Annotated in this window: 91 protein-coding genes, 1 tRNA gene, 1 other RNA gene and 1 pseudogene (1 of these 94 running past the window's edge); 41 read left to right on the top strand and 53 right to left on the bottom strand. The window is 68.6% G+C overall.

All coding sequences use genetic code 11. The annotated features are described in order from the left end of the window. Window positions 1-13 precede the first annotated feature (13 nt). Window positions 14-586: a Maf family protein gene (locus CSC71_RS01000; RefSeq protein ID WP_162372472.1), complete on the top strand. Its 573-nt coding sequence runs from the start codon at window positions 14-16 to the stop codon at window positions 584-586. Window positions 587-589: 3 nt separating this feature from the next. On the opposite strand, the gene CSC71_RS00995 is transcribed toward CSC71_RS01000, so the two are convergent. Then, window positions 590-2,434: an ArnT family glycosyltransferase gene (locus tag CSC71_RS00995; protein WP_162372471.1), complete on the bottom strand. Its 1,845-nt coding sequence runs from the start codon at window positions 2,432-2,434 to the stop codon at window positions 590-592. A gap of 46 nt (window positions 2,435-2,480) precedes the next feature. Here CSC71_RS00995 and CSC71_RS00990 point away from each other — a divergent pair, with 46 nt between their 5' ends. Genes CSC71_RS00990 through CSC71_RS00975 form a run of 4 tightly spaced genes read left to right on the top strand, consistent with a single transcriptional unit; the run spans window position 2,481 to window position 6,882 of the window. Then, window positions 2,481-3,425 carry an AAA family ATPase gene (locus tag CSC71_RS00990; RefSeq protein WP_246191903.1) on the top strand — a complete coding sequence of 315 codons (945 nt, stop codon included), beginning with the start codon at window positions 2,481-2,483 and terminating at the stop codon, window positions 3,423-3,425. A gap of 4 nt (window positions 3,426-3,429) precedes the next feature. Beyond that, the gene (locus tag CSC71_RS00985) at window positions 3,430-4,386 is read left to right on the top strand and encodes a DUF58 domain-containing protein (RefSeq protein WP_162372469.1); all 957 of its coding nucleotides are present in this window, start codon (window positions 3,430-3,432) and stop codon (window positions 4,384-4,386) included. Then, window positions 4,379-6,352, top strand: coding sequence for a transglutaminase TgpA family protein (locus CSC71_RS00980; RefSeq protein WP_162372468.1), 1,974 nt, complete (start codon window positions 4,379-4,381; stop codon window positions 6,350-6,352). The genes CSC71_RS00985 and CSC71_RS00980 overlap by 8 nt, the downstream gene beginning before the upstream one ends. An 8-nt stretch (window positions 6,353-6,360) precedes the next feature. Next, complete coding sequence (locus CSC71_RS00975) at window positions 6,361-6,882, top strand: Slp family lipoprotein (protein ID WP_162372483.1); 522 nt, start codon at window positions 6,361-6,363, stop codon at window positions 6,880-6,882. Window positions 6,883-6,985: 103 nt separating this feature from the next. Here CSC71_RS00975 and CSC71_RS00970 read toward each other — a convergent pair whose 3' ends face one another. The 4 genes from CSC71_RS00970 to dnaX form a co-directional block, all read right to left on the bottom strand. Next, the gene (locus CSC71_RS00970; protein ID WP_162372467.1) at window positions 6,986-7,345 is read right to left on the bottom strand and encodes a histidine triad nucleotide-binding protein; all 360 of its coding nucleotides are present in this window, start codon (window positions 7,343-7,345) and stop codon (window positions 6,986-6,988) included. Between the two features lie 61 nt (window positions 7,346-7,406). Further along, window positions 7,407-8,006 (bottom strand): recombination mediator RecR, encoded by a 600-nt coding sequence (recR, locus tag CSC71_RS00965; protein ID WP_162372466.1) that lies wholly within the window; start codon window positions 8,004-8,006, stop codon window positions 7,407-7,409. A 19-nt stretch (window positions 8,007-8,025) separates the two neighbouring features. Beyond that, complete coding sequence (locus tag CSC71_RS00960) at window positions 8,026-8,346, bottom strand: YbaB/EbfC family nucleoid-associated protein (RefSeq protein ID WP_162372465.1); 321 nt, start codon at window positions 8,344-8,346, stop codon at window positions 8,026-8,028. A gap of 13 nt (window positions 8,347-8,359) precedes the next feature. Continuing rightward, window positions 8,360-10,039, bottom strand: a complete 1,680-nt coding sequence (gene dnaX, locus CSC71_RS00955) for a DNA polymerase III subunit gamma/tau (protein ID WP_162372464.1) — start codon at window positions 10,037-10,039, stop codon at window positions 8,360-8,362. A gap of 131 nt (window positions 10,040-10,170) precedes the next feature. Between dnaX and CSC71_RS00950 the strand changes: the two genes are divergently transcribed. Both CSC71_RS00950 and ffs read left to right on the top strand, forming a co-directional pair. Further along, a tRNA-Ser gene (locus tag CSC71_RS00950) sits at window positions 10,171-10,263 on the top strand. Window positions 10,264-10,363: 100 nt separating this feature from the next. Further along, window positions 10,364-10,460, top strand: an RNA gene (gene ffs, locus CSC71_RS00945) — signal recognition particle sRNA small type. Between the two features lie 163 nt (window positions 10,461-10,623). Here the strand turns inward: ffs and CSC71_RS00940 are convergent. The 3 genes from CSC71_RS00940 to CSC71_RS00930 are packed head-to-tail and all read right to left on the bottom strand — an operon-like array spanning window position 10,624 to window position 12,696. Further along, a complete protein-coding gene (locus CSC71_RS00940; protein ID WP_162372463.1) occupies window positions 10,624-11,148 on the bottom strand; it encodes an energy transducer TonB in 525 nt (174 codons plus the stop codon). A gap of 17 nt (window positions 11,149-11,165) precedes the next feature. Then, window positions 11,166-11,933 carry an MBL fold metallo-hydrolase gene (locus CSC71_RS00935; RefSeq protein ID WP_162372462.1) on the bottom strand — a complete coding sequence of 256 codons (768 nt, stop codon included), beginning with the start codon at window positions 11,931-11,933 and terminating at the stop codon, window positions 11,166-11,168. A gap of 13 nt (window positions 11,934-11,946) precedes the next feature. Continuing rightward, a complete protein-coding gene (locus CSC71_RS00930; RefSeq protein ID WP_162372461.1) occupies window positions 11,947-12,696 on the bottom strand; it encodes a 3-deoxy-D-manno-octulosonic acid kinase in 750 nt (249 codons plus the stop codon). 20 nt (window positions 12,697-12,716) lie between these two features. Between CSC71_RS00930 and CSC71_RS00925 the strand changes: the two genes are divergently transcribed. Then, window positions 12,717-13,763: a glycosyltransferase family 9 protein gene (locus CSC71_RS00925; RefSeq protein WP_162372460.1), complete on the top strand. Its 1,047-nt coding sequence runs from the start codon at window positions 12,717-12,719 to the stop codon at window positions 13,761-13,763. 4 nt (window positions 13,764-13,767) lie between these two features. Here the strand turns inward: CSC71_RS00925 and CSC71_RS00920 are convergent, their stop codons facing one another. The 4 genes from CSC71_RS00920 to CSC71_RS00905 form a co-directional block, all read right to left on the bottom strand. Next, the gene (locus tag CSC71_RS00920) at window positions 13,768-14,643 is read right to left on the bottom strand and encodes a GIY-YIG nuclease family protein (RefSeq protein ID WP_162372459.1); all 876 of its coding nucleotides are present in this window, start codon (window positions 14,641-14,643) and stop codon (window positions 13,768-13,770) included. 8 nt (window positions 14,644-14,651) lie between these two features. Continuing rightward, entirely contained in the window at window positions 14,652-15,059 is a 408-nt protein-coding gene (locus CSC71_RS00915) for a DUF6165 family protein (RefSeq protein WP_162372458.1), read from the bottom strand. 224 nt (window positions 15,060-15,283) lie between these two features. Continuing rightward, on the bottom strand, window positions 15,284-16,678 hold the full coding sequence (locus tag CSC71_RS00910) for a replicative DNA helicase (RefSeq protein ID WP_162372457.1): 1,395 nt from the start codon (window positions 16,676-16,678) through the stop codon (window positions 15,284-15,286). Window positions 16,679-16,863: 185 nt separating this feature from the next. Next, window positions 16,864-18,279, bottom strand: coding sequence for a class II fumarate hydratase (locus CSC71_RS00905; RefSeq protein WP_162372456.1), 1,416 nt, complete (start codon window positions 18,277-18,279; stop codon window positions 16,864-16,866). Window positions 18,280-18,434: 155 nt separating this feature from the next. Between CSC71_RS00905 and purB the strand changes: the two genes are divergently transcribed. From purB to CSC71_RS00845, 12 genes are all read left to right on the top strand, one after another. Next, on the top strand, window positions 18,435-19,802 hold the full coding sequence (gene purB / locus CSC71_RS00900; protein WP_162372455.1) for an adenylosuccinate lyase: 1,368 nt from the start codon (window positions 18,435-18,437) through the stop codon (window positions 19,800-19,802). Window positions 19,803-19,813: 11 nt separating this feature from the next. After that, entirely contained in the window at window positions 19,814-20,746 is a 933-nt protein-coding gene (gene bla, locus CSC71_RS00895; protein ID WP_162372454.1) for a subclass B3 metallo-beta-lactamase, read from the top strand. Beyond that, window positions 20,743-21,915, top strand: a complete 1,173-nt coding sequence (locus CSC71_RS00890; protein WP_162372453.1) for a ribosomal protein uL16 3-hydroxylase — start codon at window positions 20,743-20,745, stop codon at window positions 21,913-21,915. The genes bla and CSC71_RS00890 overlap by 4 nt, the downstream gene beginning before the upstream one ends. A 102-nt stretch (window positions 21,916-22,017) precedes the next feature. Further along, entirely contained in the window at window positions 22,018-22,923 is a 906-nt protein-coding gene (locus CSC71_RS00885) for a GNAT family N-acetyltransferase (protein WP_162372452.1), read from the top strand. A 178-nt stretch (window positions 22,924-23,101) separates the two neighbouring features. Continuing rightward, window positions 23,102-25,951, top strand: coding sequence for a 2-oxoglutarate dehydrogenase E1 component (locus CSC71_RS00880; protein WP_162372451.1), 2,850 nt, complete (start codon window positions 23,102-23,104; stop codon window positions 25,949-25,951). A gap of 54 nt (window positions 25,952-26,005) precedes the next feature. Then, entirely contained in the window at window positions 26,006-27,226 is a 1,221-nt protein-coding gene (gene sucB / locus CSC71_RS00875) for a dihydrolipoyllysine-residue succinyltransferase (protein ID WP_162372450.1), read from the top strand. A gap of 91 nt (window positions 27,227-27,317) precedes the next feature. After that, entirely contained in the window at window positions 27,318-28,754 is a 1,437-nt protein-coding gene (gene lpdA, locus CSC71_RS00870; RefSeq protein ID WP_162372449.1) for a dihydrolipoyl dehydrogenase, read from the top strand. Between the two features lie 75 nt (window positions 28,755-28,829). Beyond that, window positions 28,830-29,423, top strand: coding sequence for an LOG family protein (locus CSC71_RS00865; RefSeq protein WP_162372448.1), 594 nt, complete (start codon window positions 28,830-28,832; stop codon window positions 29,421-29,423). 77 nt (window positions 29,424-29,500) lie between these two features. Beyond that, window positions 29,501-30,496 carry a YhdH/YhfP family quinone oxidoreductase gene (locus CSC71_RS00860; RefSeq protein ID WP_162372447.1) on the top strand — a complete coding sequence of 332 codons (996 nt, stop codon included), beginning with the start codon at window positions 29,501-29,503 and terminating at the stop codon, window positions 30,494-30,496. A 98-nt stretch (window positions 30,497-30,594) separates the two neighbouring features. After that, window positions 30,595-30,984 carry a twitching motility response regulator PilH gene (pilH, locus tag CSC71_RS00855; RefSeq protein WP_162372446.1) on the top strand — a complete coding sequence of 130 codons (390 nt, stop codon included), beginning with the start codon at window positions 30,595-30,597 and terminating at the stop codon, window positions 30,982-30,984. Between the two features lie 260 nt (window positions 30,985-31,244). Further along, window positions 31,245-34,403, top strand: coding sequence for a TonB-dependent receptor (locus tag CSC71_RS00850; protein WP_162372445.1), 3,159 nt, complete (start codon window positions 31,245-31,247; stop codon window positions 34,401-34,403). 136 nt (window positions 34,404-34,539) lie between these two features. Then, window positions 34,540-36,261, top strand: coding sequence for a glycoside hydrolase family 9 protein (locus CSC71_RS00845; protein WP_343037669.1), 1,722 nt, complete (start codon window positions 34,540-34,542; stop codon window positions 36,259-36,261). 12 nt (window positions 36,262-36,273) lie between these two features. On the opposite strand, the gene CSC71_RS00840 is transcribed toward CSC71_RS00845, so the two are convergent. Then, a complete protein-coding gene (locus CSC71_RS00840) occupies window positions 36,274-37,155 on the bottom strand; it encodes a DnaJ C-terminal domain-containing protein (protein ID WP_162372443.1) in 882 nt (293 codons plus the stop codon). 110 nt (window positions 37,156-37,265) lie between these two features. Continuing rightward, the gene (locus tag CSC71_RS00835; RefSeq protein ID WP_162372442.1) at window positions 37,266-37,721 is read right to left on the bottom strand and encodes an Hsp20/alpha crystallin family protein; all 456 of its coding nucleotides are present in this window, start codon (window positions 37,719-37,721) and stop codon (window positions 37,266-37,268) included. Between the two features lie 164 nt (window positions 37,722-37,885). On the opposite strand from CSC71_RS00835, the gene CSC71_RS00830 reads away from it, so the two are divergent. Beyond that, window positions 37,886-38,365 carry a peroxiredoxin gene (locus CSC71_RS00830; protein ID WP_162372441.1) on the top strand — a complete coding sequence of 160 codons (480 nt, stop codon included), beginning with the start codon at window positions 37,886-37,888 and terminating at the stop codon, window positions 38,363-38,365. A gap of 97 nt (window positions 38,366-38,462) precedes the next feature. Here CSC71_RS00830 and gyrA read toward each other — a convergent pair whose 3' ends face one another. The 5 genes from gyrA to ligA form a co-directional block, all read right to left on the bottom strand. After that, entirely contained in the window at window positions 38,463-41,072 is a 2,610-nt protein-coding gene (gene gyrA, locus CSC71_RS00825; RefSeq protein ID WP_162372440.1) for a DNA gyrase subunit A, read from the bottom strand. Window positions 41,073-41,340: 268 nt separating this feature from the next. Then, window positions 41,341-42,405: an S-methyl-5-thioribose-1-phosphate isomerase gene (mtnA, locus tag CSC71_RS00820; protein WP_425501900.1), complete on the bottom strand. Its 1,065-nt coding sequence runs from the start codon at window positions 42,403-42,405 to the stop codon at window positions 41,341-41,343. A gap of 44 nt (window positions 42,406-42,449) precedes the next feature. Next, a complete protein-coding gene (locus tag CSC71_RS00815; protein ID WP_162372438.1) occupies window positions 42,450-43,046 on the bottom strand; it encodes a DUF3011 domain-containing protein in 597 nt (198 codons plus the stop codon). A 102-nt stretch (window positions 43,047-43,148) separates the two neighbouring features. Continuing rightward, window positions 43,149-44,117, bottom strand: coding sequence for an EF-P lysine aminoacylase EpmA (gene epmA / locus CSC71_RS00810; RefSeq protein ID WP_162372437.1), 969 nt, complete (start codon window positions 44,115-44,117; stop codon window positions 43,149-43,151). Then, the gene (gene ligA / locus CSC71_RS00805) at window positions 44,114-46,480 is read right to left on the bottom strand and encodes an NAD-dependent DNA ligase LigA (protein ID WP_162372436.1); all 2,367 of its coding nucleotides are present in this window, start codon (window positions 46,478-46,480) and stop codon (window positions 44,114-44,116) included. Before ligA ends, epmA begins: the two co-directional genes overlap by 4 nt. An 83-nt stretch (window positions 46,481-46,563) precedes the next feature. On the opposite strand from ligA, the gene CSC71_RS00800 reads away from it, so the two are divergent. Then, a complete protein-coding gene (locus CSC71_RS00800; RefSeq protein WP_162372435.1) occupies window positions 46,564-47,691 on the top strand; it encodes a pyridoxal phosphate-dependent aminotransferase in 1,128 nt (375 codons plus the stop codon). Between the two features lie 140 nt (window positions 47,692-47,831). Here the strand turns inward: CSC71_RS00800 and CSC71_RS00795 are convergent, their stop codons facing one another. The 3 genes from CSC71_RS00795 to smc all read right to left on the bottom strand — a co-directional run bounded on the left by CSC71_RS00795 (window position 47,832) and on the right by smc (window position 53,015). After that, complete coding sequence (locus CSC71_RS00795; RefSeq protein ID WP_162372434.1) at window positions 47,832-48,356, bottom strand: Pvc16 family protein; 525 nt, start codon at window positions 48,354-48,356, stop codon at window positions 47,832-47,834. Between the two features lie 157 nt (window positions 48,357-48,513). Beyond that, window positions 48,514-49,236 carry a cell division protein ZipA gene (zipA, locus tag CSC71_RS00790; protein ID WP_162372433.1) on the bottom strand — a complete coding sequence of 241 codons (723 nt, stop codon included), beginning with the start codon at window positions 49,234-49,236 and terminating at the stop codon, window positions 48,514-48,516. Between the two features lie 275 nt (window positions 49,237-49,511). Then, window positions 49,512-53,015, bottom strand: coding sequence for a chromosome segregation protein SMC (gene smc, locus CSC71_RS00785; protein WP_162372432.1), 3,504 nt, complete (start codon window positions 53,013-53,015; stop codon window positions 49,512-49,514). Window positions 53,016-53,364: 349 nt separating this feature from the next. Here smc and CSC71_RS00780 point away from each other — a divergent pair, with 349 nt between their 5' ends. Further along, window positions 53,365-54,570 (top strand): amino acid aminotransferase, encoded by a 1,206-nt coding sequence (locus CSC71_RS00780; RefSeq protein ID WP_162372431.1) that lies wholly within the window; start codon window positions 53,365-53,367, stop codon window positions 54,568-54,570. 162 nt (window positions 54,571-54,732) lie between these two features. Here CSC71_RS00780 and CSC71_RS00775 read toward each other — a convergent pair whose 3' ends face one another. Next, window positions 54,733-55,752, bottom strand: a complete 1,020-nt coding sequence (locus tag CSC71_RS00775; protein ID WP_162372430.1) for an ABC transporter ATP-binding protein — start codon at window positions 55,750-55,752, stop codon at window positions 54,733-54,735. 169 nt (window positions 55,753-55,921) lie between these two features. On the opposite strand from CSC71_RS00775, the gene CSC71_RS00770 reads away from it, so the two are divergent. From CSC71_RS00770 to CSC71_RS00750, 5 genes are all read left to right on the top strand, one after another. Next, a complete protein-coding gene (locus CSC71_RS00770; protein WP_162372429.1) occupies window positions 55,922-57,298 on the top strand; it encodes a GH1 family beta-glucosidase in 1,377 nt (458 codons plus the stop codon). A 70-nt stretch (window positions 57,299-57,368) separates the two neighbouring features. After that, window positions 57,369-58,376, top strand: coding sequence for a glucokinase (gene glk / locus CSC71_RS00765; protein WP_246191908.1), 1,008 nt, complete (start codon window positions 57,369-57,371; stop codon window positions 58,374-58,376). 70 nt (window positions 58,377-58,446) lie between these two features. Continuing rightward, window positions 58,447-58,935, top strand: a complete 489-nt coding sequence (locus tag CSC71_RS00760; RefSeq protein ID WP_162372427.1) for a hypothetical protein — start codon at window positions 58,447-58,449, stop codon at window positions 58,933-58,935. A 107-nt stretch (window positions 58,936-59,042) separates the two neighbouring features. After that, complete coding sequence (gene edd, locus CSC71_RS00755; RefSeq protein ID WP_162372426.1) at window positions 59,043-60,968, top strand: phosphogluconate dehydratase; 1,926 nt, start codon at window positions 59,043-59,045, stop codon at window positions 60,966-60,968. A 6-nt stretch (window positions 60,969-60,974) separates the two neighbouring features. Further along, the gene (locus tag CSC71_RS00750; RefSeq protein WP_162372425.1) at window positions 60,975-61,646 is read left to right on the top strand and encodes a bifunctional 4-hydroxy-2-oxoglutarate aldolase/2-dehydro-3-deoxy-phosphogluconate aldolase; all 672 of its coding nucleotides are present in this window, start codon (window positions 60,975-60,977) and stop codon (window positions 61,644-61,646) included. Here the strand turns inward: CSC71_RS00750 and CSC71_RS00745 are convergent. Continuing rightward, window positions 61,643-62,332, bottom strand: a complete 690-nt coding sequence (locus CSC71_RS00745) for a hypothetical protein (RefSeq protein ID WP_162372424.1) — start codon at window positions 62,330-62,332, stop codon at window positions 61,643-61,645. The two genes, CSC71_RS00750 and CSC71_RS00745, sit on opposite strands and share 4 nt — an antisense overlap. An 87-nt stretch (window positions 62,333-62,419) precedes the next feature. Here CSC71_RS00745 and CSC71_RS00740 point away from each other — a divergent pair, with 87 nt between their 5' ends. Then, window positions 62,420-62,812: a GFA family protein gene (locus CSC71_RS00740; RefSeq protein ID WP_162372423.1), complete on the top strand. Its 393-nt coding sequence runs from the start codon at window positions 62,420-62,422 to the stop codon at window positions 62,810-62,812. Between the two features lie 16 nt (window positions 62,813-62,828). On the opposite strand, the gene CSC71_RS00735 is transcribed toward CSC71_RS00740, so the two are convergent. The 10 genes from CSC71_RS00735 to CSC71_RS00690 form a co-directional block, all read right to left on the bottom strand. Continuing rightward, window positions 62,829-63,665 carry a carbohydrate ABC transporter permease gene (locus CSC71_RS00735; RefSeq protein WP_162372422.1) on the bottom strand — a complete coding sequence of 279 codons (837 nt, stop codon included), beginning with the start codon at window positions 63,663-63,665 and terminating at the stop codon, window positions 62,829-62,831. Next, window positions 63,662-64,543, bottom strand: coding sequence for a carbohydrate ABC transporter permease (locus tag CSC71_RS00730; protein WP_162372421.1), 882 nt, complete (start codon window positions 64,541-64,543; stop codon window positions 63,662-63,664). Before CSC71_RS00730 ends, CSC71_RS00735 begins: the two co-directional genes overlap by 4 nt. After that, a complete protein-coding gene (locus CSC71_RS00725; protein WP_162372420.1) occupies window positions 64,540-65,925 on the bottom strand; it encodes a sugar ABC transporter substrate-binding protein in 1,386 nt (461 codons plus the stop codon). The genes CSC71_RS00730 and CSC71_RS00725 overlap by 4 nt, the downstream gene beginning before the upstream one ends. A 9-nt stretch (window positions 65,926-65,934) precedes the next feature. Then, window positions 65,935-67,557, bottom strand: coding sequence for a glucoamylase family protein (locus CSC71_RS00720; RefSeq protein ID WP_162372419.1), 1,623 nt, complete (start codon window positions 67,555-67,557; stop codon window positions 65,935-65,937). A gap of 74 nt (window positions 67,558-67,631) precedes the next feature. After that, window positions 67,632-69,152, bottom strand: a complete 1,521-nt coding sequence (locus tag CSC71_RS00715; RefSeq protein ID WP_162372418.1) for a tryptophan halogenase family protein — start codon at window positions 69,150-69,152, stop codon at window positions 67,632-67,634. 70 nt (window positions 69,153-69,222) lie between these two features. Then, window positions 69,223-72,276, bottom strand: coding sequence for a TonB-dependent receptor (locus CSC71_RS00710; RefSeq protein ID WP_162372417.1), 3,054 nt, complete (start codon window positions 72,274-72,276; stop codon window positions 69,223-69,225). An 89-nt stretch (window positions 72,277-72,365) separates the two neighbouring features. Beyond that, window positions 72,366-73,394: a LacI family DNA-binding transcriptional regulator gene (locus CSC71_RS00705; RefSeq protein WP_162372416.1), complete on the bottom strand. Its 1,029-nt coding sequence runs from the start codon at window positions 73,392-73,394 to the stop codon at window positions 72,366-72,368. 364 nt (window positions 73,395-73,758) lie between these two features. Beyond that, the gene (locus tag CSC71_RS00700) at window positions 73,759-76,026 is read right to left on the bottom strand and encodes a glycoside hydrolase family 3 N-terminal domain-containing protein (protein WP_246191902.1); all 2,268 of its coding nucleotides are present in this window, start codon (window positions 76,024-76,026) and stop codon (window positions 73,759-73,761) included. Window positions 76,027-76,195: 169 nt separating this feature from the next. Then, complete coding sequence (locus CSC71_RS00695; RefSeq protein ID WP_425501902.1) at window positions 76,196-76,474, bottom strand: BolA family protein; 279 nt, start codon at window positions 76,472-76,474, stop codon at window positions 76,196-76,198. Window positions 76,475-76,476: 2 nt separating this feature from the next. Then, window positions 76,477-76,776, bottom strand: a complete 300-nt coding sequence (locus CSC71_RS00690; RefSeq protein ID WP_162372413.1) for a YciI family protein — start codon at window positions 76,774-76,776, stop codon at window positions 76,477-76,479. Between the two features lie 370 nt (window positions 76,777-77,146). On the opposite strand from CSC71_RS00690, the gene CSC71_RS00685 reads away from it, so the two are divergent. The 5 genes and pseudogenes from CSC71_RS00685 (at window position 77,147) to CSC71_RS00665 (ending at window position 81,991) form a co-directional block, all read left to right on the top strand. Beyond that, window positions 77,147-78,070: a segregation and condensation protein A gene (locus tag CSC71_RS00685; RefSeq protein WP_162372412.1), complete on the top strand. Its 924-nt coding sequence runs from the start codon at window positions 77,147-77,149 to the stop codon at window positions 78,068-78,070. 37 nt (window positions 78,071-78,107) lie between these two features. Continuing rightward, window positions 78,108-78,854, top strand: a pseudogene (gene scpB, locus CSC71_RS00680) (SMC-Scp complex subunit ScpB); the annotation flags it as partial. Window positions 78,855-78,883: 29 nt separating this feature from the next. After that, window positions 78,884-80,437, top strand: a complete 1,554-nt coding sequence (gene rluB, locus CSC71_RS00675; RefSeq protein ID WP_162372411.1) for a 23S rRNA pseudouridine(2605) synthase RluB — start codon at window positions 78,884-78,886, stop codon at window positions 80,435-80,437. A gap of 118 nt (window positions 80,438-80,555) precedes the next feature. Beyond that, entirely contained in the window at window positions 80,556-81,350 is a 795-nt protein-coding gene (locus tag CSC71_RS00670; RefSeq protein ID WP_162372410.1) for a ferredoxin--NADP reductase, read from the top strand. 83 nt (window positions 81,351-81,433) lie between these two features. Next, complete coding sequence (locus tag CSC71_RS00665) at window positions 81,434-81,991, top strand: TlpA family protein disulfide reductase (RefSeq protein WP_246191901.1); 558 nt, start codon at window positions 81,434-81,436, stop codon at window positions 81,989-81,991. A gap of 34 nt (window positions 81,992-82,025) precedes the next feature. Here CSC71_RS00665 and CSC71_RS00660 read toward each other — a convergent pair whose 3' ends face one another. Genes CSC71_RS00660 through CSC71_RS00650 form a run of 3 tightly spaced genes read right to left on the bottom strand, consistent with a single transcriptional unit; the run spans window position 82,026 to window position 83,365 of the window. Then, window positions 82,026-82,442, bottom strand: a complete 417-nt coding sequence (locus CSC71_RS00660) for a hypothetical protein (protein ID WP_162372409.1) — start codon at window positions 82,440-82,442, stop codon at window positions 82,026-82,028. Between the two features lie 51 nt (window positions 82,443-82,493). Beyond that, window positions 82,494-82,883: a hypothetical protein gene (locus CSC71_RS00655; protein WP_162372408.1), complete on the bottom strand. Its 390-nt coding sequence runs from the start codon at window positions 82,881-82,883 to the stop codon at window positions 82,494-82,496. Next, window positions 82,883-83,365, bottom strand: coding sequence for a glutathione peroxidase (locus tag CSC71_RS00650; RefSeq protein ID WP_162372407.1), 483 nt, complete (start codon window positions 83,363-83,365; stop codon window positions 82,883-82,885). Before CSC71_RS00650 ends, CSC71_RS00655 begins: the two co-directional genes overlap by 1 nt. Window positions 83,366-83,507: 142 nt before the next feature. Between CSC71_RS00650 and CSC71_RS00645 the strand changes: the two genes are divergently transcribed. Further along, the gene (locus CSC71_RS00645; protein ID WP_162372406.1) at window positions 83,508-85,661 is read left to right on the top strand and encodes a M3 family metallopeptidase; all 2,154 of its coding nucleotides are present in this window, start codon (window positions 83,508-83,510) and stop codon (window positions 85,659-85,661) included. Window positions 85,662-85,745: 84 nt separating this feature from the next. On the opposite strand, the gene CSC71_RS00640 is transcribed toward CSC71_RS00645, so the two are convergent. The 6 genes from CSC71_RS00640 to CSC71_RS00615 all read right to left on the bottom strand — a co-directional run bounded on the left by CSC71_RS00640 (window position 85,746) and on the right by CSC71_RS00615 (window position 90,328). Beyond that, on the bottom strand, window positions 85,746-86,195 hold the full coding sequence (locus tag CSC71_RS00640) for a hypothetical protein (protein WP_162372405.1): 450 nt from the start codon (window positions 86,193-86,195) through the stop codon (window positions 85,746-85,748). Beyond that, window positions 86,189-86,854 carry an RHS repeat-associated core domain-containing protein gene (locus CSC71_RS00635; RefSeq protein ID WP_162372291.1) on the bottom strand — a complete coding sequence of 222 codons (666 nt, stop codon included), beginning with the start codon at window positions 86,852-86,854 and terminating at the stop codon, window positions 86,189-86,191. The genes CSC71_RS00640 and CSC71_RS00635 overlap by 7 nt, the downstream gene beginning before the upstream one ends. After that, window positions 86,854-87,900: a transglutaminase family protein gene (locus tag CSC71_RS00630; RefSeq protein ID WP_162372404.1), complete on the bottom strand. Its 1,047-nt coding sequence runs from the start codon at window positions 87,898-87,900 to the stop codon at window positions 86,854-86,856. Before CSC71_RS00630 ends, CSC71_RS00635 begins: the two co-directional genes overlap by 1 nt. 115 nt (window positions 87,901-88,015) lie before the next feature. Continuing rightward, the gene (gene cfa, locus CSC71_RS00625) at window positions 88,016-89,170 is read right to left on the bottom strand and encodes a cyclopropane fatty acyl phospholipid synthase (protein ID WP_246191900.1); all 1,155 of its coding nucleotides are present in this window, start codon (window positions 89,168-89,170) and stop codon (window positions 88,016-88,018) included. Then, on the bottom strand, window positions 89,163-89,975 hold the full coding sequence (locus tag CSC71_RS00620) for a DUF3298 and DUF4163 domain-containing protein (protein WP_162372402.1): 813 nt from the start codon (window positions 89,973-89,975) through the stop codon (window positions 89,163-89,165). The genes cfa and CSC71_RS00620 overlap by 8 nt, the downstream gene beginning before the upstream one ends. 65 nt (window positions 89,976-90,040) lie before the next feature. Then, complete coding sequence (locus tag CSC71_RS00615) at window positions 90,041-90,328, bottom strand: GNAT family N-acetyltransferase (protein WP_162372401.1); 288 nt, start codon at window positions 90,326-90,328, stop codon at window positions 90,041-90,043. A gap of 202 nt (window positions 90,329-90,530) precedes the next feature. Between CSC71_RS00615 and CSC71_RS00610 the strand changes: the two genes are divergently transcribed. Then, on the top strand, window positions 90,531-90,734 hold the full coding sequence (locus CSC71_RS00610; RefSeq protein ID WP_162372481.1) for a hypothetical protein: 204 nt from the start codon (window positions 90,531-90,533) through the stop codon (window positions 90,732-90,734). Between the two features lie 81 nt (window positions 90,735-90,815). On the opposite strand, the gene CSC71_RS00605 is transcribed toward CSC71_RS00610, so the two are convergent. Both CSC71_RS00605 and CSC71_RS00600 read right to left on the bottom strand, forming a co-directional pair. Next, window positions 90,816-91,436, bottom strand: coding sequence for a rhomboid family intramembrane serine protease (locus CSC71_RS00605; protein ID WP_162372400.1), 621 nt, complete (start codon window positions 91,434-91,436; stop codon window positions 90,816-90,818). Between the two features lie 8 nt (window positions 91,437-91,444). Then, a complete protein-coding gene (locus tag CSC71_RS00600; RefSeq protein WP_162372399.1) occupies window positions 91,445-93,055 on the bottom strand; it encodes a POT-type proton-dependent oligopeptide transporter in 1,611 nt (536 codons plus the stop codon). Window positions 93,056-93,182: 127 nt separating this feature from the next. Between CSC71_RS00600 and CSC71_RS00595 the strand changes: the two genes are divergently transcribed. Next, window positions 93,183-94,952, top strand: a complete 1,770-nt coding sequence (locus CSC71_RS00595; protein ID WP_162372398.1) for a M14 family metallopeptidase — start codon at window positions 93,183-93,185, stop codon at window positions 94,950-94,952. A 104-nt stretch (window positions 94,953-95,056) separates the two neighbouring features. On the opposite strand, the gene CSC71_RS00590 is transcribed toward CSC71_RS00595, so the two are convergent. Next, window positions 95,057-95,674 carry a YdeI/OmpD-associated family protein gene (locus CSC71_RS00590; protein ID WP_162372397.1) on the bottom strand — a complete coding sequence of 206 codons (618 nt, stop codon included), beginning with the start codon at window positions 95,672-95,674 and terminating at the stop codon, window positions 95,057-95,059. Window positions 95,675-95,740: 66 nt separating this feature from the next. Between CSC71_RS00590 and CSC71_RS00585 the strand changes: the two genes are divergently transcribed. Beyond that, a complete protein-coding gene (locus CSC71_RS00585) occupies window positions 95,741-96,223 on the top strand; it encodes a guanyl-specific ribonuclease (protein WP_162372396.1) in 483 nt (160 codons plus the stop codon). Then, window positions 96,220-96,663 carry a barstar family protein gene (locus tag CSC71_RS00580; protein WP_162372395.1) on the top strand — a complete coding sequence of 148 codons (444 nt, stop codon included), beginning with the start codon at window positions 96,220-96,222 and terminating at the stop codon, window positions 96,661-96,663. Before CSC71_RS00585 ends, CSC71_RS00580 begins: the two co-directional genes overlap by 4 nt. A gap of 5 nt (window positions 96,664-96,668) precedes the next feature. Here CSC71_RS00580 and CSC71_RS00575 read toward each other — a convergent pair whose 3' ends face one another. From CSC71_RS00575 to CSC71_RS00560, 4 genes are all read right to left on the bottom strand, one after another. Further along, on the bottom strand, window positions 96,669-97,199 hold the full coding sequence (locus CSC71_RS00575) for an adenine phosphoribosyltransferase (protein ID WP_162372394.1): 531 nt from the start codon (window positions 97,197-97,199) through the stop codon (window positions 96,669-96,671). Window positions 97,200-97,304: 105 nt separating this feature from the next. Then, complete coding sequence (locus tag CSC71_RS00570; RefSeq protein ID WP_162372393.1) at window positions 97,305-97,514, bottom strand: cold-shock protein; 210 nt, start codon at window positions 97,512-97,514, stop codon at window positions 97,305-97,307. A 269-nt stretch (window positions 97,515-97,783) separates the two neighbouring features. Continuing rightward, window positions 97,784-98,770: an LLM class flavin-dependent oxidoreductase gene (locus tag CSC71_RS00565; protein ID WP_162372392.1), complete on the bottom strand. Its 987-nt coding sequence runs from the start codon at window positions 98,768-98,770 to the stop codon at window positions 97,784-97,786. Between the two features lie 75 nt (window positions 98,771-98,845). Then, complete coding sequence (locus CSC71_RS00560) at window positions 98,846-99,583, bottom strand: sulfurtransferase (RefSeq protein ID WP_162372391.1); 738 nt, start codon at window positions 99,581-99,583, stop codon at window positions 98,846-98,848. An 87-nt stretch (window positions 99,584-99,670) separates the two neighbouring features. On the opposite strand from CSC71_RS00560, the gene CSC71_RS00555 reads away from it, so the two are divergent. Then, on the top strand, window positions 99,671-100,102 hold the full coding sequence (locus CSC71_RS00555; RefSeq protein WP_162372390.1) for an FKBP-type peptidyl-prolyl cis-trans isomerase: 432 nt from the start codon (window positions 99,671-99,673) through the stop codon (window positions 100,100-100,102). Window positions 100,103-100,130: 28 nt separating this feature from the next. Here the strand turns inward: CSC71_RS00555 and CSC71_RS00550 are convergent, their stop codons facing one another. Together CSC71_RS00550 and CSC71_RS00545 are read right to left on the bottom strand one after the other, a co-directional pair. Beyond that, window positions 100,131-100,427, bottom strand: coding sequence for a hypothetical protein (locus CSC71_RS00550; protein ID WP_162372389.1), 297 nt, complete (start codon window positions 100,425-100,427; stop codon window positions 100,131-100,133). 12 nt (window positions 100,428-100,439) lie between these two features. Further along, window positions 100,440-102,041 (bottom strand): serine hydrolase, encoded by a 1,602-nt coding sequence (locus CSC71_RS00545; protein WP_162372388.1) that lies wholly within the window; start codon window positions 102,039-102,041, stop codon window positions 100,440-100,442. Window positions 102,042-102,147: 106 nt separating this feature from the next. Between CSC71_RS00545 and CSC71_RS00540 the strand changes: the two genes are divergently transcribed. Then, entirely contained in the window at window positions 102,148-103,392 is a 1,245-nt protein-coding gene (locus CSC71_RS00540; protein ID WP_162372387.1) for a TIGR03862 family flavoprotein, read from the top strand. A gap of 6 nt (window positions 103,393-103,398) precedes the next feature. On the opposite strand, the gene CSC71_RS00535 is transcribed toward CSC71_RS00540, so the two are convergent. Then, a protein-coding gene (locus CSC71_RS00535) for a M1 family metallopeptidase (protein ID WP_162372386.1) crosses the window boundary here: on the bottom strand, window positions 103,399-103,744 show its 3' end. It continues 1,361 nt past the right edge of the window; only the last 346 of its 1,707 coding nucleotides appear in the window; the start codon falls outside the window, past its right edge; it ends in the stop codon at window positions 103,399-103,401.

Here is a 103,744-nt window from a genome sequence, read left to right as displayed (position 1 = left end):
CCACCCACGCACCATGCCATTGATCCTCGCCTCGACCTCGCGTTACCGCCGCGAATTGCTGGAACGGCTGCGCCTGCCCTTCCACGTGGCCCGGCCCGAAACCGACGAAACCGCGCTGCCCGGCGAAGCCGCGGCGGCGCTGGCGCAGCGGCTGGCCCGGGCCAAGGCCGCCGCGGTGGCCGTGCGGCAACCGGAGAGCTGGGTGATCGGTTCCGACCAGGCCGCCGAGCTGGAAGACGGCCGCATCCTCGGCAAGCCCGGCACCCGCGACGCCGCCATCGCCCAGTTGCGCGGAATGTCCGGCCGCGCGGTGCACTTCCGCACCGCGGTCTGCCTGCTGCGCGGCGACCGGCGGCTGGAAGCGCTGGACACCACCACCGTGCGCTTCCGCGCGTTGTCCGGCGAGGAAATCGAACGCTACGTCGACGCCGAGCAACCGCTGGACTGCGCCGGCAGCTTCAAGAGCGAGGGCTTGGGCATCGCCCTGTTCGACGCCATCGAACCCCGCGACCCGACCGCGCTGGTCGGCCTGCCGCTGATCGCACTGGCCGGCATGCTGCGGCAGGCGGGCTTCGCCCTGCCCTGACCATCAGTCGCCGATCGCGATCGGCTGCTCGGGCCAGTCTTCGACGCTGCCGTCGCTGCCGTGCAGGCGCAGTCCCAGCCAGTGCCGGCCCGGGGCGAACGCGGATGCATCGATGCCGGCGGAAAAACCGACGTCGGGGTGGTTCGGGTCGACCGAGATGCGCCAGTAGGCCGCCACGCCCGGATCCGGTTCGCCATAATGCGCCGCGCCGACCGGTTTGCCGTCCAGCAGCACGTCGACCCGGTCCAGGCCGACACCGTCCTTGAACGCCCAGCCACGGAGGTCGAAGCGGTGGCCGACGCGGGCGTGCGCGGCCGGCTGGTCGATCCAGGCGAATGCCGGCAGCGTGCAGGTGCCACCGGCTTTCTGCGCGGGCAACCGGAACAGCAGGAAGCGCTGCGCGCCGTGGTCGACGTTGACCACGCGCGGCCGCGGCAGCGGACCCAGCTTCGCACACAGGCCGTGGTAGTGCGCAAGCAGCGACTTGTACTGCACCTCGTTGGCGCCGACCACCAGCAACGTCGGCGCGTCGCGGCTGCCGTCGCTTTCAAGCCGCCACAACCGCAACTGCGGTGCGCGACCGTGCTTGTGGTTCAACGGATGGTCGAGCACCGGGATACCGGGATCGTCGAGGGCGAAGCCGAGTTCGGCGCCGGCCTTGAAATTGTCCACGAGCAACCGCGTCCCAGGCGGCATCCCCGCCAGCTCCTCGCGCACCGCGGCCGCCAGCCGGTCCCAGCCGGCGAAGTTGTACGGGTAGTACTTGCTGCCGGCCTGTTGCGCGCGCCACGCCGGCACCGACACCACCAGGTAGTAGCCGAGCATCGCGACCAGGCCCAGCCCCGCCAGCGTCCACGTGGCGGTGCGCCAGCCGCGCGGCCAGCCCGCCAGCAACGCGGGCACCGCGACCAGCAACGCGAGGTAGCCGGGCAACGGCCAGTGGAAGCTGACCCTGTCGACGTCGGCGAAGAAGCCCAACGCGAAGAACCCGAGCGTCGACACGCCGCCGAGCAGGCCGAACCAGCGCTGCTGCACCGGCGCGTCCTTGCGCTTGCCGCGGAACGAACCGACGAACACCCACGCCAGCGCGACGAACAGCAACGGCGTGACCAGCAGGGTCTGGACGCCGAGGAACGACAGGCCGGACCACTGGAACGACCATGGATGGCGGTCGACCAGCTGGAAGCGCAGGCCGGCGTCGGCGTTCTCCAGGTTCCACGAAAGCAGCGGCGCCCATGCGGCCACGCCGAGCGCCAATGCGACCCACACGCGCGGATCGCGCAGCACGCGCCGGCCTTCCGGCAACCACAGCAGGGCGACGAAGCCGATGCCGATCACGCCGGCGAACCGGTAGTGGCTGAGCGCGCCGATCGCCAGGCCCAGCGCGAGTTCGGCGGCGGAGCCGGCATCGATCTCGCGCAGCAGGCGCGCGCCGGCGTCCAGGCACAGCACGGTCGCGAACGCCATCGGCACGTCGGGCAAGGCAAGGATGCCCAGCGTGCCCGCCAGCGGCATCAACAGCGCCAGCATGCCCGCGCGCCAACCCTGCGTTTCGCCGTACCAGCGCCCGGCGATGTGCGCGACCAGCCACGGCAACAGCGCCGCCAGCAACAGGAACGGCGCGCGCAACGCCAGCACGTGCTGGCCGCCGAGTCCGGTGCCCAGCCGCGCCAGCCACGCGGTCAGCCCGGGCAGGTCGGAATAGGCCGCCGCGAGGTGCCGGCCTTCCTGCCAGTAGAACGCCTCGTCGACGAACAGCGGCAGGCGCGCGGCGACCGCGACCTTGAGCAGGGTCGCAACCAGCCACAGCGTCACGAATTGGCGATAGGCGCGTCGTTCTTCCTGCATGTGCCGCTAGACTGTCGGAAACGAAGGGTCTGGATTGGATAACGCGATGTCGGCCGTCCGCGAAATGCTAACCGATGGCCTGCGCAATGCCCTGAAGGCCGCGCAGGACCAGGTCAACGCGCTGGTGCTGGGCAAGCCGTTCGAAGTGCGCCTGGCCTTCGTCGCGCTGCTGTCGGACGGGCACCTGCTGATCGAGGACCTGCCCGGCCTGGGCAAGACCACGCTGGCGCACGCGTTGGCCGCGACCCTGGGCCTGGGCTTCCAGCGCGTGCAGTTCACCTCCGACCTGTTGCCGGCCGACGTCCTCGGCGTGTCCGTCTACGACGCGGCGTCGCGCCAGTTCCAGTTCCACCCCGGCCCGGTGTTCACCCACGTGCTGCTGGCCGACGAGATCAACCGCGCGCCGCCGCGCACGCAGAGCGCGCTGCTCGAGGCGATGGCCGAACACCAGGTCACGCTGGACGGCACGACGCGCGCGCTGCCGGCGCCGTTCTTCGTCATCGCCACGCAGAACCCGGTCGACCTGTCCGGCACCTACCCGCTGCCGGATTCGCAACTCGACCGCTTCCTGCTGCGCATGGCGCTGGGTTACCCGAACGCCGAATCCGAACTCGCCCTGCTCGCCGGCGCCGACCGGCGCACGCTGATTTCGCGGGTCGAGCCGCTGCTGTCGGTGGAAGACGTGCTGGCACTGCGCCGCGCGGCCGCCGAAGTGCACGCCAGCGAGGCGCTGGTCGGCTACGTGCAGGCCCTGCTCGCGCGCAGCCGCGCGCACCCCGGCGTGCGCGTGGGCCTGTCGCCGCGCGCGGGCATCGCCCTGCTGCGCGCCGCGCGCGCCTACGCGCTGCTGCTCGGCCGCGGCCACGTGCTGCCCGAGGACGTGCAGGCGCTGTTCGCCGCGGTCGCCGCGCACCGCCTGGTCGCGGAAGCGGAATCCGTCCCGGCGGCGGCGCTGGCCAAGGCGATCCTGCACGCCGTGCCCGTGGACTGAACCGATGCCCGTGTCGCTGCGCAAGCGCACCGACGCGCTGGTCGCGAAATTCGCGCGGCCGCGCGGACCGGAAACATTGCCGGTCGCGCTCGACCGCCACCGCGTCTACGTGCTGCCGACGCGCTTCGGCCTGTTCTTCGCCGCGCTGCTGTTGGGCATGCTGCTGGGCGCGCTGAACTACAACAACAACCCGGCGCTGCTGCTGGCCCTGCTGCTCGGCGCCGCCGGCATGGCCAGCCTGATCTTCGCCCACCTGCAGTTGTCCGGATTGCGCGTCGAGGCGGCATCCGCCGAACCGGTCGCCGCCGGCCAGGCGCTGCAATTGCACCTGGCCTTCGCCGCGCGCGACCGGCGCTGGCGGCGCGGCCTGCAACTGCATGGCGGGGAACGCGGCGCGCCCGTTCCGGTCTTCAGTGACAAGGCGGTCGTCGTCCTCGAGCTGCCGACCGAACGTCGCGGCTGGCTGCCGCCGCAACGCATCAAGATCGCGACCACGCAACCCCTGGGGCTGGCCGAGGCCTGGTCGTGGATCTGGCCCGACGCGCCGCTGCTGGTGTATCCGGCGCCGGAGGCATCGCCGCCGCCGCTACCGGGCGGCGAAGGCGGCAGCGCCCGCGCGCGGCTGCAGCCGACCGGCGACGAGGTGCACCACCTGCGCCCCTACCGCGCCGGCGATGCGCGCCGCGCCATCGCGTGGAAGCCGTCGGCCCGGCGCGACGCGCTGCTGGTGCGCGAATACGAGCAGCAGGCCGGCGTGGAAACCGTGCTCGACTGGACCACGTTGTCGGCACTGCCGTGGGAACAGCGCATCCGCCGCCTCGCCGCATGGATCGACCTGGCCGAACGCGAAGGCCGGCGCTACCGGCTGAAGCTGCCCGGCCAGCCGCCGCTCGGTCCCGCGCAGGGACCCGCGCATCGCCACCTCTGCCTGCGCGCACTGGCGCTGTTGCCCGATGGCTGAGAACAGATCCCCCGCTCCGCTCGACGCCGGCAGCCGCGCATGGACCCTGCTTGCCGCCGCGCTGGCGTTATTGCCGCTGCTGCTGCAACTGGTGCCTTCCCTCGCCTTCGGCATCGGCGCCACCGCGCTGGCCATCGCCGCGCTGTCGTGGCGCAGGCCGATGCCGGCATTGCTGCGCCTGGCGCTGGCGCTGGCGATGCTCGCGGCCGTGTTGTGGGTGATGGGCCCGCGCTTCGGCCGCGACACCGGCTGCGCGCTGCTCGCGGCGATGCTGGCGATCAAGCCGGCGGAAACGCACACGCTGCGCGATGCGCGCAGCCTCGCCGGCTTCGCCCTGTTCGCGCCGTTCGCCGCGTTCCTGCTCGACCAGGGGCCGCTGACGATGACGCTGGGCCTGCTCGCCGCACTGGCCGCGCTGCTCGCGCTGCAGCGATTGGCCGATGCCGAAACCCCGATCGCGACCGGGGCCGTTCCGTTGCGCCGGCGACTGATCGCCACCGGCAAGCTGGTCGCGGTCGGCCTGCCGCTGGCGCTGGCCGCGTTCTGGCTGGTCCCGCGCCTGGCCACGCCGCTGTGGGGCGTGCCCGAGCGCGCGCTGGCGCGGCCCGGGCTGTCCGACCACATGACGCCCGGCGAATGGGTCGACCTGATGGCCGACGACACCCCGGCGCTGCGCGCGCAGTTCTTCGGCCCCGTGCCGCGACCGCAACAGATGTACTGGCGCGGCCCGGTGCTGTGGGATTTCGACGGCCGCGACTGGACCCGGCCGCGCTGGCTGCGCGACCTGCCGACGGCACCGGCCGCGGCGCAATCGCTGCGCTGGGATTACCAGATCGAATTCGAACCCACCGACCGCCGCCAGCTGGTCGCACTGGACCTGCCCACGGCCGCACCGGCCGGCGCGCGGCTGTCGTTCGATTACGGCCTGTATGCCGCGCAGCCGTTGAGCGCGCTGACCCGCTGGCGCCTGCAATCGTCGCCGCCACGGCAGTTCGAGCCGGAGCTGAGGCCGATGTTGCGCCAGCAGGCGCTGCGCCTGCCGCCCGACCGCAACCCGCGCACGCTGGCGCTGGCGCGACAATGGCGGCGCGAAGCCGGCGCCGACGATGCCGCGATCGTCGCGCGCGCGTTGCAATGGATCCGCACCGAGTTCGGTTACACGCTCGACACGCCATTGCCCGGCCGCGACGGCGTCGACGAATTCCTGTTCGGCTGGAAGCGCGGCTTCTGCGAGCACTTCAGTTCGGCCTTCGTGGTGCTGATGCGCGGCGCCGGCATCCCGGCGCGGGTGGTCACCGGCTACGTCGGCGGCTACCGCAACCCGTTCGGCGGCTACTGGGTGGTGCGGCGCATGGACGCGCACGCCTGGGCCGAGGTCTGGCTGCCGCAGCGCGGCTGGGTACGCGTGGACCCGACCGCAGCGGTGGCGCCGGAACGCATCTACGACACGCTGGAAGACCGCCTCGGCGCGGCCAGTGGCGGCGGCTTCGGCCGGGAATTGGTCCGCATCGGCGACTTCGGCGACTGGCTGCGGCGCGGCTGGAACGACCTGGTGCTGGGCTTCGACGCCGGCCGCCAGCGGGCGCTGCTGCGGCCATTGGGCATCGAGCGCCTCGGCGAGCGCGGGCTGGCCACGCTGTTCGCCCTGTTCGCCGCGCTGGCCCTGGCCGGCATGGCCTGGCTGCTGGCGCGCGGCGAGCGCGAGCGCGACCCGTTGCTGCGCGCCTGGCACCGGCTGGGCCGGCGCTACGCGAAACTCGGCCTGCAGCGCGCGCCGCACGAGCCGGCGCTGGACTGGGCGCGGCGCGTCGCGGCGCAGCATCCGCCCAGCGGACCGACCCTGATTCCACTCAGCCGGCGTTTCGCCGACGCACGCCACGCTGCCACCAATGGGGAACGGGAGGCGCTGCTGCGCGACCTGCGCCGCCACCGCCCCTTGAAGCATCCACCGGAGAGCACACCATGAGAATCCGCATCCCCAGCCGCCTGCTCGTCCCACTGGCCGCGTGCACCGTGCTCGCCGCCTGCGCCACCGCGCCGAAGCCGTTGCAGGGCACCTATACCCCGGTCACGCCGCGGGACGCGGTGGCCGGCACCCAGGCCGGCGCCAACGTGCGCTGGGGCGGCAGCATCGTCGAGACCAAGCCCGGGCCCGACAGCACCTGCTTCCAGATGATCGCGCGGCCGCTGTCCGCGACCGGACGCCCGTCCGACAGCTCGCCCGACGCCACCGACGGGCGCTTCATCGCCTGCCGCGCCGGCTTCTACGACCCGGCGGTGTTCGCCCCCGGCCGCGAGGTGACCTTCATCGGCCGCGTCGACGGCGTCGAAACCGCCAAGATCGGCGAATACGACTACAAGCTGCCCAAGGTCACCGCCGACGTGGTCTACCTGTGGCCGGAGAAGCACGAAGTCCAGGTACGCCCCTATCCCTTCCACGACCCGTTCTGGGGCCCTTACTGGGGGCCGCGCTGGGGTTACTGGGGTTGGTGGTAAGGCGCGACTTCCACCGCCACGCGGAAAACGCCGCCCGATGGGCGGCGTTTTCGCTTCGGGATCCGGGCTGGCGTAACGTCGCCGGCCCGATCGGGGCGACTGCTCAGGCCGGCGTGCCGAACCGGCCCAGCTGCGCGCCGGCCAGCAGGTGCAGGTGGATGTGGAACACGGTCTGCCCGGCGTCGCCGCGACAATTCATCACCACGCGGTAGCCGTCCTGCTCGAAGCCCTCGCGGCGCGCGTATTCGGCCGCGGCCAGCGCCAGCTTGCCGACCAGCGCGGCGTGCTCGGGCCGGGCGTCGTCCAGCGTCGGGATGTGCACGTTCTTCGGCACGAACAGCACGTGCACCGGCGCCTGCGGGGCGATGTCCCTGAAACCGAGGACCTCGTCGTCCTCGTAGACGATCGTCGCGGGGATTTCGCGGCGGATGATCTTGCCGAACAGGGTGTCGTTGTCTGTCATCGTGGTTTCCTCAACGTTATTCGTCGTTCCCGCCCAGCAGCGTTCGCGGCTCGTGCCGCTCCTACAACGGCATCTCGCTGCGCGTGCCGAAGGCGTGCGACAGCGTGCCGCGGTCGACGTACTCGAGTTCGCCGCCCAGCGGCACGCCGTGCGCCAGCCGGCTCGGCTTGACTCCGTGCTGGCGCGCCAGTTGCGCCAGGTAATGGGCGGTGGCCTCGCCCTCGACGGTGGGGTTGGTGGCGATGATCATCTCGACCACCTCGCCGGCGGCAAGCCGCTCGGCAAGCTTGTCGAGGCCCAGCTCGCGCGGGCCGACGCCGTCCAGCGGCGACAGCCGCCCCTGCAGGATGAAATACACGCCGCGATAGCCGGTGGCCTGCTCGATGGCGAGGCGGTCGGCCGGCGATTCGACCACGCACAGCAGCTGGCGGTCGCGGCTGGCGCTGGCGCAGATCGCGCAGACCTCACCTTCGGTGAAGTCGCGGCACTGCGCGCAGTGGCCGATGCGGTCGAGCGCCTCGGCGAGCACGCCGGCCAGTTGCAGGCCGCGCTCGCGTTCGCGCTCCAGCAGGTGGTAGGCCATGCGCTGCGCGCTCTTCGGGCCGACGCCGGGCAACACCTTCAGCGCTTCGATCAATTGCTCGAGAAGTGATGCGCTCACGGAACCATGACGACCGACATCAGAACGGCAGCTTCATTCCCGGCGGCAACGGCATGCCGGCGGTGGCCGCGCCCATCTTCGTCTTCGATTCGGCGTCCACCTTGGCCGAGGCGTCGTTGAAGGCGGCGGCGACCAGGTCCTCCAGCATCTCCGCGTCGGCCAGCAGCGACGGATCGATGCGCACCTTCAGGCACTCCTTCGCGCCGGTCAGGGTCACGCTGACCAGGTTGCCACCGGCGTTGCCGACGACTTCCAGCTTGGCCAGTTCTTCCTGCGCGCGCTTCAGGTTGTCCTGCATCCGCTGCGCCTGCTGCATCAGTTGGGCGATGTTTCCACGCATGTTCCGTCTAACCTCAATCTTCGAATGGGCGTATCGAGTCCGGCACGACCTTGGCGCCGTGCTTCTGGATCAGCAACTGCACGTCCGGACTGTTCATGAAACTTTCCTCGGCCGCGCTCTGGCGTTCGTCGCGCTGGCGGTCGGTGCGCGCCTTCAGCGTCTCCGCGCCGGCGTCGCCGGCCTCGAACGCGATCTTCGGCACGCCACCCAGCACCGGCGCCAGCGCCGCGGCAAGATCGCCGACCGAGCGTTCCGAGCGCAGGTACTCGAAACCGGCCGGCAGCGACAACTTCAGCACGGAATCCCCGTAGCCGACGAAGGCCGTGTTGGCGGCCAGTTCCTTGCTCGGCCCGCGCAGGTTGCACGAAGCGACCAGCGCCAGCCATTCCTCGGCGTCGGCGATGCCTCGGGGAATGGATGCGGGCGCCGCTTCGACGGGTTTCGGGCTTTCCACCGGCTTCGGCACGGTGGCGACCGGCGGCTCGGCGCGCGCCTGCGGTTGCGGCGAAGCGACTGCGCGCGCCGGCCCGGCGGCAACCGGCGCCGCGGGCGGCGCAACTGGCGCCGAGGCATTGCCACTCGCCTGCACGGAGCCTGGGGCGGCATCGCCAGGCGACGCCGGCCGGAACGCGAGCATCCGCAGCACGCTCATCTCGAAGCCGGCGCGCGCGCTCGGCGCCAGCGGCAGGTCGCGGCGGCCGTTCAGCGCCATCTGGTACCACAGCTGCACCACTTCCGGGCGCAGCCGCGCGGCGTAGGCGGCGGCGTCGATGCCGTCGGCCTCGACCGCCACGTCCGGCACCAGTTGCTTCACCTGGATCCGGTGCAGCGCCTCGGCCAGCGCTTCCAGCACCGCGCCCCAGTCGGGGGAGAAATCGGCCAGCTTCGCCACGGTACCGAGCAATGCCGCGCCGTCGCCGTCGGCCAGCGCATCGAGCATCGCGCCGACCTGGGTGCGGTCGACGGTGCCGAGCATCGTCGCCACGGTGGCGTCGTCGAGCTTGCCGCCCGAGTAGGCGATGGCCTGGTCCAGCAGCGACAGGCCGTCGCGCAGCGAGCCGTCCGCGGCCCTGGCGATCTGCCTGACCGCGCCCTCTTCGGCATCGATGCCCTCGGCCTTCAGGATCTTCGCGATCTGCCCGGAAATCTGCCCCTCGTCCAGCCGCTTCAGGTTGAACTGCAGGCAGCGCGACAGCACGGTCGGCAGCAGCTTCTCGGGGTCGGTGGTGGCGAGCAGGAACTTGACGTGTTCCGGCGGCTCTTCCAGGGTCTTCAGCAGCGCGTTGAACGCCGCCTTCGACAGCATGTGCACTTCGTCGACCAGGTAGACCTTGTACTTGCCGCGGCTGGGCATGTACTGGGCGTTCTCGATCACCTCGCGCACGTCGTCGACGCCGGTGTTCGACGCGGCGTCGATCTCCAGCAGGTCGATGTAGCGGCCGGCGTCGATCGCCAGGCAGGTCTCGCATTCGCCGCAGGGATCGGCGCTGGTGCCGCGCTCGCAGTTCAGCGACTTGGCGAAGATGCGGGCGATGGTGGTCTTGCCGACGCCGCGGGTACCGGTGAACAGGAAGGCGTGGTGGACGCGGCCCGAATCCAGCGCGTTGGTCAGGGCACGCACCACGTGCTCCTGCCCGACCAGTTCGGCGAAACGCTTGGGACGCCACTTGCGGGCGAGGACGAGATACGACATGCCGCCATTGTGCCACGCCCGGTCGCATGAACTGGGGCCGGCGCCCGGACGCGGACGGGACTCGCAATAAACCCGCGACGCGGCTAGAATTCGCGGCTCCGTGGCCGACCGCAAGGTCGTCCGCGGGTCCCGGAGTGGTGTCCGAGTGGTTGAAGGAGCACGCCTGGAAAGTGTGTAAGCGGCTAAACCCCGCTTCGGGGGTTCGAATCCCCCCCACTCCGCCAGTTTCACAATTGCGATTCCCTCGCAAAAGCCCGCGCATCCATTGGTGCGGGCATCCAAAGCAAGCATGCGTCGCGGACGCATCTCGTCTCTATGGTGACCCCGTCGGTCCCTCGCGACGCTAGATCGAAAACCCCGCCAGGGCCGGAAGGCAGCAACGGTATCGGTCGATGCGGGCGCCGAGGCCAGCCGGCGGGGTCATCGCCATTTCCAATGCGCATCGCGCATTGGAACCCCCAAAATCCGCTGCGCGAATTTCGGGCCCCGGGCGCGTGCTGCCTATCCCCGCGCCTTCGGCGCGCGCCCTTGGCAAAGGGGGCTCTTCTACCTAGGCCGAGAGGCAAACCGGCAGGGTCGTCGTCTTATCCACCGTCCGACAGCCGCTCGACGCTCGGCTTGCCGTCGCGCTGGCTGAAGCGGAACGCGTACGACAGCCGGATCTTCGTCGGCGTTTCGACGGCGCCTTCGACCGCGCAGGCATCCTCGGCCGGCTTGCCGTCGGGCGTCGAACAAACCAGCGCAGGGTCGTAGACCCATCGCAGGACGGCGTCGTTCGCGGCCGCGGCGAATTCGCCGCCCGGCTCGCCCGATGCCGCGGGGCAGGCTCCGTCGACCCGCGGGCGCGCGGCGAATACCTTGCCGGTTTCGTCGATATCGATTTCGACGCAAACCACGACCGGTTCCAGCCGCAGCTTCAGCAGGTCGGGCGGGTATTCCGGCATCGCCGCCGGCTCGACCAGGTTCGGAAACACGAAGGCCTGGTCGGATCGCAGCGGCATCGCCGCCGCGCCGGCCGGCGGCGGCACGATCGACACGCCCACGTCGCCGCTGCGCGCGGCCTCCTCGACGACCGGCGGCGACCGGCAGGCGGCCAGGGCCAGCAGCATGCACGCCGCGACCCGCCTCACAGCTCGACCTGCCCCATCCGCAGCGCGGTCGGCTCGGCGAGCGCGACGAGCTCGCCCGGCTGCGCGACGCGGTAGCCGCGCGCGGCCAGCGCCTCGCCGTCGGCCGCGCCGGCGTAGTGGTACAGCACGCAGCGCCGCAGCAGTTCCGGCGGATATTCGCGTTCCAGGTCGTCGATGCCGCTGTGCGACGGATTGCCGCGCAGCGCGCAATCGTGCGCGATCAGTTCGTTGTCGTCGGCGACCTTCGCCAGCACCTCGGGGATCGGCCGGGTGTCGCCGCTCCACACCACGCTGCCCTTCAGGCGCAGGCCGAACGCGCTTTGCGGCCAGTGGTGGCGCACCGGGAACACTTCCAGGCGCACGCCGTCGTGCCAGAAGTGGTCGCCGACCGGGATCAGCTGGAACGCGTCCCACAGGTTGGTTCCGCCCTCGGCCAGCACGTTCGGATATTCGCCGACGCGCTGGTGCAGCAGCGGCACCAGCGGCGCCGGCACGTACAACCGCACCTTGCCGCGCCGCGCCTCGAAGAAGTACGCACTGACGAACAGGCGCTCGAAGCCCGAGACGTGGTCGAGGTGCGCGTGGGTGATGAACAGCGCGTCCGGATAGGCGCCGCCGTACTGCGCCAGGTAGTTGGTCAGCCCTTCGCCGCCGCAATCGATGGACAGCCACGGCGCGCCGTCGCGCTCGATCGTGGCCATCGCCGAACCCAGCTCCGGGGCGAAGGCGTTGCCGACGCCGTCGAATCGCAGCGACCAGGTCATGTCGAAGCCTCCATCAGATGTCGCGCTCCCAGGCATGGTCGTAGGCGCCGCGCAGGCGGGCGAAGTCGCTGCGCACCTCGCCCGGGCTGCGCCTACCGCGTAACTTCAGCAGCGAACGCAGCAACCGCGACAGGTTGCGTTCCCGCCATTGCGTGGCGGGGATGCGCAGCTGGCCGCGGTCGAAGTCGATCAGCCAGCCCTTGCCGGACGCATCGAACAGGATGTTGTGCGCGTTGAGGTCGGCATGGTCCAGCCCGGCGCGGTGGAAGCGCGCGACCAGGCGCCCGGTTTCCTCCCACGGCGCGTCGCCGCCGGCCACCTGCACGCGGTCGGCCAGCGAGCGCACGTCGGGCAGGCGCTCCAGCAGGATCGCGGCGCGGTAGCGGAAGCCTTCGCGCACGTAGCTGGCGGCGATCGGCCGCGGCACCGGCAAGTCCTTTTCCAGCAGGGCACGGGTCAGGCGGAATTCGGCGAAGCTGCGGGTATGCGCGGCATCGCGCCACAGGTAGCGGTCGCGGCTGAAATGGGCGGCGAAGCCGCCGCGCCGGTACTGCCGCAGCAGAGCCTGGCCGAACGGCGCATCGATGAACCAGGCGCCGCCGCGCCCGCCGCTGCTGACCGGGCGGGCGCGCTCGCCCCACGCCGCGGGCGCCATCCACGCCGGATCGGCTTGCCGGAAGCGCTTGCGGTCGAACAGAATCGCGCCGAAGCCGCGCGCTTCGCGGAATGGCACCAGCCCTTCTGTCGCGTCGAATCCCGTCATTGCCGCGAGTCTAACAACTCTTGTCCGCGATTCCCCCATCGATCTGCTTGCTGCGCCTGTCCGCACTGGGCGACGTGACCCACGTGTTGCCGCTGGTGCGCACGCTGCGCGCGGCATGGCCCGACGTCCGCCTGCACTGGATCATCGACAAGGCCGGGCACCGCCTGCTCGAGGGCCTGCCGGGCGTGGTCTTCCACGTCTACGACAAGCGATCCGGCCTGGCCGGCATGCGCGCGCTGCGCCGCGAACTGCCTGCGGAGGGCTTCGACGCGCTGCTGCAGATGCAGGTGGCCCTGCGCGCCAACCTGTTGTCGGCGTTCGTGCCGGCGCGGCGGCGCATCGGCTACGACCGCTCGCGCTCGAAGGACCTGCACGGGCTGTTCGTCAACGAACGCATCGCCGACCGCCCCGGCATCCACGTGCTCGACGCGATCGGCAGCTTCTGCGAGCCGCTGGGGCTCAGGCAGACCGAGGTGGCGTGGGAGATGCCGGTGCCGGACGACGCCTACGAATGGGCCGACCGGCAGTGGCCGGACGACGGCACGCCGGTGCTGATGATCTCGCCGTGCTCCAGCCATGCGCGGCGGAACTGGTACGCCGAACGCTATGCGGCGCTGGCCGACCACGCGGCGGCGAAGGACTGGCGGGTAGTGTTGTGCGGCGGGCGCAGCGAACTGGAGCGCAAGACGGCCGACGCGATCCTCGCGGCGATGAAACGCCCCGCCCTCGACCTGGTCGGCAAGGACACGCTGAAGCAGCTACCGGCGCTGTTGAAGCGCGCCAGCCTGCTGGTGACGCCGGATTCGGGACCGATGCACATCGCCAACGCGATGGGTACGAAGGTGCTGGGCCTGCACGCGGCCAGCAACCCGCGCCGCAGCGGGCCGTATTCGGACCTGCACTATTGCGTGGACAAGTACGACGTGGCGGCGCGCAAGTACCTCGGCAAGCCGGCCGAGGCGCTCAAGTGGGGCGCGAAGATCGAGTTCGACGGGGTGATGGAGTTGATCGAGACAGCGGACGCCATCGCGGCGTTCGAGCGGTACGTGCACGATCACACGATGTGACCGATCAATTCCGGTTGAGGCCGTCCGGCTCCAGCGTATGCAACCGCAGTTTCCATGAGCGCTCCAACGCGATCACGTCGTCCATCGGCATGTCCGGTGCGACCAGCTGCAGGATGCTGAACTCGAACCCGGCCGGATCAATGCCGCGCAACAGCTTGTTGCCGCCGTGCCCGCTGGAGGCATAGTTCAGCCAGCGCCCAAGCAGGTTGTCCAACCCGTACGCAGAGCCGACATAGCCCTTGCCGCTGGCCCTGTCGCGGATGTAGTAAACACCGCGCCATTGCCGCAGCGCGGCTTTCCAGCTTGCCGGCATGACCTGCAATTGCCTCCAGTCCAACAGGAGGTTTTGCCATGCAGGCATCGACGCGACCAGCAGGCTTTCCTCGGCAATCGCATGCACCGGAAACACGTTCTTTCCAGCCCAGCGCCGCCATGCCCGTTCCAGACCAGGCCACCTGCAAACCAGACGGCCCGACCATTCGGCCATCGCCACCAATGGCTTCAGGTCGAACAACAGGCATCCTTCGCGCTTGGTCAGGCCAATCATGCCGAAATCAGCCAGCGTCTGATGCTCAGGCATTCCCCAATAGTCGTCGCGACTGATGCGGGTCGAACCAGCGACCCGGTACAGGCCGACGAACAACGCCCTGCCCGCCTCATGGCCGAAGAACGACGCGACATGTGTCGCCCGTGCCACCGAAGACTCCACGGGCTTGCCGTGCGTGCGCTGGTAGGCATCGAACAATTCCCGCCTTTCTGCAATCAGCCACGGAAACACTTTGCGCAGTTCCGGCTCGTACGGCCGGTGGCGCAGGACGACGACGCCCCGCGGATCGACCCCCTCGGCCTGCAACAATGCGTTGAAATCGAGGCCGGGCATCGGTGCGCTTACGGCGCGCTGCCGGCCTTGTAATCCTGGTACGACTTTTCCTCGACGTAACTCGAGCCCAGCGCCAGGTTGATCTCCTTCTTGATCCGCGCGCGCTCGTCGTTCTCGAAATAGACGCTGCGGGCCAAGCGGATGAACTCCGCGTCGAACTCCTGCGCCTTCTCCTTCAGGCGGATGTCGTCCTCAATCACCCACAGCCGCTCGTTGACCGCCTTCAGGTCGGCGCGCAGCTTGGCGATGTCGTGGCCCGCGGCCGGGTGCGCCATCCAGGTCTTCTCCAGCGCCGCCAGCTCGTTGCGCACGTTCACCAGCTTGGCCGGGTCGGTCATGCGCTCGGACTTGATCTGCAGGATCGCGATCTTGTCGAGCAGTTCGCCGAAGGAAACGGGGGTGAAAATTTCGGACATGGGGAAAAATTCCGCTGGGATTGCCGGATTGTAAACCCGATCCTGCGGCAGGATGGACTCCCTCTCCCCTCATGGGAGAGGGAAACGCGCGTAGCGCGAGGGAGAGGGGTCGGCTTTTGATTTCCTGAAAGCAGGAACAGAAGCAAGGGCACGCTCGCTACGCTCGCGCCCCCTCTCCCGCCCTCCGGGCACCCTCTCCCACGAAGGGGAGAGGGAGAAAAGCGTTACTCGAAACTGCCGACCGCGTCGTGCGCCAGGTTGTCGAAGCGGGTGTATTCGCCGAAGAACTTCAGCTTGATCGAACCGGTCGGGCCGTTACGCTGCTTGCCGATGATGACCTCGGCCAGGCCCTTGTCCGCCGATTCCTTGTTGTAATACTCGTCGCGGTAGATGAAGACGATCACGTCGGCGTCCTGCTCGATCGCGCCCGATTCGCGCAGGTCGGCCATCACCGGGCGCTTGTCGGTGCGCGTTTCCAGCGAGCGGTTCAACTGCGACAGGGCGATCACCGGCACGTTCAGTTCCTTCGCCAGCGCCTTCAGCGAGCGCGAGATCTCGGAAATTTCGGTCGCGCGGTTCTCGCTGTTGCCCGGCACCGCCATCAGCTGCAGGTAGTCGATCACGATCAGGCCCAGGTCGTGCTCGCGCTTCAGGCGGCGCGCCTTCGAGCGCAGCACGTCCGGCGACAGCGCCGGGGTGTCGTCGATGAAGATCTTGGTTTCCTTGAGCAGGCGGATCGCGCTGGTCACGCGGCTCCAGTCCTCGTCCTCCAGCTGGCCGGTGCGCAACCGCGTGGCGTTGACCCGGCCCACCGACGACATCAGGCGCATCGCCAGCTGGCTGGCCGACATTTCCATCGAGAACACCGCCACCGCCTTCTTCGACTTGAACGCGGCGTACTCGGCCATGTTCAGCGCCAGCGTGGTCTTGCCCATCGACGGGCGCGCGGCGAGGATCAGCAGGTCGGTCGGCTGCAGGCCCGCGGTCATCTCGTCGAACTCGTGGTAACCGGTCGGCAGGCCGGTGATGCTGCCGCCGTTGTTGAACCGGTCCTGCAGCACGTCGAAGGCTTCCTTCAACGCGGTGTTGACCGGGGTGAAGTCGGTGCGACCGCGCGCGCCGGCCTCGGCGATGGCGAACACCTTCTGCTCGGCGTTGGCCAGCAGTTCCGCGCTCTCGCGTCCGTCGGGCTGGAAACCGTCGTTGACGATCTCGGTGCCGACTTCGATCAGCTGGCGCATCACCGCCTTGTCGCGGACGATCTCGGCGTAGGCGACGATGTTCGCCGCCGACGGCGTGTTCGCGGCCAGTTCGACCAGGTAGGCGCCGCCGGCGACCTGCTCGGACAGGCCCTGCGAATCGAACCATTCGCCGAGGGTGACCGCGTCGCAGGGGCGGTTCTTCTCGGCCAGTTCGGCGATGGCGCGGTAGATCTGCTGGTGGTCGCGGCGGTAGAAGTCGCCCGCGCCCAGCTTGTCGCCGACGCGATCGAAGGCTTCCGGCGCCAGCATCAGTCCGCCCAGCACCGCCTGCTCGGCCTCGATGGAATGCGGCGGCACGCGCAGGTGTTCGATGCGGCTGTCGCTGGGGTCGTTGCGGAAACCGGGGCGGGCGGACATGAGGGGAACGGTTTCCTGCAGGCGGAAGGGAAGCGGGTCGGCCATGGTAGTCGCTCGGTCGCAGGGGCGTTGCAGATAACCCTGTGCATAACCGGTGGGAATCTCATCGGCTGCGACGCGTCAGCCTTCTCCCTCCCGACCCGCGGGCATCCCCTCCCACGAAGGGAAGAGGAGAGATCGGAACCTCAACCCCCTCCCCCGCCCGGCTTGCCGTGAATCCCGCCTTTCGCCAGTTCGCGGGGATCGAGTAGCGGCTTCAGCACTTTCTCGGAAAGTCCGGTGACCTCCTTGGCCACGTCCAGCACCGGCCGCCCCTCCCTGTAGGCCTGCTTGGCGATCGCCGCGCCCTTCTCGTAGCCGATCACCGGGTTCAGCGCGGTGACCAGGATCGGGTTGCGGTCCAGCGCCTCCTTCACCCGCTCCTGCCGCACCTTCAGCCCGGCGATGGCGTTGTCGGCCAGCAGCCGCGACACGTTCGACAGCAACCGGATCGAGTCGAGCAGATTGGCCGCGATCAGCGGCAACGCCACGTTCAACTGGAAGTTGCCGGTCTGCCCGGCCACGGTGATCGCCGCGTGGTGGCCGATGACCTGCGCGGCGACCATCACCGCGGCCTCGGGGATCACCGGGTTGACCTTGCCCGGCATGATCGACGAACCCGGCTGCAGCGCCGGCAGTTCGATCTCGCCCAGGCCGGCCAGCGGTCCGGAATTCATCCAGCGCAGGTCGTTGGCGATCTTGATCAGCGCCACCGCCAGCGCGTTGAGCTGGCCGGACAGTTCGACCGCATCGTCCTGCGCGGCCAGCCCTTCGAACTTGTTGTCGGCGCTCTCGAACTTCGTGCCGGTCAGCCGCGAGAGCTCGATGGCGACCTTCCTGCCGAAGCGCGGGTCGGCATTGATGCCGGTCCCGATCGCGGTGCCGCCCAGCGGCAGCCGGCGCAGGCGCTTGAGGCTGTCGGCGATGCGCGCCTCGCTCGACGCGAGTTGCGCCGACCAGGCGGAGAATTCCTGCCTGAAGGTCAGCGGCATCGCGTCCATCAGGTGGGTGCGGCCGGTCTTGACCACGCGGCCGAGCGAGGCGCCGCGGCGATCGATGGTCCGGCGCAGGTGCTTCAGCGCCGGCAACAGGTCTTCGACCGCGGCCAGTTGCGCCGATACGCGGATCGCGGTCGGGATCACGTCGTTGGAACTCTGGCCCAGGTTGACGTGGTCGTTGGGGTGCACGGCGGTCTTGCCGGCCTTGCCGCTTCGGTTGGCGAGCGCGGCGACGCCCTCGTTGGCGTTCATGTTCGACGAGGTGCCCGAGCCGGTCTGGTAGATGTCGATGGGGAAATGCGCGTCGTGCCGGCCCGCGGCCACTTCCAGCGCCGCCTCGCGCACCGCGCGCGACAGGTTCTTCGGCAACAGGCCGAGCCCGGCGTTGACACCGGCGGCGGCGGCCTTGATCAGGCCGAGGGCGCGGATGAAGCCGCGCGGCATCGGCTGGCCGGAAATCGGGAAATTCTGCACCGCGCGCTGGGTCTGCGCGCCCCACAGCGCGTCGGCGGGCACCTGCAGCTGGCCCATGCTGTCGTGCTCGATGCGGAAGGACTTGCTCATGTCCGTCTCCTGTGCGCTTCCCGGGCCCAGAGGATACGCCGCGGGCCGGCCGCCGACCGCAGGCGTTAAACTACGCACCGTTCCAGATCACCACCCGCCAAGCCGGCCCGCGCGACGCTCCCGGGCCGCTTTCTTCTCCGCCCAGACCGATCCCCATGTCCGAATCGACCCTCCTCGCCCTGTCCCCGCTCGACGGCCGCTACGCCGCCAAGACCGACGCGCTGCGCCCGATCTTTTCCGAATACGGCCTGATCAAGGCCCGGGTGAAGGTCGAGATCGAATGGCTGCTGGCGCTGGCCGCCGAACCGGGCATCGTCGAACTCAAGGACTTCTCCGCCGCCGGCAAGGCCAGGCTGCGCGCGCTGGCCGACGGCTTCTCGGTGGACAATGCCGCGCGGGTCAAGGAAATCGAACGCACCACCAACCACGACGTCAAGGCGGTCGAATACTTCATCAAGGAACAGCTGAAGCACGACCACGAGCTCGGCCCCGCGCTCGAATTCGTCCACTTCGCCTGCACCAGCGAGGACATCAACAACCTGTCCTACGGCCTGATGCTCGACGCCGCGCGCCGCGACGTGCTGCTGCCGGCCTACGAGGGCATCGCCGCCACGCTGCGCAAGCTGGCCCACGCCCAGGCCGCGCAGCCGATGCTGTCGCGCACCCATGGCCAGACCGCGTCGCCGACCACGCTGGGCAAGGAAATCGCCAATGTCGCCGCCCGCCTGGAACGCCAGCGCAAGCAGATCGCCGCGGTCGAGCTGACCGGCAAGATCAACGGCGCGGTCGGCAACTACAACGCGCATGTGGTCAGCTATCCGGACGTGGACTGGCCGGCGTTCGCGCAGAAGTTCGTCGAATCGCTGGGCCTGGTCTTCAACCCCTACACCACTCAGATCGAGCCGCACGACAACGTGGCCGAAATCGGCGACGCAACGCGCCGCGCCAACACCATCCTGATCGACCTGGCCCGCGACATCTGGGGCTACATCTCGCTGGGTTACTTCAAGCAGCGCCTGAAGGAAGGCGAAGTCGGCAGCTCGACCATGCCGCACAAGGTCAACCCGATCGACTTCGAGAACGCCGAGGGCAACTTCGGCCTGGCCAACGCGCTGTTCGAGCATTTCAGCGCCAAGCTGCCGATCAGCCGCTGGCAGCGCGACCTGACCGACTCGACCGTGCTGCGCGCGCTCGGCACCGCCTTCGGCCATTCGCTGATCGCGCTCGACTCGCTGGCGAAGGGCCTGGGCAAGCTCGAGGTCAACCCGCAGCGCCTCGACGCCGACCTCGACGCGGCGTGGGAAGTGCTGGCCGAAGCGGTGCAGACGGTGATGCGCCGCCACGGCCTGCCGAACCCGTACGAACAGCTGAAGGCCCTGACCCGCGGCCAGGGCATCACCGCCGAATCGATGCGCAACTTCATCGAATCGCTGGAACTGCCGGTGGAGGCGAAGCAGAGGTTGCGCGAACTGACGCCGGGTTCCTACATCGGCTTGGCGGACAGGCTGGCCAAGGGCGTCTGAAACCCATGCGCATGCCCCTGGCCATCGCCGTCTTGCTGGCCACCGCGGCCTGTCGACCGGCTGCCTCCCCCGGATCCGTGGCCGAAGCGGCAGCGCCTGCAAGCGACGACGCGTCCGCGGTCCTCGCCTGCCCCGCCGACGCCACCGTCATGGACGGATGGAACGACCGCGCGCCTCCGCGCAAGATCTTCGGAAGCACGTGGTATGTCGGCACCTGTGGCATCACCTCGCTGCTGGTGACCTCGCCGCAGGGGCATGTCCTGCTCGACGGCGCCACCGAACCGGCCGGCCCGCTGATCGAGGCCAACGTACGCGCGCTGGGTTTCGAACCCTCGGACATCAAGTACATCGTCAATTCGCACGAACACTTCGATCACGCGGCTGGCATCGCCTACCTGCAGCGCGCCACCGGCGCCACCGTGCGGGTGCGCGAACCGGCCGTATCCACGCTGCACAACGGCAGGAGCGACCGCGACGACCCGCAATTCCTCGAGGAAGGGCAGGCGTTCCCGCCGGTAACCGGCGTCCAGCCCATCGCAGACGGCGAAACGCTGCGGATCGGCACGCTGGAGATCACCGCGCACGCCACGCCCGGCCACGCACCGGGCGGCACCAGTTGGACCTGGCGCGCCTGCGAGGGCGAACGCTGCCTGGACATGGCCTACGCCGACAGCCTGAGCTCGATTTCGGACGACGAATACCGCTATTCCGACGACGCAGCCCATCCCGGCTACCTGGCGGCCTTCCGCAAGGGCATCGACACGATCGCCGCCCTGCCCTGCGACGTACTGTTGACCCCCCATCCACTGGCCAGCAATTTGTTCGCGCGCATCGACGGCCGGGAGCCCCTGCAAGATGCCGGCGCCTGCAGGCGTTACGCCGAATCCGGCCGCGCCAATCTGGAAAGCCGGCTGGCCAGAGAGCGGACCGGAACCACCCCATGATCGAAATCGACGCCCGCGACCACCTCCCGCTCGGCATGCCGGCGGCGAAGTTCCTGCGCGAGTACTGGCAGAAGAAGCCGCTGCTGGTCCGCAACGCCTTCCCCGGCTTCGAGACGCCGGTGCAGCCGGAAGACCTGGCCGGGCTGGCCTGCGAGGACGGCGTGCTGGCGCGGATCATCGGCCACGATCCGGCGACGGACCAATGGACGCTGCGCACCGGGCCGTTCCGGGAAGAGGACTTCCCCGGCATGCCCGACCACGACTGGACCCTGCTGGTGCAGGACGTCGACAAGTGGGACGCCGACGTCGCCGCGCTGCTGGAACACTTCCGTTTCCTGCCGCGCTGGCGCATCGACGACATCATGATCTCCTTCGCCGCGACCAATGGCTCGGTCGGCGCGCACGTCGACCAGTACGACGTGTTCCTGCTGCAGGCGCAGGGCCAGCGCCGCTGGCTGATCGACGCCGGGAAGGACCCGCCGCTGGCCTTCCGCGACGACGCCGAGATCAAGCTGCTGCGCGAATTCCACCCGACCCACGACTGGGTGCTGGACCCCGGCGACATGCTGTACCTGCCGCCGAACGTGCCGCACCACGGCGTCGCGGTGAATCCGTGCCTGACCTTCTCGGTCGGCATGCGCGCGCCGTCCTCGGCGGAACTGATCGGCGACTGGCTCGACACCCTGATCGCCGACGCCGACGAACGCATCCGCTACCACGACGAGGACCTCGTCGCGCCGAAGGACCCGTACGAGATCGACGCCGAGGCGATGCGCCGCGTGGTCGAGGCGCTGAACGCGCTGCGGATGAACGATCCGGACAAATTGGGCGACTGGTTCGGCCGCTTCATCACCACCTACCGCGCCGCCGGCGACATCGTGCCGGGCGGCGAGCCACGTTCGCGGATCGAGGTCGAATGGGACCTCGAGCAGGGCGCCGCGCTGCAGCGGCACCCGTTCGCGCGCCCGGCGTGGCGCAAGGCAGGGCGCGGCGCGACGCTGTTCTGCAGCGGCCTCGACTTCGCCCTCCCCGTCCGGGATGCCAGCCGGCTGGCGGCGGCCGCGACGATCGACCGCACGCTGTACAACGCGCTGTCGCAGGCCGGCCGCGACGCGGTTTTCCAGTTGTTCGAACTCGGCCACTACCAGTTGCTGTCCGAGGACGACTGATTCCCGGTGCGGGAACGCCACGAGTCGCGAAGCGGATCGACCGGCGATCCGGACGAAAGGCGTCGCGACCCACGCCGCTGTTGCAGATCGAGAAGGGAGAGCATGTCCGATTTCACCATCCAGCCCATCGACTACGCCACCGGCATCGACGAGCTGCGCGCGGTGCGCGAGGCGGTGTTCGTGCGCGAGCAGAACGTGCCGCTGGAGCTGGAATGGGATGCGCTGGACCCGCTTTGCCGGCACGTGATCGCCCGCGACGCGCAGGGCCGGCCGATCGGCACCGGCCGGCTGACCCCGGAACACAGGCTCGGGCGCATGGCGGTGCTGCCGGAATGGCGCGGCCGCGGCGTCGGCGACGCGCTGCTGCAGGCGTTGCTGGCGGAGGCGCACAAGCTGGGCTGGCCGGCCGTGACCCTGCACGCGCAGGTTTCGGCCGAAGGCTTCTACGCCCGCCACGGCTTCGTGGCCGAGGGCGGGCGCTTCGAGGAAGCGGGCATCGCGCACCAGACCATGCGCCTGGTCCTGCACGGCACCCGTCCGGTCGCCGACCGCGCCGCCGCGGTGGCGACGACCAGCGCGATCGCGCTGCAGGCGCGGCGTTCGCTGGCGATCTACAGCCGCGACCTCGATCCCGGCCTGTTCGACGCCCCCGCCGTGCTCGGCGCGCTGCGGCGGCTGGCGACCCGCCGCCCCGGCGGCGCCGAGGTCCGCATCCTCCTGCACGATCCGGCCACCCCGCAGCACGCGCTGGCGCCGCTGCTGCCGCTGGCGCAGCGCCTGCCCAGCAGCTTCGCCTTCCGCCAGGTCCGCGAGCCGACCGACCTGTCCTACCCTTCGGCCTACGTCGCCAACGACGCCGGCGGCTGGTATTTCCGCCCGCTCGGCCATCGCTTCGACGGCGAGGCCGCGCTCGACGACCCCGGCCGCGCACGCCAGCTGCGCGAATCCTTCGCCCAAGTCTGGGAACGCTCCCGCCCCTGCACCGAACTGCGCGCGCTCGGAATCTGACCGGTTTCGCCTTTAGTCCAACAAGACCACGCTGGGACCGGTTCATGGGCGTATAATTTTCAGGCTAAGCCCAGGCCCGGCGGAAACAGAAGAAAATCCCGTCCGGACAAGCCCTTAGGGCAAGCCTTTCCTAGGATCGGGCCCCTTGGCCACCCCCACCGCAGCCAAAACCGCCATCGTGGACAATCTACTGAAGCAGTTCGCGCAATCCTCGCAGCTCAATGGGGGCAGCGCCTCCTACGTCGAAGACCTGTACGAGCAGTACCTCGTCTCTCCCGACAGCATCGATCCGAAATGGAAGGCCTACTTCGACGGCTTCAAGGGCCGCGAGGCCGGCGACGTGCCGCATTCGGCGGTCATCGCGCAGATCGCCGAAGCCGCGAAGCACGCCGCCAACAACGGCTACGCCAGCGCACCGGCCAGCGCCGGCGACGAGAAGGGCCGCAACGTCGGCCGCCTGATCACCGCCTACCGCTCGCGCGGCCACCTCGGCGCCAAGCTCGACCCGCTGAGCCTGGCCCCGCCGGTCAACCCGCCCGACCTGGGGCTTGATTTCCACAACCTGACCCAGGCCGACCTCGACCGCGAGTTCAGCACCGGCGGCGTCGCCGGCAAGCCGACGATGAAGCTGCGCGAACTGCTGGCGCGGCTGCAGGCCACCTATACCGGCCCGATCGGCGCCGAGTTCATGCATATCCCCGAGGCCGGGCAGCGCCAGTGGCTGTACCAGCGCCTGGAGGCCGCCGGCGGCGACTACGGCCTGGACGCGGCCGCGCGCAAGCGCACCCTGGAGCGGATCACCGCCGCCGAGGGCCTGGAGCGCTACCTGCACACCAAGTACGTCGGCCAGAAGCGCTTCTCGCTGGAAGGCGGCGACTCGCTGATCCCGCTGCTCGACGTGGTCGTTCGCCGCGCCGGCACCGACAAGGTCAAGGACATCGTGGTCGGCATGGCCCACCGCGGCCGCCTCAACGTGCTGGTCAACATCCTCGGCAAGAACCCGCGCAAGCTGTTCGACGAGTTCGAGGGCAAGTTCGAGCACATCCAGGGCAACCGCGCCCACACCGGCGACGTGAAGTACCACATGGGCTTCTCCGCCGACATCGCCACGCCCGGCGCGCCGGTGCACCTGGCGCTGGCGTTCAACCCGTCGCACCTCGAGATCGTCAACCCGGTGGTCGCCGGCAGCGTGCGCTCGCGCCAGGAACGCCGCGGCGACGCCGAGCACGCGCAGGTGCTGCCGGTGCTGATCCATGGCGACGCCGCCTTCGCCGGCCAGGGCGTCAACATGGAACTGCTGCAGATGTCGCAGGCGCGCGGCTTCGCCGTCGGCGGTACCGTGCACATCGTGGTCAACAACCAGATCGGCTTCACCACCAGCGCGCGCGACGACGCGCGTTCCACGCTGTATTGCACCGACGTGGCCAAGATGGTCGGCGCGCCGATCCTGCACGTGAACGGCGACGATCCGGAGGCGGTGGTGTTCTGCGCCAACCTGGCCTACGAATTCCGCCAGGCGTTCAAGAAGGACGTGGTCATCGACCTGGTCTGCTACCGCCGCCACGGCCACAACGAGGCCGACGAGCCGGCCGCGACCCAGCCGCTGATGTACCAGGTGATCCGCAAGCACAAGACCACGCGCGAACTGTACGCGACGCGACTGGAAGCGGACGGTACGCTGCAGGCCGGCGAAGGCCAGGCCCTGGTCGACGGCTACCGCAACAAGCTCGATTCGGGCGAGGTCACCACCGAGCTGGCCACCTCCAAGCCCGAAGACTACGAGCTGAACATCGACTGGTCGAAGTACCTGTCGGGCAAGCTCAGCGACAAGGTCGACACGACGTTCAAGAAGGCCAAGCTGCAGCAGCTGGCCAAGATCATCAACACGATCCCCGCCGGCGTCACCCTGCACCCGCGCGTGGCCAAGATCTACGAAGACCGGCTGAAGATGACCGCCGGCGATCTGGCCGGCGACTGGGGCTTCGCCGAGAACCTGGCCTACGCGACGCTGCTGTCGGAAGGCAACCGCCTGCGCCTGGTCGGCCAGGACGCCGGCCGCGGCACCTTCTTCCACCGCCACGCGATCCTGCACGACCAGAAGACCGACAGCTACTACCTGCCGCTGCGCCAGCTGGTCGACACCCCGAACGACGCCACCGTGATCGACTCGCTGCTCAGCGAGGAGGCGGTGATGGGCTTCGAGTACGGCTACTCCACCGCCGACCCGAACACGCTGTGCATCTGGGAAGCGCAGTTCGGCGACTTCGCCAACGGCGCGCAGGTCGTCATCGACCAGTTCATCGCCGCCGGCGAGGCCAAGTGGGACCGCATCAGCGGCCTCGCCCTGTTCCTGCCGCACGGCTACGAGGGCCAGGGCCCCGAGCACAGCTCGGCGCGCCTAGAGCGCTTCCTGCAGCTGTGCGCGCTGGAGAACATGCTGGTATGCGTGCCGACCACGCCGGCGCAGGCCTTCCACATGATCCGCCGGCAGATGCGCATGACCACGCGCAAGCCGCTGGTGGTGATGACGCCGAAGTCGCTGCTGCGCCACAAGCTGGCGGTGTCGACGCTGGACGAACTGGCCAGCGGCGAGTTCCAGCCGCTGATCCCCGATGCCTCCGCCGACCCGAAGAAGGTCAAGCGCGTGGTCGCGTGCTCGGGCAAGGTCTACTACGACCTGCTCGAAGACCAGCAGAAGCGCGGCCAGGACGACGTGGCGATCATCCGCGTCGAGCAGCTGTATCCGTTCCCGCGCGAGGCGCTGACCGCCGAACTCAAGCGCTACGCCAAGGCGACCGACCTGGTCTGGTGCCAGGAAGAGCCGCAGAACCAGGGTGCGTGGTACCAGATCAAGCACCACCTGCAGGCCTGCCTGGCCGACAACAAGGGCCAGACCCTGCATTACGCCGGGCGCGCGCGCTCGCCGTCGCCGGCCGCCGGCCACTTCAACGAGCACGTCGAGGAGCAGCTGCAGCTGGTCGCCGACGCGCTGGTGAACCCGCTCGGCAACCAGATCGTCGCCGAATAAACCTATCCTTCCCCCTCACGCAGTCATCCCGTCAAGAGCAACCAGGACGCCCGCATGGCCACCGAAGTCAAAGTTCCCGTACTGCCCGAATCCGTTTCCGACGCCACCATCGCCAGCTGGCACAAGAAGGTCGGCGACGCGGTCAAGCGCGACGAGAACCTGCTGGACCTGGAAACCGACAAGGTCGTGCTGGAAGTCCCGGCCCCGGTCGACGGCGTGCTGAAGGAGATCAAGTTCAAGGAAGGCGACACCGTGACCAGCCAGCAGCTGCTGGCGATCATCGAGGAAGGCGCCGTGACCGCCGCGCCGCCCGCCAAGGAAGCCCCGGCCGCCGGCGCCCAGCAAGTGCAGCCGAAGGCCGAAGCGGCCAAGGCCGCCTCGGCGGCGCCCGCCTCGACCACGCCGGCACCGGTCGCCTCCGGCACCGACGCCCTGCCGCCGGGCGCGCGCTTCACCGCCGTCACCCAGGGCATCGACCCGGCACAGGTCGAGGGCACCGGCCGCCGCGGCGCGGTGACCAAGGAAGACCTGGTCAACTACGCCAAGTCCGGCGGCGCCGGCAAGGCCGCCGGCGCGCGCCCGGAAGAACGCGTGCCGATGACCCGCATCCGCAAGCGCATCGCCGAGCGCCTGATGCAGTCGAAGGAGTCGATCGCGATGCTGACCTCGTTCAACGAGGTCAACCTGTCCAAGGTCGCCGCCGCGCGCAAGGAGATCGGCGAGGAATTCCAGAAGACCCACGGCGTCAAGCTCGGCTTCATGAGCTTCTTCGCCAAGGCCGTGGCCAATGCGCTGAAGAAGTACCCGATCATCAACGCCTCGGTCGACGGCGACGACATCATCTACCACGGCTACGCCGACATCAGCATCGCGGTCTCGACCGACAAGGGCCTGGTCACGCCGGTGCTGCGCAACGTCGAGCGCATGTCCTTCGCCGACATCGAGAAGGCGATCGGCGACTACGCGGTCAAGGCGCGCGAAGGCAAGCTGACCCTCGAGGACCTGCAGGGCGGCACCTTCACCATCACCAACGGCGGCACCTTCGGCTCGCTGATGTCCACGCCGATCGTCAACCCGCCGCAGAGCGCGATCCTCGGCATGCACGCGATCAAGGAGCGCCCGATCGCCGAGAACGGCCAGGTCGTGGTCGCGCCGATGATGTACATCGCGATCAGCTACGACCACCGCATCATCGACGGCAAGGACGCGGTGCTGTTCCTGGTCGACATCAAGAACCAGCTCGAGAACCCGAGCCGGATCCTGTTCGACCTGTAAGGCCGGGAGACGGGAGGCGAGAGACGGGAGGCGAAAAGCCCCCGCTCGTACGCCTCCCTCTTCCCTTCTACCGTCTCCAAGGAAAAAAGAAATGGCAGAACAATTCGACGTCGTCGTCATCGGTGCCGGCCCGGCCGGCTATCACGCCGCGATCCGCGCCGCGCAACTGGGCATGAAGACCGCGTGCATCGACGCGGCGCTGGGCAAGGACGGCAAGCCGGCCCTCGGCGGCACCTGCCTGCGCGTCGGCTGCATCCCGTCGAAGGCGCTGCTGGATTCCTCGCACCAGTACCACAACCTGACGCACTCGTTCGACCAGCACGGCATCAGCTTCAAGGACGCGAAGATCGACGTCGCCAAGATGGTCGGCCGCAAGGACGCCATCGTGAAGCAGTTCACCGGCGGCATCGCCCAGCTGTTCAAGGCCAACAAGATCGCGCCGTACTACGGCTTCGGCCAGCTGCAGCCCGGCAACATCGTCAAGGTCAGGCAGCACGACGGCAGCGAAGTCGAGCTGAAGGGCACCAACGTGATCATCGCCGCCGGCTCCGACTCGATCGAATTGCCGTTCGCCAAATTCGACAACGAGTACATCGTCGACAACGTCGGCGCGCTGGACTTCACCGAAGTGCCGAACCGCCTCGCGGTGATCGGCGCCGGCGTGATCGGCCTGGAGCTGGGCAGCGTCTGGAAGCGCCTCGGCGCCGAAGTGACCATCCTTGAGGCCCTGCCCGACTTCCTGCCCGCCGCCGACGCCGAAGTCGCCAAGCTGGCCGCGCGCGAATTCAAGAAGCAGGGCCTGGACATCCGCCTGGGCGCCAAGGTCTCCAGGACCGAACTCGCCGGCAAGGGCAAGAAGAAGGAAGTGGTCATCACCTACACCGACGCTTCCGGCGAGCAGACGCTGACCGTCGACAGGCTGCTGGTGGCCGTGGGCCGCCGCGCCGCGACCAAGGGCCTGCTGGCCGATGGCACCGGCGTGCAGGTCAACGAACGCGGCCAGGTCGTGGTCGACGAGCACTGCCACACCGGCGTCGACGGGGTCTGGGCGATCGGCGACTGCGTGCGCGGCCCGATGCTGGCACACAAGGGCTTCGAGGAAGGCATCGCGGTCGCCGAGCTGATCGCCGGCCTGCCCGGCCACGTCAACCTCGACACCATTCCGTACGTGATCTACACCGCCCCGGAAATCGCCTGGGTCGGCAAGACCGAGCAGCAGCTCAAGGCCGAGGGCGTGCCGTACAAGACCGGCAGCTTCCCGTTCGCGGCGGTCGGCCGCGCGGTGGCGATGGCCGAGCCGGTCGGCTTCGCCAAGGTGATCGCGCACGCCGAGACCGACCGCGTGCTGGGCCTGCACCTGGTTGGCCCGAATGTGTCCGAGCTGGTCCACGAAGGCGTGCTGACCATGGAGTTCAACGGCTCGGCCGACGACCTGGCGCGCATCTGCCACGCCCACCCGTCGCTGTCCGAGGCGATCCACGACGCGGCGATGGCGGTGGACAAGCGGGCGATCCACAAGGCGAACTGAAGCAACGCATCCGCCACGAAAGGCTCCGCAAGCGCGGAGCCTTTCGCGTTTCAGGAACACGATACGGAGTCATCGATGAAAAGCATCTGCGTCTACTGCGGTTCCAACGCCGGCTCCAGGCCGGCCTATGCCGAGCGCGCGGAGGCGCTGGGCGAGCGCATCGCGAAGGAGGGCCTGACCCTGGTCTACGGCGGCGGCAACGTCGGCCTGATGGGCACCGTCGCCGACGCGGCGCTGGCGGCCGGCGGCGAAGTGATCGGGGTGATTCCCGAGCAACTGGTCAACTGGGAAGTCGCGCACAAGGGCGTGACCCGCCTGGAAGTGGTCGCCAACATGCACGAGCGCAAGAAGCGCATGTTCGACATCAGCGACGCCTTCGTCGCCCTGCCCGGCGGCTTCGGCACGCTGGACGAGATGTTCGAGATGCTGACCTGGCGCCAGCTCGGCATCGGCAACAAGCCCTGCGCCTTCCTCGACGTCGACGACTTCTACGATCCGCTGCTGGCGATGATCGACCGCATGGTCGGAGAACGCTTCCTGCACCCGGACCAGCGCCACGACCTGTGGCACGGCGACGACATCGACGCGATGCTGGCATGGATGCGCGACTACCGCCCGGCGCAGGCCGACAAGTGGATGGACGAGAAGCGGCGCAAGTCGCTGCGCTGACGGACCCGACCAAAGTCGGTCCCCCTGCCCTCGCCCGCGTGCCAAAATCGCGGCAGCGCATTCCACGGACGACGACGATGGGCATCCCGGAAAAATTCACCGCCTTCCGCATCCACAACGACGACGCCGGTTACCGCAGCGGGCTCGAACGGGTCTCGCTGGGCGACCTCAATCCCGGCGAAGTGACGATCAAGGCCGCCTATTCGTCGGTCAACTTCAAGGACGCGCTGGCCGGCACCGGCAAGGGCAAGATCCTGCGCCGGTTCCCGCTGGTCGGCGGCATCGACGTGGCCGGGCACGTGGTCGAATCGCGCGACCCGAAATTCCGCGAAGGCGACCCGGTCCTCGTCACCGGCAGCGGCCTGGGCGAAACCCGCGACGGCGGCTACGCCGAATACGCACGGCTGGAATCGCAGTGGGTCATTCCCCTGCCGGAAGGCCTGAGCCTGCGCGAAAGCATGATCCTCGGCACCGCCGGCTTCACCGCCGCACTGGCGCTGTATCGCATGCGCGAGAACCGGCAGGCGCCGGCGCTCGGCCCGCTGGCCGTGACCGGCGCGACCGGCGGCGTCGGCTCGCTGGCCGTCGACATCTTCAGCAAGGCCGGCTTCGAGGTGCACGCGATCAGCGGCAAGCCGGAGCAGGCGGATTACCTGAAATCGATCGGCGCGACGCAGGTGCTCGGCCGCGACGCGCTGGCGACGACCCGGCCGATGGAATCGGCGCGCTTCGGCGGCGGCCTCGACAACGTCGGCGGACCGATGCTGGCCAGCCTGCTGGCACAGACCGCGCCCTACGGCAGCGTCGCTTCGGCCGGCCTGGCCGCGACCCCGGAACTGCCGATGACCGTGATGCCCTTCATCATCCGCGGCGTCTCGTTGCTGGGCGTGGCCTCGGCAGGGACCGCCCGCGACATCCGCGACGACATCTGGCGGCGGCTGGCCGGGGAATGGAAGCCGGCCCGCCTCGACGCGATCTGCACCCGGGAAACCACGCTGGACGGACTGTCCGGGACCTTCGGGAACATGCTGGCGGGCGGCTCGCTGGGCCGCACCCTGGTCAAAATCGGATAAACGCGCAGCCGGTCACGCCAGCCGGCCGTTTCCCCACTAGCCAAGCCACAAAGTCACACTACAATCGTGGCCGGGGTTCCATCCAAGGGGGTAAATACATGGCTCGCATCCTGATCGTCGACGACTCGCCGTCGCAACTGCTCGGCATCCAGCGCATCGTCGAGAAGCTGGGGCATCAGTCGATCACCGCCGAAGACGGCGCGGCCGGCGTGGAAGTGGCCAAGCGCGAGCTGCCGGACATGGTGCTGATGGACGTGGTCATGCCCAACCTGAACGGGTTCCAGGCCACCCGCAGCCTGAGCCGCGAGGAAACCACCAAGCACATCCCGGTCATCCTGGTGACCACCAAGGACCAGGACCCCGACCGCATGTGGGGCATGCGCCAGGGCGCGCGCGCCTACCTGACCAAGCCGTTCTCCGAGGACGAACTGGCCGAAGTCATCGACCGCGTGTTCAAGAGCCTCGACACGCCGCCGGGCGCGGCCTGAGCCACAATCCGCCGCATCCATGACCAGCGCACCGGTTCCCCGGCGCGCTTTTTTTGTGTTTCCCGTGCATGGCATGCCCGTGGGCATCGCACGGCCGGCGCGATCGGCCGCAAGAGCGTGAGTTCCCACGCCCGGGTTCAGCTGCGGTGCAGCATGTCCACCTCGAATGTTAGCGCTATCATCGACCGCGACCGCCACGCCGGCGGCACGCCAACCCGGATTTCTTCCGCGTTTTCAGTCTCTTGGAGGGGAACTGCAACATGCAGAAACAAGCGATCCGCGCCAACGGGCGCGTCGTAGGGGCACGCCTGTGCCGGCACATCCACCGCTCCGCCCTGGCGACGGGCGTCGTCCTGGCCCTGTCCGCAGGCGCGCTGCATGCGCAGGACGCACCGCCGCCGCCGGCGGATGGAAACAAGCAGCCGGAAGCCACGGCACTCGATGCCGTCGTGGTCACCGGCGTGCGCGGCAGCATCATCCGCGCCCAGGACATCAAGCAGGACGCCGAACAGATCGTCGACTCGATCACCGCCGAGGACATCGGCGCCCTGCCCGACCGCAGCGTCACCGAAACCATCAAGCGCATCAGCGGCGTGACCGTCACCGGCTTCGCCTCGCGCGACGATACCGACCACTTCTCCGCCGAAGGCAGCGGGGTGATGATCCGCGGCCTGACCTTCGTTCGCGGCGAACTGAACGGGCGCGACGTGTTCAGCGCCAGCGGCGGCCGCGGCATCAACTTCGAGGAAGTGCCGGCCGAGCTGATGGCCGGCGTGGACGTGTACAAGAACCCCTCGGCCGAGATCATCGAAGGCGGCCTGGGCGGCACGGTCAACCTGCGCACGCGCAAGCCCTTCGACGAGGCCGGCCGCAAGATCGCCGGCAGCATCGACTACAACTACGGCGACAAGGCGAAGGACGCCAAGCCCTCGGCCTCGTTCCTGTTCAGCGACCGCTGGGAGACCGGCGCCGGCGAAATGGGCTTCCTGGCCAATCTGTCCTACTCGGAAATGTCCACGCGTTCGGACGGCATCCAGCTGATGCCCTTCGACCGTCGCGGCCGCAAGCCGGCCGAGCAGACGGAAGGTTCGGAAACCGACTGGGTCTACGACTGGGACGCGGGATCGTGGCAGTCGGCGGAATCGCAGCGCGACGCGCTGCTGGCAGGCTCCGGCCTCGACCAGGTGTTCGTGCCCGGCGGCGTCAACTGGCGGCGCACCGATTTCGAGCGCAAGCGCCAGGGCGGCGCGCTCGCCTTCCAGTGGCGGCCCAGCGAGGACACCGAACTCTACGCCCAGTTCATCACCTCGCAGTACGACATGACCTGGAACGAGCACTTCATGGAGTTCGCCGGGGCCTCGCAGAAGAACCAGCCCAACTGGAACGGCGTCGCCGACCACTACAACCCGATCTATCAGGATGGCTTGGCCGACATGTCCAACAACCTGATCCCGGCGCTCGGCACCCGGTTCGAGTACGACGAGAACGGCCGTTTCATCCGCGGCACCGTGCGCCAGGGCGGCTGGACGGGCCAGCCCAGCGACCTCGACAACGGGAATCCCGGCGTATACCAGGGCAACACCGGCATCCAGTTCGTCAGCGGCAACCGCATCAATGCGCAGGAATCGAAGACCACCGACTGGGCGGCCGGATTCCAGCACTACATCACCGACCGCCTGACCGCCCGCGGCGACTTCCAGTACGTGAAGTCGGAAAGCAGCAACGTCGATTTCTCGCTGCACGCCTCGACCCTGCTGCAGGGCATGACCATCGACCTGGGCGGCAAGTACCCGTCGGTGACGGTCGCCGACCCGTCCACCGTCACCGACCAGAGCAACTACTTCTGGCGTTCGGCCATGGACCACCTCGGCGACAGCGAGGGCGTCGAGCGCGCCGGCCGGGTCGATCTGGAATACACCTTCCAGGACGGCGACTGGCTGCGCTTCTTCCGCTGGGGCGCGCGCGTGGCCGACCGCAGCTACCGCAACCTGTTCACGACCTGGAACTGGGGCGTCATCAGCGACGACTGGAACAAGCTGACCGGCGCCAACGCCGACCCGACCCGCGCCAACGTGGCCTGGCTGGACCTGTACCAGACCGGCGACTCCGAGCTGTATTCGATGGACGACTTCTTCGGCGGCGGAGCCAACATGCCGACGCAGTTCTGGTCGCCGAAGAACAGCATGGTCGACATCGGCGCCGTTGCCTCGACCCTCGCCCTGCTTCCCAATGCGAAGTGGCGGCCCATCGCCTACGGGCCGGACAGCACCAATACCCAGGACGAACGCACCCAGGCCGGATATGGCGTGCTGTACTTCGGCGGCGACAAGGTGGACGGCAATGTCGGCGTGCGCGTGGTCAAGACCAGTGTCGATACCATCGGCGGCGGGACGATGCCCAACATGGAAAGCTGGGCGGAGGTGGTGACCCCGGAAGTGCTGGCGAAGTTCGCCGGCCAGTCCTTCAGCACCGAGACCAAGAGCTCGTACACCGACGTGCTGCCCAGCCTGAACCTGCGCGTGCGCTTCGGCGAAGGCTGGCAGTGGCGCTTCGCCGCGTCCAAGGCCATCGCCCGGCCGGAGTTCCGCCTGATGCAGGCGTGGTTGCCGCTGCAGGCCAGCGCCGCGGCGTGCGAGGACGCGATCAGCGACGGCCTGCGCGAACCGGGCAGCTGCGGCGAAGCCGACATGTCCTTCACCGGCAACGGCGGCAACCCCGAGCTCAAGCCGATGCGCGCCACTCAGTTCGACACCTCTCTGGAATGGTATTTCGGCCCCGGCAACAGCCTGTACGCCACCCTGTTCTACAAGAACGTGGAAGGCTATTTCGCTTCCATGGCCACCACCGAGACCCTGTTCGGCAACGACTACCTGATCACCCGCACCCACAACCTGGACGAGGGCAAGATCCGCGGCTTCGAAGTCGGCTACTCGCAGTTCTTCGACTTCCTGCCCGGGTTCGGCGTGCAGGCCAACTACACCTTCGTGGACAGCAGCGGCGGCACCAACGCCGTGGTCAGCCCGTACGCCTCCGCCGCCCGCGCCGGCGCCGTCGACCTGCCGCTGGAAGGCCTGTCCAAGCGATCGTACAACGCCATCGCCATCTACGAGAAAGGCAAGATTTCCATGCGCCTTGCCTACAACTGGCGTTCGCGCTACCTGTTGACCTCCAGCGACGCGATCACCTTCCTGCCCACCTGGAACGACGACTACGGCCAGGTGGATGGCTCGTTCTTCTACAACATCGGCAAGGGCATGCAGCTCGGCGTGCAGGTCAACAACCTGACCAACAGCGTGACCAAGCTGCTGGTGGGGCCACGCAAGTATCTGCGCGACGGCTACGTGGACGACACGATGTACACCCGCGCCTGGTTCGAGAACGACCGCCGCTACTCGCTGGTGTTGCGCGGCAGTTGGTAAGCGCAGGCTCCGGGCACGACAGGACCCGCGCGGGCAGCCGCGCGGGTCTTTCTCCACCGACCGAATCGCGGAGGGCCGCCCCATGAAGTTCCGGCCGCATGTTGGAAACGCGCGAAGGCATTCGTGCGCGGCGATCGTGATCGCCGTCCAGCTGTCGTTGCCGTTCCCCCACGCATTCGCCCGGGACCCCGCCATCGGCATCAACCAGGTCGGCTACCTGCCCGCCTCGCAAAAGCTGGCGACGGTGCCGGCCACGGCGCAAAACGACTTCATCGTCGAACACGTCGCCAGCGGCAAAGCCGCCTACACCGGCAAGCTCGGCGCCGCGGCCGAATGGAAGCCGGCCGATCGCCGCGTGCGCATCGCCGACTTCTCCGCATTGGCCCAACCCGGACGTTATCGCCTGCGCATCGACGGCCTGCCGCCATCGGACGAATTCGTCGTCGCCGGCGACGCCTATGCCCCGCTCGCCGCCGCCGCGGTGAAGGCCTTCTACTTCAACCGCGCCGGCACCGCGCTGGATGCCGCCCACGCCGGCCGTTTCGCGCGCGCCGCCGGGCATCCGGACGACGCCGTGCTGGTGCATGCCTCGGCGGCCTCGCCCGCGCGGCCGGCGGGCACGAAGATTTCCTCGCCCAAAGGCTGGTACGACGCCGGCGACTACAACAAATACATCGTCAACTCCGCGATCACCACCTGGACCCTGCTGGCCGCATGGCAGGATTTCCCGCAAGCGTTCGCTGCGCAGGACCTGGACATCCCCGAGAGCGGTAGCGATGCGCCCGACCTGCTGCACGAGGCGTGGTGGAACCTGGAATGGATGCTGTCCATGCAGGACCCTGCCGACGGCGGCGTCTACCACAAGCTGACCACGTTGAAATTCGCAGGCTTCGTCATGCCTGCGGATGCGCACGCGCAGCGCTACGTAGTGCAGAAGAGCACGGCCGCCGCGCTCGGCTTCGCCGCATCGATGGCGCAGGCCAGCCGGGTCTATGCGCGCTACGAAGCGCAGTTCCCCGGCGTTGCCGCGCGGATGTTGGCCGCCGCAAAGGCCGCATGGGCATGGGCGCAACGGCACCCGCAGGACATCTACCGGCAGCCGGCCGATGTGTCCACCGGCGAATACGGCGACAGGAAGCTCGACGACGAGTTCGCCTGGGCTGCCGCCGAACTGTACCTCGCGACCGGCGACGATGCGTTCTACGACGAGTTCATCGCGCGCGGCGTGGCGCCACGCGTGCCCTCGTGGAACGAGGTCGGCGGCCTGGCGTGGATGGCGCTGGCCGCGCATCGCGATCGACTGACCCCGCACGCGGACGGGGCACTGATCGAAGAACGCGTTTCCGGAATGGCCGATGCGCTGGTGCGGCAATGGAAGCGCTCCGCCTATCGCGTCGCCATGCAGCCCGCGGATTTCGTCTGGGGCAGCAACGCCGTCGCGATGAACCAGGCGATGGTGCTGATGCAGGCCTACCGATTGCGCGGCCGGCGCGATTACCTGGACGCGGCGCAGTCGCAGCTGGATTACGTGCTGGGGCGCAATCCGCTGGCGCGATCCTTCGTCACCGGCTTCGGCACGCGGCCGCCGCTGCATGTCCATCACCGCGTTTCCGAAGCCGACGGCATTGCCGAACCCGTTCCCGGCTGGCTGGCCGGCGGGCCGAATCCGGGCCGGCAGGACGCGAGGGACTGCGCGGCATCGCCGTATCCGTCCGCGCTGCCCGCGCTGGCCTACATCGACCGTGTCTGCAGCTACGCCAGCAACGAAGTGGCGATCAACTGGAACGCGCCGCTGGTGTACGTGGCCGCGGCGCTGCAGGCGACGCAGGGCGGCGAAAACCCGCCTGCGCGCAACTGACCGGCGCGGCCCTCAGCCACCGCCGAAGGCGTCGCGCAGGGCGGCATAAGCCTGCCGCTGCGCGGCGTTCTCCGCGCGCGGCGCGGTGACTTCCAGCTCGACGATCTGGTCGCCGGCCGGCGTCGAGCCGCTGCCGGGCAGGCCGCGACCGCGCAGGCGCAGCTTGCGCCCGGCCTCCGAATCCGGCGGCACCTTGACCTCGACCGCGCCGCCCAGCGTCGGCACGCTCAGCGTGGCGCCCAACGCCGCCTGCCACGGCGCCACCGGCAGCGTGTACAGGATGTTGCGGCCGTCGACCTCGAACTGCGGATGCGCCGCGTACTCGATTTCCAGCAGCAGGTTGCCGCCGCCGTTGCCCTGCCCGGCCAGGCGGATCACCTGGCCCGGCCGCACCCCTTTCGGCACGCGCACGTCCAGTTGCCTGCCGTTGAGGGTGATGCGCACGCTGCCGCCGTCGTATACCGCCTGCAGGGGCACCGCGAACTTGGCCCGCGAGTCGCCGCGCGGCGCGGCGCGGGCATTGCCGGCGCGGCGGCCGAACAGGCCCTCGAAGAAGTCGCTGAAGCCACCGCCCGTGCCACCGGCGCTGCCGAAGATTTCCTCGAAATCGAAACCGCCCGGGCCGCCGAAGCCGCCGCCGAAATTCGGGGGGGGCTGGAATTCCTCGCCCGGCCGGTAACCCTGCGCGCGCAGCTGGTCGTAGGCGGCGCGCTTCTGCGGATCGCGCAGCGCCTCGTAGGCCTCGTTGACCGCCTTGAACTTCTCCTCGGCCCCGGCTTCCTTGCTCACGTCCGGGTGGTACTTGCGCGCCAGCCGGCGGTAGGCCGTCTTGATCTCGGCTTCGCCGGCGCTGGGCTCTACCCCCAGGATGGCGTAGTAATCCTTGAATTCCATCGACTGCCCCTTGGTTCAACGCAAACGGCCCGCGGTCTTGCAGCCGCGGGCCGATTCTAAGACATGGACCACGCGCCGGACCCGCCGCATCCGCGCGGGCCCCGGCGCCGTTATTGCACCGACTGCGGCGCCTCGTCCGCGCCGTCCAGCGGGTTCACGCCCACGCGGATCTTGCGCGGTTGCGACTGCGGCTTCTTCGGGATGCTGATCTCCAGCACGCCGTTGCGGCCGGTCGCGGTGATCGCATCGGCATCGGCGGTCTCGGGCAGCGAGAAGCGGCGTTCGAAGGCGCCATGGACGCGCTCGATGCGGCTGAAGTTCTCGCCTTCGGCGGCGGCTTCGCGCTTGCGCTCGCCCTTGACGACGAGCTGGTTGCGCTCGGCCTGGATCTCGATGTCCTGCGGGTCGATGCCGGGCACGTCGAAATAAACGACGTAACGCGCGGCTTCCTCCTTCACGTCGACGCGCGGCGTCCATGCGGGAACGGTGTTCTGGAGGCCGGCGACGCGCAGGTCGTCGAACAGTCGCCGGTACAGGCGATCGGGGATGTTGGGATACAGGTACATGTGGAGGCTCCGGTGTCTGGAAGCGGCATGCCGCCGCGTTGAAGGCAAAATGGCCCCCGGCGCGGCGTTTTCAAGCGCCTTGAAAACGTCGGTTTTGCCGCCAGCTACGACCGATTCATCTAGAATCGGATCCACCTCCCCCGGCCCGCGAACGGAGCACGTGCATGAGCATCCAGATCGGCGAACGCATTCCCGAAGTGACCGTCAAGCTGATCCGCAACGGCGTGGAAACGCTGGACACGGGCGCCCTGTTCGAAGGCAAGAAGGTGGTGCTGTTCGCGGTGCCCGGCGCGTTCACGCCGACCTGCTCGGAATGCCACCTGCCCGGCTTCGTCGAGCATTACGACGACTTCCTGCGCCGCGGCATCCAGGTCTATTGCACCTCGGTCAACGATCCGTTCGTGATGCAGGCCTGGGGCAAGTCGCAGGGCGTGCCCGACGGCTTGCCGATGCTGGCCGACGGCAACGCCGAGCTGGCGCGCGCGCTGGGGCTGGAGATGGACGCGAGCGGCTACGGCATGGGCCTGCGCTCGAAGCGCTATGCGCTGTACGCCGAGGACGGCGTGGTGAAGGGGCTGTGGGTCGAGGCGCCGGGCGAGTACAAGGTGTCGTCGGCGGAATACGTGCTGGAGCATTTGCCCTGAGGCCCCGCTCCCGATCTTCGCGGGAGCGGCTCCCGCGGGAAGCCCGGACCCGCTCGACGAAAAAAGCCCCGGCTTCCACCGGGGCTTCTTGCTTCCGTCAGGCCTGCGGTTGCTCGGCCGGAGGGCCGGGCGGCATCGGGTTGTCGCCCTCGCCCTCGCCTTCACCTTCGTCGTCGTCCAGCGACGCATCGAGACGCTCCACCGCCTGCAGCACTTCGCCTTCCGACAGGCGCATCAGGGTGACGCCCTGGGTGTTGCGGCCGACCTGCGAGATTTCCGCCGCGCGCGTGCGCACCAGCGTGCCGCCGTCGGAGATCAGCAGGACCTCGTGCTGCTCGGTCAGCTGGATCGCGCCGACCAGCTTGCCGTTGCGCTCGGTGGTCTGGATCGCGATCACGCCCTGCGTGCCGCGGCCCTTGCGCGGGTACTCGTCGACCGGCGTGCGCTTGCCGTAGCCGTTCTCGCTGGCGGTGAGGATGTCGCCGTCGCCTTCGACCACGACCAGGCTGCGCACTTCCTCGCCCGGCGCCAGCCTGATGCCGCGCACGCCGGTGGCGGTGCGGCCCATCGCGCGCACTTCGTTCTCGGCGAAGCGCACCGCCTTGCCGTTGCTGGCGAACAGCATGATGTCGCGCTCGCCGTCGGTCAGCGCCACGCCGACCAGCGCATCGCCTTCGTCCAGGTTGATCGCGATCTTGCCGCGCGCCAGGCGGAAGGCGAATTCGGTCAGCGGGGTCTTCTTGACCGTGCCGCCCCTGGTCGCGAAGAACACGTAGCGGCCTTCGTTGTATTCGCGCACCGGCAGCACCGCCTGCACCTTTTCGTCCGGTTCCAGCGGGATCCAGTTGACGATCGGGCGACCGCGCGCGTTCGAGCCGGCTTCCGGCAACAGGTGCACCGGCAGCCAGAACACCTTGCCGTTGCTGGTGAAGGTCAGCAGCGTGTCGTGGGTATTGACCAGCCACAACTGGTCGATGAAATCCTCTTCCTTGGTCGCCGCCGCGCTGCGGCCGCGGCCGCCGCGACGCTGCGCGCGGTACGCGCTGGCCGGCTGGCGCTTGGCGTAACCGGCGTGCGACAGGGTCACGACCACGTCTTCCGGCGCGATCAGGTCGAGGATGTCGAGGTCTTCCTCGCTCTGGCGGATCTCGCTGCGCCGCGCGTCGCCGAACTCTTCCTTCAGGTTCAGCAGTTCGTCGCGGATGACCTGCTTCAGCACGTCCGGGTTTTCGAGGATGCGGATCAGGCCGGCGATGGTATCCAGCAGCTCCCTGTATTCCTCGGTCAGCTTTTCCTGCTCCAGCCCGGTCAGGCGGTGCAGGCGCATCTCGAGGATCTGCGTGGCCTGCACGTCGGTCAACTGGTATTCGCCGTCGAGGAAGCCGACGCCCTGCGGCAGGTCTTCCGGACGCGAGGCCCCGGCGCCGGCCGCGGCCAGCAGCGAACCGACCAGGCCCGGCGCCCAGCGCTTGGCCAGCATGCGTTCCTTGGCTTCCTGCGGGTTCGCCGAGGTCTTGATCAGCTCGATCATCTCGTCGATATTGGCCAGCGCGACGGTCAGGCCTTCGAGGATGTGCGCGCGGTTGCGCGCCTTGCGCAGTTCGAAGATGGTGCGGCGGGTGACCACCTCGCGGCGGTGGCGGATGAACGCCTCCAGCATCTGCTTCAGGTTCAGCAGCTGCGGGCGGCCGTCGACCAGCGCGACCATGTTGATGCCGAACACCGATTCCATCGGCGTCTGCGAATACAGGTTGTTGAGCACGACCTCGGCCGATTCGCCGCGCTTGACCTCGATGTAGATGCGCATGCCGTCCTTGTCGGACTCGTCGCGCAGTTCGCTGATGCCTTCGAGCTTCTTCTCCTTGACCAGCTCGGCGATCTTCTCGATCAGCCGCGCCTTGTTCACCTGGTACGGGATCTCGGTGACGATGATCGCCTCGCGGCCGGTGCGGTCGTCGACCTCGACCTCGGCCTTGGCGCGCATGCGCACGCGGCCGCGGCCGGTGCGGTAGCCGTTGATGATGCCGGCGGTGCCGTTGATGATGCCGGCAGTGGGGAAATCCGGGCCCGGGATGTACTGCATCAGGCCGTCGACGTCGATCGACGGGTCGTCGATCAGCGCGATCAGGCCATCGGTGACTTCGGACAGGTTGTGCGGCGGGATGTTCGTCGCCATGCCGACCGCGATGCCGGCCGAGCCGTTGATCAGCAGGTTCGGGAACCGGGTCGGCATGACCGTCGGCTCCAGTTCCTTTTCGTCGTAGTTGGGCTGGAAGTCGACGGTTTCCTTGTCGATGTCCGCCATCAGCTCGTGGGTCAGGCGCGACATGCGCGCTTCGGTGTAACGCATCGCCGCGGCGTTGTCGCCGTCGATCGAGCCGAAGTTGCCCTGCCCGTCGACCAGCAGGTAGCGCAGCGAGAACGGCTGCGCCATGCGCACCAGCGTGTCGTAGACGGACTGGTCGCCGTGCGGGTGGTACTTACCGATGACGTCGCCGACGATGCGGGCGGACTTGTAGTACGGCTTGTTGCTGTGCGCGCCGAGCTCGTTCATCGCGAAGAGGACGCGGCGGTGGACGGGCTTGAGGCCGTCGCGGACGTCCGGGAGGGCGCGGCCCACGATCACGCTCATCGCGTAATCGAGGTAGCTCTTGCGCATCTCGTCTTCGAGGTTGACGGGGATGATTTCCTTGGCGGGATCGGCCATTCGAATTCCGTGCTGGTGCAGTTGGGATGCGGCGTTTCACGGCCAGAAACCGGGCTGCCCGAGCGAGTCCGGCGGGCGGTTTTCGGGTGTGATTCGCGGCACGGAAATTGTACCACAGAAGGGGCTGCGGCCGGCCGGTTTTTGGCCGGAAAAATCAGTCACTTAGGCGAAATTTTCGCCACCCGGGACGCATGGCGCGCGGGTGGCCCGCGAAGCGGTCTTCCGGGGCAGGTTCCACGCGCGATGAAGGCTGCCCGGACCAGTCCGGTCAGGCCGGGAAAGCCGCCCGCATCTTCGCCGTATCCGGCTTCTCGATCACGCCCTTCTCGGTGACGATGGCGTCGATCAGATCGCCCGGCGTGACGTCGAACACCGGGTTCCAGGCCTTGATCCCCTCGGCCACGGTGCGCACGCCGCCGACGCCGAGCAACTCGGCCGGGTCGCGTTCCTCGATCTCGATCAGGTCGCCCGAGGCCGTGGCCATGTCGACCGTCGAAGACGGCGCCACGACCATGAACTTCACCCCATGGTGGCGCGCGGCGAGGGCCAGCTGGTAGGTGCCGATCTTGTTGGCGGTATCGCCGTTGGCGCAGATGCGGTCGGCGCCGACCACGACCCACTGCACCGCCCCGGTCTTCATCAGGTGCGAAGCCGCCGCGTCGGCGATCAGGGTCGCGTCGATGCCGTCCTGCTGCAGCTCCCACACGGTCAGCCGCGCGCCCTGCAGCCACGGCCGGGTTTCGTCGGCGAACACGCGGGCGATGCGGCCCTGCGCCACGCCGGCGCGGATCACGCCCAGCGCGGTGCCGAAGCCGGCGGTGGCCAGGGAGCCGGTGTTGCAGTGGGTCAGCACGCCGCTGCCCGGCCCGATCAGCGCCGCGCCCAGCGCGCCCATGCGCCGGTTCGCGGCCAGGTCCTCTTCGGCGATGGCCAGCGCTTCCAGTTCCACCGCTTCGCGCCAGGTCGCGCCGGCGTTGGCCAGCGTGTCGCGCATCCGCGCCAGCGCCCAGCCCAGGTTGACCGCGGTCGGGCGCGCGGCGTTGAGCCGCTGCAGCGCCGGCTCCAGCTTCTGCGTCGCCTCCCTGCCGTTCTCGGCGATGACCGTGCGCGCCGCCAGCACCACGCCCCAGCCGGCGGCGATGCCGATGGCCGGCGCACCGCGCACGATCAGGGCATGGATGGCGTCGGCGACTTCGTCGCTGCTGCGGCAGGCCACCCACTCCTGCGCGAACGGCAGCTTGCGCTGGTCGAGCAGTTCCAACGCCTCGCCGGTCCAGCGGATCGGGCGGATGCGGTCGTAACGCTCGTAGTCGATATCGTCCATGCCCGCCATTTTAGGGCATGGACGGCGACGGCACGGCAACGACGGCAATCGATTCAGTAGACGCGGAACTCGGCGCGGCAGCCGTAATTCACCCAGATCCCGCGGCGGTCCCAGCCCCAGTTCCGGCCTTCCACGCAGCGCGCCTTCGACAGCTGCCGGGTCAGTTCCACGCCGCGCCGCACCGGGACGTTGCAGTGGCGGTAACGCGCGTCGACGGATTCGCAGCGGACCACCTGGCCGCCGTAGCCGGGATCCTGGCCGCCGTAGCCGCCGCCACCGCTGCGAAACTCGGCGCGGCAGCCGTTCGAAACCCAGACGCCGTTGCGGTCGTAGCCCCAGGTCCGGCCCCGCACGCACGGACTCTTCGACAATTGCCGCACCAGTTGCACGCCGCCGCGCGTATCCGCGCTGCAGTAGCGCTGGCGATTGTCGATGGACTCGCAACGGAATTGCCGGTCGTACGAATGACCGGGCGAAGGGTAATTCTGGCCGGGTGGGTGGTAGCCGCCCTGTGCAGGCGGATAGTCCGGATACGTCGGATGGCCGCCCGGACGACCGCCGCCGTACACCGGATCGAGCACGCAGCCGGACAGCGCCGCGACGGCGCCCGCCAGCCCGGTTGCGAAGACCGCCTTGATCATGCCGCGCATCGCCGTTCTCCCTGCTGTTGCGGAATGCCGGCACGTTCGCACCGGCTCGATGAACCCGGATTCAAGAAACCGTTTACGCGGCCGGCGTTCGTTCGCGACCGTTCAGGCGCGGGTGAAGTCGAACGCCAGCACGTCGGCGATGCGTTGCGTGTCGAGCAGGGCCATCAGCAGGCGGTCGACGCCGAGCGCGACGCCGGCGCAGTCCGGCAGGGCCGGCAGGGCTTCGAGCAGGCGCTCGTCGAGCGGCGGAACCACCGCGCCGCGTTCATGGCGCACGGACTGGTCGCGTTCGAAGCGCCGGCGCTGTTCCGTCGCGTCGTTGAGCTCGTGGTAGCCGTTGGCCAACTCCAATGGGCCGAGGTACAGCTCGAAGCGCTCGGCGACGGGAGGATCGCCTTCGCGGACGCGGGCGAGGGCCGACTGCGACGCGGGATAGTCGTGGACCGCGAGCAGCTGGTCCCGCGGGAAGGACGGCTGCAGCTTGTGCGTCATCAGCAGGTCCAGCCAGTCGTCGCGGTTCAGGCCTTCGCCGTCGATGGCGATGCCGGCGCCGGCATCGCGCAGTTCGTCGAGGGTCGCGAGCAGCGGGTCGATGCCGAGCCGGTCGCAGTACAGGTCGCGGAAGCTGGTCTTCGACACGTCGGCGTCGCGCCCGACGAGCGCCAGCGCCGCCCGCACCAGTTCGACGGTTTCGTCGATCAGCCGCTGGTGGTCCCAGCCGACTCGGTACCACTCCAGCATCGTGAACTCGGGGTTGTGGCGGCCGCCGGCCTCGCCATCGCGGAACACCCGGCCGAGTTCGTAGCAATCGCCGACGCCGGCGGCGAGCAGCCGCTTCAGCGGGAATTCCGGCGACGTGCGCAGCCAGCGCGTGCGCGGCGCGCCGTCGGTGCGGCCGCCGAATTCGAGCGAGAACGAGGCGATGTTCGGATCGGTATTGCCGGCGACCGACAGCACCGGGGTCTCGACTTCGAGCACGTTGCGCTGGTGGAAGAACTCGCGGATCAGCCGGTTGAGCCAGGCGCGCAGGCGCAGGGCATCGAAGCGACCGCTGAACCGGAACCGGCTCACGCCTCCTGCTCCTGCAGGAACGCCAGCAATTTTTCCTCGTCCCAGATTTCGATGCCCAACTCCTGCGCCTTGGCCAGCTTGGAGCCCGCGGTCTCGCCGGCGACGACGAAGTTGGTCTTCTTCGACACGCTGCCGGTGACCTTGGCACCGAGCGCTTCGAGCTTCGCGCCTGCCTCGTCGCGGCTCATCGACGCCAGGCCACCGGTCAGCACCACGGTCTTGCCGTCGAGCGGCCCTGCCTTGCCCGCCTGCGTCTTCGGCACGACCTCGAGCAGGTGCGCAAGCATCGCGCCGCTGGCGTGCAGCAGCCTGGCGTTACCCGCCTCCTCCAGCCAGGCCGCCAGCGAATTCGCCGCCTCCGCCGGCAGGCCCGCGGCGACGAATTGCTGCGCCTCCGCGTCGACGATCGCCTCGGCCGACGGGAACGCGGCGGCGAGCTGCTTCGCGCGGACCTCGGTGAGCCTGGGGATTTCGAGGTCGGCCAGCAAGGTCGCCAGGTCGAGTCCGCCGCGCAGTTTCGCGCTGGGCGCGTGCGTGTCGGAGAACTTCACGCCGCGCTCGAGCAGCGCATCGATCACCTGCTGGTTGCCCTTCTGGTCGAAGAAATGCCCGAGCGCGCGCGCCACCTCGCCGCCGATGTCGGGCACGTGCTTGAACAGCGGCCACGGCAGCCTGCGGATCAGCGCCAGGTCGCCGAACCATTGCGACAGCGCCTTGGCCGTGCTCTCGCCGACGTGCTCGATGCCCAGCGCAAACAGGAAGCGCTCCAGCGTGGTGTCGCGGCTGCGGTCGATGGCCTCGACCAGGTTCTCGGCCCACTTGGTCGCGATCTTGCCGGCCTTCACCGTTTCCGGCGTGGTGCCGTCGCGCTCGTCGGCCCGGCGCTTCATTTCCAGCAGGTCGTCGAGGGTCAGCTTGTACAGGTCGGCGACCGATTCGACGTAGCCGAGGTCGCTCAACTCCTCGACGAAGCGGTCGCCGAGGCCCTCGATGTCCATCGCCCGGCGCGAGGCGAAGTGGCGGATCGTCTCCTTGCGCTGCGCCGGGCAGCTCAGCTCGCCGCTGCAGCGCCATACCGCCTGCCCTTCCTCGCGCACGATCTCGGAGCCGCAGACCGGGCAATGCGCCGGCATCTTCCACGGCTGCGTTTGCGCCGGGCGGTGTTCCAGCACCACGCTGACGACTTCGGGAATCACGTCGCCGGCGCGGCGCACGATCACCGTATCGCCGACGCGCACGTCGAGCCGCGCGATCTGGTCGGCGTTGTGCAGCGTGGCGTTGGTGACGACGACGCCGGCGACCTGCACCGGCGCCAGCCGCGCGACCGGCGTCGCCGCGCCGGTGCGGCCGATCTGGATTTCGATGCCCTCGACCGTGGTCGTCTGCTCCTGCGCCGGGAACTTGTGCGCGATCGCCCAGCGCGGCGCGCGCGAGACGAAGCCCATCTCGCGCTGGCCGGCGTAGTCGTCCAGCTTGTAGACCACGCCGTCGATGTCGAACGGCAGGCCGTCGCGTTCCTGGCCGATGCGCCGGTAGTAGCCCAGCAGGCCGTCGGCGCCCTTCACCACGTCGTTGAGCGGGCTGACCGGGAAACCCCATTCGCGCAGCTTCTTCAGCGTCGCCGAATGCGTGGCCGGCAACTCGCCGCCATCGACCGCGCCCAGCGCATAGGCGTAGAACGACAGCGGCCGTTTCGCGGTGATGCGCGGATCGAGCTGGCGCAGCGATCCGGCGGCGCCGTTGCGCGGATTGGCCAGCACCTTGCCGCCGTGCAGGCGCGCCTGCTCGTTGTATTTCTCGAAGTCGGCGCGCGGCATGTACACCTCGCCGCGCACTTCCAGCAGGTCCGGCCAGCCGCCGCCGCGCAAGCGCAGCGGGATCGCCTTGACCGTCCTCAGGTTCGCGGTCACGTCCTCGCCGCTGGCGCCGTCGCCGCGGGTCGCGCCCTGCACGAACACGCCGTGCTCGTAGCGCAGGCTGATCGCCAGGCCGTCGAGCTTGGGTTCGGCGGAGAACACCAGTTCCCCGCGCTCGAGCTTCTCGTCGATGCGGCGGACGAAGTCGCGCACTTCCTCGTCGCTGAAGGCATTGCCCAGCGACAGCATCGGGATCGCGTGGCGCACTTCGGCGAACTTCGCCGATGGCGCGTTGCCGACGCGCCGGGTCGGCGAATCCGCGGTCGCCAGCTCCGGGTGCGCCTGCTCCAGCTCGTCGAGTTCGCGCAGCATCCGGTCGTACTCGGCGTCCGGTATGTTCGGCTCGTCGAGCACGTGGTAGCGGTAGTTGGCGTCCTCGAGGCGCCTGCGCAGTTCGGCGGCGCGGGCAGCGGGATCGGCGGCCTTTGCGTGGGGTTTCGAAGTCATGCCGCGATTCTACCCACGCCGCCCTTGCCGACGCATGCGCGTCCGCGCTAGCTTCGCGGCAACCCACGCGCGAGGAAACCCGCATGCACCCGACCCTGTCCCGACGCGGCTTCCTTGGACTTTCCGCCTGCAGCCTGGCCACCGCGGGGCTCGCCCCGCTGCTCGGCGCCAGCGGCGACGCGCACACGCAATTGCCGCCGACGTCGCCGGGCATGGACGATCCCGACGCGGTGCTGCTGAACTTCAACGAGAATCCGCTCGGCCCGTTCCCGGAAGCGCTGCAGGCCGCCGCCACCTCATTGCCGCGCGCCAACCGCTACCTGTTCGGCCTGCAGCGCGAGCTGACCGGCCTGTTCGCCGAACTCAACGGCCTGCGCGAGGACAGCGTCGCCGGCTATTGCGGCTCCGGCGTGGCGCTGGATTCGGCGGCGCTGGCCTTCACCTCGCCGCAGGCGGCGCTGGTCGTGGCCGACCCGACCTTCGAGTCGGTGGCGCAGATGGCCGACGCGCACGGCGCGAAGGCCGTGCGCGTGCCGCTGCGCGCCGACGCCGCGCACGACGTCAGGGCGATGGTCGCGGCGGCGGCCGAAGCGAAGGCCGGGCTGGTCTACCTCTGCAACCCGAACAACCCGACCGGCTCGATCACCCCGCGCGCGGACATCGACTGGCTGCTGCGGAACAAGCCGGCCGGCAGCGTGCTGCTGATCGACGAGGCCTACATCCACTACAGCGACGAGCCGGACACGCTGGACCTGGTGAAGGCCGGCGCCGACGTGGTCGTGCTGCGCACGTTCTCGAAGATCTACGGCATGGCCGGCATGCGCCTGGGCATCGCCGCGGCGCGGCCGGACCTGCTGCAGAAGCTGGTGCTGTTCGGCATGAACAGCCTGCCGGTGCCGGCGGTGGCGGCGGGCATCGCCAGCCTGCAGAACCCGCAGCGGCTGGCCGAACGCAAGCAGGAAAACGCCACGGTTCGCGCCGAGACCATCGCCTGGCTGGCGTCGCGCGGCTACCGCTGCCTGCCGACCCAGGCCAACTGCTTCATGGTCGACGTGAAGGGCGAAGGCCGCGCCTTCGCCCGGCGTATGGCGGAACGCAAGGTCTTCGTCGGGCGCAGCTGGCAGTCGATGCCGAACCACGTGCGCATCACCGTGGGCACGGCGGAGGAGATGGCGAAGTTCCGCGAGGCGTTCGCAAAAGCGATGGATTGAGCCCTTCCCCCCGGCGGGAGAAGGCGTGCCGAAGGCGCAGGCCGGGGTTCGCGCCGACAATCATCCAGGCGATACCGCCACGGGGAGCTTTCCGACGACCCCGTTCGCCGACCTCTGCTCCCTTTCGGGGGAAGGAGACCTCAGGTCTCCGCCTTCCCCTGCCACGACACGTCGGCGCGCCAGAACATGCCGTTGCCCATCCTGTCGCCGACCGCCGCCCATACCGCGGCCTGTTCCTGCAGCGGCAACTCCAGCGCCTTCCAGTGCACCGACAGCGACGCCGGCAGCAGCGAATCGAGCAGATCCGGGCGCGACAGCAGCGGGCGGACCGATTCCTCCTGCAGCATCGGCGCCTGCAGCAGCGCGCGCATCGCCGCTCCCAGGCTCGCCTGCGCGCGCAGGGCGTCGTCCGCATGGCCGACCAGCAGGTAATCCAGTTGCAGGTTCATTTCCGGGCGCAGCCGGCGGCCGTCGCCCGACAGCAGCGGCACCGAGCGCGCCACGATCGGCAATGCCACCCGGAACAGGTGCACCGACACGCCGGCCGCCCCCTCCCCGGCGGACGCCGTCGCTGCGAGCGAAACCCGCAGTTCCGCCGGCAGTTCGGCCTGCACTTGTCCGCGCAGGGCATCGGTGACAACCGCGATCAGGTTTTCCTGGGACATGGCAGTCGCTCCGTGACGATCATTCGATGCATGACGACATACCGGAATTGCGCGTGGCAGGCAACCGGTCCGGGCCGCGGATACCGGCTACCCGGGTCGGCAAGGTGCGGATTCCCCGCGGCGCGCCATCCCCGTGGCTGCGCGCACGGCACGGCGCTCACCAGCGCGGCGTCTTGGTCAGCGGCGGCGCCTCGTGCTGGCGGTCGTAGGCCCGCAGCTCCTCGCGGATGTGCATGATGCGCTGGCGGCCGAGCGCGTTGCGGCTGTCGTCCAGCACCACGCCCTCGAGCAACTCGGCCATGCGCTGCACGTTCGGCAGCATCATGTCCCATGCTTCCAGCGCCGGCATCGGCGCAGGCAGCGTGAGGAAATACGCGATGGCCGGCGTCTCCAGTTCGCGGATCGTGGTCATGTCGAAGCTGCCCGGCTGCATGATGTTGGCCATGCTGAACACCGGTCCGCGTTCCGGATGGTGCTCGACCAGCCGGTGGAACACGTTCATGTGCCCGAACACCAGCCCGGTCTTCTCCGCGGCGACCACGATGTCCTCGCCGCGCAGGGTATGGCCGGCGCGCGCCGCCACGTACAGCGAAACGATCTTGTCGAAGTCCTGGCTGGGCCGCTTGCCGAGGTCGTTCTCCGGCAGCGCCACGCCGCCCGGCAATCCCAGCTCGGGTTGGCTGACCGCGTCGGAACTGTAGTCCGGCGCATCGTCGCCCAGGCCCGGCTCCACCCGTTCGGCATTCTGCGAACCCGGCTCGGCGCGTTCCACCCGCCTGCCCTGGCTGGGTTTCTTCGGCCTGCCGAAGAAGACGATCGCGCCGATCAGGATCAGTCCGGCGATCAGGATGCCGATTCTGAGCAGGGTCATTTCGGACATGTGCCGGGGGTCTCTGTTTCCGAATTCGCGACAGGGTAGCAAAACCGGCGGCAACCGGTTGTCGGCCCGGGACGGTCATGCGATGACGCATCTCCTCCCCGGAACCGTCATTGCCGCGGAAGCGGCAATCCAGTGTCCCCGCGCTTCGGCGCGCGCATGGCCGGATGAGCGAAAGCCGCCGGGTCCCTGCGCGGGAATGACGAGCGAAAGCCGGCTCGCTGCGCTCGCGCGCCTTATCCCCCTTCGGCACCCTCCCCCGCGGGCGGGGGATGGGTTCAGGCCGCGCCGGCCAGGCGCGCGGCTTCGGCCAGGTCGACCGACACCAGGCGGCTGACGCCCGGTTCGCGCATGGTCACGCCGCTGAGCTGGTGCGCGGCTTCCATCGTCGCCTTGTTGTGGGTGACGAACAGGAACTGCACCTTCTCGCTCATCTCCTTCACCATCGCGGTGAAGCGGCCCACGTTGGCCTCGTCGAGCGGCGCATCGACCTCGTCCAGCAGGCAGAACGGCGCCGGGTTGAGGCGGAAGATCGCGAACACCAGCGCCACCGCGGTCATCGCCTTCTCGCCGCCGGACAGCAGCGAGATGTTCGACACGCGCTTGCCCGGCGGGCGCGCCATGATGGTCACGCCGGTGTCGAGCAGGTCCTCGCCGGTCAGTTCCAGGTAGGCGTGGCCGCCGCCGAACAGGCGCGGATACAGTTCCTGCACGCTGGCGTTGACGCGGTCGAAGGTGTCCTTGAAGCGGCCGCGGGTCTCGCGGTCGATCTTGCGGATCGCGTCCTCCAGCGTCTCCAGCGCGCTGGTCAGGTCGGCGTTCTGCGCATCGAGGTACTGGCTGCGCTGCTCGGCCTCGCCGTATTCGTGGATCGCGGCCAGATTGACCGGCTCCAGGCGGCGCATCTTCGCGTCGATGGCGTTGACCGTCTGCTCCCAGTCGGCCAGCGACGCGACTTCCGGCAGCGCGGCGATGACCGCATCGAGTTCGAAGCCGGCCTTCACCACCGCTTCGGTCAGCGCCTCGGCCTTCATCGCCAGCGCCTGCTGGTCGAGCTTGCGCTGCGAGATGCGCTCGCGCTGCTGCAGCGACTGCTCCTCGCGCTGGTGGCGGGTCTGTTCGTGCTGGCGCAGTTCGTTGTCGAGGCCGTCGAGCGCGGCGCGCGCCTCGCCGAGCTTGCGGTCGGCCAGCACGCGCTGCTCCAGCGCGGTCTGGCGCTCGGCTTCCAGCGACTGCACCGGCGAATCGCCTTCGGCCAGTTGCGAAGCGAGTTCGCCCAGGCGCGAGTCCAGTTGCCCGCGCTGGCTGCCCATGCGCTGCAGCGCCTGTTCCAGCGCGACGATCTGCGCGCGCTGCGACTCGACGGTCAGCGCCAGCGCGTGCGCGGCGTCGCGCGAGGCGCGGGCGGCGTCGCGCAGCTGGTCGCGGGCGTCGGCGAGCTCGCGGCGTTCGGTTTCCAGCTGCTGGCGCGCGGTTTCCAGTTCGGCCATGCGCGCGACGGCCTCCTCGAGGCGGCCACGCGCCTCGCTGGCCTGCTCGCGGCTGGTGTCGAGGGTTTCGGCCAGTTGCGCCAGCTCGCCGTCGATGCGGTCGATGCGGTTGCGCGCGGCGTCGACGCGGCCCTGCTGGCTCTGCAGCTGGCCGGCGAGTTCGGAAACGCTGCGGTGCGCCATGTACAACGCGCGCTGCGCGTCCTCGCGCTGCTGCTCGGCGGCGAGCAGGCGGTCGCGCCAGGCGACGATGCCGCGCTCCAGTTCGTGTTCGCGGTGCTGCAGTTGCTCGATCTCGGCACGCAGCGCCTGGATCTCGCGCTCGCGCAACAGCGCGCCCTGCTTGGCCGCGCCGGAACGCAGCACGCGCACCCAACCGGCACCGAAGCGCTCGCCATTGCGGGTGATGATGGAATCGCCGTCGCCCAGCTGCGGCAGCAGGCGGCGCGCTTCGGCCAGGTCCCCGGCTACGTGCAGGCGCGCGAGCAGGCGACGGATCGCCGCCGGGCCCTGCACCTTCGCGGCAAGCGAGGTCGGGGCGAAGGAAACGGCTTCCGCGTCGGAAGCCACCAGCGCGATGCGGCCTTCGCCGAGTTCGCCCAACGCGTCGACCAGGGTTTCCGGCGATTCGACCAGCACGCCTTCGATCAGCTGGCCCAGCGCGCTTTCGACCGCGTTCTCCCAGCCCGGTTCGACCACCAGCTTCTCGCCGACGCGCGCGGCATCGTCCAGCCCGCGCGCCTTCAGCCATGCGACGGCGGCGCCCTGCTCCTGGCCCAGCGCGGCCTGCTGCAGGGCTTCCAGCGACGACAGCCGGCCACGCGCGGCCTGCGCCTGCTTGCGCACTTCGGCCAGTTCGGCCTGCGCGCTGCGCTGCTGGTCCTGCAACTCGGTGACGGTGTGCTTGCGGGCTTCGAGGTCGGCGGTCAGGCCTTCCAGCGAAGCCTTCTGGGTTTCGTGCTGCTCGAAGGCCTCGGCGAAGCTGGCGGCCAGCGCGTCGAGGTCCAGGCCCAGGCGCTCGCCCGACAACGCTTCGCGGCGGCGGTCGGCTTCGAAGGCCTGCTTGTCGAGGTAGTCGACGCGGGTGCGCTCGACTTCGGCCGCACGGGCCGCTTCGGCGGCTTCGCGGGCATGCGCGTCGGCGCGCTGCTGCCAGTCGGCGAGCTTCGCCTCGGCCTCGCGCAGCGCATCCTGGCGGGCGCCATCGTCGGCCTGCAGTTGCTCCAGCTTGGGCATGGCCTCGTCGATCGAGGCGCGCAGCACCGTCAGCTTGGTCTCGTCGTCGCTGATGTGCTGGCCCAGTTCGGCCAGCGCGCTCTGCGCCTCGTCGCGCGCCTTCTGCAGGCGCTGCGCCAGTTCGCGCTGGTGCTGGATCTGCTGCTCGATGCGCGCCAGCGTGCTGCCGACCTGGTAGACCTCGGCCTGCGCCTTGTTCAGTTCCTCGCTGGCGGTCTCGCGGCTGGCGCGGCCGGTTTCGATCTTCGCCTCGGCCTCGCGCTGCTCGGCGATCAGCTGCTGCAGCCTGGTCTCTTCCTGCGCGAGCGCCTCGCGCAGCTTCTGCAACTCGCCGTCGAGGCCGCGGTATTCCAGCGCCTTCCACTCGGCGTCCTTGATCCGGCGCTCTTCCTGCAGCGCCTGGTACTGCTCGGCCTGGCGGGCCTGGCGCTTGAGGTGCTCGAGCTGCTTGGCGATTTCCTCGCGCAGGTCGTTGAGGCGGTCGAGGTTCTCGCGGGTGTGGCGGATGCGGGTCTCGGTTTCCTTGCGGCGCTCCTTGTACTTGGAGATGCCGGCGGCTTCCTCCAGGTAGATGCGCAGTTCCTCGGGCTTGGCCTCGATGATCTGGCTGATCATGCCCTGCTCGATGATCGAGTAGCTGCGCGGGCCCAGGCCGGTGCCGAGGAACAGGTCGGTGATGTCGCGGCGGCGGCACTTGGTGCCGTTGAGGTAGTAGTTGCTCTGCGCGTCGCGGCCGACGGTGCGCTTGACCGAGATCTCGTTGAACGCAGCGAACTCGCCGGTGATGGTGTGGTCGCTGTTGTCGAAGATCAGCTCGACCGTGGCCATCGACACCGGCTTGCGCGCCGAGCTGCCGGAGAAGATCACGTCGGTCAGGTTGTCGCCGCGCAGGCGGCTGGCCGAGCTTTCGCCCATGACCCAGCGCACCGCATCGATGACGTTGGACTTGCCGCAGCCGTTGGGACCGACCACGCCGGTCATGTTGGTCGGCAAGTGCAGGGTGGTCGGATCGACGAAGGATTTGAAACCGGACAGCTTGATCGTGGTGAGGCGCATGCGGCGTTTGGCTTCCAGGCACCGCGCCCGGCAAGGTGCCGGCGCGTTGCCGCAGGTGTCGATTTGGGTGAAGTTCCATCTCCAGGGCCTTGATTTCCAAAGCCCCGGCCAGGCACGCGGCGCGCGCCAATGGGTGAGTATAACGGGCCGGCGCGGGTCGATGCTCCGGCCTTCGACGCCGGCCCCGGCCCGTCTGCCCGGGATCGCCCCGCCCGCTCCGGAACGACGGTTGCGGCGCGAACGGAATCAAAGGTTTGCGTTGGGCGGACCGGGTGCGCCTGTTAACATCGCATGGTTTGCCGCGCGCAGACGCCCCTCTTCTCCCACCTCCTTCCGAGCGACCTTCACCGTGTCCGTATTCGCAAACGTCGAACTGGTTCCAGGCGATCCGATCCTGGGCATCACCGATGCCTTCAATGCCGACCCCCGCGCCATCAAGGCCAACCTCGGCGTGGGCATCTATTGCGACGACGAGGGCCGCATCCCGGTGCTCAAATCGGTCATCGCGGTCGAACAGGCGCTGCTGAAGGAAATCCGCCCGCGCGGGTACATCGCGATCGACGGCCTGGCCGGCTACAACGCGGCCACGCAGAAGCTGGTGTTCGGCGCGGATTCGGAACTGCTGGCCGCCGGCCGCGTGACCACCGCGCAGACCCTCGGCGGCAGCGGCGCGCTGCGCGTCGGCGCGGAGTTCCTGAAGAAGTTCCTGCCGGCCGGCAGCAAGGTCGCGATCAGCACGCCGAGCTGGGAAAACCACCGCGCGCTGTTCGGCGCGGTCGAATTCGAGATCGTCGATTACCGCTACTACGACGCGGCGACCCACGGCCTCGACTTCGCCGGCATGCTCGAGGACCTGGGCAGGCTGGAGCCGAACACCGTGGTCCTGCTGCACGCCTGCTGCCACAACCCGACCGGCGTCGACCTGGACCAGGCGCAGTGGAAGCAGGTCGTCGAACTGGTGAAGGAACGCAGGCTGGTTCCGTTCATCGACATGGCCTACCAGGGCTTCGACAAGGACGCCGACACCGACGCCCACGCGATCCGCCTGTTCGGCGCGTCGGGCATTCCGGCCTACGTGGTGGCCAGCTCGTATTCGAAGTCGTTCTCGCTGTACGGCGAGCGCGTCGGCGCGCTGAGCGTCGTCTGCGGCGACCGGGACGAGGCCGCGCGGGTGAAGTCGCAGGTGCGCCGCCTCATCCGCGCCAACTATTCCAACCCGCCGACCCACGGCGCGACGCTGGTCTCCGGCGTGCTGAACAGCGACGAGCTGCGCACGCAATGGCTGGCCGAACTGGGCGAGATGCGCGACCGCATCCACGCGATGCGCGCCGGCTTCGTGCAGAAGCTGGCCGCGCTGGGCGCGCCGGAATTCGGCTTCGTGCAGAAGCAGGCCGGCATGTTCTCGTATTCGGGCCTGAGCGCGGCGCAGGTGAAGCGGCTGGCCGAGGAATACGCGGTCTACGCGGTCGGCACCGGCCGCATCTGCGTGGCCGCGCTGCGCACCAGCAACCTGGACCACGTGGCCAAGGCGGTCTACGAGGTCAGCCGCGGCTGATTCGCTTCGACGATCCGGGATGCGAGGAGGGAGGCTTCGGCCTCCCTCGTTGTTTCCACCGGGGACCGATTCCTGTAGGAGCGGCGTCAGCCGCGACCGGAGGTTCGGCTGACGGACATATTGGTCGATGTGGGAAAGGCGCGGTCGCGGCTTGCGCCGCTCCTACATGAGCCGCAGGCCGGATTCCGCATCGAAAAAATGCAGGCGGTCGATGGCGAGGTCGAAGCCAGCCGTGTCGCCGACCGCAGGCGCGCGATCCGGTTCGACCCGCGCCACCAGCGCGTGATCGCCGGAACGCAGGTGCACGAAACTCTCGCTGCCGACCGGCTCGACCAGCTCGACCTGCGCGCGCAACGCGCCCTCGCCCGCCGACAGCCGCAGGTGCTCCGGACGGATGCCGAGCACCACGTCGCGCCCGCCATGCGGCGAAAACCGCTTCGCCGCGTCGCCGCGCAGGAAATTCATCGCCGGGCTGCCGAGGAACCCCGCGACGAACAGGTTGGCCGGGCGCTCGTACAGCGCCATCGGCGTGTCGATCTGCTGGACCACGCCCTCGTTCAACACCACGATGCGCTGGCCCAGGGTCATCGCCTCGACCTGATCGTGGGTCACGTAGACCATCGTCGCGCCGAGTCGCCTGTGCAATCGCGCGATCTCGCTGCGCACGTTGTTGCGCAGCTTGGCGTCGAGGTTCGACAGCGGCTCGTCGAGCAGGAACACCTTCGGTTCGCGCACCAGCGCGCGGCCCAGCGCCACGCGCTGGCGCTGGCCGCCGGAAAGCTCCTTCGGCAGCTTGCCGAGCAAGCCGGCGAGCCCCAGCGTTTCCGCCGCCGCATCGATGCGCTGCTTCGCCTCGGCCTTGCCGATGCCGCGCAGCTTCAGCCCGAAGGCCAGGTTCTCCGCGACCGTCATTTGCGGATACAGCGCGTAGTTCTGGAACACCATCGCGATGTCGCGGTCCTTCGGCGCGACGTCGTTGACCACGCGCCCGCCGATGCTCAGCGTGCCGCCGCTGATTTCCTCCAGCCCGGCGATCATCCGCAGCAACGTCGACTTGCCGCAGCCCGACGGGCCGACCAGCACCATCAGTTCGCCGTCGGCGACCTCGAACGTGGCCCCGTGCACGGCGACGTGGCCGTCCGGATAGACCTTGCGTACCTGTTCCAGCCGCACATCCGCCATACCCGCTCCCGAGGGGACGCGACGCCCGCGGGCCCCTCCCGCGACGCTCGCCTTTGTGCCCGGCATCGATGACACCGTGGCACATTCGGGCTATTCTGCCATGTAACCGTTTTCAACTACCAAGCCCCCAGCGGGCACCGAAGAAAACCGACGACACGCCGGAGGGGCCATGTCGAAGCCGTACACCTTTCCCCCGGGCTTCATCTGGGGTAGCGCTACCGCGGCCTACCAGATCGAAGGCTCGCCGCTGGCCGACGGCGCCGGACCGAGCATCTGGCAACGCTTCGCCCACACCCCGGGACGCATGCTCAACGGCGACACCGGCGACGTGGCCTGCGACCACTACAACCGCTGGCGCGAGGACGTCGCGCTGATGAAGCAGCTGGGCCTGCAGGCCTACCGCTTCAGCATCTCGTGGAGCCGCGTGCTGCCCGAGGGCCGCGGCCGCATCAACCACAAGGGCCTCGATTTCTACGAGCGCCTGGTCGACGGCCTGCTCGAGAACGGCATCCAGCCGGTCGCCACCCTGTTCCACTGGGACCTGCCGGCGGCGCTGGACGACCGCGGCGGCTGGCTGAACCCCGACATCGCCGACTGGTTCGCCGAATACGCGGCGCTGATGTACCAGCGCCTCGACGGCCGCGTGCGCCGCTGGGCCACGCTCAACGAACCGTGGGTGGTCACCGACGGCGGCTACCTGCACGGCGCGCTGGCGCCGGGCCACCGCAACCGCTTCGAGGCGCCGATCGCCTCGCACCACCTGCTGCGCTCGCACGGCAAGGCGGTGCAGGCGTACCGCGCCAACGGCAAGCACGAGATCGGCATCGTGGTGAACATCGAGCCGAAGTACCCGGCCAGCGATTCGCCGGAAGACCTGGCCGCGACCAAGCGCGCCGATGCCTACATGAACCGGCAGTACCTCGACCCGGTGTTCCTCGGCAGCTACCCCGATGAACTGCGCGAGGTCTTCGGCGAGGCCTGGCCGGACTGGCCGCCGGCCGACATGGACCTGATCCGGCAGCCGATCGATTTCGTCGGCATCAACTACTACACCCGCAACGTCACCCGCCACGACGCATCCAACTGGCCGCTGCGGGCCGCGCCGGTGAAGCAGCCGATGCATACGTATACGGAAACCGGCTGGGAGGTTTTCCCGCAGGGCCTGACCGATACCCTGCTGTGGGTGAAGCAACGCTACGGCAACCCGAGGATGTTCATCACGGAGAACGGCGCGGCCTTCTTCGATCCGCCCAAGGCGGAGACGGATCCGTCGGGAGCGCGGCGCGTGCGCGACCCGTTGCGCGCCAGCTACCTGCGCGGGCACCTGCGTGCGGTGCACGCCGCGATGGGGGCGGGCTGCGACATCGGCGGCTACTTCGTCTGGTCGCTGCTGGACAACCTGGAATGGTCGCTGGGCTACTCGAAGCGCTTCGGCGTGATCCACGTCGACTTCGAGACCCAGGTGCGCACGCCCAAGGACAGTGCACGTTATTACGCAAAGATCGTCGCCAGCCATGGCGCGGCGCTCGAAGGCGGGTACGATTAGCGGTATTGCACCGAAGGGACGGGGAAATGACCAATTGCGTACCGCTGCGCACGATGGCGAGGGTGTGCGCGTGAGCGGCCAGCACAACGCCCTGCTCGCCGACATCGGCGGCACCAACGCGCGCTTCGCGCTGGCCGACTGCAACGCCGCTTCGCCGCTGCTCGAAGACAGCGTGCACGAGTTCAAGGTCGCCGACTTCCCGTCGCTGGCCGACGCGGCCAGGCACTACCTCGAGCAGACCGGCGCGCAGGCGAAATACGGCGCCATCTCCAAAGGGGTTTTTGCCGTGGCCGGGCGCATCGATGGCGACGAGGCGCGCATCACCAACCATCCGTGGGTGATCTCGCTGTCGCGCACGCGCGACGCGTTGGGCTTCGACGGGCTGCGGCTGGTCAACGACTTCGCCGCGCAGGCGATGGCGGTGTCGTTGCTGACCCCGGCCGACGTGGTGTCGGTGGGCGGCGTGCGCTGGACGCCGGCGCCGCTGTCGGAGCCGCGCACCTATGCGGTGATCGGCCCCGGGACCGGCCTCGGCGTCGGCGGGCTGCTGGTGCGCGACGGCCGCCGCTATCCGCTGGAAACCGAAGGCGGCCACGTCAGCTTCCCGCCGGGCACGCCGGAGGAACTGAAGATCCTCGACCGGTTGTCGAGGCAGTTCGGCCGCGTTTCCAACGAACGCCTGATCTGCGGCCCCGGCCTGGTCAACATCCACCGCGCGCTGAGCGAAATCGCCGGCGTCGATCCCGGCCTGCTGGAACCGCCCGACGTCACCGCGCGCGCGGCCGCCGGCGATGCGCTGGCGACGCGCGCGCTGGACGTGTTCTGCGCGGTGTTCGGCGCGATCAGCGGCGACCTGGTGCTGACCCTGGGCGCATGGGATGGCGTGTTCCTGACCGGCGGGCTGGTGCCGCGCGTGCTGGACAGCCTGCAGCATTCCGGCTTCCGCCAGCGTTTCGAGCACAAGGGCCGTTTCTCGCCGGCGATGGCGAAGATCCCGACCCTGGCGATCATGCACCCGCGCCCCGGCCTGCTCGGCGCGGCGGCATTCGCGGTCGAGGCGTTCGGCGAGAAGGCGTGACCGCGACGGCGGGCTTCGCCGCCCGCGGCCGCATCGCATCCCGCCGCCGGCGATTCATCGGGAGGTTCGCATGAAGGCGATTTTCGCAACGATGCTGCTGCTTGCAGGCATGACCCGCCTAGCTCCGGCCGCTGCTGCGCAACCGGTTGCCGTCTCTCCCCTGCTCGGCAGCTGGTCCGTCGATGTCTCCCGCCTGCCGGTTCCGCCGGAGGCGCGGCCGAAGAGCGTCGTGATCACCTTCCGCGATGTCGGCGGCGGGAACTGGGAGGCGCAGGTCGACATCGCCGGGAACGACGGGACGAAAAGGCACTCCGAAGGAACCGCCGCGCTCGACGGCGCGCCCGTACCGGTCCGCGAAAGCGACGAGGCCGACATCTTCGCGCTGCAGCTGCCCGCGCCCAACGTCCTGGTCATGCACCTCGGCAAGGGCGGGATCCCGGCCTCGACGCGCATCTACACCGTTGCCGCGGACGGCACGACGATGATCGAGACCGTCGCCTACTTCGACCGCGACGGAAAACCGGTGCTGCGCACGAACCATTTCACGCGTGTCCCGTGAGCTGACGGCACCAATCGCAATACCACTGTCAGACCTATGGAATTCCACTTCTTCCGTTGGCTCCACGACAGGCGCACAATTGCAGACCCCGCTGCACAGCCTTCGCCATGAGCCCGCATCCCGCGTCCATCCATCCCGCCATCGAAGCCGTCACCGAGCGCATCCGCCGGCGCAGCGCCAATCTGCGCGGCGCCTACCTGCAAGGCATCGACAGCGCCTGGCGCGACGGCCCGCACCGCGGCCGCCTCGGCTGCGGCAACCTGGCCCACGGCTTCGCCGCCTGCGGGCCGACCGACAAGCAGCGCCTGCGCGGCGACGCCACGCCGAACCTGGGCATCGTCACCGCCTACAACGACATGCTGTCGGCGCACCAGCCGTTCGAGCATTACCCGCAGCTGATCCGCGACACCGCGCGCGCGCTCGGCGCCACCGCGCAGGTCGCCGGCGGCGTGCCGGCGATGTGCGACGGCGTCACCCAGGGCCGCCCGGGCATGGAACTGTCGCTGTTCTCGCGCGACGTGATCGCGCAGGCCACGGCGGTTTCGCTGAGCCACGACATGTTCGACGCCGCGCTGTACCTGGGCGTGTGCGACAAGATCGTGCCGGGCCTGCTGATCGGCGCCCTCGCCTTCGGCCCCCTGCCGGCGGTGTTCGTGCCGGCCGGGCCGATGACGCCGGGCATTCCGAACAAGCAGAAGGCCGAAGTGCGCGAACGCTACGCCGCCGGCCAGGCCACCCGCGAGGAACTGCTGGAGTCCGAATCGGCCAGCTACCACAGCGCCGGCACCTGCACCTTCTACGGCACCGCCAACTCGAACCAGGTGCTGCTGGAGGCGATGGGCCTGCAACTGCCGGGGACCAGCTTCGTCAACCCGGAGCAGCCGCTGCGCGAGGCGCTGACCCGCGCCTCGGCCGAACGCGCGCTGCGCATCACCGCGCTCGGCGAAGACTACCGTCCGGTCGGCCACCTGGTCGACGAGCGCGCGATCGTCAACGCGATCGCCGCGCTGATGGCGACCGGCGGTTCGACCAACCACACCATCCACTGGGTCGCGGTCGCGCGCGCGGCCGGCCTGGTGCTGACCTGGGACGACATCGACCAGATCTCGCGGACCGTGCCGCTGCTGGCGCGCGTCTATCCGAACGGCGACGCCGACGTGAACCGCTTCGCCGCGGCCGGCGGCACCGCGTTCGTGTTCCGCGAACTGCTCGATGCGGGACTGATGCACGACCTGCCGACCATCGTGCCCGGCGGCATGCGCGCATTCTGCGACGAGCCGCGCCTGCACGACGGCAAGCTGGATTACGCGCCGGGCATCGCGCACAGCGCCGACCCCGACGTGGTGCGCCCGGTCGCGCAGCCGTTCGAAGCGCAGGGCGGCCTGCGCCTGCTGCGCGGCAACCTGGGCCGTTCGCTGATCAAGATCTCGGCGGTGAAGCCGGAGCACCGCAGCATCGAGGCACCCGCCGTCGTCGTCGACGACCCGCGCGCGCTGAACAAGCTGCATGCCGCCGGCGCGCTGCCGCAGGATTTCGTCGCCGTGGTCCGCTACCAGGGCCCGCGTGCCAACGGCATGCCGGAACTGCATTCGCTGGCGCCGCTGCTGGGCCTGCTGCAGAACCAGGGCCGGCGCGTCGCGCTGGTCACCGACGGCCGCCTGTCCGGCGCCTCGGGCAAGTTCCCCGCCGCGATCCACCTGACCCCGGAAGCCAGCAGCGGCGGTCCGATCGGCAAGCTGCGCGAAGGCGACCTGATCCGCCTCGACGCCGAGGCCGGCGTGCTCGAGGCGCTGGTCGACGCCGGCGAATGGGCGCAGCGCGGCATCGCGTCGAACACCGCGCCGGCGCCGTTCGACCTGGGCCGCAACCTGTTCGCCTTCAACCGGCGCATGGTCGCGCCCGCCGACCAGGGCGCGCTGTCGATTTCCTGTGGCCCGCCGTCGCCGGAAGGCGACTGGGAATACGACGCCGAATACGAACTCGGCCACGACGCGGACGCCGCGAAAGCGCCGCACGAAACCACCGACGCCTGACCACCCATGACCACGACGCACCCGACCATCGCCGAACGCCAGAACCAGGCCGAACAACTGCTGCGCGCCGCGGGCATCCTGCCCGTGGTCACCATCCATACGCTGGAACAGGCGCGCCAGACCTGCGCCGCCCTGCTGCGCGGCGGCCTGCCCGCGATCGAGCTGACCCTGCGCACGCCGGTGGCGATGGACGCGCTGCGCATGCTCAAGCAGGAGCTGCCGGACATCAGGATCGGCATGGGCACCGTGGTCGCGCCGAAGCAGGTCGACGAATGCGTCGAGGCCGGGGCCGACTTCCTCGTCACTCCCGGCACCTCGCCTTCGATGGCGAAGCTGCTGGCGCAGGCGCCGGTGCCGGTGGTTCCGGGCGGCGCCACGCCGACCGAATTCCTGTCGCTGATGGAACTGGGCTTCCGCACCTGCAAGCTGTTCCCGGCCAACGCCGCCGGCGGCATGAACATGCTCAAGGGCCTTGCCGCGCCGCTGCCGGACCTGAAGCTGTGCCCCACCGGCGGCATCAACGCCGACAACGCCGGCGAATTTCTGGCGCAGCCGAACGTGGTCTGCATCGGCGGTTCGTGGATGGTCAATCTGAAGTGGATCGAAGCCGGCGAGTGGGACAAGGTCGAAGCGGCTTCGGCGCAGGCCGCGGAGATTGTGCGCAAGGCGCGCGGCTAATCCCTGCCGGCGAATTCCAGCAACACCCGCTCGCCCCGCCACGCCCACGCCTGCAACAGGTACCAGCCGGCCAGCAGCAGGCCGAGTTGCCATTCCACCGCGTCGGCGATGCGGTCCTTCGCTTGCTCGTCGTCGACCAGCAGGTCGCAACCCAGCTTGAAAAGGCCCAGCGCGAGCATCAGCCCGCACAGCGCCTTCATCGCCAGCGTCATCCCCGGCGGCAGGCGGCCGCGCTTGCCCGCCAGGTACACGAACACCAGCTGGGCCAGGTAGCCGAAGCCGAAGTACAGGACCACGCCATAGCTGCGCATGAAGGCGTAAACATGCCCCTGCGTGCCGAGGAAGGCGACATAGACCGCCAGCGCGTGCGCCGAGACCAGCCCGATCGCCAGCAGCCTGGCGCCGGCCGCGTCGCGTTCGCCCCCCGTCCCGCGCAGCCAGTGCCGGCATAGCCACCAGTGGATCGCCAGCAGCAGCGCGTTCGGCAACATCAGCAGGCGGAACAGGTAGTTGCCGAGCCCGTGGCGCGCGGCGCGGCTGATCGACGTGCAGCCGTGCCAGTACGGATTGCAGGCTTCGATGTAACCGCCGCGGATCGACAACCACCAGGCGAGGTGGGCGGCGACCAGCAGCGTGCAGCCGATGGTCAGCGGAACCAGCCACAACGGCAACGAAGCGCGACGCATGCGAGTTCAACCCACCGGCGGGCAATTGCGCCGACGGCGCGGTTCGTTGTAAACATGCCGCCCCCCTGCTTCCGGAGGAGGCGCAGCATGGACCGTTTCACCGGCGGCTGCCTGTGCGGCAACGTCCGGATCGTGGCCTCGGGACGCCCGTACCGGGTCGGCCTTTGCCATTGTCTCGACTGCCGCAAGCATCATGGGGCCCTTTTCCACGCTTCCGCGATCTTCCCTGAAGACGCGGTGGCGATCGACGGCGAAACGCGCGACTACGCCGGGCGGTTCTTCTGTCCCCGCTGCGGCTCGCCCATCTTCGCACGCAGCGGGGACGAAATCGAAGTGAACCTCGGGTCGCTGGACGCCCCGGACCAGTTGCTGCCGACCTACGAACTGTGGACCGTCCGCCGCGAATCCTGGCTGCCGCCGTTTCCGCTCGAGCGGCGATACGAGCGCGACCGCGACGCCACGGGCCGCTTCGAGGAATAGGCCGCGCCGGCGTCGCTCAACCCTTGACCCCGCCCAGCGTCAGGCCCTGCACGTAATGCCGCTGCAGCAGCAGGAACAGCAGCAGCACGGGCAGCACGGTGACCACCGCACCGGCCATCATCAGTTCCACGTCCATGATGTGCTCGCGCGACAGCGAAGCCAGTGCCACCGGCAGCGTGTAGTTCTCCTGCCCGGTCAGCACGATCAGCGGCCACATGAAGTCGTTCCACGCCGCCATGAAGGTGAACACCGCCAGCGTCGCCAGCACCGGGCGCAGCATCGGCAGCACGATGCGCAGGAAGATCCGCCACTCCCCCGCCCCGTCGATGCGCGCGGCCTCGAGCAGTTCGTCGGGGATGCTGCGCGCGTATTGCCGCACCAGGAAGATGCCGAACACCGTGGCCAGCGCCGGCACGATCACGCCGCCGAGGCTGTTGACCAGGTGCAGTTGCTTCATCAGCAGGAACAGCGGCAGCATCGCCAGCTGCGCCGGCAGCACCAGCGCGGCCAGCAACATGCGGAAGATGCGCTCGCGCCCGGCGAAGCGCAGCTTGGCGAAGGCGTAGCCGGCCAGCGTGTTGAGCAGCAGCGAGCCGAAGGTGATCGCCAGCGAAGCCAGCAGGCTGTTGCCGAAGTTGCGCGCCATGCCGGTGCGGGCGAACAGTTCGCGGTAGTTCTCCAGCGTCGCCGCCGACGGCAGCAGCGGCGGCGGGAAATGGCTGGCCCCGCCGCGCGGCATCAGCGACACCGACAGCATCCATAGCAGCGGCGCCAGGCTCAGCAGCGCCAGCAGCAACAGCGCGCCGTTGACCCACAGCGCCTGCGCGCGCGGTTCGCCGACGCGGCGGCTCATACCAGCCCCTTCCTGCGGCCCAGGCGCAGCATCAGCGTGGTCACCGCGACGACGATCGCGAACAGCAGCAACGCCACCGCCGAGGCGCGGCCCAGGTTCCACCACTTGAAGCCCTCCTCGAACATGAAGTACAGCACGCTGACCGTGCTCTGCAGCGGATCGCCGCGGGTCATCACGTACGGCTCGGCGAACAGCTGGAAGTAGCCGGACACGGTGATCACCGCGACCAGCAGCAGCACCGGGCCCAGCATCGGCAGGGTGACGTGGCGGAACTGGCGCCAGCGGCCGGCGCCGTCGATGCGCGCGGCCTCGTACAGCTCCGGCGGTATCGCCTGCAGGCCGGCGAGCAGGATCACCATGTTGTAGCCGAAGCTCTTCCACACCGCGAACAGGATGATCGTCGGCATCGCCCAGCGCGGATCGCCGAGCCAGTCCACCGGCGCGATGCCGAGCCAGCCCAGCGCCCAGTTCACCAGCCCGTATTCGGTGTGGAACAGGTAGCGCCAGATCACCGCCACCGCGACCAGCGTGGTCACCACCGGGGCGAACAGCGCGGTGCGGAACAGCGGCTTCAATCTCGCCAGCGGCGAATCCAGCAGCAACGCCGCGCCCAGCGACACCGCGATCGACAGCGGCACGCCGACGACGACGAAGTACGTCGTGTTCCACAGCGCCTTCCAGAACAGCGGCGTGCGCAGCAAGTCGAAGTAGTTGCCGAAGGCGACGAAGCGCAGGTTGCGCGCGTCGGCCAGCGCATACAGGTCGAAGTCGGTCAGGCTGAGCGCCAGTGCGGCCAGCACCGGCAGCACGAAGAACACGCCGATCACGGCCAGCGCGGGACCGGCGAAGACCCAGGCGGCGAGCGGTACGCGCCTCATCGACGTACGGTCCCGTTCGATACCTGCCGCATCGGGGCATCCGCTGCCGCGAGGGGCGAAGGGGAAGCACCCGGCGACTCCGGCCCCGGCTTCGTCGGGATTCGTCCCGTCCGGTACATCCAGCGGCGCTTTTCCAGGATCGCGTCGACCCGTGCGTCGAGCTCGGCGACGGCGGCGTCCTGGCTTTCGCCGCCGCGCACCACGCGCTCGGTGGCCAGGCGCAGCTCCTGCGCGATGCGCTCCCACTCCAGCACCTTCGGCGGCGGCACCGCGCGTTCCAGTTGGTCGCGGAAGGCGCGCGCGTACTCGTCGCCGGCCAGTTGCGGCGATTGCCACGCACTGCGTCGCGGCGGCAGGTCGCCGATCAGCGCGTGGAATCGCCGCTGCACTTCCGGCCGCGACAGGTATTCGGCCAGCTTCCACGCCGCCTGCGGGTGCTTCGAGGTTTTCGCGATGACCAGGCTCGAGCCGCCGGCGATGCCCGCGCCCGGACCGTCCGGCCCCGGCAGCGGCATCGTCGACCATTGGTCCGCGAGTTCCGCCGGTGCGCGCTGGCGGAATTCGCGGATGTTCCAGGGTCCGGACAGGTAGAAGGCGTGGTTGCCCTTGAAGAATTCGTCCCAGACGTTGGAAACCTGCGTCTCCGACACCTTCGGCGCCCAGCCCTGCGCGAACACGTTGGCGTAGAAGCCGAGCGCCCGGCGAAAGCCCGGCGAGGAGAAATTGCCGCGCGTATCGTGCTCGCGCAGCAACGGATCGCCGGTCTGCAGGCCCAGCGACAGCGGCTGTTCGAATTCGTTGACCGGCAGCAGGATCGCATAGCGCCGCGGGCCGACGTGCGCCTTGACCTTCGCCATGGCCGCGTTCCACTCGTCCCAGGTGCGGATCGGCAACGCCACGCCGGCCTCGCGCAGGATGTCCTTGCGGTAGAACAGCAGGCGCGTGTCCACGTACCACGGCACGCCGAGCAGTCGGCCGTCGACCACGACCGCGTCCCACACGCCGGGGAAATAGTCGTCGCGCCGCACCACCGGCGAGGCGCCGACGTATCCCTGCAACGGCTGCAGCGCATCGAGCGCGGCGAATTCCGGGATCCAGGTGTTGCCGAGCTGGCACAGGTCGGGCAGCGCGCCGGCGGCGTAGGCGGTCAGCAGCTTCTCGTGCGCGGCGGTCCACGGGATGTGCTGCAGGTCGACCGCGATGCCGGGGTTCTCGCGCTCGAAGTCCGCGACCAATCCGGAAACGACCTCGGCCTCGCGGCCCATCGCCCAGAACACGACCTTCTCGCGGCCGTCGCGCGCGCCGCCGCAGGCCGCGAGCGAGAGCAGGCCGGCCGCCAGTCCGGCCCGGGCCCATGCGGCGATGCGCGCGGTCGCGTCCATCGGCCCAGTCTACTTCGGCTGCGCCGGCGCCGGGCTTTCCCGTTGCTGCGTCTTCGCTTCGGCGCTGATCGCGCGCGACTCGGCGATGCCGATCTCGCGGGCCTCCGCCGCCCTGGCGTCGGCTTCCTTCTTCCCCGCATCCTCCTCCTCGGGCGACAGCCAGCCGCCGGTGAAGCCGGCGCGTTCCAGCCCGCGGCGGATGTGCGGATTGCGCTTCATCACGTCCCAGACGAAGTCGTTGCGATAGTTGGCGATCATCGCCAGGATCGGCCCCTGGTCGATGCCGATGTAGTCGGAGGCCACCCAACCGCGGCCCGGCACGATGCGCCCGCGCTTCAGCGGGATGTCGTACTCGAAGCTGGGGTTGAAGGCGTCGAGGAAGCCGTAGCTGGAGTACAGGAATTCGCCGTAGCGCTTGTGCATTTCCTCGGTCGCCGGGATCACCACTTCCGGCGCGAACGGCAGCGAGGCGATCGCCGCGGTCGGCGCCAGGGTGCCGTCGTCGAAGGCATCGTACAGGCCGGCGCCGCGCGCGGAATACCCGCGGAACGTGCGCTGTTCGCCGCGGTATTCCTGCTGCGTGTACTGCGGGCCATCGCTGGCGGTCAGTCCCCAGACGTTCTCGCCGTAGTCCTTCCACTTCATCGGGTTGGCGATGGCGTACTCGCGCTGCGCCAGCACCGCGCGGCGGCTGTTGAGGAAATAGTCGAGACCGCGCTCGCGCATCCACACGTCCTGGATGTCGCGGAAATCGATCCACACGTGGCTGTACTGGTGGCCGAACAGCGGCGCGAAGGACAGGTATTCCTGGCCCTGGTACACGCCCCACGATTCGCCGTAGCTGCGCGTCCACACTTCCCACGCGTCCGCGCCTAGCGGGTGCGTCGGCGAACCGAGCCCCAGCACGTACACCATCATCGCCTCGTTGTAGCCGCGCCAGTCGTTGCGGATGAAGCCGCTTTCCGGGAACCAGCCCATCGACACCAGCGGCGCGTTGCGCTGCATCCAGGCCCAGTCGACGCGCCGGTAGATCTGCTCGGCGATCTCGCGGATCTGTTTTTCGCGCGGATCGTCGCCGCTGTAGTACGACTGCGCGAACAGCACGCCCATCATCAGCAGCGTGGTGTCGACGCTGGACAGTTCGACCCACTTGCCCCAGCGCACCCCGTCCCGCATGTCGAGGAAGTGGTAGTAGAAGCCCTTGTAACCGGCCTTGCCTTCGCGTTGCGGCCCCATCGGCGCGTCGCGGAAGAACTGCAGCGTGGTCAGCGTGCGGTCCACGGCCTGGGTGCGGCTGACCCAGCCGTTCTCGATGCCGATCGGGTATGCGGTCAGGGCGAAGCCGACCGAGGCGATGCTGGCGAACGGCCGCGACGGATAGCGGTCCGGCGTCAGCCCGTTGTTCTCGTTGGTGGTGTCCCAGAAGAACTGGAACGTGCGCCGCTCAATGTCGCGGAACAGCGGCGGCAGTTCGGGCTTCACCGGCCGCCCCGGCTTGGCGGGCTCGACCTTCGCCGGCGCCTCCGTCCCCGGTGCGGGCGCGGGTGCCGGCGCCGGCTGCGGCTGTTCCGGCTCGCGCTTGCAGGCGCCGAAGGTCAACGCGAGGAACAACACGAACGCGACCCGCTTCATGGTACGACCGCATCCATGCGCCGCAGGAACTCTCCCGAACACTCTCTTCCCCCTCATCCCGGAAACAACGGTATTCATGCCGGCGCGGGCGCCTTGCAGTAGCGGTCGATGAACGCCTGGTGCGCAGGCATCGCGTCGACGCAGTTCGAGATGACCTGGCGCACGTGGTCGACGAACTTCATCACCTCGTCCTCCGGAAGCTGGTCGACGAACGGGTGATGGCCGCGCGGCATGATCCGCTGGCCCAGCATCACCTGGACCCAACTGTGCATCGCGAAGAATTCCTCGCCGTCGCGATAGAAGCGACCGGAATGGCGGAACAGGGCGATCTTCTCCTGCAGCTCGTCCGGGACCGGCATCTCGCGGCAATGCCTCCAGAACGGCGTATCGTCGCGCTCGGTCGCCTTGTAGTGCAGGACGATGAAGTCGCGGATGCGGTCGTAGTCGAAATCGACCGCGCGGTTGTAGCGCTCGGCCAGCACCGGATCGCAGCCGCGGTCCGGGAACAAGTCCAGCAGGCGCACGATGCCCATCTGGATCAGGTGGATGCTGGTCGATTCCAGCGGCTCCATGAAGCCGCTGGCCAGGCCGACCGCAATCACGTTCTTGTTCCAGAACTTCCGGCGCTTGCCGGTGACGAAACGCAGCGGCCTCGGTTCGGCGAGCGCAGCGCCGTCCAGGTTGGCAAGCAGGGTGGCGGCCGCCTCGTCGTCGCTGATGTGCCCGCTGCAATAGACATAGCCGTTGCCGGTGCGGTGCTGCAGCGGGATGCGCCACTGCCAGCCCGCCCCGAGCGCCGTGGATCGCGTGTACGGCGTCGGGTCGGAAACCCGCGCGCACGGCACCGCCAGTGCGCGGTCGCAGGGCAGCCAGCGGCTCCAGTCCTCGTAGCCGGTCCGCAGCGCCTGTTCGATCAGCAGGCCGCGGAAGCCGGAGCAGTCGATGAACAGGTCGCCCTCGATGCGTTCGCCGCTCTCCAGCACCACCGCGTCGACGAAGCCGTCGCCGGCGCGCTGCGAGACCTGCACGATCTTGCCCTCGTGGCGGACCACGCCGAGCTTCTCCGAGAAACCGCGCAGGTATTTCGCGTACAGCGATGCGTCGAAGTGGTAGGCATAGGCGATGGTGCGCAACGGCGAGTCCATCGGCACATCGTTGGCGCCGGGCAGGAACTTGCCGCGTTCGGCCGCAAGGCTCTGCAGGCCGTAGTCGGCGTAGTCGGTCGCACGCCCGGCCTGCCGCGCGCGCAGCCAGCACTGGTGGAACGGCACGGACCCGAGGTCGCGGCCGACCAGGCCGAAGCCGTGGTAGTAGCGGTCGCCGTTCCGTGCCCAGTCGCGGAACTGGATGCCCAGCTTGAACGTGCCCTGGGTGGCCTTGACGAATTCGGCCTCGGGCAGGCCCAGCACCTCGTTGTTGAAGATGCGGATGTGCGGCACGGTCGCCTCGCCGACACCGACAATGCCGATCTCCTCGGACTCGACCAGGCGCACGGCGCAGGTCTTGCCCAGGTTCCTGGCGCATGCGGCCGCGGCCATCCAGCCGGCCGTGCCGCCACCGACGACGACTATGGTCCGGATCGCGTTTTCGCTCATCACCCCGCCCTGTCCCGGGTAAGACGGGACCCGCATCCGCGGGTCCCGTCCGCGTTTCCCGTCGCTTCCGTCACCAGATCACGCGCGCGCTGAGGAACAGCGTGCGCGGCGGCGAGTACTGGCTGCCATAGGGGTTGAAACGCACGTTCGTCGCGCTGCCGTTGACCCAATCCCACTGGTAGCCGCTCAGGTTGTCGGCGTCCAGTGCGTTGATCAGGTCGCCGCGCACCTGCACGGTGACGTTTTCGGTGACGTGCATGTCCTTCGATAGCGACAGGTCGAGCTGCTTGACGCCGTACGTGCCCGCCGCATCGAACGCCACCGGGGTCGGGATCGGCGCCGTCGGGGCGATTTCGTTGAGCGGCGGCGGCGTCGACAAGGTCACCTTGGCGGACGCGGTGATATCCCACGGCAGGTCGTAGATGCCGGTAACCACCAGGCGGTGTTCCGGCACCGCCTTCAGCGCGATGAACGGATAGTCGTCGATGGTCGCGCCGTCGAACGCATAGTGCTCGTCGCTGCCGCGGTTGCCGCGGGCGTGCGAGTAGGTGTACGCCGCGGATACGCCCCAGCCGGACTCCTTGGTGTAGGGCTTGTCCGCCGACAGCAGCAGTTGCGTGGTCTTGGTTTCCAGGCCGTTGTTGACCAGGATCAGGTTGCCAAAGCCCGGCGGTGCGTATTCCCACGGCTGTCCGACGCCACCCCACGAGGGCGTCCCCCAGAAGGCACCATCCGGGTAGCGATTGCCCAGAGTGAAGACCAGACCTTCCTTGCTGTGGATGTAGGACAGCGTCGCCGAGGTATTCCATTCTCCGATGCTGTTGCGCATGCCCAACGAGTACTGGTCGGAATACGGCGTGACCAGGTCGTTGTTGAGCATGTTCGGCTCGCCCCTCAGCGCCGTGACCCCTACCAGTCCGGCCAGCGCGTCGGTGCCGCTCAGGTAGGCCGGATCCCAGTTCACGCATTGCGCCGGCGCGGGCGTGCAGCCGGACGATTCCACGAACTGGATGGTGTAGGGAGCCAGGCCGTACTTGACCTGCTCCAGCCCCATCAGGTCGTACAGGTTGCGGTCGTAGCTGCGGCCGGCGCCGCCGAAGATCACGTGCCGCTCGTCGCCGCCGAGGTCGTAGGAGAAGCCCAGGCGCGGCGCCCAGTTGTTCTTGTCGGCCTTGCGGTTGTGGCCATTGCTTATGTAGTCGCTGATGTCCACGCCGCCCAGCGCGAGCTGTTCCGCGTAGGTGATCGGCACCTGCTGCCCTGCGATACCCGCTTCCATGTTCGGGGCCGAATTGCTGTAGGTGCTGTGGCCGTTCATCAGCACGTCGACCAGCGGCGCCGGCGTGACGTGGTCCTCGTACGAAGGAATTTCCTCGTAGTCCCAGCGGATGCCGATATTCAACTGCAACCGGTCGGTGACGTCCCAGTCGTCCTGGATGTAGATGCCGAACTGCTTGTCGTTGGTGGTGACGGTGGGCTTGATTCCGCCTTCGAACGGCAGGTTGAACTTGACCTGGTAGGGGATGGTGTTGGTGCCGATCGGCGTGTAGGGCCCCACCGGCACGTCGGGATTCATGCCGTCGTTGACCGAGTAGTAGAACGACGGGTTCAGCGTCGAGTTCTCGCTCTGGGTCAGGTCGACCTGCTTGTACTTGATGCCGGCCTTGATGACGTGGTCGCCGGCCCACTGGAACGAATTGAAGGTGATGTCGTCCTGCAGGCCCCAACCCTTCTGGCCCTTGTTCTGGATCGCCAGACCGCTGGTGGCATCGTCGGTGATGACCCCCCAGCTTTCGTTGACGCCTTCGGTATAGATACTCTGGTTGCCGATGGTGTAGGCGGTCGGATTGAACAGGACGTCCTCGTAGGTGACCCGCGTCTCGTTCAGATAGGTTTCGCCGTAATGCGACCACTTCAGGTCGTAGCGCGATTCTTCGTTCTTGTTGTTCTTCGCCGCATCGGCCGTGGTGGTGCCGCCGACGCTGTCGCGGCTGTCCTCCTTACGGACCTTGGCCGAGAACTCGAGCCGGTCGTTGTCGCCGACGTCCCAATCGATCTTGCCGAAATACAGGTCCTCGTTGAACGGACGGGTCACCGGCCCGAACTTGGCCTGCACGCTTTCGGGCAGGTAATCGCCAAGGGCGATGCGGCGCCCCGGCACGACCGGGTCGGCCGGGATGACGAAGCCCTTGCCTTCGTAACTGACGAAGAAGTGCATCTTGTCCTGGATGATCGGGCCACCCAAGGCGAAGCCGTATTCGTTCTGGTGGGTGCTCTGCTTCGCCTTGCCCGGCGCCTTCTCGCCGGCGGTCTTTTCACGCCAGCTCGAATCGGTATGCCGCCCGAACACCTCGCCGTGGAATTCGTTGCCGCCGGACTTGGTCGCGGCGACGATGGCCGCCGAACCGACCTGGTCGAACTCGGCCTTGTAGTTCGAGGTGATGACCTTGTATTCGCCGATCGCCAGCTGCGGGAACGGGTTGCCGGCGCTCTGCTCCTGGCCGGACACGCCGCCGAACAGGTAGCTCTTCTGGCCGACGCCGTCGATGTAGACGTTGACCGCCGACGATTGCTGCGCGCCGCCGCGGATCTGGGTATGGCCGGCGGCATCGGTGGTGAACTGCATGCCCGGCACGGTGTCGGCGAACTCGAGGAAGTTGCGGGTCAGTTGCGGCACCGTGTTGATCTGCTTCAGCGACACGTTGGTGCCGACTTCCGAGGTCTTCACCTCGACCAGCGGCGCGGCGGTCACGGTGACCGTGTCCAGCGTGGTCGCCTCGCCGCTCGGCGCCGGCGCGCCGCCGCCTTCGAGGTCCAGGCTGACCGCCGTGGCCACGGCCAGGGTGACGGTCTTTTCGGTGCCGGGCCCGGCATCGACGCGATAGGTGCCCGGCGGCAAGCCGACCAGCGCGTAGCTGCCGTCGGCCGCGGCGGCGACCCGGCGAATCTGGCCGGTGGCGGTATTGGTCGCGGTAACCTGCGCTCCCGCCGGCGCCTTGCCGCGCAAGGTCGCATTGGACGACTGCGCGAAGGCCGGCGCGGTACCCAGCAGCAGGCAGCTGGCCAAGGCGCAGGTCAGCAGCTTGCGCGTGGGGCGGCGATTGCGTTGCGTGCTTGCTTTCATGACGTCTCCCCTCCCAGGGCGTGCAATCAGTAAGTGGAAACAACGTATTTGCGTCGAAAAAAACGTTTACATGGCGGAACAAAAAATTTTCAGCCGCTTCCGCGCCGGGGGCGCTCGCTGGACTGGCGCACGATCAATTCCGTGGTCAGCGTCTGCACGGGCGCGGCCAGTTCGTCGTTGGCATCGACCGCATCGAGCAGCCGCGTCATCGCGCGCCCGCCGAGTTCGGCGATGTTCACCCGCATCGTGGTCAAGGTCGGGTGAACGAAGCGCGCCAGCGGGATGTCGTCGAAACCGGCCAGCGCGATGTCGTCGGGCACGCGCACGCCGGCCTCGTTGAACGCGTACAGGCAGCCCAGCGCCATCATGTCGTTGGCGGCGAACACCGCGTCGGGCCGGTGTTTCGATGCCACGATCCTTTTGCCGGCCTCGTAGCCGGAGGCTTCGTCGAAATCGCCGGGCAGTTCCAGCGGCTGGGTATCCGGCAACAGCCGCGCGAGGGCATCGCGGTAGCCGCGCAGGCGTTCGCGCGCATCGAAGTTGTCCTTCGGGCCGCAAATGAAGGCGATCCGGCGGTGCCCCGCGCCGACCAGGTGTTCGACCATCGCGGTGGCGCCGCCGTAGTTGTCGACGCTGAGCGCGGCGTAATCCGAATCCGGCAGCTGCGTGTTGACCAGCACCACCGGCAGGCCGGCGGGCAGGTTGTCGGTGAGGAAGCCCGGCTGGTCGGCATAGGGCGACAGCACCAGCAGGCCGTCGACGCGGCCGCGCATCGCGCGCAGGGCCTCGCCCTGCTCTTCCGGGTGGCCGTGGTAGCTGGAAACCAGCAGGTGCTGGCGGCGCGCGCGCGCCACCGCGTCGATGCCGCGGATCAGTTCGGAGAAGAACTCGCCGTACAGATCCGGCAGGACCACGCCGATGGTCTGGGTGCGGCGGCTGCTGAGGCTGCGCGCGGCGGCGTGCGGCTGGTAGCGCAGGCGCTGCGCGGTCGCCAGCACCAGCTGGCGCACGTTCTCGGCGACGTTGTCGTGGCCGTTGAGCGCGCGGGAAACCGTTGCGACCGAGACTTCCGCCTCGCGCGCCACATCCTTGATCGTGACCGTACCGCTTCGCGCCATCTGCCGCCCCTCCGCGACGATGTCTGCTGTCCGGGATGGACTGTAAACGTTTTCACCCGGCAATGTAAAGCCGATGTTAGCTGCAGGCAGAAAACCTTTCCGATCAGCGGGTTATGTGTGCAGCCAAGGCCCCCGACCTGTTGCTTCGCAACAAAACGCTGGGTCGATCCGCCTGCAACCGCAACAGCCTGATCGTGCTGATCGCGCGCACCCGATGTCGCCGGCCAGCCGAACGCTGCGCCGGCACAGTCCGCGTGACGCCATTCCCGTTCAACGAGGGGTCTGGGGGTGCATGCCGGCGTCGGCAAGGCCGCCGCCAGGCACAACCAACGCCGCCCCGTCCCCGGGAAGCGGCGGCGTTCGCTCACTGCGCCTTCACCTCGAACGTCGCCTGCAGCTTCGCCTCCGAGCTGCCGCCGACGAACACGGTGAACGTGCCCGGCTCGACCACGCGCTGCAACTTCGCGTCGTAGAACGCCAGGTCGTCGGGCTTCAGTTCGAAGCTCAGCACGCGGCTTTCGCCGGGCTTGAGGTGGACGCGCCGGAAGCCGCGCAGTTCGCGCACCGGCCGGGTCACGCTGGCCACGTCGTCGCGCAGGTACAGCTGCACCACTTCGTCGCCCTCGCGCTTGCCGGTGTTGGTCACCGTCACTTCGACCTGCTGGCTTTCGCCGGCGGCAATCTTCGCCTTCTTCACCTTCGGTGCGCCGTAGCGGAACGTGGTGTAGCTGAGGCCGTGGCCGAACGGGTACAGCGGCGAGTTGTCGACGTCGAGATAGCGCGAGGTGTACTTCTCGATCTTGCCGTCCGGGTTGAGGCGCGTGGGCCGCCCGGTGTTGCGGTGCGCGTGGTAGATCGGCACCTGGCCGAGGTTGCGCGGGAAGGTCGCCGGCAAGCGCCCGGCCGGGTTGTAGTCGCCGAACAGCACGTCGGCGATGGCATGGCCGCCCTCGATGCCGGGGAACCAGGCCTCGACGATCGCCGGCACCGCGTCGTGCAGCGGCTGGAGGGTCAGCGGCCGGCCGCTGAACACCACCGCGACCACCGGCTTGCCGGTCGCCTTCACCGCCTCGACCAGTTCCTGCTGCACGCCCGGCAAGTCGATCGACGAGCGGCTGCTGGCCTCGCCGCTCATGTCGCCGGATTCGCCGATGAACAGCAGCACCACGTCGGCCTGCTTCGCCGCGGCGACGGCGGCATCGAAGCCGGACTCGTCGTCGCCGTTGACGCCGGCGCCCTTCGCATGCAGCACGCGCGCCTCGCCCAGCGCTTCGCGCAGGCCCTGCAGCGGCGTGACCGCATCCTGCGGACGGCCAGCGCCGGCCCAGTTGCCGAGCATGTCCGCCCGCGAGTCCGCCAGCGGGCCGATCACGGCGACCTTGCCGACGTCCTTCGACAGCGGCAGCACGCCGCCGTCGTTCTTCAGCAGCACCAGCGATTCGCGCGCCACGTCGCGCGCGGCCTGGCGGTGTTCCGGGGTCAGCATGCGGGTTTTGGCGCGCGTGGTGTCGGCGCAGAAGCGGTACGGGTCGGCGAACAGGCCCATCCGGTACTTGGCGCGCAGCACCCGCCGCACCGATTCGTCGACCAGCTTCTCGTCCAGCCTGCCGTCGCGGACCAGCTTCGGCCCGAAGCGGCGGTAGATGTCGCTGACCATGTCGATGTCGACGCCGGCCTTCAGCCCGAGCACGCCCGCCGCGGATTCGTCGGCGGCGACGCCGTGCTTGGTCAGCTCCCAGATGCCGGTGTAGTCGCTGACCACCACGCCGTCGAAGCCCCACTGCTTGCGCAGCACGCCGTCGATCAGCGCGGCGTTGGCGTGCATCGGCACGCCGTTGAGTTCGTTGAACGAGGCCATCACCGACCCGACGCCGGCGTCGACCGCGGCCTTGAACGGCGGCAGGTACACCTCGCGCAGGGTGCGCTCGGACATGTCGGCGATGTTGTAGTCGCGCCCGGCCTCGGCCGCGCCGTAGGCGACGAAGTGCTTGGCGGTGGCCAGCAGGGTGCCGTCCTCGCCGAGCTTTTCGCCCTGGAAGCCGCGCACGCGCGCGGCGGCGAGCACGCTGCCGAGGTACGGGTCTTCGCCCGAGCCTTCGGAGATGCGGCCCCAGCGCGGGTCGCGGGCCACGTCGACCATCGGCGCGTAGGTCCAGTGCACGCCGTCCGCGCTGGCCTCGACCGCGGCGATGCGCGCCGCGTGTTCGACCGCAGCCGGATCGAAGGTCGCGGCCTCGCCCAGCGACTGCGGGAAGATGGTGCGGTAGCCGTGGATGACGTCGTAACCGAACAGCAGCGGGATGCCCAGCCGCGATTCCTCGACCGCGACATGCTGGTACTGGCAGGTGCGCCCTGCGCCCGTGACGCCGAGGTACGAGCCGACCCGGCCCTTGCGCACCTGGTCCAGCCCCGCGGCCTCGGCCTGCGGGCCGGTGTTGTTGTCGGGGCCCGGCGGCTGGTTCAGCTGGCCGAACTTTTCCTCCAGCGTCATCTTCGCCAGCAGGCCTTCGACCAGCCGGTCCTCTTCGCTGGTGCTGCCGGACTGCGCGGCGGCAATGCCGGAGACGACCAGTCCCACGGCCGCGACCAGACGCAGCCGGCCCTTCCCGAACGGGTGTTTGGTGTCTTTCACTGCCCCTCCGCAGTTCCCGTGATTCCTGACGACGGCGGCACTGTAAACGTTTTCAAGCCGGCTGTGAACCGCTTTCCCGCTGGCGCACGCCGGCACGACCGCGAAGCCGTCCATGCCCGTGGATCTTTCCGTGGGGCGCCGGGGAGAGAGGTCGCGCCCGGAGGCGCCCCTACGACGCCTCGGCCGGGGTCAATGCCTCGATCCGCAGGGCGTGGATGTCCGTCGTCATCAACTCGCCCAGCGCCGCATAGACCGCACGGTGCCGGGCCAGCGGCGCCATGCCGGCGAAGGCCGCGCTGACGATGTGGACATCGAAATGACCGCGACCGTCGCGTGCGCCGGCGTGGCCGGCGTGACGATGGCTGTCGTCGACGATTTCCAGCGCATGCGGCCGGAAAACGGCCTCGAGGCGCTCGCGGATCGCCGCGACGCGCGCCGCGGCCGGCAGACTCACGGCAACACCTGGCGGAACGGACGTACCTCGACCCGGACGTAGACGCCGGCCGCCACGTACGGGTCGGCATCGGCCCAGGCCTGCGCCGCCTGCATCGATTCGAATTCGGCGATCACGATGCTGCCGCTGAAACCGGCCGGGCCGGGATCCTCGGCGTCGATCGCCGGGCACGGCCCGGCGACCAGCAGGCGCCCCGCATCGCGCAGGGCCCGCAGGCGGGCCAGGTGCGCCGGCCGCGCGGCGGTGCGCATGGCCAGGGCGTCGGCGGCGTCGTAACCTTCGATGGCGTACCACATGCGGGAATTGCTCCTTTCCGGTCGATGCTGAATTGTAGGCCGCGCCCGGCTGGACACGGGCCGTGCCAGCGCTTAACCTAGGCTTCAACCAGTCCGGCCGGCAGCAGCGGCCACGCTTTCCGGCGACACAATCGCTGTCCCCCTCCCGCCCGGACCCAAGACCTCCATGAAGATGTAGCCCGCCGCCATCCGCCATGGCGCGCGTGGTCCGTGGTTTGATGTGGGAAGCGTCCGCCAAGGACGCGACAGGGCTCCAGACGCAGTATCCGACAGGCGCCGGCCAGCGAGTGCGGCGGTTCCCCGGCACGGCATCGCCGCGCCCGGTCGGGACGGCGACGGAGATCGGCAACACGCTGTACGGCAAAACCGAATGACATCCGAACTCGCGCAAGACGCGGACCCGCAAAGCGATACACGCCCGCAAGAGCCGTCCCGGCCGCAGCAGCAGGAGATGCCGCTGGCGATCGTGCACGGCCAGCCGTTGCTGCAGATCCCGCAGGACCTGTACATCCCGCCGGACGCGCTGGAAGTGATCCTCGAGGCGTTCGAGGGTCCGCTGGACCTGCTGCTGTACCTGATCCGCCGGCAGAACCTGGACATCCTCGACATCCCCGTCGCCGAGATCACCCGGCAGTACGTGGAATACATCAACGTGATGCAGGAGCTGCGCTTCGAGCTGGCCGCCGAGTACCTGGTGATGGCCGCGATGCTGGCCGAGATCAAGTCGCGGATGCTGCTGCCGCGCCCGGAAGGCGTGCCGGAGGACGAAGGCGACCCGCGCGCGGAACTGGTGCGCCGCCTGCAGGAGTACGAACGCTTCAAGCAGGCCGCCGAAGACCTCGACGCCCTGCCCCGCCAGGACCGCGACACCACGCCGGTGTCGGCCTTCGTGCCGGACCGCGCGGTGGTCAGGCTGCCGCCGCCGGTGGACCTGAAGGAGATGCTGCTGGCGCTGCACGACGTGCTCAAGCGCGCCGAGCTGTTCAGCGGCCACGCGATCAAGCGCGAGGCGCTGAGCGTCCGCCAGCGCATGGGCGACCTGCTCGCGCGGCTGGAGGACGGCAAGTTCCATCGCTTCGAATCGATGTTCACCGCCGAGGAAGGCAAGCTCGGCGTGCTGGTCACCTTCCTGGCGATCCTGGAACTGGCCAAGGAGCAGCTGCTCGACGTGGTCCAGGAAGCGCCGCTGGCGCCGATCTACGTCAAGTCGCTGGCGCTGAACAACACCAACGACCCGCTGCAGTTCTCCAGCGAGTTCGACGACAGCGACGCGGCGAACGACGAAGAAGCCTGATCCCGCGTCACCGATGCAAACAACACTCTGGAACACGATGGACCAATCCCTGATCAACCGCATCGTCGAAGCCGCGCTGCTCGCGGCCAGCCAGCCGCTGAGCCTGGCGCAGCTGCACGGGCTGTTCCCCGAAGAACAGCCCGCCCCTCCGGGCAGCGTCGAGAAGGCGCTGGAGGAACTGCGCGACGCCTGCGCCGAGCGCGGCGTCGAGCTGGTCGAAGTCGCGTCCGGCTTCCGCTACCAGGTCAAGGCCGACGTGCACGAATGGGTCGCGCGGCTGTGGACCGAGCGCAAGACCAAGTACACCCGCGCCACGCTGGAAACGCTGGCGCTGATCGCCTACCGCCAGCCGATCACCCGCGGCGAGATCGAACAGGTCCGCGGCGTCGCGGTCAGCAGCAACATCATCCAGGCGCTGGAAGAACGCGAATGGATCCGCGTGGTCGGCCACCGCGACGTCCCCGGCAAGCCGGCGCTGTTCGGCACCACCAAGGGCTTCCTCGACTATTTCGGCCTGAAGAGCCTCGACCAGCTGCCGCCGCTGTCGGAACTGAAGGACATCGGCGAACTGGAGCCGCAGTTGCCGTTCGACGGCGCCCCGCTCCCGGCCGGGCTGGCGCAGGACGAAGCCGGCGAGACGCAGGACGAAGCGGCCAACGAAGGCGAAGCCGAAGTCCTCGACGGGAACGACGACGCCGGAACCGGCGAAGCGGACGGCGCAGCGGCCGCCGCCGGCGATTCCCCCCCCAACGAAAACGCAAACGAAGACGAAGAAGACGACGCCCCCAGGGTCTCGTCGGAGCAGGAAGAAGAATGAACGCTACACCCCGCAACAAGCTGTCGCTGAAGCGCGACGCCGATGCCACCGAAACCGCCAAGCTGGAAGAGCGCCTGCACAAGGTACTGGCGCAGGCCGGCCTGGGTTCGCGCCGCGCGCTGGAACAGCGCATCGCCGACGGGCTGGTCAAGGTCAACGGCGAGACCGCGCAGGTCGGCATGTCGGTCAAGGCCGGCGACAAGATCGAACTCGACGGCAAGACCTTCGTCGCCAGCGCGCTGAGCGAGCCATCGCGCGTGCTGATGTACAACAAGCCGGAAGGCGAAGTGACCACGCGCGAGGACCCCGAAGGCCGCCCGACCATCTTCGACGCCCTGCCCTCGCTGAAGGGCGCGCGCTGGATCGCGATCGGCCGCCTCGACATCAACACCACCGGCCTGCTGCTGCTCACCACCGACGGCGAGCTGGCGAACGCGATGATGCACCCGTCGTTCGAGGTCGAGCGCGAATACGTGGTGCGCGTGCGCGCGCCGGAAGGCCAGGACAGCGTGCCGGACAACATCGTCGACCGCCTCGCCCGCGGCGTGGCGCTGGACGACGGCCCGGCGAAGTTCGACGAGATCGAGCGCATCGGCGGCACCGATTCGCACGACTGGTTCCGCGTGGTCGTGAAGGAAGGCCGCAACCGCGAAGTGCGTCGCCTGTGGGAATCGCAGGGCTGCCAGGTCAGCCGCCTGAAGCGCGTGCGCTACGGCGACATCAGCCTGCCGCAACCGCTGCTGCGCGGCCAGTCGCAGGAACTGCCGGAGGCGCAGGTCGAAGCCCTGCGCAAGAAGCTGGGCCTGGAAGACGGCGCGCCGGCCGCGCTGACCCTGCAGCCGGTGATCGGCCAGCGCAGGGCGGCAAAATCGACCGTGCACGTGCGCGGCGGCGCCGGCAACGCCTACGTCAACGGCCACAGCACCGCCGACGAAGGCCGCGAACTGCGCCGCTTCGATACCTTCCGCGACGAACGCGGCCGCGGTCGCGGCAAGAAGCCGCACGGCGGCCTGACGGTCAGCGGCGAGGCGGCGGCGAAGCAGTCGCAGAAGCCGTTCAAGCAGCGCAAGCAGAAGGGCCCGAAGCCGCTGCCGGAAGGCAATCCGGCCGCGTTCCGCACCTGGTACGTGCCGGAAGGCGTCGAGACCGGCCCCGCCGGCCATCGCAACGCCGGGGCGAAGAAGCCCTTCGGCAACAAGCCCGGCGGCAAGCAACAGCAATCGCGCGGCAACCGTCGCGGCGGCGACCGCTTCGGCAACGAGAACGCGGGCTTCGGCGGCGGCTTCGGCACCGAACGCGGCGCGCGCGGCCAGGCCGCCGGCAACAAGCCGCAGCGCGCGGCCAAGCCCTATGGCCATCCCGGCAACGCCCCCAGCTTTCCGTCCGACCACGCCACGCCCGGCTACAACCCGTACGGCCAGCAGCCGCGCGGACCGCGCCAGAACCGCGGCGGCGGCAAAGCGGGCGGCGGCTTCAACGCCCGGCCCAGTGCCGGTCGCCCGCATCCGCGCGGCGGCAACCGCGGGCCCCGCGGCGGCGGCCACGGCTGACCGCCGTCGTCGCACCCGGGCGGCGCGTCCGCGGACGTGCGCCCGTTGAGTTCGATCAAGGCCGGCGAATGCCGGCCGACTACAATCCGCAACTACCCGACACAGCCCCGCTTCCCCCATGTCTTCCGCCTTCGGCACCGAGACGGTGCTCGACGTCCGCCACTGGACCGACGACTACTTCAGCTTCACCACCACCCGCGACGACGGCTTCCGTTTCGACAACGGCCAGTTCGTGATGATCGGCCTGAACGTGCGCCAGGAAGACGGGACGGACAAGCCGCTGATGCGCGCGTACTCGATCGCCAGCGCGAACTGGGAAGAGCAGCTCGAATTCTTCAGCATCAAGGTGCAGGACGGCCCGCTGACCTCGCGCCTGCAGCACGTCAAGCCCGGCGACGGCATCCTGATCGGCAAGAAGCCCACCGGCACCCTGCTGATCCACGACCTGCACCCCGGCCGCAACCTGTACCTGCTGGGCACCGGCACCGGCCTGGCGCCGTGGCTGTCGATCATCAAGGACCCGGAGACCTACGAACGCTTCGACAGGGTGATCCTGACCCACGGCGTGCGCCAGGTGAAGGACCTGGCCTACCGCGACTACTTCGAGAAGGAACTGCCGCAGCACGAGTTCCTCGGCGAGGCGATCCGCGGGAAGCTGCTGTACTACCCGGCGGTGACCCGCGAGGAATTCCCGAACCGCGGCCGCCTGACCGAGCTGCTGGAAAGCGGCGAGATGATGCGCTCGCTCGGGATCGAGCCGCTGGACCCGAAACACGACCGCGCGATGATCTGCGGCAGCCCGCAGATGCTCGCCGACCTGCGCCGCATCCTCGACGCGCGCGGCTTCCAGGCCGCGCCGCGCATCGGCAGCCCCGGCGAGTACGTGTTCGAGCGCGCCTTCGTCGAAAAGTAGGCGAGAGCGACCGAGGGAACGGCTTCTGCGTTGCCCCCGCCCCCATCCCGGGTAAGATTCGGCAGAACCGAAGGGGGAATCCGATGGCGATGACGCGATGGCTGCTGCTGGCCTGCTTGGCCCTGTGTCCGACGATCCTGCGCGCAGCCGACCCGCCGCCGCCCGCCGTCGGCGAGCTGCCGCCGCAAGCGCTGGGCAAGGACCGCAAAGGCAAGGACGTCAACTTGGCCGACTACCGCGGCAAGGTGACCATCGTGACCTTCTGGGCCAGTTGGTGCGGCCCCTGTCGCAAGGAACTGCCGGTGCTGGGCAATTTCCAGAAAGTGATCGGTCATGACGCGCTGGAGGTCATCGCCGTCAACTTCAAGGAACCGCGCGAGGACTTCCGCGCCGTGGTCCTGGCCAACCGCGGACTGGAGCTGACCTACGTGCACGACCCGCGCGGACGGGTCAGCGATCAATACGGCGTGACCGCGCTGCCGCACATGTTCATCCTCGACCACGACGGCCGCGTCGCCTACACCCACCGCGGCTATTCCGAGGAATCGATTCCCGGCATCGTCGACGAAATCCTGTCGCTGCTACCGGAAGAGGTGAAGCGGCGGCCGCCGGCGCACCTCCGGTCGCCCAAGGCGTCCTGAGCCGCGCCGGCCCGGCGTGCCGTCCCGCAAGCCGTCAGTCGCGGGGATTGAAGCGCCTCTCGCCGTAGCGCAGCCAGCGCTCGGCGTCGGCTTCGTTGTCGAACACGCGCGCGACGAAGCCATGCTCGTTGGCCATGATGCTGGCCAGTTCCACTTCCGGGATCTGGTGCGCGTGGCGCTCGACGTAGGCGATCCGCACGCCCTCGAAGCCCTCGCCGCGCATCGACTTCACGAACCGCATCAAGTCCTCTTCGGGCGGCGGTTCGCCTTCCATGTCGTCGACGACCAGCAGCCCGCGCGGCCGCCGCTTGCGCACCTCCCCGGCAATGCCCAGCCAGTAGGCCACGGTGGTTTCGAACGTACCGTTGACGCCCTGCACGTGCACGCGCAGGCCGTAGCCGGTCGGATGGAAATCCAGGGTGAAATTCCGCGCTGTGCCGCCGCCCGACATGTCGCCGCTACCTCGAACCCGAATCCCGTCGCCGCCGATGGCGCAATGCCTTCATTCGCCGTGGCGCAGCCAGATTTCCGCCGCCTCGCGACTGGCGAAAAAACTGATGCCGATGCCGTTGTCGCGCCCGAACAGCGCGGCGTATTCTACCTGCGGGACCAGCGTGGGGTCGCGGATCACCATCGCCACGCGCACGCCTTCCGGCTTGATGTGCGCGAACTCCTTCACGAATACGTCGAACTGCTGGCGCGTCAGCGTGTCGCCCCGCATCCGGTCCAGCACCAGCACCCGCCTGGCGCCCGTGCGCTGGCGCTCGGCCGCGATCCGCTTCCAGTAGCCGATGCTGTCCTGCAATCCCCCGGCCACGCCGCTGACCACGACCTCCAGCCAGTCCCGCTGCTGCAGGAAGGCCACCTGCACCCGGGAAGCGGGCAGTTCCATCAGCCAAGCGCCCTGCCGATGTCCGTGGCCAGCGATGCCGGCGCATCGGTCGGCGCGTAACGCGCGACCACCCTGCCGTCGCGGCCGACCAGGAACTTGCTGAAATTCCACTTGATCGCGCCGATCCCGAGCAGGCCGCCCTTCTCCTTCTTCAGCCACCGCCACAGCGGGTGCGCGTTGGCGCCGTTGACCTCGATCTTCGCGAACATCGGGAAACTGACGTCGTAGTTCAGCGAGCAGAAATTGCGGATCTCGGCCTCGTCGCCCGGTTCCTGGTGGCCGAACTGGTCGCAGGGGAAGCCCAGCACCACCAGGCCGCGGTCGCGGTAGTCGCGCCACAACTGCTCCAGCCCGGCGTACTGCGGGGTGAAGCCGCATTTCGAGGCGACGTTGACGATCAGCAACGCCTTCCCGGCATACGCCGACAGCGACCGCTCGACGCCGTCGATGTCGGTGGCGGAAAAATCGTAGGCCGTGGTCATTCGCGGTCGGGCATCCATGCGGCTGGGCCGGGCGGCCATGATCGTCCCGCCGGCCGGCCGTTGTCCATGCCTTTCGTCAGGGGCCCGGGCCCCCGGTTTGGGGTAGCCTGCCGCCACCACCCACCGGAAATCCCGTCCCGCCATGTCCACCCGACTTGCCCTGGCGCTTGCCGCCACCCTAGCGTCCTTCACCGAACTTGCCGCCATGCCCGCTTCCGCCCAGACCGCCGGAACCACCTCCGCCGCCCCGCAGGCCGTCAACCCGTTCTTCGCGGAGAGCCCGCTGCCGCTGCACTACCCGCAGTTCGACCGGATCAAGGACAGCGACTTCGCCCCGGCTTTCGACGCCGGCATGGCCGAGCAGCTGAAGGAAGTCGAGGCCATCGCCGGCCAGACCGCCGAACCCGGCTTCGACAACACCATCGTCGCGCTGGAGAAGTCCGGGCAGCTGCTCGACCGCGCCACCACCGTGTTCTTCAACCTGGTCGGTACCGACACCAACGACGTGCGCAACAAGCTGCGCGCCGAGTACGCGCCGAAGTTCTCGGCGCACCGCGACGCGATCAACCTGAACCCGAAGCTGTTCGCGCGGATCAAGTCGCTGTACGACCGGCGCGCGGAGCTCGGCCTCGGTGCGCAGGAACGGCGCCTGGTCGAGCGCTACTACACCGACTTCGTCCGCGCCGGCGCCGCGCTGTCGGAGCAGGACAAGGCGCGGATGCGCGAGATCAACGCGCGCCTGGCCGCGCTGGGCACCCGGTTCAGCGACAACGTGCTGGCCGAGGTCAACGACTCGGCGGTGGTCGTCGACACCAGGGAAGAGCTGGCCGGCCTGTCCGACGAACAGATCGCCGCCGCCGCCGAAGCGGCCAAGGCGCGCAAGCTGGACGGCAAGTACGTGATCGCCCTGCTCAACACCACCGGCCAGCCGGCCGAGGCGCAACTGCAGAACCGCGCGTTGCGCGAGAAGCTGCACAAGGCGTCCATCGCCCGCGGCAGCCGCGGCAACCCCTGGGACAACACCGCGATCGTCGCCGAAACGCTGAAGCTGCGCGCCGAACGCGCCGCGCTGCTCGGCTACAGGACCCCGGCCGACTTCGTGCTGGCCGACGAGGGCGCGCAGAACCCGGCCAACGTCAACGACATGCTGTTCAAGCTGGCCCCGGCCGCGGTCGCCAACGCGAAGCGCGAGGCCGCCGACATGCAGGCGGTGATCGATCGCGACGGCGGCAAGTTCCAGCTCGAGCCGTGGGACTGGGCCTACTACGCCGAGAAGGTGCGCCAGGAGAAGTTCGCCTTCGACGAAGCGCAGCTCAAGCCCTACTTCGAGATGAAGAACGTGCTGGAGAACGGCGTGTTCTTCGCCGCCAACCGGCTGTACGGGATCAGCTTCAAGGAACGCACCGACCTGCCGAAGTACCACCCGGACACGTGGACCTACGACGTGTTCAACGAAGACGGATCGCAGCTGGCGATCTTCATCTTCGATCCGTACGCGCGCGCGTCCAAGCGCGGCGGCGCGTGGATGAACAGCTACGTGCAGCAGAGCGCCCTGACCGGCAACCAGCCGGTCGTCGCCAACCACCTCAACATCCCCAAGCCGGGCGACGGCAAGCCGACCCTGCTGACCTGGGACGAGGTGACCACCGCGTTCCACGAGTTCGGCCACGCCCTGCACGGCATGTTCTCGGACGTGAAGTACCCGTACTTCTTCATGAACGTGCCGCGCGACTTCGTCGAATACCCGTCGCAGGTCAACGAGATGTGGGCCGACTGGCCGGAGATCCTGAAGAACTACGCCAGGCACTACCAGACCGGCGCGCCGATGCCGCAGGAGCTGCTGGACAAGGTGGTCGCCGCGTCGAAGTTCAACCAGGGCTTCGCCACCACCGAGTACCTGGGCGCGGCGATGCTGGACCAGAGCTGGCACCAGCTGACCGCCGCCGAAGTGCCGGAGGCGAAGGACGTGATGGCGTTCGAGGCCGCGGCGCTGAAGAAGAACGGCACCGACTTCGCGCCGGTGCCGCCGCGCTACCGCACGCCGTACTTCAGCCACATCATGGGCGGCTACGCGGCCGGCTATTACGCCTACATCTGGTCGGAAGTGCTCGACGCCAACAGCGAGGAGTGGTTCAAGGCCAACGGCGGCCTGCTGCGCGCCAACGGCGACCACTTCCGCCAGACCCTGCTGTCGCAGGGCGGCGCGAAGGAAGCCTCGCAGCTGTTCCTCGATTTCGCCGGCCACGAGCCGAAGATCGAGCCGCTGCTGGAGAAGCGCGGGTTGACGACGCAGTAAGCCGCGCCTTCACCGTGACATGACAGCGCCGCATCCGGACGGCGCTGTTTTCCAAACACCGCGGCGCACGTTTAGCCCTCTCGACTACTTGAAGATATAGTCGGTCCGATCAAGAACCTTGTTGATGCTGCTATCACTTAGATAGCAATGGTCATTGAGTTTTACTTGCCGCCCGACATGGCTGTAAACAACTTGCTCGCCCGAGGAGAGTTCCAGCAGGACATTCTCCATTCCCGGCCCAGAAATGCAGACTATGGGCTTCGCCTCTCGCAAATGCTGTACAACCACATCAAGGGTATTGGCACAGTTCGCGCCGCACTCCCTGTAAATCCTGATCGACGATTGCGCCTTTATTTGATCACTTGTTAGAGAATAGTCTTCGGTTCTGGTAATGAAATAAAGCCAGAAATGCTTGGCGCTGCGTAGTTCGTTGATCAGATTGACAACATCTCGATCATGCACTTCTCCCGACATTGCCGAGCATGCCGCGGGAAGCACGGCCAGCACCGCGCCCAAAAGCAAGCGCTTTAGCATCCGTTATCTCCTCGGCGACAAGTATCTTGATAATCCTGCCGAGCCGGCAGGCCTATTTCTTGCGCCGCAGTTTGTTCAACCTGTGTCGCCCGGGATTCTTCCGGGCTCGTTCCACGCGTGACGGTAGTATTTCCATTCGAGTCCGTAGTTGTCGTGAAAGTAGGCTGTAATGCATGATTAAAGGCATCCGCCCCTACGCGATCATACTGGGCCGCATGTGAAACCTCGTGTATGCTGATAAGTTCTGGGGCGAGCGTTTCCCCACTCGACTGGATGACGGTATTGGAAACAGGGTTGACGTAAATTGTGTTGCTCGACTGGTCGAACCAATTTGACGCTCTGGAGTCAAGCTGGAAGGTGTAGGTAGCCTTGGATAGCTCTAGCTGTTGGTATTCGGCTCGCCCCGTAGGCGAGAAGGCCATCTTGACCAGAAAACTAAGTAGTTGGGCCTCATTGACTGTACCCCCAACAGCTAATTTCACTTCTCGCCCATCGGGGTCGGTGAACTTATAGGGGTTGTTGTTGGCGTAGCTATACCGATTGAAACTGGCCCCGGTGTTCGGATTAGCCTTCACCGGATCGTTGGACGCCGCCGCATAGCCAGACAACAGAAACGACAACGCGAGCAGGGCGCTGGCGGGAACCTTCAGCTTGTCCATCACGTGCCTCCTTGGTCTTTCGCTTTTTCGTTGTTGAAGTGCTTCAGGTACTTGTCCCAATCGGCCTTCGTCCACTCGCGCCAGCCCAGTTCCTCGGCCTTGGTGCGCCATGCGACGATCTGACTGTTGTAGGTCTCGAACTCCGCCTGCTCGGCTACCGGGATATGATCGGCCTTGGGATATTTGCTCCGGAAGCGCTGATCCACCAGCAGGCCGTAGGCATTGGCCTTGAGCGTCATGGCCACCGTGTCCTTGGGGTTGACGGCCAGGATCAGGTCGAGCACCTGTAGGGCTTCCTCCGGTTGGCCCTTCTTGAGGTAGTGCGGCGCCAGCACCGCAATGGCGAACAGCGCGACCGACTCCCTTTGCGAATAGGGGCGCAAGAAGATTTCGTTCTTGAGCGCCACCGGCGATATGTTCAACGCCTGCTCATAGCCGCTGTCATCATGGAACAGGCCGCTGGTGGCATCCAGGTTGGTCCAGGCGCCTTGCTCTTCGTCGCCGTATTTGACGACCAGATGGTAGGGGACCGTCGTCAGCGTCATGGGCAAGCCGAGTTTCTGGCCCAGTAGGGCAACGAACGTCGGCATGACGACACATTGCCCTTTGCGGGTCGCCAGATAGGTGGACAACAGTGACTTCCTGATGTCCCGCCCGTAGGGATCGGCGTAGTCGTAGCCAAAGGGGCGACGGTCGTTCCACGGGCCGGGCTCGTAGAGCGTCGAGACGAGGACGTCCGCTTTCGCCTTGTTGGTAGCGCCAGGCGGGAAGCGGGAACGGATTTTGGCGACCCACTGGTCGACCTGGCGCAACGTGCCATCCATGTCCACCGTGGGATCGACCATGTGGTCAATCGCGACCTTGGCCCGCGCCAGGTCGATCTGTCCTTCGGGCTGGTCGAGCAGTCGCCGCAGGGTCGCGATATTCGCATCACGGGCCTGCGCAGCCTTGAAGTCGACCGGGGGCGAAGCGATGCCGCCGCCTGCCCCGAACAGCAGGAGAACGCCTAATCCGCTGGCTGCAATCCGTGACATCGTCCCTGCCATCAGACCCTTCCCCTCTTCGTGCGCTGCTGGCACGGCCTATTCGTATCCCAAGTCTGATGCGCGCGCAACACCCCCGATCGTGGTCACAAAAAGCAGGCTACCGCCGCTCACCGATTCACCGCGGCGCGACGTACCCGCCCGGCACCCCGCGCGGCGACAGCACGATCTGCCACAGCTGCGAGCGGCGGCTGCGGAAGGTCGCCATCGAGCCGGCCAGGTAGAAGCGCCACATGCGGCGGAAGCGTTCGTCGTAGCGTGCGGCGAGCGCGCTTTTGTCGGGAGCGTTCCACGCCGCTTCGACGTTCTCGCGCCACGCCTGCAGCGTGCGGTCGTAGTCGGTGCCGAAGTTGTGCCAGTCCTCGACCACGAACAGGCCTTCGCAACCCTGCGCGATCTGCACGGCCGAAGGCAGCATCGAGTTCGGAAAGATGTACTTGCCGATCCACGCGTCGGTGCGGTGGGCCGACACGTTGCTGGCGATGGTGTGCAACAGGAACAGCCCGTCGTCCGCCAGGCAGCGCCGCACCATTTCGAAATAGGCCCGGTAGTTCTTGACCCCGACGTGCTCGAACATGCCGATCGAGAACGCCGCGTCGAACGGCTCGTCGAGGTCGCGGTAGTCCTGCAGGCGGATCTCGACCGGCAGCCCCTTGCACAGCCGGCGCGCGAACTCGGCCTGTTCCTTGGAGATGGTCACGCCGACGCCGCTGACGCCGTAGCTCTCGGCCGCGTACTTCAGCGCCTCGCCCCAGCCGCAGCCGATGTCCAGCACCTTCATGCCCGGCTTCAGCCGCAGCTTGCGGCACACCAGGTCGAGCTTGTCTTCCTGCGCGTCGTCGAGGTTGTCGGCGTTGCGCCAGTAGCCGCAGCTGTACACCAGGCGCCGGCCCAGCATCGCCGCGTACAGGTCGTTGCCGAGGTCGTAGTGGCGTTCGCCGACCTCGCGGCTGCGGCTGCGCGTCTGCGGGTTGAACAGGCGCGCGAAGATCGCGTCGCGGATCTCGCCCGCGCCGCGCACGCGTTCGTCGAGCCGGGCCTGCAGCAGCCGGTACAGGAAGCCGTCGAGCGAACCGGCATCCCACCAGCCGTCCATGTAGCTTTCGCCCAGCCCGAGCGAGCCCTGCGCCAGCACGCGCGCGTACAGGTTCGGATCGTGCACCTGCAGGTCCCACGGACGCTCGCTGCCGATCCGCACGTCGGCTTCGGCCAGCAACGCCTCGACCCGCTGGCGATAACGGGAGCGCGTCGCCGGCTGCAGCCGCTCATCCACCGAACAGCCCCGCATGTTCCGGCGCCAGGTACGGGCGCAGCACCGCGGCCGGCACGTCCACCGACTGGGTGCCGTCGGAATACGGGCCGACCTGGTACGGCGGGAACACGAAGCGCAACGCGACGATCTTGCCGCCGGCGTCGAGCACCGGCTGGAACTGGCGGAAGCTGTCCGCGTCCGGCTCGGTGCCGGCGTCGATCATCTTGTCGGCGTTGCGCACGAATTCGGCGCGTGCCTCCGGCGCCATCTCGTCGGCGTCGGCGCGTACCGAGACCTGGGTGTGCAACTGCTCGCGCACGTAGCCGCTGACCGCCAGCCAGCCTTCCGCCGACGGGATCAGTTCGTCGGCGCTCAGCAACCGCTCCTGCTGCCGCAGCCAGACGAAGCGCGCCACCAGCGGCTCGGCGTGCGCACCGCCGGTGTAGCGGCTGCCCTCGGCCTTGATCGCGACCAGCTGCGGCGTGTCCAGAATTTGTTCGAAGGCCAGCGACAACTCGTAGGGTGCGCTGGGCCTGTCGTTGCCCAGCGCTTCGACCGCCTGCATCAGGCCGGCGCGTTGTTCGTGCGCGTAGTCGCCGACGACCTTGGCCAGGCCCGGGTAGCGCTCGATGCCGGGCGGATAGCTGATCCCGATGAGGTAGCGCCCGTTGCTCTCGATCTCGTCCTTCAGCGCCGTATCCGCTGTCGGTGCAGCCGCCGGCCCCGCCTCCGCGCCCGGTGCGCCGGCATCGGGTTTGCACGCAGCCAGCGCGGCTGCGAGCGCCGCGCACAACAAAACCGGTTGGAATGCCCTTGCCTTCACCATCTGCAGACTCCTTGTTGGTGTTCCCGCGACGACCGTGTCGCGGCGATTCGGGTACCGGTGCCCGCCTACATCAGCAGGCTCTCGTATTCCGGGTGGCGGCGGATGTACAGCGCCGCGTAGGAACAGGGCGCCGCCACCTTGAGGCCGTCGGCGCGGGCATGCTCCAGCGCGGCCTTGACCAGCGCGGCGGCGATGCCGCGGCCGCCGATGGCTTCCGGCACCCCGGTATGCTCGATGACCATGCGCCCGTTGCGCATCCGGTAGACCAGCTCGGCCTCGTGGCCGTCGACTTCGGTGGTGAAGCGGCCCTGCTCCGGCCGGTGCCGGATCGCGTAGTCGTCCTGCTGCGTCATCGGACTGCTCCTTCGGGTTTCGACCCGGGCATTTTGCGCCAACCCCGGCCGGCTTGGCAGATGCGGACGCTGAACGTCACTTTCTGCCATCGGCCTTCCCGGAAAGCCCGTCCCGAAAGGGCCTTCCGCCCTGCAAAAGGGATTGGCATGGATCCTGCGTGTCCCGGTCATGAAGATTTTGTCCATCGACCAGGGGAATGCCATGAGCCTGCACGAGACCATCCAGAACAGCGCCGCCGCCAGCGACTTCACCTTGCTGGAAGGCCTGTACCAGTTGACCATCGCCGGCCATACCAACGACTGGGAGTTCGAGCGCCTGAACAAGGCCGTCTACGAGCGCCTGATGAGTTCGTACAACGCGCCCGCCGTGGAGAAATCCCGCGCCAACGCCTTTCAGGCGATCTGAACGGGCAGGCCGGACGACGCACGGGCGCGCAGGCAAGCTGCCGCCCGCGGGCTCCCGGCATGGCGAGCCCTTTCCGGATCGTCAGCGCGCGAACGAGGGATTCGTCAGCGCATGCAGGAAGTGGCCCAGCACTTCCGGCTTCATGATCAGCATGAACATCACCCCGTAGGCCGCGCCGGCCAGGTGCGCGCTGTGGTTGATGCGGTCGCCGCCCCTGCGGTCCATCCAGATGCTGTAGGCCACGTAGGCGACCGCGTACAGGATCGCCGGCATCGGCACGAAGAACACGAAGATCAGCGCCCACGGTTCCAGCAGGATGAAGGCGAACAGCACCGCCGACACCGCGCCGGATGCGCCGAGGCTCAGGTAGTTCGGGTTCTTCTGGTTCTTCAGGTAGGTCGGCAGGATCGAGACCACCAGCGCCGACAGGTAGAACAGCGGATAGACCAGCATGTTGCCGCCGAACTGCAGCATCCTCGCCTCGATGTAGCGGCCAAAGAAGAACAGCGTGATCATGTTGAACAGCAGGTGGCTGAAATCGGCGTGGATGAAGCCGTAGGTCAGCAAGCGGTCGTACTGCCGGTGCCTGTCGATCGCCGGCGGCCACAGGATCAGCCGGTCGGCCAGCTTGCGGTTGTTGAAGGCCAGCCACGAGACCACGGCGGTGACGGCGATCAGGACGAAGGTGATCGGGGATTGCATCGGGATTCCTAGGCGGTGGCTCGGTAGTTGTCCTGCATCGGGTAGCGACGCGCGTAGCCGGCGAAGGCCAGCGCCGCGACGAAGGCGAAGCCGGCGAAGAAGAACATCAGGAAGGCGTTCTCGCCCAGGCCGCTGGCGGCGATGACGCCCTTCGCCGCCTCGTTGCGGACGCCGGCGTTGGTCAACAGCACCCACAGGTTGCCGAAGGTCACGGACAGGTACCAGAACGCCATGATCACGCCCTTCATCGCCAGCGTCGCCTGGCTGTAGGCGAACTCAAGCGCGGTCGCCGACACCAGCACCTCGCCGAAGGTCAGCAGCACGTACGGCAGCGCCTGCCACGCCAGCGAGGTCGACGCGCCGCCGTCGATGCGCAACTGGATCAGGCCGGCCACGACCCAGGCCAGGCCGGAAATCGCGATGCCCCAGCCCATCTTCTTCAGCGCGGTCGGCTCGAAGCCGATCCTCCGGAGCGCCGGGTACAGCACCAGGTTGTTGAACGGGATCACCAGCATCACCAGCAGCGGGTTCAGCGCCTGCATCTGCGCCGGCTCCCTGACCAGCCAGCTCGGCCACCACCAGGCCTCGTGCGGCACGCGCATCTGGTTGCCCTGCAGGATCCACGTGGAAGCCTTCTGGTCGAACAGCGACCAGAACGGCGTCACCAACGCGAACACGATCAGGATGCGCAGCACCGCGCGCACGCTGTCCACCGCGCTGTCGGCGTGGCGACCGCGCGCGCGTTCCAGCTGCAGCCAGGTACCGATGCCGCCGAACGCGATCAGCGCACCCAGCGCCAGGCAGAAGCTGATCACGAACTCGAACTTCTCCGGCCACCACGCCGGCTCCAGCGCCCAGCACAGCAGGATCGCCAGCGCCAGCAGCGCGCCGCAGCCGGCGACCAGCAATCCCGGCCTTCCCTGCCCTTCGGCCCTCGCGAGCAACGCGGTGCGGGCCACGTTGAAGAACGAATCCGGGTCGGCGCCGCGGGTCGGCGGGACCCGCACGTACCGCCTGCGCCCCAGCCAGAACACGAAGGTGGCGACGAACATCAGGATGCCGGGAATGCCGAACGCCACCGCCGGGCCGTATTCGCGCAGGAAGATCGGCATCAGCAGCGAGGCGAAGAAGCTGCCGAAATTGATGGTCCAGTAGAACGCGTCGAACACGACCTTCGCCAGGTGTTTGTTGTGCTGGTCGAACTGGTCGCCCACGAACGACACCACCAGCGGCTTGATTCCGCCGGAACCGAACGCGATCAGGAACAGGCCGGCATAGAAACCCTGCCGGTTGTCGTCGAACAAGGCCAGGCAGGCGTGGCCGGCGCAGTAGATCAGGCTGAACCACAGCACCGTGTTGTACTTGCCGAAGTAGCGGTCGGACAGCCAGCCGCCGAGCAGCGGGAAGAAGTACACGCCGATGACGAAGCTGTGGAACACGTCCTTGGCGATGCCGGCGCGTTCGGCCTCCGGGGCGTACAGCAGCAGCATCGAAACCAGGAACGGGGTCAGGATGTTGCGCATCCCGTAGAAGCTGAAGCGCTCGCAGGCTTCGTTGCCGATGATGTAGGGAATCTGGCGCGGCAGGCGCGCCGGCGCGGTCCCGGCAGTCGTGCTCATCCTCTGTTCCTGCGGAAAATCTCGGGAAGGGTACCGTATCGGCCAGCGCGAATCGAACCCCGCCGGTCATGGCTGCGCGCGCGCCGCATTGCGGGCATCATGCCGGTTTTCCGCCTCCGGACCCGCCATGCGCCAGACCTTCGGCCGCCTGCCCGCTCTCGCCCTCTGTGCCGCCCTCGCCCTGCCCGCCTCCGCGGCGGACCTGAGTACCCACGCCGAACGCAGCGGCTTCACCGAAACCGGCCGCTACGACGAAGTGATCGCGCTGTGCGACGCATTCCAGCAGGCGTACCCGCAGGCGGTGCGCTGCACCGACTTCGGCACCACGCCGCAGGGCCGGCCGATGAAGGCGCTGGTCGCCTCGACCAGCGGCGCGCTCGACGCCAAGACCGCGCACGAGCGCGGCCTGCCGGTACTGCTGGCGCAGGGCGGCATCCACGCCGGCGAGATCGACGGCAAGGACGCCGGCTTCCTGCTGCTGCGCGAACTGCTGGAAGGCAAGACCGGCGCGGGCGTGCTGGACAAGGTGGTGCTGGTGTTCGTGCCGGTGTTCAACGTCGACGGCCACGAGAACTTCCGCGCCTGGAACCGCCCCAACCAGCGCGGGCCGAAGGAAATGGGCTTCCGCACCACCGCGCAGCGCTACAACCTCAACCGCGACTACGTGAAGGCGGACTCGCCGGAAATGCAGGCGATGCTGGACCTGGTGCAGCGCTGGGACCCGCTGGTCACGCTGGACCTGCACGTGACCGACGGCGCCAAGTTCCGCCACGACATCTCGATCACCGGCGAGCCGACCAATTCCGGCGACGAGGCGCTGCGCGAGGCCGGCCGCGCGCTGAAGGACGGCATCGTCGCGAAACTGGCGACGCAGGGCTCGCTGCCGCTGGGGTTCTACCCCAGCTTCGTGGTCGACGACGACCCGGCCTCCGGTTTCGTCGATGACGTATCGACGCCGCGCTTCTCGCACGGTTATTTCCAGCTGCGCAACCGCATCGGCATCCTGGTGGAGACGCATTCGTGGCGCACCTATCCCGAGCGCGTGCGCGCCACGCACGACACCGTGCTCGACGCGCTGGAACTGACCGCCGCGAACGCGCAGCACTGGCTGGCGCTGGCGCACGCCGCCGACGCGCGCGCCGCGCGACTCGGCGGCCGGCCGGTGGCGCTGGACCACAAGGCCACCGACGCGGTGCGCACGGTCGATTTCCTCAGCTACGAATACACGCGATCGCCGTCGGAGATTTCCGGCGCGACCATGACCCGCTACGACGAAAGCAAGCCGCAGGTCTGGAAATTGCCGCTGCGCGACACCATCGTGCCGGACACCGTGGTCGTCGCGCCGAAGGGCGGCTATTTCGTTCCGCCGGAATACGCCGCCATGGTGGCGCGCTGGCTGCTGCAGCACGGCATCGACTACCGCGTGCTGGCCAATTCGACCAGCCACGTGAAGGTGCAGGCCTTCGTCGCCGACAAGGTCGAATTCGCCGCGAACTCGGTCGAAGGCCACCAGCGCGCGACTGTCCGCGGCGCCTGGCAGGACGACACCGTCGGGATCGCGGCCGGCACCCTGTACGTTCCGATCGCGCAGGCCAAATCGCGCCTGCTGGTCAACCTGCTGGAGCCGCAGGCGCCGGACTCGATGGCGGCATGGGGCGAATTCAACAACGCCTTCGAGCGCAAGGAATACATGGAAGCCTACGTGGCCGAGGAACAGGCGCGGCTGATGCTGGCGCGTGATCCGAAGCTGAAGGCGGAATTCGAGAAGAAGCTGAAGGACGACCCGGCCTTCGCCAAGGACCCGCAGGCGCGGCTGGAGTTCTTCTATCGCCGGCATCCGGCCTGGGACACGGGCTACAACCGCTACCCGGTGCTGCGCACGGACACCGTCTATTGATCTTGTAGGAGCGACGTAAGCCGCGACCGCCATGTCCAGATGTCTGCGGATGTTTTCGTAGGCCCGGAAAGTACGCGGTCGCGGCTTACGCCGCTCCTGCACAGTCAGCAGCCCTCGTACTTCCAGTTGCGCCGCTTGCCTTCGGCCATCCACTCGACGGCCTGCGCCAACCGCCGGGCCCGCGTTTCCTCGCGCTTGGCCTCGGTGATCCATTCGACGTATTCGCGCTTGCAGCTCGGCGGGAAGGCATCGAAGGTCGCCTGCGCGGCCCCGTTCTTCTTCAGCGCCGCGAGCAGGTCGGCCGGCGCTTGCGGCGGCGGTTTCGGCGCGGCCTTGCGCGCGGCCGGCGATTTCACGCCCTGCTCGTTCAGCGCCATCGCCTTTTTGAAATGCGCCAGCAGCGTCTTTTCCGGCGGCAGGTCCCCGAGCGACGCCATCTTGCCGTAGCTGCCCATTCCTTCTCGTTCGCTGCCTGCGCCCACGACCAACGCGTGCTTCCAGAATCCGAACGCGACGTGCTGCTTGAACGCGGCCATGTTGCACAGCGGCGCGCCGGCGTACACGAAAAACGGCATGCCCCACTTGATCGTTTCCACGGCCTGCGGGCAGGCCTCGTGCACCAGCGCGCGCAGGTGGGCCAGGATCGGCCGGGCGAACTCGGCGCTTTTCGCGATGTAGGCATCGATGCGCGGGTCGTGGCTCGGGGCGTTCTTCGCGGGCATGGCGTTCATCCGCAGGGACCGCGGATACTTTACCCTTGCGTCGTCACCCGCGCGAAGGAATCGCCGATGCGCAAATCCACGATCCTGGCCCTGGCCTGCGTCCTGCTCGCCGCGTGGTGGTGGTTGCGTTCCACACCGCAGCAGCAGGCCGCGCACGACGCGCCGGCGACCGTTGCCGTTCCCGCTTCCATGCCGGCGCCCGAGCCGTTGCCGCGCGAAATGCCCGCGCAATCCGGAGCCGGTTCCGCGGGCGCGGCCCTGCCCGCCTTCCTGCCGCCGGAAGCGCGCGCGACGCTGCGCCTGATCGCGCGCGGCGGCCCGTTCCCGCATCGCCAGGACGGTACGGTGTTCGGCAACCGCGAAGGCCGCCTGCCCAGGCAGGCGCGCGGGTACTACCACGAATACACGGTCGAGACGCCCGGCCTGGACCACCGCGGCGCGCGGCGCATCGTCACCGGCGGCACTCCGCCCCGCGAGTACTGGTACACCGACGACCATTACGAATCCTTCCGCCGCTTCGAGTACGCGCTCGACGGGAGCAGCCCATGACCGATTCCGGCTTCGACCTCGGCCTGGAAGACCCGGCGCGCGCCGGCGTGTTCTTCGTCGGCGGCGACGACATCGCCACCCTGGCCGCCGCCGCGCAGGACGCCGGCCTGCTGGCGCGGCGCATCGACCTGCTCGGCTGCACCGACAAGCGCGCGCTGCTGTTGCGCGTGGCGCTGGCGCTGGACTTCCCGGCGACCAGCGGCCACAACTGGGACGCGCTGTCCGACAGCCTGCGCGACCTGTCGTGGCTGCCGGCGAAGGGCTACGTGCTGCTGTTCGAAGGCGCCGGCGGGATGCGCAGCGCCGACGAGGGCGATTTCGACATGCTGCTGTCGATCCTCGACGAAGCCAGCGCCGACTGGACCGGGCGCGACGTGCCGTTCTGGGCCTTCCTGGCGCTGCGCGACGAGGATTTCGACGAACTCGAATCCGCCGCGTAGCGGGCTCAGAACTTCAGTACGCTCTCCAGCGGCACTTCGCGCGGCCAGCGCGTACGGGCGCCGAGCGCGGACAGTTCGATCAGCACCGCGGCGCCGGCCACGCGCGCGCCCAGTCGCCGCGCCAGCGCCAGCGTCGCCAGCAGCGTGCCGCCGGTGGCCAGCACGTCGTCGACCAGCAGCACGCGTTCGCCGGGCCGCACCGCATCGGCGTGGACGTGCAGGCAATCGGTGCCGTATTCGAGCTGGTATTCCTGCTTCAGCGTGGCCGCCGGCAGCTTGCCCGGCTTGCGCACCGGCACGAAGCCAACGCCGAGCTCGGCGGCCAGCGCCGCGCCGAGGATGAAGCCGCGCGATTCGATGCCCACCACCGCTTCCAGTTCGGTGCCGCGCCACGGCTGCGCCAGCGCCCGCAACGTCGCGCGGAAGCCGTCGGGATTGGCCAGCAGCGGGGTGATGTCCTTGAACGCGATGCCCGGCTTCGGGAAGTCGGGCACGTCGCGGATCAGGTGCTGCCAGTCGGCAAGGGTTCCGGTCATCGTCGCGGCGCCATCGGGGTCCGCCGCATCTTACGGCCGACCCCGGCCAATAAAAAAACGCCGGGACAAGCCCGGCGTTCTTCGGTTCGACTGGTTGGGTCGAAATTACAGCGGCTGCACCTGGTCGGCCTGCATGCCCTTCTGGCCCTGCACGGCGACGAAGGAGACCTGCTGGCCTTCCTTCAGCGTCTTGAAGCCGTTGCCCTGGATCGAGCGGAAGTGCACGAACAGGTCGGGGCCATTGGCCGGGGTGATGAAGCCAAAACCCTTGGCATCGTTGAACCACTTGACGGTACCGGTCTGACGATCGGACATCTTTGCATTACTCCTGAAACGGATGGAAAAAGATCGCGGCCGCGGGACCTCCGGGCCGAGACTGGGGTTTGCAGGCGAGGTAAAGCGGAAAGATGAAGCCGATCGTTGGATCTACCGCATCAGGCCCACGATGAACCGTGACCCTGGCAAAACACAGTGCCGCGCACGATACGCAGGTTTCGGACAAAAAGCTAACGCTTTCTGCGATTTTCGTTCAGCTTCGGCGGAAGCCCCGCCGGAAGCGGCCTGTAACCGCTTCCGGGGGGCGGCTACGGCCCCCGGAGGGCCTGGGCGGCGATCTCGAACGAGCGCAGCCGCAGCCGATGGTCGTAGATGTTGGCCACCAGCATCAATTCGTCCGGCTGGTGGCGCTCGATGAAGGCGGCGATGCTCCGTTCCACCGTCTCCGGCCCGCCGACCACGCTGCACGCCAGCGCCTGTTCGACGCCGACCTTCTCGTGCGGCTGCCAGTAGCTTTCGATGTCGTCGATCGGCGGCGGGATCAGCCCCGGCCGGCCGCGGCGCAGGTTGACGAAGGCCTGCTGCGCGGTGGTGAACAGCCGCTTCGCTTCGGCATCGGTTTCGGCGGCGATCACGTTCAGGCCCAGCATCGCATGCGGCCGCTCGCGATGCTTCGACGGGCGGAACTGGCGGCGATAGACCTGCAAGGCCTGGTCCATCGCGTCGGGGGCGAAGTGCGACGCGAACGCGTACGGCAGGCCCAGCGCCGCGGCGAGTTGCGCGCCGAACAGGCTGGAGCCGAGGATCCACACCGGCACGTCGAGTCCGGCGCCGGGCACCGCGCGCACCGGCTGCCCCGGCTGCGCCGGTTCGAAGTAGTGCAGCAGTTCCTGCACGTCTCGCGGGAATTCGTCGGCGCCCTCGAAGTAGCGGCGCAACGCCCGCGCGGTGGCCTGGTCGGTGCCGGGCGCGCGACCGAGGCCCAGGTCGATGCGCCCCGGATACAGCGAAGCCAGCGTGCCGAACTGTTCGGCCACCTGCAGCGGCGAGTGGTTCGGCAGCATCACCCCGCCGGCACCGACGCGGATGCGCTGCGTGCCGCCGGCGACGTGGCCGATCAGCACCGCGGTCGCGGCGCTGGCGATGCCCGGCATGTTGTGGTGCTCGGCCAGCCAGAAGCGGGTGTAGCCCAGCTTTTCGGCGTGCCGGGCGAGGTCGAGCGAGTTGCGGAAGGCCTGCGCCGCGTCGCTGCCTTCGCAGACCGGGGCGAGGTCGAGGATCGAATACGGGATCATGCGCAAGTGATAAAGCCGGCGCCGGCGCATTTCCAGCCGCTCGCGGCGGAATTCAGCATCCCGCCGCCGCGGGAATCACGCATCGACCATCGGCGCGAGCCCCGGATCCAGCGCCACGCGCCCGTCGAACACGAAGCAGCGGCCCTCGTAGCCGTAGCCGCCGACCCGTTCAAAATAGCCGAGGATGCCGCCGTCGAGCTGCAGCACGTTGTCCATGCCGGCTTCGTTGCGCATCCACAGCGCGGCCTTCTCGCAGCGGATGCCGCCGGTGCAGAAGCTGACCACGGTCGCATCGGCCCATCCGGACTTGCGCGCCTCCACTTCCGCCGGCAGGTCGGTGAACTTCGCGATCGGCAGGATCTCCGCGTTGGCGAAGCTGCCGTATTCGGCTTCCTGCACGTTGCGCGTGTCCAGCATCACCACGCGCCTGCCGGCGTCGTCGTGGCCCTGCTCCAGCCAGCGCTGCAACGTGCGGGGCGCGACGACGGGTGCGCGGCCGGCCAGCGGCGACGAACCTTCGCGACGGAAGCTGATGATCTCCGGCTTGACCTTGACCTTCAGCCGCGCGAACGGCACGGATTCGCTCCGGCTTTCCTTGACGACGATGCCGGCGAAACGCGGATCGGCGCGCAATTCGTCGACGAAGCCGCGGATTGCCGCCTCGCCGCCAGCCAGGAACAGGTTCACGCCCTCGCCCGCGACCAGGATCGTGCCGCGCAGTTCCAGCGCCTGCGCACGGGCGCGCAAGGCGGCGGCGAACGCATCGGGATCATCGATCGATGCGAAGTGGTAGGCGGCGATATTCAGGATCATCCGCGCATTTTACCCGGCCCCGCCGCCCCTGCCCGGCCCCGCGCGCGTGCGCTACCCTGTCGCACCCCGACCGAACCGAGGATCCGCATGCGACTTCCGTCCTGGCTGCTGACCACCGCCCTGCTGTTGTCCGCCTGCGCGCCCGCGCCGGCACCCTACACCGGCGGCGACGTGGCCGAACTGCAGCGCGTCGATACCGTCGTGGGTACCGGCGCGGAAGCCGTTTCGGGGCACAAAGTGACCGTGCACTACACCGGCTGGCTGTACGAGCAGACCGCGGCGGACAAGCATGGCCTGAAGTTCGACAGCTCCCGCGACCGCAACCAGCCGTTCACCTTCGCGCTCGGCGCCGGCCAGGTCATTCCCGGCTGGGACGAAGGCGTGGCCGGCATGCGCGTCGGCGGCAAGCGCACCCTGCTGATCCCGGCCCGGGATGGTTACGGCAGCGAAGGCGCCGGCGGGGTGATCCCGCCGCACGCTTCGCTGGTGTTCGACGTGGAACTGCTCGGCGTCGAGTGACCATCGACAGCTTGAATGATGCTAGGGCTCAGTCCGCAGCAATTACGCGCTTGCTTGAAACCTTGCCCTTGCTGAACTCTATGACGCAAGCATAGCGCCATGCTGGCGAGACTTGGTTGAATACCAAAACTCTGCTGCTTGAGTTGTTGCTCGGCAAAAAATGACGGCCCTCCTGCTTGGCTCGGCGAATGATGGACTGCTCAGTGTCTGTTGAGGAGACGCCTGAGCAGAATCGGTCAGCCGGGTAGCGCTTGTAAAAGTTAAAAACGTAGCCAATGACAAACAGGAGAACGACTCCCGAAAGTGTCTTTGCGAGAGTCTTCATCTGAGCCCGCCGTCACTTGGTCGCCGTAGTCTCGACCCGACGCAAGTCCAGGTCCTGGAAATCGAAGCTGAAATCGGTCAGCGGCGATACCGCCTTCATCGTCGCCCCGACGATCTTGCCGTCCTCGTCCAGGTCGAAATCGACGAAGGCGTCGGCGTTGAGCCAGCGCTGGTGCCAGCGCACGATGAAGGTGTCGTGCTGCCAGTGCTCCAGCGTGCCGACCAGGTCGGCCGTGCGCGAGAAGCGCATCACCGGCTTGCCCTGCTCCATCGCCACGACCACGTCGCCGTACCACGGGTCGCGGTAGGTGCCGGCGTAGGTGGACAGCGGCAGCGACGGCTTCGATTTCGCGTTGCGCGCGGCCAGGTGCTTCTGCCAGCTCTCGTCGGCCTTGCCCCGCGATTTCGCCAGGGCCGCGGCGTAGGCCGCGGTCCAGTCGGTCTGCGGCAAGCCCAGGCCGTCGTCCAGCGCGCGCATCGTCACCGCGTTGTAGGCGGCGCCGACTTCCTGGTTGGTCAGCACGATCACACCCAGCTTGAGTTCCGGCACCAGGGTGATGCGCGACACCATGCCCGGCCAGCCGCCGGTGTGCCAGACCAGCTTGTGGCCGCGGTAATCGGTCAGGTTCCAGCCCTCGCCGTAGCCGGCGAAATTCGGCATCGCCGCGGCCAGCTCCGGCACCGCCGGCTTCGGCACCGGGATCGGGGTCAGCACGCTCCACATCTCGCGCTGGCGCTGCTCGCTGAACAAGCGCTTCGCATCGTCGCCCTCGCCGGAAATCACCCCGCCGTCGAGTTGCGCGCGCACCCACTTGCTCAGGTCGTTGACGCTGGAATACAGGCCGCCGGCGCCGGCCACGTTCGACCAGGTCATGCGCGGCGCGGGCTGCAGCTTGCTGAAGTCCGCCTTCGCATAGCCGGTGGCCACGTCGTCGCCGGGCTGCAGGCGGTCGCTGTTGTAGCGGGTGTGCTCCATGCCCAGCGGCGCGAAGATGCGCGTGCGCAGGAACTGTTCGTACGGCATGCCGCTGGCCGCTTCGACCACCAGCTGGGCCACGCCGAACAGGATGTTGTCGTAGGCGTACCGTTCGCGGAAACCGCCCTTCAACGGCACGTGGCGCAGGCGTTCGGCGACCTCGCGGTTGTTGTAGGTCGTGGTCGGCCAGTACAGCAGGTCGCCCGCGCCCAGGCTCAAACCGCTGCGGTGCGCCAGCAGGTCGCGGATGCGCATCTCGCGGGTCACGTACGGGTCGGACATCTGGAACCACGGCAGGTGGTCGATGACCCGATCGTCCATCTTCAGCTTGCCCTCGTCGGCCAGCATCGACAACGAAGCCGCGGTGAAGGCCTTGGTGTTGGACGCGATGGCGAACAGGGTGTCGGCGCCGACCGGCTGTCCGCTTTCCACGTCGCGCACGCCGTAGCCCTTGGCCAGCACCACCTCGCCGTCCTTGACGACGGCCACGGCGATGCCCGGCACGTCGAAGGTCTTGCGCACGTTGTCGACGTAGGCATCGAAATCGGCCGGCGCCCGGTCGTCGGCTGCCAGCGCGGGCCATGGCGTCGCCGCGATGATGGCCGCGAAAACCGTGGTCAGCAGTCTGTGTCCCCGCATGGCATTCCCCCCAAAAAGGATCCGGACCGCGACGATAACCCATCGCCGCGGCCCGCCCCCGTGCCGACGGTCATTGCCCGCGTCGATTGCCGCATAGAATCTGCCGATGGATTCCCCCACCCCGCAACGCAAGCGCCTGGCCGTCATCGGCGGCGGCCCGGCCGGCCTGATGGCGGCCGAGGTCGCGCGCGCGGCGGGCATCGAGGTCGATGTCTACGACGCCAAGGGTTCGGTCGGGCGCAAGTTCCTGATCGCCGGCAAGGGTGGCCTGAACCTGACCCATTCCGAGCCGCGCCCCGCGTTCGACGGGCGCTACCGCGAGCGCGCCGGCGAAGTCGGCCGCTGGCTCGACGCCTTCGATGCCGATGCCCTGCGCGAATGGGCGCGCGGACTGGGCGTGGAAACCTTCGTCGGCAGTTCCGGCCGCGTATTCCCGAGCGACCTCAAGGCCGCGCCGCTGCTGCGCGGCTGGGTGCGCCGGCTGCGCGACGCCGGCGTGCGCTTTCATGTGCACCACCGCTGGCTGGGCTGGGACGCAACCGGGGCGCTGCGATTCGCGACGGCGCAAGGCGAGATCGCGGCAACCGCCGATGCGACCGTGCTCGCGCTCGGCGGCGGCAGTTGGCCGGAACTCGGATCGGACGGCGCATGGCAGGCGACGCTGTCCGCTGCCGGCATCGCGGTCGCGCCGCTGAAACCGGCCAACTGCGGCTTCGACGTGGCCTGGAGCGGATTCTTCCGCGACAAGTTCGCCGGTGCGCCGCTGAAACCCGTCGTCGCACACTGGCGGGATGCGCGCGGGCAAGGACATTCGTTGCAGGGCGAATGCGTGGCCAGCGCCTACGGCATCGAGGGCAGCCTGGTCTACGCATTGGCGGCGGAACTGCGCGACGCGATCGAACGCGACGGCTCGGCGGCGCTGCAACTCGACCTGGCCCCCGGCCGCGACCTCGCGCGGCTGCAACGCGACCTGGGGAAACCGCGCAACGGCCGCAGCCTCGGCGAACACCTGCGTCGGCAGGCCGGACTCGACGGCGTCAGGGTCGCCCTGCTCCACGAAGCGCTGGACAAGGCGCAAACGGGCGACGCGCTGCTGCTCGCGCGGACGATCAAGCGCCTGCCGCTGCGGCTGCTGCGCCCGCGCCCGATCGCCGAAGCGATCAGCAGCGCCGGCGGGGTGAAGCTGGAAGCGCTGGACGCGGACCTGATGCTGCGAACGAGGCCCGGCACGTTCTGCGCCGGCGAGATGCTCGACTGCGAAGCGCCGACCGGCGGCTACCTGCTGACCGCGTGCTTCGCCAGCGGCTTCGTCGCCGGCCACGGCGTCGTGCGCCGACTGCAGGGCGCGTAACCGCGGCTATTTCTTCGCGGCCTGCGCACGTTCCGCGGCGTCCTTCTGGAACGCCTCGATTTCCGGCGCGTCGCGCAGCACCTTCGAATGCGGATCCAGCGTCCAGCTTTCGCCGTCGGCGATTTCGACATCGCCGCGGCCATCGGCCATCGACAGGTCGACGACGCGGTCGCCGACGCGGACCTGGACCGGCATCGGGAACGGCTTGTCGCCCTCGGTTTTCCAGCGCAACGACAGCTTGCCGCCTTCGCGCGCCGCCAGCAGTTGCGGCAACGCGGTCGAACGCAGGTAGACGTTGAAGAACCAGCCGTAATCCTTGCCGGTCTGCGCATTCACCGCGTCGACGAAATCC

The sequence above is a fragment of the Pseudoxanthomonas sangjuensis genome (assembly GCF_010211755.1).
Lineage (GTDB): Bacteria > Pseudomonadota > Gammaproteobacteria > Xanthomonadales > Xanthomonadaceae > Pseudoxanthomonas_A > Pseudoxanthomonas_A sangjuensis.
The sequence above is the reverse complement of the archived record's forward strand: the minus strand, read 5'-3'. Positions and strand labels throughout refer to the sequence as shown.

Excerpts from the sequence above, each read along its gene's own strand:
- gyrA (WP_162372440.1), bottom strand. The coding sequence starts at position 41,072 with ATGGCCGATCCCGCCAAGGAAATCATCCCCGTCAACCTCGAAGACGAG.
- CSC71_RS00850 (WP_162372445.1), top strand. The coding sequence starts at position 31,245 with ATGCAGAAACAAGCGATCCGCGCCAACGGGCGCGTCGTAGGGGCACGC.
- CSC71_RS00595 (WP_162372398.1), top strand. The coding sequence starts at position 93,183 with ATGCGCCAGACCTTCGGCCGCCTGCCCGCTCTCGCCCTCTGTGCCGCC.
- pilH (WP_162372446.1), top strand. The coding sequence starts at position 30,595 with ATGGCTCGCATCCTGATCGTCGACGACTCGCCGTCGCAACTGCTCGGC.
- CSC71_RS00610 (WP_162372481.1), top strand. The coding sequence starts at position 90,531 with ATGAGCCTGCACGAGACCATCCAGAACAGCGCCGCCGCCAGCGACTTC.
- CSC71_RS00750 (WP_162372425.1), top strand. The coding sequence starts at position 60,975 with ATGACCACGACGCACCCGACCATCGCCGAACGCCAGAACCAGGCCGAA.
- CSC71_RS00735 (WP_162372422.1), bottom strand. The coding sequence starts at position 63,665 with ATGAGCCGCCGCGTCGGCGAACCGCGCGCGCAGGCGCTGTGGGTCAAC.
- CSC71_RS00740 (WP_162372423.1), top strand. The coding sequence starts at position 62,420 with ATGGACCGTTTCACCGGCGGCTGCCTGTGCGGCAACGTCCGGATCGTG.
- CSC71_RS00940 (WP_162372463.1), bottom strand. The coding sequence starts at position 11,148 with ATGCTGCTGGCCCTGGCCGCCTGCCGGTCGCCGCCGGTCGTCGAGGAG.
- CSC71_RS00635 (WP_162372291.1), bottom strand. The coding sequence starts at position 86,854 with ATGGACAAGCTGAAGGTTCCCGCCAGCGCCCTGCTCGCGTTGTCGTTT.
- sucB (WP_162372450.1), top strand. The coding sequence starts at position 26,006 with ATGGCCACCGAAGTCAAAGTTCCCGTACTGCCCGAATCCGTTTCCGAC.
- CSC71_RS00725 (WP_162372420.1), bottom strand. The coding sequence starts at position 65,925 with ATGGACGCGACCGCGCGCATCGCCGCATGGGCCCGGGCCGGACTGGCG.
- CSC71_RS00930 (WP_162372461.1), bottom strand. The coding sequence starts at position 12,696 with ATGACGGGATTCGACGCGACAGAAGGGCTGGTGCCATTCCGCGAAGCG.
- lpdA (WP_162372449.1), top strand. The coding sequence starts at position 27,318 with ATGGCAGAACAATTCGACGTCGTCGTCATCGGTGCCGGCCCGGCCGGC.
- smc (WP_162372432.1), bottom strand. The coding sequence starts at position 53,015 with ATGCGCCTCACCACGATCAAGCTGTCCGGTTTCAAATCCTTCGTCGAT.
- CSC71_RS00575 (WP_162372394.1), bottom strand. The coding sequence starts at position 97,199 with ATGACCGGAACCCTTGCCGACTGGCAGCACCTGATCCGCGACGTGCCC.
- CSC71_RS01000 (WP_162372472.1), top strand. The coding sequence starts at position 14 with ATGCCATTGATCCTCGCCTCGACCTCGCGTTACCGCCGCGAATTGCTG.
- CSC71_RS00580 (WP_162372395.1), top strand. The coding sequence starts at position 96,220 with ATGACCGATTCCGGCTTCGACCTCGGCCTGGAAGACCCGGCGCGCGCC.
- CSC71_RS00970 (WP_162372467.1), bottom strand. The coding sequence starts at position 7,345 with ATGACAGACAACGACACCCTGTTCGGCAAGATCATCCGCCGCGAAATC.
- CSC71_RS00830 (WP_162372441.1), top strand. The coding sequence starts at position 37,886 with ATGAGCATCCAGATCGGCGAACGCATTCCCGAAGTGACCGTCAAGCTG.
- CSC71_RS00990 (WP_246191903.1), top strand. The coding sequence starts at position 2,481 with ATGTCGGCCGTCCGCGAAATGCTAACCGATGGCCTGCGCAATGCCCTG.
- CSC71_RS00550 (WP_162372389.1), bottom strand. The coding sequence starts at position 100,427 with ATGAAGACTCTCGCAAAGACACTTTCGGGAGTCGTTCTCCTGTTTGTC.
- CSC71_RS00840 (WP_162372443.1), bottom strand. The coding sequence starts at position 37,155 with ATGGAATTCAAGGATTACTACGCCATCCTGGGGGTAGAGCCCAGCGCC.
- CSC71_RS00760 (WP_162372427.1), top strand. The coding sequence starts at position 58,447 with ATGAAGGCGATTTTCGCAACGATGCTGCTGCTTGCAGGCATGACCCGC.
- CSC71_RS00905 (WP_162372456.1), bottom strand. The coding sequence starts at position 18,279 with ATGAGCAAGTCCTTCCGCATCGAGCACGACAGCATGGGCCAGCTGCAG.
- ligA (WP_162372436.1), bottom strand. The coding sequence starts at position 46,480 with ATGACTTCGAAACCCCACGCAAAGGCCGCCGATCCCGCTGCCCGCGCC.
- CSC71_RS00920 (WP_162372459.1), bottom strand. The coding sequence starts at position 14,643 with ATGCCCGGCCTCGATTTCAACGCATTGTTGCAGGCCGAGGGGGTCGAT.
- CSC71_RS00935 (WP_162372462.1), bottom strand. The coding sequence starts at position 11,933 with ATGACCTGGTCGCTGCGATTCGACGGCGTCGGCAACGCCTTCGCCCCG.
- CSC71_RS00560 (WP_162372391.1), bottom strand. The coding sequence starts at position 99,583 with ATGATCCTGAATATCGCCGCCTACCACTTCGCATCGATCGATGATCCC.
- CSC71_RS00710 (WP_162372417.1), bottom strand. The coding sequence starts at position 72,276 with ATGAAAGCAAGCACGCAACGCAATCGCCGCCCCACGCGCAAGCTGCTG.
- CSC71_RS00690 (WP_162372413.1), bottom strand. The coding sequence starts at position 76,776 with ATGTGGTACGCCATCGAAGGTTACGACGCCGCCGACGCCCTGGCCATG.
- CSC71_RS00890 (WP_162372453.1), top strand. The coding sequence starts at position 20,743 with ATGATCGAAATCGACGCCCGCGACCACCTCCCGCTCGGCATGCCGGCG.
- CSC71_RS00860 (WP_162372447.1), top strand. The coding sequence starts at position 29,501 with ATGGGCATCCCGGAAAAATTCACCGCCTTCCGCATCCACAACGACGAC.
- dnaX (WP_162372464.1), bottom strand. The coding sequence starts at position 10,039 with ATGTCGTATCTCGTCCTCGCCCGCAAGTGGCGTCCCAAGCGTTTCGCC.
- CSC71_RS00835 (WP_162372442.1), bottom strand. The coding sequence starts at position 37,721 with ATGTACCTGTATCCCAACATCCCCGATCGCCTGTACCGGCGACTGTTC.
- CSC71_RS00665 (WP_246191901.1), top strand. The coding sequence starts at position 81,434 with ATGGCGATGACGCGATGGCTGCTGCTGGCCTGCTTGGCCCTGTGTCCG.
- bla (WP_162372454.1), top strand. The coding sequence starts at position 19,814 with ATGCCCCTGGCCATCGCCGTCTTGCTGGCCACCGCGGCCTGTCGACCG.
- CSC71_RS00605 (WP_162372400.1), bottom strand. The coding sequence starts at position 91,436 with ATGCAATCCCCGATCACCTTCGTCCTGATCGCCGTCACCGCCGTGGTC.
- CSC71_RS00650 (WP_162372407.1), bottom strand. The coding sequence starts at position 83,365 with ATGACCACGGCCTACGATTTTTCCGCCACCGACATCGACGGCGTCGAG.
- CSC71_RS00540 (WP_162372387.1), top strand. The coding sequence starts at position 102,148 with ATGGATTCCCCCACCCCGCAACGCAAGCGCCTGGCCGTCATCGGCGGC.
- CSC71_RS00885 (WP_162372452.1), top strand. The coding sequence starts at position 22,018 with ATGTCCGATTTCACCATCCAGCCCATCGACTACGCCACCGGCATCGAC.
- mtnA (WP_425501900.1), bottom strand. The coding sequence starts at position 42,405 with ATGGCGGGCATGGACGATATCGACTACGAGCGTTACGACCGCATCCGC.
- CSC71_RS00995 (WP_162372471.1), bottom strand. The coding sequence starts at position 2,434 with ATGCAGGAAGAACGACGCGCCTATCGCCAATTCGTGACGCTGTGGCTG.
- CSC71_RS00865 (WP_162372448.1), top strand. The coding sequence starts at position 28,830 with ATGAAAAGCATCTGCGTCTACTGCGGTTCCAACGCCGGCTCCAGGCCG.
- rluB (WP_162372411.1), top strand. The coding sequence starts at position 78,884 with ATGAACGCTACACCCCGCAACAAGCTGTCGCTGAAGCGCGACGCCGAT.
- CSC71_RS00770 (WP_162372429.1), top strand. The coding sequence starts at position 55,922 with ATGTCGAAGCCGTACACCTTTCCCCCGGGCTTCATCTGGGGTAGCGCT.
- CSC71_RS00775 (WP_162372430.1), bottom strand. The coding sequence starts at position 55,752 with ATGGCGGATGTGCGGCTGGAACAGGTACGCAAGGTCTATCCGGACGGC.
- CSC71_RS00745 (WP_162372424.1), bottom strand. The coding sequence starts at position 62,332 with ATGCGTCGCGCTTCGTTGCCGTTGTGGCTGGTTCCGCTGACCATCGGC.
- CSC71_RS00565 (WP_162372392.1), bottom strand. The coding sequence starts at position 98,770 with ATGATCCCGTATTCGATCCTCGACCTCGCCCCGGTCTGCGAAGGCAGC.
- CSC71_RS00985 (WP_162372469.1), top strand. The coding sequence starts at position 3,430 with ATGCCCGTGTCGCTGCGCAAGCGCACCGACGCGCTGGTCGCGAAATTC.
- CSC71_RS00630 (WP_162372404.1), bottom strand. The coding sequence starts at position 87,900 with ATGGCAGGGACGATGTCACGGATTGCAGCCAGCGGATTAGGCGTTCTC.
- zipA (WP_162372433.1), bottom strand. The coding sequence starts at position 49,236 with ATGTCCGAAATGACCCTGCTCAGAATCGGCATCCTGATCGCCGGACTG.
- CSC71_RS00600 (WP_162372399.1), bottom strand. The coding sequence starts at position 93,055 with ATGAGCACGACTGCCGGGACCGCGCCGGCGCGCCTGCCGCGCCAGATT.
- CSC71_RS00980 (WP_162372468.1), top strand. The coding sequence starts at position 4,379 with ATGGCTGAGAACAGATCCCCCGCTCCGCTCGACGCCGGCAGCCGCGCA.
- CSC71_RS00730 (WP_162372421.1), bottom strand. The coding sequence starts at position 64,543 with ATGAGGCGCGTACCGCTCGCCGCCTGGGTCTTCGCCGGTCCCGCGCTG.
- CSC71_RS00800 (WP_162372435.1), top strand. The coding sequence starts at position 46,564 with ATGCACCCGACCCTGTCCCGACGCGGCTTCCTTGGACTTTCCGCCTGC.
- purB (WP_162372455.1), top strand. The coding sequence starts at position 18,435 with ATGTCCGAATCGACCCTCCTCGCCCTGTCCCCGCTCGACGGCCGCTAC.
- CSC71_RS00585 (WP_162372396.1), top strand. The coding sequence starts at position 95,741 with ATGCGCAAATCCACGATCCTGGCCCTGGCCTGCGTCCTGCTCGCCGCG.
- edd (WP_162372426.1), top strand. The coding sequence starts at position 59,043 with ATGAGCCCGCATCCCGCGTCCATCCATCCCGCCATCGAAGCCGTCACC.
- CSC71_RS00720 (WP_162372419.1), bottom strand. The coding sequence starts at position 67,557 with ATGAAGCGGGTCGCGTTCGTGTTGTTCCTCGCGTTGACCTTCGGCGCC.
- CSC71_RS00705 (WP_162372416.1), bottom strand. The coding sequence starts at position 73,394 with ATGGCGCGAAGCGGTACGGTCACGATCAAGGATGTGGCGCGCGAGGCG.
- CSC71_RS00620 (WP_162372402.1), bottom strand. The coding sequence starts at position 89,975 with ATGGTGAAGGCAAGGGCATTCCAACCGGTTTTGTTGTGCGCGGCGCTC.
- CSC71_RS00640 (WP_162372405.1), bottom strand. The coding sequence starts at position 86,195 with ATGCTAAAGCGCTTGCTTTTGGGCGCGGTGCTGGCCGTGCTTCCCGCG.
- CSC71_RS00795 (WP_162372434.1), bottom strand. The coding sequence starts at position 48,356 with ATGTCCCAGGAAAACCTGATCGCGGTTGTCACCGATGCCCTGCGCGGA.
- CSC71_RS00555 (WP_162372390.1), top strand. The coding sequence starts at position 99,671 with ATGCGACTTCCGTCCTGGCTGCTGACCACCGCCCTGCTGTTGTCCGCC.
- CSC71_RS00645 (WP_162372406.1), top strand. The coding sequence starts at position 83,508 with ATGTCCACCCGACTTGCCCTGGCGCTTGCCGCCACCCTAGCGTCCTTC.
- CSC71_RS00570 (WP_162372393.1), bottom strand. The coding sequence starts at position 97,514 with ATGTCCGATCGTCAGACCGGTACCGTCAAGTGGTTCAACGATGCCAAG.
- CSC71_RS00670 (WP_162372410.1), top strand. The coding sequence starts at position 80,556 with ATGTCTTCCGCCTTCGGCACCGAGACGGTGCTCGACGTCCGCCACTGG.
- CSC71_RS00590 (WP_162372397.1), bottom strand. The coding sequence starts at position 95,674 with ATGCCCGCGAAGAACGCCCCGAGCCACGACCCGCGCATCGATGCCTAC.
- CSC71_RS00685 (WP_162372412.1), top strand. The coding sequence starts at position 77,147 with ATGACATCCGAACTCGCGCAAGACGCGGACCCGCAAAGCGATACACGC.
- CSC71_RS00715 (WP_162372418.1), bottom strand. The coding sequence starts at position 69,152 with ATGAGCGAAAACGCGATCCGGACCATAGTCGTCGTCGGTGGCGGCACG.
- CSC71_RS00960 (WP_162372465.1), bottom strand. The coding sequence starts at position 8,346 with ATGCGTGGAAACATCGCCCAACTGATGCAGCAGGCGCAGCGGATGCAG.
- CSC71_RS00545 (WP_162372388.1), bottom strand. The coding sequence starts at position 102,041 with ATGCGGGGACACAGACTGCTGACCACGGTTTTCGCGGCCATCATCGCG.
- CSC71_RS00815 (WP_162372438.1), bottom strand. The coding sequence starts at position 43,046 with ATGCGCGGCATGATCAAGGCGGTCTTCGCAACCGGGCTGGCGGGCGCC.
- CSC71_RS00655 (WP_162372408.1), bottom strand. The coding sequence starts at position 82,883 with ATGGAACTGCCCGCTTCCCGGGTGCAGGTGGCCTTCCTGCAGCAGCGG.
- CSC71_RS00910 (WP_162372457.1), bottom strand. The coding sequence starts at position 16,678 with ATGTCCGCCCGCCCCGGTTTCCGCAACGACCCCAGCGACAGCCGCATC.
- CSC71_RS00660 (WP_162372409.1), bottom strand. The coding sequence starts at position 82,442 with ATGTCGGGCGGCGGCACAGCGCGGAATTTCACCCTGGATTTCCATCCG.
- CSC71_RS00615 (WP_162372401.1), bottom strand. The coding sequence starts at position 90,328 with ATGACGCAGCAGGACGACTACGCGATCCGGCACCGGCCGGAGCAGGGC.
- CSC71_RS00915 (WP_162372458.1), bottom strand. The coding sequence starts at position 15,059 with ATGTCCGAAATTTTCACCCCCGTTTCCTTCGGCGAACTGCTCGACAAG.